Annotated in this window: 111 protein-coding genes, 4 tRNA genes and 1 pseudogene (2 of these 116 cut by a window edge); 55 read left to right on the top strand and 61 right to left on the bottom strand. The window is 51.6% G+C overall.

What is annotated here, in order from left to right:
- From mdtP to yjcS, 5 genes are all read right to left on the bottom strand, one after another.
- Window positions 1-838: the 5' portion of a multidrug efflux transporter outer membrane subunit MdtP gene (gene mdtP, locus AACU19_RS14290; protein WP_105279075.1), read on the bottom strand. 629 nt of this gene lie to the left of the window's left edge; only the first 838 of its 1,467 coding nucleotides appear in the window; the start codon lies at window positions 836-838; its stop codon lies beyond the left edge, outside the window.
- A complete protein-coding gene (gene mdtO, locus AACU19_RS14285) occupies window positions 835-2,886 on the bottom strand; it encodes a multidrug efflux transporter permease subunit MdtO (RefSeq protein WP_105279074.1) in 2,052 nt (683 codons plus the stop codon). The genes mdtP and mdtO overlap by 4 nt, the downstream gene beginning before the upstream one ends.
- Complete coding sequence (gene mdtN / locus AACU19_RS14280) at window positions 2,886-3,917, bottom strand: multidrug efflux transporter periplasmic adaptor subunit MdtN (protein ID WP_039021433.1); 1,032 nt, start codon at window positions 3,915-3,917, stop codon at window positions 2,886-2,888. Before mdtN ends, mdtO begins: the two co-directional genes overlap by 1 nt.
- An 18-nt stretch (window positions 3,918-3,935) precedes the next feature.
- A complete protein-coding gene (locus AACU19_RS14275) occupies window positions 3,936-4,211 on the bottom strand; it encodes a YtcA family lipoprotein (protein WP_001305715.1) in 276 nt (91 codons plus the stop codon).
- A 208-nt stretch (window positions 4,212-4,419) separates the two neighbouring features.
- Window positions 4,420-6,405, bottom strand: a complete 1,986-nt coding sequence (gene yjcS, locus AACU19_RS14270; RefSeq protein ID WP_105279073.1) for an alkyl sulfatase YjcS — start codon at window positions 6,403-6,405, stop codon at window positions 4,420-4,422.
- A gap of 252 nt (window positions 6,406-6,657) precedes the next feature.
- Here yjcS and AACU19_RS14265 point away from each other — a divergent pair, with 252 nt between their 5' ends.
- Both AACU19_RS14265 and yjdP read left to right on the top strand, forming a co-directional pair.
- Window positions 6,658-6,975 carry an RpiB/LacA/LacB family sugar-phosphate isomerase gene (locus AACU19_RS14265; protein ID WP_001183291.1) on the top strand — a complete coding sequence of 106 codons (318 nt, stop codon included), beginning with the start codon at window positions 6,658-6,660 and terminating at the stop codon, window positions 6,973-6,975.
- 68 nt (window positions 6,976-7,043) lie between these two features.
- On the top strand, window positions 7,044-7,373 hold the full coding sequence (gene yjdP, locus AACU19_RS14260) for a DDRRRQL repeat protein YjdP (protein ID WP_000819739.1): 330 nt from the start codon (window positions 7,044-7,046) through the stop codon (window positions 7,371-7,373).
- 34 nt (window positions 7,374-7,407) lie between these two features.
- Here yjdP and phnP read toward each other — a convergent pair whose 3' ends face one another.
- From phnP to AACU19_RS14180, 16 genes are all read right to left on the bottom strand, one after another.
- Window positions 7,408-8,166: a phosphonate metabolism protein PhnP gene (phnP, locus tag AACU19_RS14255; protein WP_032304310.1), complete on the bottom strand. Its 759-nt coding sequence runs from the start codon at window positions 8,164-8,166 to the stop codon at window positions 7,408-7,410.
- A 1-nt stretch (window position 8,167) separates the two neighbouring features.
- Entirely contained in the window at window positions 8,168-8,602 is a 435-nt protein-coding gene (gene phnO / locus AACU19_RS14250) for an aminoalkylphosphonate N-acetyltransferase (RefSeq protein ID WP_001110491.1), read from the bottom strand.
- Complete coding sequence (gene phnN / locus AACU19_RS14245) at window positions 8,589-9,146, bottom strand: ribose 1,5-bisphosphokinase (protein ID WP_039021436.1); 558 nt, start codon at window positions 9,144-9,146, stop codon at window positions 8,589-8,591. The genes phnO and phnN overlap by 14 nt, the downstream gene beginning before the upstream one ends.
- Window positions 9,146-10,282 carry an alpha-D-ribose 1-methylphosphonate 5-triphosphate diphosphatase gene (phnM, locus tag AACU19_RS14240; protein WP_039021437.1) on the bottom strand — a complete coding sequence of 379 codons (1,137 nt, stop codon included), beginning with the start codon at window positions 10,280-10,282 and terminating at the stop codon, window positions 9,146-9,148. The genes phnN and phnM overlap by 1 nt, the downstream gene beginning before the upstream one ends.
- Window positions 10,279-10,959 (bottom strand): phosphonate C-P lyase system protein PhnL, encoded by a 681-nt coding sequence (phnL, locus tag AACU19_RS14235; RefSeq protein WP_039021438.1) that lies wholly within the window; start codon window positions 10,957-10,959, stop codon window positions 10,279-10,281. The genes phnM and phnL overlap by 4 nt, the downstream gene beginning before the upstream one ends.
- 177 nt (window positions 10,960-11,136) lie before the next feature.
- A complete protein-coding gene (gene phnK, locus AACU19_RS14230; protein ID WP_001075518.1) occupies window positions 11,137-11,895 on the bottom strand; it encodes a phosphonate C-P lyase system protein PhnK in 759 nt (252 codons plus the stop codon).
- Window positions 11,892-12,737 (bottom strand): alpha-D-ribose 1-methylphosphonate 5-phosphate C-P-lyase PhnJ, encoded by an 846-nt coding sequence (phnJ, locus tag AACU19_RS14225; protein ID WP_000002284.1) that lies wholly within the window; start codon window positions 12,735-12,737, stop codon window positions 11,892-11,894. Before phnJ ends, phnK begins: the two co-directional genes overlap by 4 nt.
- Entirely contained in the window at window positions 12,730-13,794 is a 1,065-nt protein-coding gene (gene phnI, locus AACU19_RS14220; protein WP_001353525.1) for an alpha-D-ribose 1-methylphosphonate 5-triphosphate synthase subunit PhnI, read from the bottom strand. The genes phnJ and phnI overlap by 8 nt, the downstream gene beginning before the upstream one ends.
- The gene (phnH, locus tag AACU19_RS14215) at window positions 13,794-14,378 is read right to left on the bottom strand and encodes a phosphonate C-P lyase system protein PhnH (protein ID WP_032304322.1); all 585 of its coding nucleotides are present in this window, start codon (window positions 14,376-14,378) and stop codon (window positions 13,794-13,796) included. Before phnH ends, phnI begins: the two co-directional genes overlap by 1 nt.
- Entirely contained in the window at window positions 14,375-14,827 is a 453-nt protein-coding gene (gene phnG / locus AACU19_RS14210) for a phosphonate C-P lyase system protein PhnG (protein WP_105279072.1), read from the bottom strand. Before phnG ends, phnH begins: the two co-directional genes overlap by 4 nt.
- On the bottom strand, window positions 14,828-15,553 hold the full coding sequence (gene phnF, locus AACU19_RS14205) for a phosphonate metabolism transcriptional regulator PhnF (RefSeq protein ID WP_105279071.1): 726 nt from the start codon (window positions 15,551-15,553) through the stop codon (window positions 14,828-14,830). It abuts the gene before it with no gap.
- Window positions 15,554-15,573: 20 nt separating this feature from the next.
- Window positions 15,574-16,353 carry a phosphonate ABC transporter, permease protein PhnE gene (gene phnE / locus AACU19_RS14200; protein WP_001193492.1) on the bottom strand — a complete coding sequence of 260 codons (780 nt, stop codon included), beginning with the start codon at window positions 16,351-16,353 and terminating at the stop codon, window positions 15,574-15,576.
- 125 nt (window positions 16,354-16,478) lie between these two features.
- Entirely contained in the window at window positions 16,479-17,495 is a 1,017-nt protein-coding gene (gene phnD, locus AACU19_RS14195) for a phosphonate ABC transporter substrate-binding protein (RefSeq protein ID WP_032304324.1), read from the bottom strand.
- A gap of 24 nt (window positions 17,496-17,519) precedes the next feature.
- Window positions 17,520-18,308 (bottom strand): phosphonate ABC transporter ATP-binding protein, encoded by a 789-nt coding sequence (gene phnC / locus AACU19_RS14190; protein WP_032304325.1) that lies wholly within the window; start codon window positions 18,306-18,308, stop codon window positions 17,520-17,522.
- 132 nt (window positions 18,309-18,440) lie between these two features.
- Window positions 18,441-18,884, bottom strand: coding sequence for a VOC family metalloprotein YjdN (yjdN, locus tag AACU19_RS14185; RefSeq protein ID WP_001131334.1), 444 nt, complete (start codon window positions 18,882-18,884; stop codon window positions 18,441-18,443).
- A gap of 239 nt (window positions 18,885-19,123) precedes the next feature.
- Window positions 19,124-19,459, bottom strand: a complete 336-nt coding sequence (locus AACU19_RS14180) for a zinc ribbon domain-containing protein YjdM (protein WP_001300891.1) — start codon at window positions 19,457-19,459, stop codon at window positions 19,124-19,126.
- Between the two features lie 401 nt (window positions 19,460-19,860).
- On the opposite strand from AACU19_RS14180, the gene crfC reads away from it, so the two are divergent.
- From crfC to pmrR, 4 genes are all read left to right on the top strand, one after another.
- Window positions 19,861-22,089 (top strand): clamp-binding protein CrfC, encoded by a 2,229-nt coding sequence (crfC, locus tag AACU19_RS14175; RefSeq protein ID WP_105279070.1) that lies wholly within the window; start codon window positions 19,861-19,863, stop codon window positions 22,087-22,089.
- Complete coding sequence (locus AACU19_RS14170; protein WP_039021445.1) at window positions 22,086-22,964, top strand: diguanylate cyclase regulator RdcB family protein; 879 nt, start codon at window positions 22,086-22,088, stop codon at window positions 22,962-22,964. The genes crfC and AACU19_RS14170 overlap by 4 nt, the downstream gene beginning before the upstream one ends.
- A 263-nt stretch (window positions 22,965-23,227) precedes the next feature.
- A complete protein-coding gene (gene proP, locus AACU19_RS14165; RefSeq protein WP_001298520.1) occupies window positions 23,228-24,730 on the top strand; it encodes a glycine betaine/L-proline transporter ProP in 1,503 nt (500 codons plus the stop codon).
- A gap of 111 nt (window positions 24,731-24,841) precedes the next feature.
- Window positions 24,842-24,931, top strand: coding sequence for an LpxT activity modulator PmrR (gene pmrR / locus AACU19_RS14160; protein ID WP_000797657.1), 90 nt, complete (start codon window positions 24,842-24,844; stop codon window positions 24,929-24,931).
- Here the strand turns inward: pmrR and pmrB are convergent.
- The 7 genes from pmrB to melR form a co-directional block, all read right to left on the bottom strand.
- Complete coding sequence (pmrB, locus tag AACU19_RS14155; protein ID WP_160529938.1) at window positions 24,907-26,007, bottom strand: two-component system sensor histidine kinase PmrB; 1,101 nt, start codon at window positions 26,005-26,007, stop codon at window positions 24,907-24,909. The two genes, pmrR and pmrB, sit on opposite strands and share 25 nt — an antisense overlap.
- A complete protein-coding gene (gene basR / locus AACU19_RS14150) occupies window positions 26,008-26,676 on the bottom strand; it encodes a two-component system response regulator BasR (protein WP_032185719.1) in 669 nt (222 codons plus the stop codon).
- A complete protein-coding gene (gene eptA, locus AACU19_RS14145; protein ID WP_105279069.1) occupies window positions 26,673-28,316 on the bottom strand; it encodes a phosphoethanolamine transferase EptA in 1,644 nt (547 codons plus the stop codon). The genes basR and eptA overlap by 4 nt, the downstream gene beginning before the upstream one ends.
- Window positions 28,317-28,419: 103 nt before the next feature.
- Window positions 28,420-29,757: an arginine/agmatine antiporter gene (adiC, locus tag AACU19_RS14140; RefSeq protein ID WP_000093154.1), complete on the bottom strand. Its 1,338-nt coding sequence runs from the start codon at window positions 29,755-29,757 to the stop codon at window positions 28,420-28,422.
- Between the two features lie 136 nt (window positions 29,758-29,893).
- Window positions 29,894-30,655: a DNA-binding transcriptional activator AdiY gene (gene adiY, locus AACU19_RS14135; RefSeq protein WP_105279068.1), complete on the bottom strand. Its 762-nt coding sequence runs from the start codon at window positions 30,653-30,655 to the stop codon at window positions 29,894-29,896.
- 323 nt (window positions 30,656-30,978) lie between these two features.
- Window positions 30,979-33,246, bottom strand: a complete 2,268-nt coding sequence (gene adiA / locus AACU19_RS14130; protein WP_077627124.1) for an arginine decarboxylase — start codon at window positions 33,244-33,246, stop codon at window positions 30,979-30,981.
- 198 nt (window positions 33,247-33,444) lie between these two features.
- Window positions 33,445-34,377, bottom strand: a complete 933-nt coding sequence (melR, locus tag AACU19_RS14125) for a transcriptional regulator MelR (protein WP_258727800.1) — start codon at window positions 34,375-34,377, stop codon at window positions 33,445-33,447.
- 258 nt (window positions 34,378-34,635) lie between these two features.
- Between melR and melA the strand changes: the two genes are divergently transcribed.
- Window positions 34,636-35,991: an alpha-galactosidase gene (gene melA / locus AACU19_RS14120; RefSeq protein WP_000986594.1), complete on the top strand. Its 1,356-nt coding sequence runs from the start codon at window positions 34,636-34,638 to the stop codon at window positions 35,989-35,991.
- Here melA and AACU19_RS14115 read toward each other — a convergent pair.
- From AACU19_RS14115 to AACU19_RS14095, 5 genes are all read right to left on the bottom strand, one after another.
- Entirely contained in the window at window positions 35,988-36,638 is a 651-nt protein-coding gene (locus AACU19_RS14115; protein WP_000198764.1) for a DUF2238 domain-containing protein, read from the bottom strand. The two genes, melA and AACU19_RS14115, sit on opposite strands and share 4 nt — an antisense overlap.
- A 122-nt stretch (window positions 36,639-36,760) precedes the next feature.
- The gene (gene fumB / locus AACU19_RS14110) at window positions 36,761-38,407 is read right to left on the bottom strand and encodes a class I fumarate hydratase (protein WP_105279066.1); all 1,647 of its coding nucleotides are present in this window, start codon (window positions 38,405-38,407) and stop codon (window positions 36,761-36,763) included.
- 77 nt (window positions 38,408-38,484) lie between these two features.
- Window positions 38,485-39,825: an anaerobic C4-dicarboxylate transporter DcuB gene (dcuB, locus tag AACU19_RS14105; protein WP_000899522.1), complete on the bottom strand. Its 1,341-nt coding sequence runs from the start codon at window positions 39,823-39,825 to the stop codon at window positions 38,485-38,487.
- A gap of 567 nt (window positions 39,826-40,392) precedes the next feature.
- A complete protein-coding gene (gene dcuR / locus AACU19_RS14100; RefSeq protein ID WP_000611290.1) occupies window positions 40,393-41,112 on the bottom strand; it encodes a two-component system response regulator DcuR in 720 nt (239 codons plus the stop codon).
- Window positions 41,109-42,740 carry a sensor histidine kinase gene (locus AACU19_RS14095; protein ID WP_001216477.1) on the bottom strand — a complete coding sequence of 544 codons (1,632 nt, stop codon included), beginning with the start codon at window positions 42,738-42,740 and terminating at the stop codon, window positions 41,109-41,111. Before AACU19_RS14095 ends, dcuR begins: the two co-directional genes overlap by 4 nt.
- Before the next feature lie 180 nt (window positions 42,741-42,920).
- On the opposite strand from AACU19_RS14095, the gene yjdI reads away from it, so the two are divergent.
- The 4 genes from yjdI to ghoT all read left to right on the top strand — a co-directional run bounded on the left by yjdI (window position 42,921) and on the right by ghoT (window position 44,161).
- A complete protein-coding gene (gene yjdI / locus AACU19_RS14090) occupies window positions 42,921-43,151 on the top strand; it encodes a 4Fe-4S mono-cluster protein YjdI (RefSeq protein ID WP_105279065.1) in 231 nt (76 codons plus the stop codon).
- A gap of 11 nt (window positions 43,152-43,162) precedes the next feature.
- Window positions 43,163-43,435, top strand: a complete 273-nt coding sequence (locus AACU19_RS14085; protein ID WP_105279064.1) for a GNAT family N-acetyltransferase — start codon at window positions 43,163-43,165, stop codon at window positions 43,433-43,435.
- A gap of 228 nt (window positions 43,436-43,663) precedes the next feature.
- On the top strand, window positions 43,664-43,960 hold the full coding sequence (gene ghoS, locus AACU19_RS14080; protein WP_000398619.1) for a type V toxin-antitoxin system endoribonuclease antitoxin GhoS: 297 nt from the start codon (window positions 43,664-43,666) through the stop codon (window positions 43,958-43,960).
- Window positions 43,961-43,987: 27 nt separating this feature from the next.
- Window positions 43,988-44,161: a type V toxin-antitoxin system toxin GhoT gene (gene ghoT / locus AACU19_RS14075; protein WP_001173343.1), complete on the top strand. Its 174-nt coding sequence runs from the start codon at window positions 43,988-43,990 to the stop codon at window positions 44,159-44,161.
- 118 nt (window positions 44,162-44,279) lie between these two features.
- On the opposite strand, the gene lysS is transcribed toward ghoT, so the two are convergent.
- The 11 genes from lysS to aspA form a co-directional block, all read right to left on the bottom strand.
- The gene (lysS, locus tag AACU19_RS14070) at window positions 44,280-45,797 is read right to left on the bottom strand and encodes a lysine--tRNA ligase (RefSeq protein WP_000003806.1); all 1,518 of its coding nucleotides are present in this window, start codon (window positions 45,795-45,797) and stop codon (window positions 44,280-44,282) included.
- A gap of 236 nt (window positions 45,798-46,033) precedes the next feature.
- A complete protein-coding gene (gene dtpC / locus AACU19_RS14065; protein ID WP_105279063.1) occupies window positions 46,034-47,491 on the bottom strand; it encodes a dipeptide/tripeptide permease DtpC in 1,458 nt (485 codons plus the stop codon).
- Window positions 47,492-47,549: 58 nt separating this feature from the next.
- Window positions 47,550-49,697, bottom strand: coding sequence for a lysine decarboxylase CadA (cadA, locus tag AACU19_RS14060; protein ID WP_001353520.1), 2,148 nt, complete (start codon window positions 49,695-49,697; stop codon window positions 47,550-47,552).
- A gap of 79 nt (window positions 49,698-49,776) precedes the next feature.
- Window positions 49,777-51,111 (bottom strand): cadaverine/lysine antiporter, encoded by a 1,335-nt coding sequence (gene cadB / locus AACU19_RS14055; RefSeq protein WP_000092915.1) that lies wholly within the window; start codon window positions 51,109-51,111, stop codon window positions 49,777-49,779.
- A gap of 364 nt (window positions 51,112-51,475) precedes the next feature.
- Complete coding sequence (cadC, locus tag AACU19_RS14050) at window positions 51,476-53,014, bottom strand: lysine decarboxylation/transport transcriptional activator CadC (RefSeq protein WP_001187201.1); 1,539 nt, start codon at window positions 53,012-53,014, stop codon at window positions 51,476-51,478.
- Window positions 53,015-53,645: 631 nt separating this feature from the next.
- Window positions 53,646-53,721: transfer RNA gene (locus AACU19_RS14045), tRNA-Phe, on the bottom strand.
- Between the two features lie 106 nt (window positions 53,722-53,827).
- Entirely contained in the window at window positions 53,828-54,403 is a 576-nt protein-coding gene (locus tag AACU19_RS14040) for a transcriptional regulator (RefSeq protein ID WP_001317578.1), read from the bottom strand.
- Window positions 54,404-54,439: 36 nt separating this feature from the next.
- The gene (gene dsbD / locus AACU19_RS14035; protein WP_105279061.1) at window positions 54,440-56,137 is read right to left on the bottom strand and encodes a protein-disulfide reductase DsbD; all 1,698 of its coding nucleotides are present in this window, start codon (window positions 56,135-56,137) and stop codon (window positions 54,440-54,442) included.
- Complete coding sequence (gene cutA / locus AACU19_RS14030; protein ID WP_032304347.1) at window positions 56,113-56,451, bottom strand: divalent cation tolerance protein CutA; 339 nt, start codon at window positions 56,449-56,451, stop codon at window positions 56,113-56,115. The genes dsbD and cutA overlap by 25 nt, the downstream gene beginning before the upstream one ends.
- A 114-nt stretch (window positions 56,452-56,565) precedes the next feature.
- Window positions 56,566-57,867: an anaerobic C4-dicarboxylate transporter DcuA gene (gene dcuA / locus AACU19_RS14025; protein ID WP_000961959.1), complete on the bottom strand. Its 1,302-nt coding sequence runs from the start codon at window positions 57,865-57,867 to the stop codon at window positions 56,566-56,568.
- Between the two features lie 117 nt (window positions 57,868-57,984).
- Window positions 57,985-59,421, bottom strand: a complete 1,437-nt coding sequence (gene aspA, locus AACU19_RS14020) for an aspartate ammonia-lyase (RefSeq protein ID WP_000069437.1) — start codon at window positions 59,419-59,421, stop codon at window positions 57,985-57,987.
- Between the two features lie 336 nt (window positions 59,422-59,757).
- Here aspA and AACU19_RS14015 point away from each other — a divergent pair, with 336 nt between their 5' ends.
- Window positions 59,758-60,234, top strand: coding sequence for an FxsA family protein (locus AACU19_RS14015; protein WP_001267448.1), 477 nt, complete (start codon window positions 59,758-59,760; stop codon window positions 60,232-60,234).
- Window positions 60,235-60,249: 15 nt separating this feature from the next.
- Here the strand turns inward: AACU19_RS14015 and yjeH are convergent, their stop codons facing one another.
- Window positions 60,250-61,506 carry an L-methionine/branched-chain amino acid transporter gene (gene yjeH / locus AACU19_RS14010; protein WP_000015841.1) on the bottom strand — a complete coding sequence of 419 codons (1,257 nt, stop codon included), beginning with the start codon at window positions 61,504-61,506 and terminating at the stop codon, window positions 60,250-60,252.
- A gap of 275 nt (window positions 61,507-61,781) precedes the next feature.
- Between yjeH and AACU19_RS14005 the strand changes: the two genes are divergently transcribed.
- The 3 genes from AACU19_RS14005 to AACU19_RS13995 all read left to right on the top strand — a co-directional run bounded on the left by AACU19_RS14005 (window position 61,782) and on the right by AACU19_RS13995 (window position 64,256).
- Complete coding sequence (locus AACU19_RS14005; protein WP_001026276.1) at window positions 61,782-62,075, top strand: co-chaperone GroES; 294 nt, start codon at window positions 61,782-61,784, stop codon at window positions 62,073-62,075.
- A 43-nt stretch (window positions 62,076-62,118) separates the two neighbouring features.
- Window positions 62,119-63,765, top strand: a complete 1,647-nt coding sequence (gene groL, locus AACU19_RS14000) for a chaperonin GroEL (RefSeq protein ID WP_000729117.1) — start codon at window positions 62,119-62,121, stop codon at window positions 63,763-63,765.
- A gap of 137 nt (window positions 63,766-63,902) precedes the next feature.
- The gene (locus tag AACU19_RS13995; RefSeq protein WP_000558209.1) at window positions 63,903-64,256 is read left to right on the top strand and encodes a DUF4156 domain-containing protein; all 354 of its coding nucleotides are present in this window, start codon (window positions 63,903-63,905) and stop codon (window positions 64,254-64,256) included.
- 49 nt (window positions 64,257-64,305) lie between these two features.
- On the opposite strand, the gene AACU19_RS13990 is transcribed toward AACU19_RS13995, so the two are convergent.
- On the bottom strand, window positions 64,306-65,175 hold the full coding sequence (locus AACU19_RS13990) for a YjeJ family protein (RefSeq protein ID WP_105279060.1): 870 nt from the start codon (window positions 65,173-65,175) through the stop codon (window positions 64,306-64,308).
- Between the two features lie 394 nt (window positions 65,176-65,569).
- A complete protein-coding gene (epmB, locus tag AACU19_RS13985) occupies window positions 65,570-66,598 on the bottom strand; it encodes an EF-P beta-lysylation protein EpmB (RefSeq protein ID WP_105279059.1) in 1,029 nt (342 codons plus the stop codon).
- 41 nt (window positions 66,599-66,639) lie between these two features.
- Between epmB and efp the strand changes: the two genes are divergently transcribed.
- The 4 genes from efp (at window position 66,640) to sugE (ending at window position 68,133) form a co-directional block, all read left to right on the top strand.
- Window positions 66,640-67,206, top strand: coding sequence for an elongation factor P (gene efp / locus AACU19_RS13980; RefSeq protein ID WP_000257278.1), 567 nt, complete (start codon window positions 66,640-66,642; stop codon window positions 67,204-67,206).
- Window positions 67,207-67,257: 51 nt separating this feature from the next.
- Window positions 67,258-67,383, top strand: a complete 126-nt coding sequence (gene ecnA, locus AACU19_RS13975) for a lipoprotein antitoxin entericidin A (RefSeq protein ID WP_000977757.1) — start codon at window positions 67,258-67,260, stop codon at window positions 67,381-67,383.
- A gap of 110 nt (window positions 67,384-67,493) precedes the next feature.
- The gene (gene ecnB, locus AACU19_RS13970; RefSeq protein ID WP_000239596.1) at window positions 67,494-67,640 is read left to right on the top strand and encodes a lipoprotein toxin entericidin B; all 147 of its coding nucleotides are present in this window, start codon (window positions 67,494-67,496) and stop codon (window positions 67,638-67,640) included.
- A 175-nt stretch (window positions 67,641-67,815) separates the two neighbouring features.
- A complete protein-coding gene (gene sugE, locus AACU19_RS13965; protein WP_000118482.1) occupies window positions 67,816-68,133 on the top strand; it encodes a quaternary ammonium compound efflux SMR transporter SugE in 318 nt (105 codons plus the stop codon).
- On the opposite strand, the gene blc is transcribed toward sugE, so the two are convergent.
- The 6 genes from blc to frdA form a co-directional block, all read right to left on the bottom strand.
- Entirely contained in the window at window positions 68,130-68,663 is a 534-nt protein-coding gene (blc, locus tag AACU19_RS13960) for a lipocalin Blc (protein ID WP_001238369.1), read from the bottom strand. The two genes, sugE and blc, sit on opposite strands and share 4 nt — an antisense overlap.
- 88 nt (window positions 68,664-68,751) lie before the next feature.
- On the bottom strand, window positions 68,752-69,885 hold the full coding sequence (locus tag AACU19_RS13955; RefSeq protein ID WP_032185734.1) for a BlaEC family class C beta-lactamase: 1,134 nt from the start codon (window positions 69,883-69,885) through the stop codon (window positions 68,752-68,754).
- 62 nt (window positions 69,886-69,947) lie between these two features.
- Complete coding sequence (gene frdD / locus AACU19_RS13950) at window positions 69,948-70,307, bottom strand: fumarate reductase subunit FrdD (RefSeq protein ID WP_000609663.1); 360 nt, start codon at window positions 70,305-70,307, stop codon at window positions 69,948-69,950.
- A gap of 10 nt (window positions 70,308-70,317) precedes the next feature.
- Window positions 70,318-70,713 (bottom strand): fumarate reductase subunit FrdC, encoded by a 396-nt coding sequence (gene frdC, locus AACU19_RS13945; protein ID WP_000208757.1) that lies wholly within the window; start codon window positions 70,711-70,713, stop codon window positions 70,318-70,320.
- A 10-nt stretch (window positions 70,714-70,723) separates the two neighbouring features.
- Window positions 70,724-71,458: a fumarate reductase iron-sulfur protein gene (gene frdB / locus AACU19_RS13940; protein ID WP_000829498.1), complete on the bottom strand. Its 735-nt coding sequence runs from the start codon at window positions 71,456-71,458 to the stop codon at window positions 70,724-70,726.
- Window positions 71,451-73,259: a fumarate reductase (quinol) flavoprotein subunit gene (gene frdA / locus AACU19_RS13935; protein WP_105279058.1), complete on the bottom strand. Its 1,809-nt coding sequence runs from the start codon at window positions 73,257-73,259 to the stop codon at window positions 71,451-71,453. The genes frdB and frdA overlap by 8 nt, the downstream gene beginning before the upstream one ends.
- A gap of 324 nt (window positions 73,260-73,583) precedes the next feature.
- Between frdA and epmA the strand changes: the two genes are divergently transcribed.
- The 3 genes from epmA (at window position 73,584) to AACU19_RS13920 (ending at window position 76,694) form a co-directional block, all read left to right on the top strand.
- A complete protein-coding gene (gene epmA / locus AACU19_RS13930; RefSeq protein WP_000004771.1) occupies window positions 73,584-74,561 on the top strand; it encodes an elongation factor P--(R)-beta-lysine ligase in 978 nt (325 codons plus the stop codon).
- Window positions 74,562-74,779: 218 nt separating this feature from the next.
- Window positions 74,780-76,282 carry a glutamate/gamma-aminobutyrate family transporter YjeM gene (gene yjeM / locus AACU19_RS13925; protein ID WP_105279057.1) on the top strand — a complete coding sequence of 501 codons (1,503 nt, stop codon included), beginning with the start codon at window positions 74,780-74,782 and terminating at the stop codon, window positions 76,280-76,282.
- Between the two features lie 97 nt (window positions 76,283-76,379).
- Window positions 76,380-76,694 (top strand): YjeO family protein, encoded by a 315-nt coding sequence (locus AACU19_RS13920; protein ID WP_032144217.1) that lies wholly within the window; start codon window positions 76,380-76,382, stop codon window positions 76,692-76,694.
- 30 nt (window positions 76,695-76,724) lie between these two features.
- On the opposite strand, the gene mscM is transcribed toward AACU19_RS13920, so the two are convergent.
- The 3 genes from mscM to rsgA all read right to left on the bottom strand — a co-directional run bounded on the left by mscM (window position 76,725) and on the right by rsgA (window position 82,187).
- On the bottom strand, window positions 76,725-80,048 hold the full coding sequence (mscM, locus tag AACU19_RS13915) for a miniconductance mechanosensitive channel MscM (protein ID WP_105279056.1): 3,324 nt from the start codon (window positions 80,046-80,048) through the stop codon (window positions 76,725-76,727).
- Window positions 80,049-80,069: 21 nt separating this feature from the next.
- Window positions 80,070-81,038, bottom strand: a complete 969-nt coding sequence (gene asd / locus AACU19_RS13910; RefSeq protein WP_105279055.1) for an archaetidylserine decarboxylase — start codon at window positions 81,036-81,038, stop codon at window positions 80,070-80,072.
- A gap of 96 nt (window positions 81,039-81,134) precedes the next feature.
- Entirely contained in the window at window positions 81,135-82,187 is a 1,053-nt protein-coding gene (rsgA, locus tag AACU19_RS13905) for a small ribosomal subunit biogenesis GTPase RsgA (protein WP_001672291.1), read from the bottom strand.
- A 94-nt stretch (window positions 82,188-82,281) separates the two neighbouring features.
- On the opposite strand from rsgA, the gene orn reads away from it, so the two are divergent.
- The 5 genes from orn (at window position 82,282) to AACU19_RS13880 (ending at window position 83,744) form a co-directional block, all read left to right on the top strand.
- Window positions 82,282-82,827 (top strand): oligoribonuclease, encoded by a 546-nt coding sequence (orn, locus tag AACU19_RS13900; protein ID WP_105277360.1) that lies wholly within the window; start codon window positions 82,282-82,284, stop codon window positions 82,825-82,827.
- 210 nt (window positions 82,828-83,037) lie between these two features.
- A tRNA-Gly gene (locus AACU19_RS13895) sits at window positions 83,038-83,113 on the top strand.
- Window positions 83,114-83,270: 157 nt separating this feature from the next.
- A tRNA-Gly gene (locus tag AACU19_RS13890) sits at window positions 83,271-83,346 on the top strand.
- A gap of 35 nt (window positions 83,347-83,381) precedes the next feature.
- Window positions 83,382-83,457, top strand: a tRNA-Gly gene (locus AACU19_RS13885).
- A gap of 233 nt (window positions 83,458-83,690) precedes the next feature.
- Window positions 83,691-83,744: a hypothetical protein gene (locus tag AACU19_RS13880; protein ID WP_010723271.1), complete on the top strand. Its 54-nt coding sequence runs from the start codon at window positions 83,691-83,693 to the stop codon at window positions 83,742-83,744.
- On the opposite strand, the gene queG is transcribed toward AACU19_RS13880, so the two are convergent.
- Window positions 83,727-84,866 (bottom strand): tRNA epoxyqueuosine(34) reductase QueG, encoded by a 1,140-nt coding sequence (gene queG / locus AACU19_RS13875; RefSeq protein WP_105279054.1) that lies wholly within the window; start codon window positions 84,864-84,866, stop codon window positions 83,727-83,729. The two genes, AACU19_RS13880 and queG, sit on opposite strands and share 18 nt — an antisense overlap.
- On the opposite strand from queG, the gene nnr reads away from it, so the two are divergent.
- The 22 genes and pseudogenes from nnr (at window position 84,865) to AACU19_RS13760 (ending at window position 107,717) form a co-directional block, all read left to right on the top strand.
- On the top strand, window positions 84,865-86,412 hold the full coding sequence (nnr, locus tag AACU19_RS13870; RefSeq protein WP_105279053.1) for a bifunctional ADP-dependent NAD(P)H-hydrate dehydratase/NAD(P)H-hydrate epimerase: 1,548 nt from the start codon (window positions 84,865-84,867) through the stop codon (window positions 86,410-86,412). The two genes, queG and nnr, sit on opposite strands and share 2 nt — an antisense overlap.
- Window positions 86,384-86,845 carry a tRNA (adenosine(37)-N6)-threonylcarbamoyltransferase complex ATPase subunit type 1 TsaE gene (gene tsaE / locus AACU19_RS13865; RefSeq protein WP_000981977.1) on the top strand — a complete coding sequence of 154 codons (462 nt, stop codon included), beginning with the start codon at window positions 86,384-86,386 and terminating at the stop codon, window positions 86,843-86,845. The genes nnr and tsaE overlap by 29 nt, the downstream gene beginning before the upstream one ends.
- A gap of 18 nt (window positions 86,846-86,863) precedes the next feature.
- Window positions 86,864-88,201, top strand: a complete 1,338-nt coding sequence (amiB, locus tag AACU19_RS13860) for an N-acetylmuramoyl-L-alanine amidase AmiB (protein ID WP_105279052.1) — start codon at window positions 86,864-86,866, stop codon at window positions 88,199-88,201.
- A 9-nt stretch (window positions 88,202-88,210) separates the two neighbouring features.
- Entirely contained in the window at window positions 88,211-90,058 is a 1,848-nt protein-coding gene (gene mutL, locus AACU19_RS13855; protein ID WP_105279051.1) for a DNA mismatch repair endonuclease MutL, read from the top strand.
- Window positions 90,051-91,001 carry a tRNA (adenosine(37)-N6)-dimethylallyltransferase MiaA gene (miaA, locus tag AACU19_RS13850; protein WP_001280339.1) on the top strand — a complete coding sequence of 317 codons (951 nt, stop codon included), beginning with the start codon at window positions 90,051-90,053 and terminating at the stop codon, window positions 90,999-91,001. The genes mutL and miaA overlap by 8 nt, the downstream gene beginning before the upstream one ends.
- 85 nt (window positions 91,002-91,086) lie before the next feature.
- On the top strand, window positions 91,087-91,395 hold the full coding sequence (hfq, locus tag AACU19_RS13845; protein ID WP_001051883.1) for an RNA chaperone Hfq: 309 nt from the start codon (window positions 91,087-91,089) through the stop codon (window positions 91,393-91,395).
- 76 nt (window positions 91,396-91,471) lie between these two features.
- Entirely contained in the window at window positions 91,472-92,752 is a 1,281-nt protein-coding gene (gene hflX, locus AACU19_RS13840; protein ID WP_000460360.1) for a ribosome rescue GTPase HflX, read from the top strand.
- Between the two features lie 85 nt (window positions 92,753-92,837).
- On the top strand, window positions 92,838-94,097 hold the full coding sequence (gene hflK / locus AACU19_RS13835) for an FtsH protease activity modulator HflK (protein WP_000312477.1): 1,260 nt from the start codon (window positions 92,838-92,840) through the stop codon (window positions 94,095-94,097).
- A gap of 2 nt (window positions 94,098-94,099) precedes the next feature.
- Window positions 94,100-95,104 (top strand): protease modulator HflC, encoded by a 1,005-nt coding sequence (gene hflC / locus AACU19_RS13830; RefSeq protein WP_001232412.1) that lies wholly within the window; start codon window positions 94,100-94,102, stop codon window positions 95,102-95,104.
- Window positions 95,105-95,185: 81 nt separating this feature from the next.
- Window positions 95,186-95,383, top strand: coding sequence for a DUF2065 domain-containing protein (locus AACU19_RS13825; RefSeq protein ID WP_001089292.1), 198 nt, complete (start codon window positions 95,186-95,188; stop codon window positions 95,381-95,383).
- Between the two features lie 103 nt (window positions 95,384-95,486).
- Window positions 95,487-96,785 (top strand): adenylosuccinate synthase, encoded by a 1,299-nt coding sequence (gene purA / locus AACU19_RS13820; protein WP_000527955.1) that lies wholly within the window; start codon window positions 95,487-95,489, stop codon window positions 96,783-96,785.
- Between the two features lie 204 nt (window positions 96,786-96,989).
- On the top strand, window positions 96,990-97,415 hold the full coding sequence (nsrR, locus tag AACU19_RS13815) for a nitric oxide-sensing transcriptional repressor NsrR (protein ID WP_001177639.1): 426 nt from the start codon (window positions 96,990-96,992) through the stop codon (window positions 97,413-97,415).
- A 38-nt stretch (window positions 97,416-97,453) separates the two neighbouring features.
- Window positions 97,454-99,895, top strand: coding sequence for a ribonuclease R (gene rnr, locus AACU19_RS13810; RefSeq protein ID WP_105279050.1), 2,442 nt, complete (start codon window positions 97,454-97,456; stop codon window positions 99,893-99,895).
- 180 nt (window positions 99,896-100,075) lie between these two features.
- A complete protein-coding gene (gene rlmB / locus AACU19_RS13800) occupies window positions 100,076-100,807 on the top strand; it encodes a 23S rRNA (guanosine(2251)-2'-O)-methyltransferase RlmB (protein WP_001293282.1) in 732 nt (243 codons plus the stop codon).
- Between the two features lie 126 nt (window positions 100,808-100,933).
- Complete coding sequence (locus AACU19_RS13795) at window positions 100,934-101,335, top strand: YjfI family protein (protein ID WP_105279049.1); 402 nt, start codon at window positions 100,934-100,936, stop codon at window positions 101,333-101,335.
- 18 nt (window positions 101,336-101,353) lie between these two features.
- Window positions 101,354-102,052: a PspA/IM30 family protein gene (locus AACU19_RS13790; protein ID WP_105279048.1), complete on the top strand. Its 699-nt coding sequence runs from the start codon at window positions 101,354-101,356 to the stop codon at window positions 102,050-102,052.
- Entirely contained in the window at window positions 102,052-103,122 is a 1,071-nt protein-coding gene (locus AACU19_RS13785; protein ID WP_000466338.1) for a potassium channel family protein, read from the top strand. The genes AACU19_RS13790 and AACU19_RS13785 overlap by 1 nt, the downstream gene beginning before the upstream one ends.
- Window positions 103,119-103,778: a YjfK family protein gene (locus tag AACU19_RS13780; RefSeq protein ID WP_000200290.1), complete on the top strand. Its 660-nt coding sequence runs from the start codon at window positions 103,119-103,121 to the stop codon at window positions 103,776-103,778. The genes AACU19_RS13785 and AACU19_RS13780 overlap by 4 nt, the downstream gene beginning before the upstream one ends.
- A 17-nt stretch (window positions 103,779-103,795) precedes the next feature.
- A complete protein-coding gene (locus AACU19_RS13775) occupies window positions 103,796-104,194 on the top strand; it encodes a DUF350 domain-containing protein (protein ID WP_000547753.1) in 399 nt (132 codons plus the stop codon).
- A 9-nt stretch (window positions 104,195-104,203) separates the two neighbouring features.
- Window positions 104,204-104,842, top strand: coding sequence for a DUF1190 domain-containing protein (locus AACU19_RS13770; RefSeq protein ID WP_105279047.1), 639 nt, complete (start codon window positions 104,204-104,206; stop codon window positions 104,840-104,842).
- Window positions 104,843-104,844: 2 nt separating this feature from the next.
- A pseudogene (locus AACU19_RS13765) lies at window positions 104,845-106,008 on the top strand (glutathionylspermidine synthase family protein).
- A gap of 83 nt (window positions 106,009-106,091) precedes the next feature.
- Window positions 106,092-107,717: an isovaleryl-CoA dehydrogenase gene (locus tag AACU19_RS13760; RefSeq protein ID WP_105279046.1), complete on the top strand. Its 1,626-nt coding sequence runs from the start codon at window positions 106,092-106,094 to the stop codon at window positions 107,715-107,717.
- A gap of 149 nt (window positions 107,718-107,866) precedes the next feature.
- Here AACU19_RS13760 and yjfN read toward each other — a convergent pair whose 3' ends face one another.
- Window positions 107,867-108,142, bottom strand: a complete 276-nt coding sequence (yjfN, locus tag AACU19_RS13755; protein WP_000811566.1) for a DUF1471 family protease activator YjfN — start codon at window positions 108,140-108,142, stop codon at window positions 107,867-107,869.
- A 148-nt stretch (window positions 108,143-108,290) separates the two neighbouring features.
- Window positions 108,291-108,620: a biofilm peroxide resistance protein BsmA gene (gene bsmA, locus AACU19_RS13750; RefSeq protein ID WP_000254636.1), complete on the bottom strand. Its 330-nt coding sequence runs from the start codon at window positions 108,618-108,620 to the stop codon at window positions 108,291-108,293.
- A 181-nt stretch (window positions 108,621-108,801) separates the two neighbouring features.
- On the opposite strand from bsmA, the gene yjfP reads away from it, so the two are divergent.
- The gene (yjfP, locus tag AACU19_RS13745) at window positions 108,802-109,551 is read left to right on the top strand and encodes an esterase (protein ID WP_088541524.1); all 750 of its coding nucleotides are present in this window, start codon (window positions 108,802-108,804) and stop codon (window positions 109,549-109,551) included.
- On the opposite strand, the gene ulaR is transcribed toward yjfP, so the two are convergent.
- Together ulaR and ulaG are read right to left on the bottom strand one after the other, a co-directional pair.
- A complete protein-coding gene (ulaR, locus tag AACU19_RS13740) occupies window positions 109,548-110,303 on the bottom strand; it encodes an HTH-type transcriptional regulator UlaR (protein WP_000133631.1) in 756 nt (251 codons plus the stop codon). The genes yjfP and ulaR overlap by 4 nt on opposite strands.
- Window positions 110,304-110,410: 107 nt before the next feature.
- Window positions 110,411-111,475, bottom strand: a complete 1,065-nt coding sequence (ulaG, locus tag AACU19_RS13735) for an L-ascorbate 6-phosphate lactonase (RefSeq protein ID WP_001353507.1) — start codon at window positions 111,473-111,475, stop codon at window positions 110,411-110,413.
- A 354-nt stretch (window positions 111,476-111,829) separates the two neighbouring features.
- Here ulaG and ulaA point away from each other — a divergent pair, with 354 nt between their 5' ends.
- The 5 genes in view from ulaA to ulaE are tightly spaced (at most 15 nt apart) and all read left to right on the top strand, a layout consistent with a single transcriptional unit that may run on beyond the window.
- Window positions 111,830-113,227: a PTS ascorbate transporter subunit IIC gene (ulaA, locus tag AACU19_RS13730; protein ID WP_000404886.1), complete on the top strand. Its 1,398-nt coding sequence runs from the start codon at window positions 111,830-111,832 to the stop codon at window positions 113,225-113,227.
- Window positions 113,228-113,242: 15 nt separating this feature from the next.
- Window positions 113,243-113,548 (top strand): PTS ascorbate transporter subunit IIB, encoded by a 306-nt coding sequence (ulaB, locus tag AACU19_RS13725; RefSeq protein WP_000218362.1) that lies wholly within the window; start codon window positions 113,243-113,245, stop codon window positions 113,546-113,548.
- Window positions 113,549-113,557: 9 nt separating this feature from the next.
- Entirely contained in the window at window positions 113,558-114,022 is a 465-nt protein-coding gene (ulaC, locus tag AACU19_RS13720; protein WP_000776505.1) for a PTS ascorbate transporter subunit IIA, read from the top strand.
- Window positions 114,023-114,035: 13 nt separating this feature from the next.
- The gene (ulaD, locus tag AACU19_RS13715) at window positions 114,036-114,686 is read left to right on the top strand and encodes a 3-keto-L-gulonate-6-phosphate decarboxylase UlaD (RefSeq protein ID WP_000056740.1); all 651 of its coding nucleotides are present in this window, start codon (window positions 114,036-114,038) and stop codon (window positions 114,684-114,686) included.
- 9 nt (window positions 114,687-114,695) lie between these two features.
- A protein-coding gene (gene ulaE, locus AACU19_RS13710; RefSeq protein ID WP_000949498.1) for an L-ribulose-5-phosphate 3-epimerase UlaE crosses the window boundary here: on the top strand, window positions 114,696-115,343 show its 5' portion. Its footprint extends 207 nt past the window's final position; 648 of the gene's 855 nt are visible here — the first part of the coding sequence; the start codon lies at window positions 114,696-114,698; the stop codon falls past the right edge of the window.

Below are 115,343 nucleotides of genomic sequence, written 5' to 3'. Positions count from 1 at the left end.
CCGGTTTGATCACCGGCATATCGCTGGCTCCCGCGCCAATCAATGCACGCAGAGATTCTCGCGTTTCGGTGATTTGCCCTTTAACGGCAGCAATTTGTTTATCGACCGCCAGAATCTGTGCCCGCGCGCCGTGGAAAGGCACTTGCGCTTCCAGACCGTGCGCCACTTTACTCTGGTGCGCTTTCACCGCGTAATCAATCACATCGCGTGTTTGTTCTAACAGATCGAGCATCTGATAGCTGGCCTGCATACTGTAATAAAGCTGCGCTACGCCCGTGGTCAGCGATAGCTCTACTGCTGCGGTTTCTGCCAGCGCGGCATTATGCGCGCCAATGGCGGCAGCAACCGCTGAGCGATGCACACCCCACAAATCAAGATCCAGTCCGGCAAACAAACCGACTGTGGCTTCCGTATAGTACGGCCCGTCCATACCCAGTGCTGGCGCATCCATAGCATAAGGGCTTAAAAAGCCGTTCGCCGAGACACGTTGGCGGTTGAGCATCCCTAACGCTGCGACCTGTAATTGTGAACCGGCATCTAACAAATCGGCCTGCGACTGCGCTTTTTCTTCCCGCAGTTTCGCTTCGGCGAGGGTGTGTGAACCACTTAGCGTCCGTTGGATCAAAGCATCCAACTGCGGGTCATTGAGTTGTTTCCACCACTGCGCCTGCGGCCAACCGGAGCTGGCAAGATGAATATCATCGGCCAGTTTGATTTGTTCCGGTTTGAGCTGTTGATGAGGCGCAGAATCCTTACGCACCAGGGCACAGCCAGACATGAGGGTCGCGCTGCCGAGAATGCTGCATAACAGCAGGCGTGAAAGTTGACGATTGATCATTGCGTGGCTCCTTGTGCCTGTTCCGTGGCGGGCGTTAATGCCGGGGCTGTCCAGTCTGGCAAGCGGGCGAAAAGCTGGCAGACGTGTTGCTCCTGTTTTAATAAGGTCGGCAGGATGGCCTGCGAGGCGGGTGTTTCTTCAAGCGTTATTTGAGGAGAACGACTGAGTGCGGTTGCCAGACCGGCGGCGTATTTCTCCAGTGCGTCGGCAAACAGGCCTGCTCTGTCCGGCTGTAGTGCGTTATCCAGCGCCTGCGCCGAGTTCCAGGTTGCATCCCAGGCGTGAAGAATATCGCGGCCCTGACGAATAACCGTTTGCGAACGTTCAATCAGTAACGCGCGTTCTTCGCTATCCAGTTGACGTTCCAGCGCTACACGTTGGCACATCTCTTCAGAGGCATTAAACGCCGCATGCAGACCTATGCGAATTTGCAGATAAGTGCGCAGAGCCGTGACTTCCTGCTGGCGTGGGATCCGCATTACTTTACTCAACATACCCAGCGCGCCAGCCAGTTTTTGCGGCAGTGTGCGCGCTTCACTTTCAGGCCAGACAAAGGTGTAAATCACCGCGGACACCACGGTACCAATGATGATACCCAGGGCGCGATCGCGAATTTCCACCAGGTCGTACACCGGGCCAAAAACGTTTTCGAGCGTGGCGAGTGCGAAGGTGACCACCATCTGTGTGCCGATATAAGAAGAACGTTCAGAGCTGGTGGCAATCCATGCGCCCAACAGGAAAATCGGTGCCAGCACAAACAGCAATTCGACAATATTGTCCAGCCAGGGCATGACCAGTAACGTGAATAACAGCGCCAGAATTGCACCGCAGAAGGCACCGCCAAAACGCAGCGCCATTTTCTGATACGACGAACCAACATTCGGGTTAGCGACGATCACGCAGGTCAGCATACAGGTGTGAATGCCTTCCCAGTCCACGCCGCTGTAGAAGGTGTAACAGATCAAACAGGCGAGCAGCGTTTTTACCGCGTAGCGCATATAGTCTGGATTGGTAAAAGCATCGGCGACCATTGATGGCGGTTTGGCGGCGGGCGTTGGCGGCGTATTCGGGTCCATCTGACCCAGTTGCAACAATGTCTGGCAGATATTCTCCAGGTTACATTCCCGTGCCGCCATCGCTTCACTTTCAGTGATCCGCCAGTCGCTTTGCCAGCACTGACCTTCGGCAATGGCATGCTGCAGTTTGTTGATTTCTGAGGCTAATTTTTGCCGAAGTTCAATGATGGCCTGCGAATCTGCAAAAGAGGTGGGATCGTAGCGATTCAGCGTCGAGTAAATGTAGGTTACCGTTGCCACGCAGCTTTGCCACCATGCGCTCTGAGTTCGCCAGTTGGCATCGTCCGCGAGGCAAAAGGCATTGAGTTTTTGCAGCGCCAGCGCCTCTCTTTCAATCCGCGTTTCGGGTAGCGGGGCGAGGCTGTCCGTCAGGTGGCTAATGGCATCATCAAGCCGATCATTAAGCACCTGATGTATCTGCGTGATAGCGCGGCTGGGAAACCACAGCACGCCGATTAACGTCATCAATAACGTCGGGTAGAGGCCGACAACGATACACCACAGGGTTAAGCGCACGACCACTTCCGGATAGTCGAGCATGGCGGGGAATGTTTGCCCGTAAATAGCGACAATGGCGACGGCGAAAAAAACCAGCCCAAGCCGATGGGTGCGCATCAAAAACATGCAGCCCATCAGGATCGGCCCGGCAATGATCAATCGGATCAACGGTTCGCCATATGACCATTTGTAGATCAAAAACAGGCTGGCGATTTCCAGCATCGTGGCGACCACAAACAAGATCGCGACAAATTTGGTGTAAAACGCGTTCGACTGAATACCGTAAAACAGCACTGCCAGTGATAACGCCACAAAAGGGATCTCAAAAGTCATCGAGATCAGAATCACCAGCAAGCAGCCTACCCAGAGTTGCATAGTCTGCGGCACGCGGCCTGGTCGCCGCTCGCTTAACTCTTCATGAAAGAACGCCAGCAGCCTGACCACCGGTAATGGCAGGGAGTTGAGCGCGCTCATTATTGCGGCTCAAGATTAGCGACTGCCGAAGCGCCGATGCGGAACATTTCCGGGTCAGGTTTTTCAACCATGATTTTGACCGGAAAACGCTGGGCAACGCGGACCCAGTTAATAGAACGAGACACTTTCGGCAGGCCGCCCAGCACCAGGCCGCCGTCATCCGGTAGCACGCCGTAGCCAATCGAATCCACTTTACCTGCGAAGGTTTTGCCGCTGTCGCTCATCAGGCGAATGGTTGCGGGTGTACCTGAGCGAATATTTTTCAGATCAGTTTCGCGGAAGTTGGCGATCACGTACCAGTGACGAGTGTCGATTAGGGTGAAAATAGGGCGCATGGCAGAAGCAAATTGCCCGACGGAGGTTTTGAGGGAAATGACCCGGCCATCAAACGGCGCGCGAACGGTCGCCATTTCCAGATGCAGTTTCGTCAACGCAATATCCGCTTCCACTGCCGCACGTTGCGCCACCAGCGCATCCACGCCGCTGACGGCGCTGGCGGCTGACTGCGCCTGCAACAATACGGCGTTAAGATCGGCTTCTGCGGCGCGCTGCGCCGTTCTTGCACGGTCAACGTCTTCCGCTGAGACGAAACCTTCTTTCAGTAATGGCTCGGTGCGGCGTAATGTATCACTGGCCTGTTTCGCGGCGGCACGGGCTTTTTCTACCGTGGCATTAACCGAGTCGGCACCAAACTGTTGTGCGTCAACGCTACGCTGGGTGAGCATAATTTGCTTATCCAGCGCCGTGAGGGAGGCTTCGGCTTTCGCCAGATTGGCTTCGTACGGGCGCGGGTCGATGCGGAACAGCAAATCGCCCTGTTTCACCGCCTGGTTGTCGGTGACCGCCAGTTCTACAATGCGACCGCTGACTTCCGGCACCACATCAATGGTATCTGCTGACGCGTAGGCGTCATTAGTTGATGGCGCACTGTCTACGCGCCAGATAACGAAAACAAGGGCAACCAGCGCCAACGCAACCACTAACAGAGCAGGGAATTTACTGCGAGGAGCTTTTTTCGGCGTACTTTCCATGAGCGCGTCTCAAATAGATTAGAAAAATGCCAGCCAGAACAGCATGGCGTAGAGAGCAAAAAGGGCGGTATAAATAATTCCGACAAATGCCAGATTGATATTTGCCCGCTGAATAATTCGCCTCGTGATGAGCGTCAAAATAAGGCTGGCAATGGCGCAGAAAAACCAGCTGGGATAATAAGCGCCGATCACCGGGATTGCCGGAGATAATGAGCATCCCGAAACCATGAAGACGGGAATTATCCAGGCTGTTTTTTTGAGTTGCATCGCCATGCGAGAGAGAACTGTTGGCATATTAAATACATCCTGTCTGCTGCGAACAATATCTGTAGTGAATATCAATATCCATTGAAGGCGTCAGTATGGCTATTTTCTCGATGAATAAAAATAGCTTTATTCAGCCACCGCATTCATAACTTATATATTTTATGTATTAATTTGTTGTATGTATTTTTAAAATAAATGCTTTTGGGGGCTTAAGCGCCCCCAAAAGTGAGTGGCATTAATTTGGGGTTACGATATTCACCCACAAATCGAAATTATCCAGACAGGCAATAATTTCTTCCAGTTTCGCGCCATTGCCAATAATTTTGGCTTTCTTCGCTTTTACCAGATCCGCCATTTTGGCTTGTCCGGTCAGCACGGCGTGAAGATCTTCACGGCTGATATAGAAAGAGGCGTTGGCTTCAGGTTGTAGCGTTTTACGATAGTTAAGCACGCTATCGTTCAGCGTCAGGTTGAGGTTATCGCCGTTACTCATATTGAAGTTCAGGCTGATATTCTTACCTGCGGCTTTTTCGCTGTCGAGACGAACGGCCATAAAGTCGAACAGCATTTCGACCGACATCCCGCGAAGGGTGTCCGGAGAACCGGTGGTGCCGTGGCTGAACTTATGCACCCCTTCGCGCAGTTCTTTCGCGCCGGTCAGGTAGAAACCGCGCCAGGTGGCGGACTCGGCCTGATAACCCAACTGCTCAAAGTTATTCGCTTGCAGATTCTTCGCCACCTGGTCACCCGGATTGGCAGCAATCACCTGTTTCAGCAACTCTGCTGACCAGCGGTAATCCCCTTGCTTGTTCGCTTCTTGCGCCAGGTTGATGACACGGGCGGAACCGCCCAGCGCTTTCACGTAACGTTTGCCCATCTCCACCTGACCGTACGGATGTAGGTTAGCTGGATTGCCGTCATAATAGCCGAGATAGAAGTTATATACTGCACGGGCGTTGTGGCTAACAGAACCGTAATAGCCGCGGCTGGCCCAGTTATTGGCAAGCGCAGGTGGCAGCTTAATCATGTCGCCGATTTCATTCATGGTGTAACCCTGGTTCGCCAGGTGCAGGGTCTGGTCGTGAATGTATTTGATAGTATCGCGATATTTACCAATATAATCATTGATATGCTTATTGCCCCAGACCGGCCAGGTGTGCGGCATAAACAGTACTTCCGCGTCGTTACCCCACATATCCAGCGTTTCGTTCAGATACTCTGTCCACTTGCTGGTATCGCGGGTTTTCGCGCCGCGCAGGGTGTAGAAGTTGTGCAGGGTATGCGTGGCGTTTTCGGCGGTACACAGGGCTTTCAGGGCCGGAATATAGAAGTGCATTTCGGCTGGCGCTTCGCTACCCGGAGTCATCAGAAAGTCAAACTCCAGACCGTCGATAACCATCTTCTCGCCAGTTCTGACAATCGTTTTGGTTGGCGCAATAATGCTCGGGTCGCCCGTTGCCAGCGTCACGCCCAGGCCGTTGCCCACGTTGCCTTGCGCGTTGTGCGGCAGTAACAGACCGTAAGAGTAGAGCGCACGGCGGCTCATGATGTTACCCGCCAGCACGTTTTCGCTGATGGCTTCGTCCATAAAGCCTGCCGGAGCGATCACCTGCACTTTGCCAGATTTAACATCCGCTTCAGAGATAATGCCTTTCACGCCGCCATAGTGGTCGGTGTGGCTGTGAGTATAAATAACAGCAACAATCGGTTTTTGTGGACGATGTTGATAATAGAGGTCAAGTGCGGCTTTTGCGGCAGGCGGCGTTACCAGCGGGTCGATAACAATAATGCCTTTCTCGCCCTCAACGAATGTAATGTTAGAGATATCCTGGCCGCGCACCTGATACATTTTATCGGTGACTTTGAACAGGCCAGAAATGCCGTTGATTTGCGACTGACGCCACAGGCTGGGGTTTACGGTTTCCGGTGCAGCGGCATTAATATCAAATTTGTAATCATCCGCGCGGTAGTAAACTTTGCCATTCGCATCGCGCAGAATACCTTCATCCAGCAGCGGGGCGATAAATCCACGCTGGGCATCGTCAAAGTCCTGACGATCGCTAAACGGTAATGATTTTGCGTAATGCTGATTAACCTGCTGGGTATATTGAGTCGCGGCTTTCGCTTCATCTGTTGCGTGAGCGGTATTTACCATCATGCCGCTGGCGGCAGTTAACGCAATAACAATCCTGCTCAAACGGAATAACCGAGAGTTATTCATATAAATCTCCATTTATCATTTATGTCGTAAATATGTAATCCATGCAAAATACGTCATTTAAAGCTGGCGTTATCATAATTGGGAATTTGCGACTTTAATAAGTGGAAGTGTGAGCGGAACGAGCCATTTTATTAGGCATTTGTGCTGAAGAGGGAAAAGTAAGCGAATTCATTATCTCTGTAAATAATATGAGGTGTTTTATATATTTATTATATATATTGTACTTCGGCAAATACTGAGCACAATTAATCAATGCAACCGGTGTTTCTTATTAAAAAACGTACCGGAGCAATGGGCGGTCATGTCGCTGGCACCGCAGGATTCTGCGTTGCTGTGCCAGCCTTTTATTCATGGTCAATGAGTGAGGGGATTGATAAAGAAACCAGGTCGTCAGAGCGCACTGATTATCCGCATTACGCCAGTGAAGTTGCACTGGCTTTTGGTTCGCGAGTGGTTGGCCTCGAACTGGCAAAAATGATTGTGGATGCGTGGCTGGGCGCGCAGTACGAAGGCGGTCGTCATCAACAACGCGTGGAGGCGATTACGGCAATAGAGCAGCGGAAAAATTGAGATTCATCCACTACTTGCATGGATGAGTAATGACTAATGTGGATAGAGTTTCTTTTTGAGGTTGGCTAATGAAACGTTTTCCGCTATTTCTTTTATTCACCCTGCTCACGCTGTCCACCGTTCCGGCCCAGGCCGATATTATCGACGACACCATTGGCAATATTCAGCAGGCGATTAACGATGCTTATAACCCTGACCGTGGGCGAGACTATGAAGATTCGCGCGACGACGGCTGGCAGCGTGAAGTGAACGACGATCGGCGCAGACAATATGACGATCGCCGCCGCCAGTTTGAAGATCGCCGCAGGCAGCTGGACGATCGCCAGCGCCAGCTGGATCAGGAGCGTCGGCAGCTAGAAGATGAAGAGCGGAGAATGGAAGATGAGTATGGGCGGTGATGTTGAGTTTAGAGCAGGCATCGCCCCTCACCCATCACTCCACCCCAATCTCCATCCCATCAAACCCCGCCTCAAACCCTGACGGCAGTACGTTCTCCATCAGCCACACATCAAGCTGATGGCTGATATGTGTCAGAACCACGCGCGGCGAGCGGATAACTTCATTCAGCGCCAGCACGGTGTTTAAATCACAGTGATTGCGTGGCGAATTCGCGCGCGGTGGGTGGCTGCAATCAATCACCATTACCTGTGGCTGATTATTGCGTAAAAATTTCACCGTTTTTTCCGGCAGGCCTGCGGTGTCAGACAGCCACGCCACCCGGCTGTGCGCCGTTTCCAGTAGATAGCCGAAAGTGAGTTTCGAATGGTTGAGCGGCAGCGGCGTGACCTGTAATCCCTGCAAATCAAACATCACAAACGGCTCCACCGTGTGGCTGAAATCAAGCAGGCCCGGATGTTTAAACAGATCGTCGCAGCCCTGTTCATCCGGCGGGCCGTAGACCGGGATCGAATTGCCCACGCCCCAGCGCAGCGGAAACAGCCCCTGCACGTGATCCATATGGTAGTGTGTCAGCAAAAACTGCTGGAACGATCCGGGCGACCAGCGATCGGCGAGATCGTGCAGCCCGGCGTCGATCAGGGTGATCGCGTCGTTAAACTTCACGACGCCGCTGCATGGCTGGCGGCGATACTGCGGTGAGCGCCGCGCTCTGGCGCAGGCCGCGCACTCACAGCCCCATGCGGGAACACCCTGTGCGCCGCCAGTGCCAGTAAGTGTGAGGGTCAGGCTCATGTTACAGCACCTTGGTGAAGCGGAAGTGGCTCTGCTCGTAGCCTTCGCGCAGATAGAAACGGTGCGCGTCGTGGCGCTTGACGTTGGTGGAAAGCTCGGTCATTTCGGCCCCGGCCTGTCGGGCTTCTTCTTCGGCCCATGCCAGTAATTTACTGCCGACGTTCAGACCGCGCGCCTGCGGCATCACCACCAGTTCCTGAATTTCGCCGATCCAGTTGACATGATGCAGATGAAACTGCAAATGCAGGCCGATCATGCCGACAACTTCGCCATCCAGCAGCGCCAGATGGTAGCGCATGTTCGGGTCGCGCAGATTGGCGTTAAACCCCACGCGAAACGCGTGATGGTCAAACTCCGCCTGTTTTAGCTCACATATCAGCGCGTAAACCGCGTCGGTGTCATACTGCGTGGCCGGGCGAAGCTCACAAGCAGGCATGGTGTTTCTCCTTCGAATGGATCAGCGTCAGCAGCGTGTCGACCGACTGGCGCAGGCTGCCGTCATTGTTGAGCGTATGGCAATCCTGAGGAGTATAGCGGGCGGCGCGCGCCAGGCGGGCGTTAATTTCACTGGCGTTTTCACGGCCACGGTTTTCCAGGCGCTGGCGCAGGATCTCCGGCGAAACCTGTAAACAAACGGGCAGCAGCGCCGATTGATAGCGCGCCCGCGCCTGCGGTAGATGGGCGCGTGAGCCGTTGACCACCACGTCAAATCCAGCGTGCAGCCAGAGGTCAATCTCGACGCCGATGCCATAATACAGGCCGTTGGCGTGCCAGCTTAAGGCCAGAAGGTTCTGCCCCGCGCGGGTAAAAAACTCCTGCTCGCTCAGGGCGATATGGTTTTCACTTCCGGCGCTGGCGGCGCGCGTGATGTAGCGATGCGCTACCAGTAGCTGAGTTTGTTCCCGCTGGCGGAGTTCCGTCAACAGACTGTCTTTTCCGGAGCCAGAGGCCCCCATTAACCAAATCAGTTTTCCCGTCATCAGAACACCCTTTTCCCCTGACGCCAGACGTGGTCGATATGAATGTGGTTGCCCTTGCGATGCGCCAGCACCAGGTCGGCGCGTTTGCCCTCGCCAATCACCCCGCGATCCTGAAGATTAAGCGCCTGCGCCGGATTTTTAGTCACCAGCTTCACCGCCTGCGGCAGCGTAAAGCGGTTGCTCTCGTCATCGGCGACGCGAAATGCCGCATCGAGCAGGCTGGCGGGGTAGTAGTCGGAAGAGAGGATATCCAGCAGACCAAGCTGTGCCAGTTCACTGGCCGCCACGTTGCCGGAGTGCGAACCGCCGCGCACAATATTCGGCGCGCCCATCAATACATTCATGCCATGCTTGCGCGAAGCTTCCGCCGCTTCGAACGTGGTGGGAAATTCGGCGATTACGCTGCCAAGCTGGTGGGATTCGGCAACGTGCGCGTGCGTGGCATCATCGTGGCTGGCGAGGGCAATTTGTCGCGCGCGGCACATTGCGGCGATGGTTTCGCGATTCGGCTGCGACCAGCGTGCGGCAAGCGCCAGCTGTTCCTCTTCGTACTGCTGCATCTGCGCATCGGTGAGCGAGTATTTGCCCTGGTAATATTCGCGATACTTCTCGCGATTGGCGAACTGGCGCTGGCCCGGTGAGTGGTCCATCAGCGACACCAGCGTGACCGGCTCGCGCTGCACCAGTTTTTCAAACAGCGGCAGCGTGGTGTGATGTGGCAGTTCACAGCGCAGGTGCAGACGGTGCTCGGCGCGGTTGACGCCGCGTTTCTGCGTCTCTTCGATGGCGTTGATCATCTTCTCCAGATTCTCCAGCCGATCGCCGCCGTCGCGCACATCACCAATCGCCACGGCATCCAGCACCGTGGTGATGCCGCTCGCCACCATCAGCGCGTCGTGGCTGCTCATCGCTGAGTGGGCAGGCCAGTCCACTTTTGGGCGCGGAGTGAAGAATTTATCGAGATTGTCGGTATGCAGCTCAATCAGCCCCGGCAGCAGCCAGCCGCCTTCGCCGTCCATCGCCTCTGGCAGGCGGCTCTGGCTTTCGGCAAAGGCGCGGATTTCACCGTCCTGCATCTCCAGCGAGCCGTGTACCACTTCGTTTTCCAGCACCAGTTTGACGTTATTGATAATCATGCAGAGGCTCCCATTGGGTGCAGGCGGTCGGCGACGTCATTGCGTACGGCTTCGTCATGGAAGATGCCGACGATGGCTGCGCCACGGGCTTTGGCTTCGCGGATCAGTTCGACTACGGCGGCGCTGTTTTTGGCGTCCAGCGAGGCGGTAGGTTCATCGAGCAGCAGGATGGGGTAGTCGACGATAAAGCCGCGCGCGATGTTGACGCGCTGCTGTTCGCCGCCGGAGAAGGTCGATGGCGCAAGGTGCCACAGGCGTTCCGGCACGTTCAGGCGGGTGAGCAGACGCGCGGCTTTAGCGGCGCAGGTATCACGCGGAACGCCGGTATCGAGCAGCGGCTGCATTACCACTTCCAGCGCCGAAATACGCGGGATGACCCGCAGAAACTGGCTCACCCAGCCGACGGTGGTTTTGCGGATTTCCACCACTTTGCGCGCTGGGGCGGTGACCAGGTCTATCCATTCGTCACCGTGTTTAATCTGGATTTGCCCTTCGTCGGGCAGATAGTTGGCATACAGCGAACGTAGCAGGGTCGATTTCCCGCTGCCGGAATGGCCGTGGAGCACCACGCATTCGCCCGCGTTGACGGTGAGCGAGGCGCGTTGTAATACAGGCAGGCGCACGCCGTTTTGTTGGTGCAGGATGAAGGTTTTACTGACGTTTTGTACGTTAATCATTTTTCGCCTCGTGGTTCGCATATTGGGGAGCGGTGCGCGCATTGCCCCTCACCCTAACCCTCTCCCCGAAGGGGCGAGGGGACCGATTGTGCGCGGTGTTGAATATTGCGCCGGTTTTCTCCCTCTCCCTCCGGGAGAGGGCCGGGGTGAGGGGATCAGTGCGCAAAGTGTTGCAACTCAATTCTGCAAAACCGATGACACCAGCAATTGGGTATACGGATGATGTGGGTCGTCGAGTACGCGGTCGGTTAACCCACTCTCCACCACTTGCCCCTGTTTCATCACCAGCAAACGGTCCGCCAGCAGGCGGGCGACGCCCAGATCGTGGGTGACAATCACCACCGCCAGGTTCAGTTCCACCACCAGGCCGCGCAGCAGGTCGAGCAGGCGTGCCTGCACTGACACATCCAGCCCGCCGGTTGGCTCGTCCATAAACACCAGCTTCGGATGCGTCACCAGGTTGCGGGCAATCTGCAAACGCTGCTGCATGCCGCCGGAAAAAGTGGTCGGCAGATCGTCGATACGGTTGGCGGGAATTTCCACCTCTTCCAGCCACTTCTGCGCGGTAGCGCGAATGTCGCCGTAATGACGCGCCCCGGTCGCCATCAGCCGTTCGCCGATATTGCCGCCTGCTGACACCTGACGGCGCAGGCCGTCGAGCGGATGCTGATGCACCACGCCCCATTCGGTGCGCAGCAGGCGACGGCGGTCGGCCTCGCTCATGCCATAGAGGGAACGGTTTTCATAGTGAATCTCCCCCTGTTGCGGCGTCAGACGGGCGGAGATTGATTTCAGCAGCGTGGTCTTCCCGGAACCGGATTCCCCGACAATGCCCAGCACTTCCCCCGGCCATAAATCAAAAGAGACATCGCTGAAGCCTTTGCCCGGCGCGTAAAGGTGGGTCAGGTTATTGACCGAAAGTAACGGTTGATTCATTGGCTTTTCGCCTCGCTCTGTTGGCGGCAATAATCGGTATCGGAGCAGACAAACATGCGGTTTCCGGCGTCATCCAGCACCACTTCATCGAGATAGCTGTGGGTCGATCCGCAGATGGCGCAGGGCTCATCCCACTGCTGGACGGTGAACGGGTGATCGTCGAAATCGAGGCTTTCCACGCGGGTAAACGGCGGCACCGCATAAATGCGCTTCTCGCGCCCCGCGCCGAACAGTTGCAGGGCGGGCATCATGTCCATTTTCGGGTTATCAAATTTCGGGATCGGCGATGGGTCCATTACGTAGCGTCCGTTCACCTTCACCGGATAGGCGTAGGTGGTGGCGATATGACCGAAGCGGGCGATATCTTCATATAGTTTCACCTGCATCACGCCGTACTCCTCCAGCGCGTGCATGGTGCGGGTCTCCGTTTCGCGCGGCTCGATAAAGCGCAGCGGTTCCGGGATCGGCACCTGGAAGATAATGATCTGATCTTCGGTCAGCGGCGTTTCGGGGATGCGGTGGCGCGTCTGGATAAGCGTCGCATCGTCCGTGCGTTCAGTGGTATTTACCCCGGTCACGCGCTTAAAGAAGTTGCGAATCGACACCGCGTTGGTGGTGTCATCCGCGCCCTGGTCAATCACCTTCAACACGTCGCTTTCACCAATCACGCTGGCAGTAAGCTGTATGCCGCCGGTTCCCCAGCCGTACGGCATCGGCATCTCGCGCCCGCCAAACGGCACCTGATAGCCGGGGATCGCCACCGCTTTTAAGATGGCGCGGCGGATCATGCGTTTGGTCTGCTCGTCGAGGTAGGCAAAGTTGTAGCCGCTCAGATTAGCCATGGTTCTGCTCCTGTTGCAGACGTTTGAGTAGCTCCAGCTCGGCCTGGAAATCGACGTAGTGCGGGAGTTTGAGGTGCGAGACAAAGCCTGCGGCTTCGACGTTGTCGGCATGCGCCAGCACGAACTCTTCATCCTGCGCCGGGCCTGTCGCGTGCTCGCCGTACTCCGGGGCTTGTAGAGCGCGGTCAACCAGCGCCATTGCCATCGCTTTGCGCTCGCTCATGCCGAACACCAGCCCGTAGCCGCGCGTGAAGTGCGGCGGCTCATCCGGCGGGTCGATAAAACCGTTGACCATTTCACACTCGGTCATCAGCAGTTCGCCGATGTTCACCGCAAATCCCAGCTCTTCCGGCACAATAGAGACGTCGATATAGCCACTGCGGATTTCGCCTGCGAACGGGTGATTGCGTCCGTAACCACGCTGGGTGGAGTAGGCCAGCGCCAGCAAATAGCCTTCGTCTCCGCGCATGAGCTGCTGCAGGCGGGAGGAGCGTGAGCAGGGGTAAACCGGCGGCGTGCGGGTGATGTCATCCGGCTGTGTGCCGCTATCCTCTTCAAACTTCGCCAGCCCCTGACGCGCCAGCAGGCTGAAAACGTGCGGCGATGGGGCTTGCTCGCTGTCGGCGGTGGTCAGCGTCGGCGCTTCGCCATTCGCCAGCAGGGTGAAATCCAGCAGGCGATGGGTGTAGTCGTAGGTCGGGCCAAGCAACTGGCCGCCAGGAATGTCTTTATAAACGGCGGAGATACGGCGTTCGAGACGCATCTCGGTGGTGTCGAGCGGCTCGCTTACCGCCAGTTTTGCCAGCGTCGTGCGGTAGGCGCGCAGCAGGAAAATTGCTTCAACGTTATCGCCACTGGCCTGTTTCAGCGCCAGTGCGGCCAGTTCGCGGTCGGCAATACCGCCTTCGGTCATCACGCGATCTACCGCGAGGTTAAGCTGCTGTTCAATCTGGGCGACGCTCAGTTCAGGCAAATCGGTATCGCCCCGGCGTCGGCTCTCTTGCAGGGCGTGGGCGGCGTCGATCGCCTTCTCGCCCCCTTTCACGGCAACGTACATCAGCACACCTCCACATGAGTGGTTCGCGGGATAGCCAGCATGCGCTCGCCGCAGGTCAGGATCAGGTCGATGCCGAGCGGGAACGGGTGCGGGCGCTCGGTAAGTTCGTGCAGAATGCACTCCGGCAGTTGCGGGGCGATCATCCGTTCTTCGGCAATACCCGCGCCGGTGAGGCGCAGCATGCGTCCGCCGCTCAGGCTGGTGACCTGTAAAATCAACGTCGCACCGGCTTCCGGCGCAACGGCGGTGCCGGTGGAAAGGGCGTTGAGCTGCTCGCTGGCAATCGCCTCATCCGTCACTGCGAAGGTCGCCTGTTCCGGCTGATTGACCAGCGGCGCGTTGGTATGAAAACGCAGGCTCTGGCTGACGATATCGTTACTTAATGGCGCAGAAAGCCACACCGGCGTGTCGTTATCAGCCAGCGTCAGCAGTACGCTGGTAGAGGCAATATTCAGCGGCTGCCAGCCGCGTTTGAGTTGATGCAGGGCGACAATCACGCCCGGCTCGCTCATGGCCTTTAACAGGCGACGAAAACTGTGCTGGGCATCCTGCACGGGAAGCATAAAAGCGGTTTCCAGGGTCATGCGTTGTCTCCGCGAACTATCGTAAAGAAGTCGACCCGGCTGGCGTTCACTTCGGCCTGGCGTGCGGCAATGCGTGCCATACGGTCAGCGTCCAGCGGGGCAATAAGGGTTTCTGATAAGTTTTGAAAGTGGCGAGATTGCTGCATCAGCGCGTCAATCAGCGCGCAGCGTTCGGCGTGCTGTTTGTCGCGCCCCAGCACCCAGCTGTAGCCGAGCGTGCCGTCAGTAAGGCGTACAGCGGCGCGGGTGAGCGTGGCGTCGCCAGCAAAAAAGCGTTCGCCGGTGCCGCCCATTCGCGCCTGAATCTGCACCAGGCCGGTTTCGGCGGCGCGGATGACGTCATAGTCGGCGGTGATGTTTAGCGCTTTAAGGCGGGCAGCCAGTTCAGCCGGTTGGCTGTGCGCCAGCACGGACATCCAGTGCTGGCGGGTCGCGGTATCTGCGTGCATTCAGTGCTCCATGGTGAATTCAATCATGTCGGCGCGCGTCAGGCTGACGGAGTACTCCGCCGGGCTGCTTTCACCGTCACGGTGGTTAAGGGTGCGCACGCACAGCAGCGGCGACATATTCGGAATTTCAAAACGCTGGCACTCTTTGGCCTGGGCGCGGCGGGCGCTGATCCGCGTCTGGCTGCGGCGCAGCGCAATCCCCGTTTGCTCACGCAGAAAATCGTGCAGCGAGCCGCTGTCGAAACGTTGCAGCGTCGGCCAGAGGGTGAGGTCCGCAAAGTAGTGGTCGATTAAACAGAGCGCGACGCCGTTGACCCGGCGCAGGGTGCGCAGGTGGATAACGTTCTCGCCCTCGGCGATCCCCAGCGCGTCAGCGACGTGGCCGGACGCGGGGCGCAGCACCGACAGCAGTTTTTCGCTGGTGGGATGGCTGCCCTGGTCCAGCAGGTTCTGGCTAAAACGCGCCTGGGCGTTGAGCGGGTAATCGAACGGGCGCATCAGCACCAGTACGCCGATGCCCTGACGGCGCTGTACCCAGCCTTTTTCCACCAGTTGGTCGATGGCACGGCGCAGGGTGTGGCGATTCACCTCAAAGCGCGCTGCCAGTTGCTGCTCGGCGGGAAGATAGTCGCCGCAGCGGTAGTGTTGACGAAGCTCCTGCTCAAGTTTTGCGGCTATCTCCTGATAGCGTGTTGGGTAGCTGGTCGGATGTGTAGACAAGTGCATAGATATTAATGCCTCGCTTATCAGATAAAGTGCTTACGCAACCGTTGAGAGAGGAAATCCAGCAGGCTGACCGTGACGATAATCAGCACCATCAGGGCGCAGGTTTGCTGGAACTGGAAACCGCGAATCGCTTCCCACAGCGTGACGCCGATCCCGCCAGCGCCGACCATGCCAACAACGGTGGCCGAACGGACGTTGGATTCGAAGCGATAGAGGGAGTAGGAGATTAGCAGCGGCATCACCTGCGGCAGCACGCCATAGAGGATCTCTTCGAGCTTGTTGGCACCGGTGGCGCGAATACCTTCCACCGGGCCGGGTTCAATTGCTTCTACCGCTTCGGAAAGCAGTTTGGAGAGCACGCCGGTGGTGTGGATAAACAGCGCCAGTACGCCAGCGAACGGACCGAGACCGACGGCGACCACGAACAGCATGGCGAAGACCATCTCGTTAATGGCGCGGCAGGCGTCCATCAGGCGGCGAACGGGCTGGTAAACCCACCACGGCACCAGGTTTTCGGCACTCATCAGGCCGAAGGGGATGGAGAGAACGACTGCCAGCGCGGTGCCCCAGACGGCGATTTGCAGCGTGACGGCCATTTCGGTGAGGTAATCCTGCCACTGGCTGAAATCGGGCGGGAAGAAGTCGGCGGCGAACGTCGCCATGTTGCCGCCGTCTTTAATCAGCGTGAGCGGGGCCATTTCCGCGCCCTGCCACGAGACGACCAGTACAGCGAGAACAACGGCCCAGCTGAAGATCGAGAACCAGCTGCGCTTGGGTGGGGCGATGGTGATGGTTTGCATGTTTGGCTCCGTTTAATGTTTTCTCCCTCTCCCTGTGGGAGAGGGCCGGGGTGAGGGCACCAGCGTGCGCATTTCCCCCTCACCCTAACCCTCTCCCTCAAGGGAGAGGGGACCGATCGAGCACATTACTGCACCGCTTTACTCACCGAACTCATCGCGCTTAACGCGTTGTTCAGGCGGTCCAGGTCATCCAGTTGCGCCTGAATGGCGCTGGTTTTTGCCAGCTTGTCCTGCTCATTCAGCCCTTTATTGCCTTTCACGCCCTGCATCTCTTTAAACAGCGCGAGCTGGCGAATCGGCACCAGTTGCAGGTCGCTGGAGGCGCGGAACGGGGCCCAGCCCAGGCGCTCCAGCACCGCTTTCTCTTCCGGCGTTTTGCCGTAGTTCATAAAGAAGTCGTAGATCTTGTCTTTGGTGGTTTCGGAAAGATTTTTGCGCCAGACGATCGGATCGCCTGGGATCAGCGGCGATTTCCAGATCACCTTCAGTTCTTTGAGCTTCTCCGGTGCGGAGGTTTTCAGCTTGTCGAGGTTCTCGGTGTTGTTGGTCGCCACATCCACCTGCTTGTTGGCGACGGCCAGCGCGTTGGTTTCATGCCCGGCGTTGACGGTGCGCTTGAAGTCGCTGGCGGAGATATTGTTTTTGGCGAAGACGTAGTAGCCGGGGACGAGGAAGCCAGAGGTGGAGTTAGGATCGCCATTGCCAAAGGTGAGATCTTTACGCTTCGTCAGCAGATCGTTCAGGTTGTTGATCGGACTGTCTTTGTTGACGATCAACACGCTCCAGTAACCCGGCGATCCATCCGCCGCGACCGTCTGGGCGAAGACCTGACCGTTGGCGCGATCCACCGCTTCCATCGCCGACAGATTGCCGTACCAGGCGATATCCACTTTGTTGAAGCGCATTCCCTGGATAATGCCCGCGTAGTCCGGGGCAAAGAAGGCGTTCACTTTCACGCCCAGCTTCTTCTCCATATCCTGTAAGAATGGCGTCCATTGCGGTTTCAGGTTTTGCTGTGATTCCGTTGAAATAATGCCGAAATTCAGCGCCTTTTCCTGCTCTTCGGCGTGCGCCGGGCTTAACAGGGTGCTGAGGCTGAACATGCTGGTGAAGGCCAGCGAGGCAATTATCTTAGCGTTCATTCGTTTTCCTCAATGATGGGGATGTCAGGCAGCTTTCGCGTTTTCTTCGACGCGGTTGATGCTGCGGTAGAGATGGTCAAAACGTTCGTTGTCAAACTGTTGGCTGTTGCCGTCGTAGAAGACGTGCCCCTGGCGCAGGGCGACGATGCGTTCGCAATAGCGCAGGGCGTAATCCACCTGATGCAGCGTCACCACCACGGTGATGCCGTCGTTCTGGTTGATGTCGCGCAGGGTATCCATCACGATGCGGGCCGATTCCGGGTCCAGCGAGGCGATCGGTTCGTCCGCCAGAATCACCTTCGCCTGCTGCATCAGCGCACGGGCAATCGCCACACGCTGCTGCTGTCCGCCGGAGAGGGTGGAAACGCGCTGATGGGCAAAGTGCACCATGCCAACGCGGGTCAGCGCCTGTAACGCGCGCTGTTTCTGCTCGCGGGTGAAGTAGCTAAAACAGGTGCGCCAGAATGGCGTGCTGCCGAGCGCGCCAATCAGCACGTTCTCCAGTACGCTCAGGCGATTCACCAGGTTGAATTGTTGGAAGATGTAGCCGGTGTTGGCGCGGCTTTTGCGGATATCGCGGGCCAGGCGGCCTTCGCGCTGGACTGTGCGGCCCAGCAGCTCGATATGGCTACCGGCAGATTTATCGCCGGTAATCAAACCGCTTAAATGACGTAAAAGGGTGGATTTGCCGGAACCGGACGGCCCAAGCAGAGCCACCATTTCACCGTGATGAATGTTCAGATCAACCGCATGCAGCGCCTGATGCTGATTGAAGGTTTTGGCGAGCTTCTCGACACGGATAATCGTTTGCATGATGCAGCCTCCCTAAAAAAGTGGCTCCATCGTGGCGGATTATCGTGACGATTTTGTTAACTAAAAGTGACTAACAGATGAAGAGTTAACGGGAATTCGATGACAGTGCGGGAGGGCGGGCCTCCCGGCGGGTTAGTGCGTTGGTTGTTGTTTGACGACATTAATCATCCACGGTACGCCAAATTTATCGGTGACTTTGCCGAAGCCATGCGCCCAGAAAGTTTCCTGCCAGGCCATTTCGATTTTTCCGTTAGCGGCAAGGTTGTCAAACCAGCGTTTTCCTTCTTCGACCTGTTGCGAATCGAGTACCAGTGTAAAACCGGAGTAGCTGGCTTTTCCTGACGGTATGGCATCGCTCATCATGATATCGCTTCCGGCAATACGCACGTTAGCATGGGCGATAGCGGTATCGGGAAATTGCATACCGGAAGGGCAGTTCTCGGCGCTGTCCTGCGCTGATTTCGGCATTTCGCCGAAGCTGATTTTATAAAGCAGTTCCGCGCCCAACGTGCGTTGATAATAGGCAATCGCATCGGAACAGTTACCAGCAAAAGAGAGGTAGGGACTTAACGGCATGATGGTGACCTCAGTTAAGAGAAGCCAGTTAAGTGTAGTTCGAAAATTATACAGATGAGCGGGGGCTGATAAGACTCGGTAAGCGTCGCATTAGGCACCGTTGCCGGATGGTGCGAGAATTTGTAGGCCTGATAAGACGCGCGAGCGTCGCATCAGGCAGTCGGCACCGTAGCCGGATGCGGCGCGAGCGCCTTATCCGGCCTACCGATCATGTGCCAATATTACATTGAGCAATACAATCAGTTCTTTTTCACAAACTCAGATTTCAGTTTCATCGGACCAAAACCGTCGATTTTGCAATCGATGTTGTGGTCGCCTTCAACCAGGCGAATGTTTTTCACTTTGGTACCGATCTTCAGCATCGAAGAGCTACCTTTCACCTTCAGATCTTTAATGATGGTAACGCTGTCGCCATCAGCCAGAAGATTGCCGTTAGCATCTTTAACGATCAGCTCGTCGCTTTCCTGTGCAGGTTCTGCGTCGTTCCATTCGTAGGCACATTCCGGGCAGATGTACATGCCGTTATCTTCGTAGGTGTATTCGGAGTTGCATTTTGGGCAGTGTGGTAATGACATGTGGATTTCCTCAAAAGTCAGCAGGGCAAAAGCGCCAAAAAACGGCAGATTGCCGAAAAAGGCCGCAATTATACACAAAATCCCTGAGTTTGTCGGGGGTACTGCTGATTTTAGACGACGATCGTTTTCATTTGAAAGGAAACGCAAAAAGAAAATAATCTTTTTGCCTCCATTTATTATTTAAGATAAGGTTAATGCTCTACTTGTTCTTTTTTTAATTCAAATGATATTTTTATCTTTCTGACGTTTTAAACGTATCGGAATACGTTATTTATTCTAATAAAAAACAACACTCTAAATATAAAATTATTTCTTGCAGTAATTATAAAAGCCGAAAACAGAACTCAAAAACAATCTGGCTAAATAAAAGTAATAAAATTTGCTTTAAGGAAAAATTTTCTATGTACACACAGACCCTGTATGAGTTAAGTCAGGAGGCTGAACGCCTGTTACAGCTTTCTCGCCAACAGTTGCAGTTACTGGAAAAAATGCCTCTCTCTGTACCCGGAGACGATGCGCCACAACTGGCTTTACCCTGGAGTCAGCCTAATATCGCCGAACGTCACGCGATGCTGAATAATGAGTTGCGTAAAATTTCCCGACTGGAAATGGTGCTGGCAATTGTCGGTACTATGAAAGCAGGGAAATCAACCACCATTAATGCCATTGTTGGTACGGAGGTTCTGCCTAATCGCAATCGCCCAATGACTGCGCTGCCGACGCTTATTCGCCATACGCCCGGGCAAAAAGAACCGGTACTGCATTTTTCACATGTCGCGCCAATCGACTGTTTAATTCAACAATTACAACAGCGCCTGCGTGACTGCGATATTAAGCATCTGACCGATGTGCTGGAAATAGATAAAGATATGCGTGCGCTTATGCAGCGGATCGAAAATGGCGTCGCTTTCGAAAAAAATTATCTGGGTGCCCAGCCTATTTTTCATTGTCTGAAAAGTTTGAATGATTTGGTGCGACTGGCGAAGGCGCTGGACGTCGATTTTCCTTTTTCTGCTTACGCCGCCATTGAGCATATTCCCGTGATTGAAGTGGAGTTTGTCCATCTGGCGGGGCTGGAGAGTTATCCCGGTCAGTTGACGTTACTGGATACCCCTGGGCCAAATGAAGCCGGGCAACCGCATCTGCAAAAAATGCTTAACCAGCAGCTGGCTCGCGCCTCGGCGGTACTGGCGGTGCTGGATTATACGCAACTGAAATCGATCTCCGATGAAGAGGTCCGTGAGGCGATTTTGGCGGTGGGGCAATCGGTGCCGCTGTATGTGCTGGTCAATAAGTTCGATCAACAGGATCGTAACAGTGACGACGCCGACCAGGTGCGGGCACTGATTTCCGGGACGCTGATGAAAGGCTGTATTACGCCACAGCAGATATTTCCAGTGTCATCGATGTGGGGCTATCTGGCGAATCGGGCGCGTAATGAGTTAGCCAACAACGGTAAGTTACCCGCGCCAGAGCAACAACGCTGGGTGGAAGATTTTGCCCATGCCGCGCTCGGCAGGCGCTGGCGTCATGCCGACCTGGCGGACCTCGAACATATTCGTCATGCTGCCGATCAGTTGTGGGAAGATTCGCTGTTCGCCCAGCCAATTCAGGCGTTGCTTCATGCCGCTTACGCTAACGCCTCGTTGTATGCTCTGCGATCTGCCGCGCATAAACTGTTGAATTACGCGCAGCAGGCGCGGGAATACCTGGATTTTCGTGCGCACGGGTTAAACGTCGCTTGTGAACAATTACGGCAAAATATCCACCAGATCGAAGAAAGTTTGCAGCTATTTCAACTCAATCAGGCTCAGGTTAGCGGCGAGATTAAACATGAAATCGAGCTGGCCCTGACCTCCGCCAACCTCTTTCTGCGTCAACAGCAAGATGCGGTGAATGCCCAGTTAGCCGCGTTGTTTCAGGATGATTCGGGGTCATTAAGCGAGATTCGTACCTGCTGTGAGACACTGTTACAGACGGCGCAGAACACCATCAGTCGCGACTTTACGCTGCGTTTTGCCGAGCTTGAATCCACTCTTTGCCGGGTGTTAACCGATGTTATTCGGCCCATTGAGCAACAAGTCAAAATGGAATTGAGCGAGTCAGGGTTTCGTCCTGGGTTTCATTTTCCTGTTTTTCACGGCGCAGTTCCCCACTTCAACACTCGCCAGCTGTTCAGTGAAGTCATTTCGCGCCAGGACGCAATGGACGAGCAGAGCACGCGTTTAGGCGTTGTGCGTGAGACTTTTTCGCGCTGGTTGAATCAGCCCGACTGGGGACGGGGAAATGAGAAATCCCCGATAGAGACGGTTGATTACAGTGCGTTGCAACGAGCATTAAGCGCAGAAGTCGATCTTTATTGCCAACAAATGGCTAAAGTTCTGGCAGAGCAGGTCGATGAATCTGTTACGGCAGGCATGAATACTTTTTTCGCTGAGTTCGCTTCATGTTTGACGGAATTACAGACGCGTTTACGCGAAAGTCTGGCTCTGCGTCAACAAAATGAATCGGTGGTCAGGCTGATGCAGCAGCAATTGCAGCAGACTGTGATGACTCATGGCTGGATTTACATCGACGCTCAGCTGTTACGCGATGATATTCAAACACTTTTCACGGCAGAACGATATTGACCAAGACGTTACTGGACGGCCCCGGTCGCGTGCTGGAGTCGATTCATTCCCGCTTTTTAGTGGATCTGGCGCAGGGCGATGATGCCCGCCATCCACAAGCCCATCAGCAGCAGTTTCGTGAACGACTGATGCAGGAACTTCTTGCGCGCGTGCAGCTTCAGGCATGGACGAACGGCGGCATGTTAAATGCGCCGCTTAGCCTGCGTCTGACATTGGTGGAAAAACTGGCGTCGATGCTGGATCCCGGTCATCTGGCGCTGACGCAGATCGCGCAGCATCTGGCGCTGCTGCAAAAAATGGATCACCGCCAGCACTCTGCTTTCCCGGAGCTTCCGCAGCAAATTGCCGCCTTGTATGAGTTGTTTTCAGCCCGTTGTCGCTGGAAGGAAAAGGCGTTAACGCAACGAGGATTACTGGTACAGGCCGGTGATCAGAGTGAGCAAATTTTTACCCGCTGGCGTGCTGGGGCGTATAACGCCTGGTCGTTGCCTGGGCGCTGTTTTATCGTTCTGGAGGAGTTGCGCTGGGGGGCATTTGGCGATGCCTGCCGTCTGGGAAGCCCGCAAGCGGTGGCGTTGTTGCTGGGTGATTTGCGCGAGAAAGCGACACAACATCTGGCAGAGAGTATCAATGCGGCACCGACCACGCGTCACTATTACCATCAGTGGTTTGCCTCTTCGACCGTTCCGACGGGAGGGGAGCATGCTGATTTTTTAAGTTGGCTGGGAAAGTGGACTACGGCAGATAAACAACCCGTTTGCTGGTCAGTGACCCAACGCTGGCAAACTGTCGCGCTGGGGATGCCACGACTCTGTTCAGCGCAGCGTTTGGTGGGGGCAATGGTCGAGGAAATCTTCTCTGTAAATTTGGCGTAAATAATCAGTTACATCAATGAGTCCTAAACGAAATCCATGTGTGAAGTTGATCACAAATTTAAACACTGGTAGGGTAAAAAGGTCATTAACTGCCCAATTCAGGCGTCAACTGGTTTGATTGTACATTCCTTAACCGGAGGGTGTAAGCAAACCCGCTACGCTTGTTACAGAGATTGCATCCTGCAATTCCCGCTCCCCTTTTGCGGCCGTCGCGCTGATTTTTCTGGCGTTTGCGGAAATGGGCCAACTCTGCGAGGAAAGCTATGCTGAAAAGGAAAAAAGTAAAACCGATTACCCTTCGTGATGTCACTATTATTGATGACGGTAAACTGCGTAAAGCCATTACCGCAGCATCACTGGGTAATGCAATGGAATGGTTCGATTTTGGTGTTTATGGTTTTGTTGCTTACGCATTAGGTAAAGTTTTTTTCCCGGGGGCTGACCCCAGCGTGCAGATGGTTGCTGCACTTGCCACTTTCTCCGTTCCCTTTCTGATTCGACCGCTTGGCGGACTATTCTTTGGTATGTTGGGCGATAAATATGGTCGCCAGAAGATCCTCGCTATCACTATTGTGATTATGTCGATCAGTACGTTCTGTATTGGCTTAATACCGTCCTACGACACGATTGGTATTTGGGCACCGATTCTGCTGTTGATCTGTAAGATGGCACAAGGTTTCTCGGTCGGCGGTGAATATACCGGGGCGTCGATATTTGTTGCGGAATACTCCCCTGACCGTAAACGTGGCTTTATGGGCAGCTGGCTGGACTTCGGTTCTATTGCCGGGTTTGTGCTGGGTGCGGGCGTGGTGGTGTTAATTTCGACCATTGTCGGCGAAGCGAACTTCCTCGACTGGGGCTGGCGTATTCCGTTCTTTATTGCTCTGCCGTTAGGGATTATCGGGCTTTACCTGCGCCATGCGCTGGAAGAAACTCCGGCGTTCCAGCAGCATGTTGATAAACTGGAACAGGGCGACCGCGAAGGTTTGCAAGATGGCCCGAAAGTCTCGTTTAAAGAGATTGCCACTAAATACTGGCGCAGCCTGTTGACATGTATTGGTCTGGTAATTGCCACCAACGTGACTTACTACATGTTGCTGACCTATATGCCGAGTTATTTGTCGCATAACCTGCATTACTCCGAAGACCACGGGGTGCTGATTATTATCGCCATTATGATCGGTATGCTGTTTGTCCAGCCGGTGATGGGCTTGCTGAGTGACCGTTTTGGCCGTCGTCCGTTTGTGCTACTTGGTAGTGTTGCACTGTTTGTGTTGGCGATCCCGGCGTTTATTCTGATTAACAGTAACGTCATCGGCCTGATTTTTGCCGGGTTACTGATGCTGGCGGTGATCCTTAACTGCTTTACGGGCGTTATGGCTTCTACCTTGCCAGCGATGTTCCCGACGCATATCCGTTACAGCGCGCTGGCGGCGGCATTTAATATTTCGGTGCTGGTTGCCGGTCTGACGCCAACGTTGGCGGCCTGGCTGGTCGAAAGCTCGCAGAATCTGATGATGCCTGCCTATTACCTGATGGTAGTAGCGGTGGTTGGTTTAATCACCGGCGTAACCATGAAAGAGACGGCGAATCGTCCGTTGAAAGGTGCGACACCGGCGGCGTCAGATATACAGGAAGCGAAGGAAATTCTCGTCGAGCATTACGATAATATCGAGCAGAAAATCGATGATATTGACCACGAGATTGCCGATTTGCAGGCGAAACGTACCCGCCTGGTGCAGCAGCATCCGCGAATTGATGAATAAGCTGAAACGGATGGCCTGATGTGATGCTGTCTTATCAGGCCAATTGAACTCTTAAGGTTCACTTAATCTCTGACGCGCATACTCTCCTCCAGGTTAACGGAGGAGAGTGCAATGAAAAACCGTGTTTATGAAAGTTTAACTACCGTGTTCAGCGTGCTGGTGGTCAGCAGCTTTCTTTATATCTGGTTTGCCACGTACTGATCTTTTTTCAGCCGTATCCAGGCCCGTGTGCCAGAAGTCTCTTGCCGGTTTTGCAGGAAAAACTGCCCGTGATGCAACTGTGTAATGCGGCTGACAATACTTAACCCCAGACCAATCCCGCCATAACGGCTGTCCATACGTACAAACGCTTTACTCAACTCCCCGCATTTACTCTCATCAATACCCGGTCCTTCATCTTCAACGGCCATGACCGCTCCGCCATCTTCTTGTAGCTTAATCATAATGTTGCTGCCTTGCGGGCTGTAACGATGGGCATTTTCTACCAGGTTTCGCAATAACATCCGCAGCAGGGTTGCATCCCCCTGAACGATGATGTCGGCGGCGCTCTCTGGCAATAGCAGGGTTTGCTGGCGCTGGTCGAGCATGGTACTGAGTTCGTCATACGAGGGGAGAATGACATCTTCCAGCAGTTTTACATGTTGATAATTACCGGAAGAAAATGACTGTCCGGCACGCGCCAGTTGTAGTAGCTGGGAGACACTCTCCATCATCTGATCAAGTCGTGCCACTAACGGTGCTACATCAATGTGATGCGTTTTCGCCAGCAGTTCCAGATGCAAACGCACCCCCGCCAGTGGCGTTCGCAGTTCGTGCGCGACGTCAGCGGTAAACAACCTTTCGTTATCCAGCGTGTTGGTCAGGCGACTGACCAGATCGTTTAACGCTGAAACCACCGCTTCGATTTCGAGGGTGGCGCTGTGAATGGCAATGGGCGTTAAGTTGTCGGCGGTGCGCGCTTCCAGCTCTTTTTGCAGCTCCGCCAGCGGGCGGGTGATGCGGCGTACCGCCTGATAGCAGATAAATAGCGTCAGGCTGACCATAAAGACTCCAGGGACAATCAGGCTGGCGACCGCCTCGCGGATCTCACGCATGATGTGGCGATCGTTATTGCGATTGTCGCGTAGCGCCTGCTCAAACAGCTGAATCTGCTCGGTACTTTCATGCCATAGCCAGAAGACGCTGATCAGCTCAAACACCAACAAAATGGCCCCAATGGTCAATATCAGCCGTTGGCGCAGCGATATTGGTCGGCGCAGAAAACGCATCAGATTCAATTAGTTTTCCTCATTCGCGACCAGCATATAGCCAAAGCCGCGCACGGTGCGGATACGGGCTTTGCCCACTTTGTCGCGCAGATTGTGGATATGCACTTCAAGAGTGTTGGTCGAGGGTTCGTTGTCCCAGTTATAGATGTCGTTGTAGAGAATTTCCCGATGCACCGGACTGCCTGCTTTAAGCATTAACCGTGATAGCAGAGCATATTCTTTGGGCGTCAGAATCAACTCTTCACCGTCCATCCATACCTGACGGCGACCCATATTCAGCGTCAGATTGCCAACAATCAACTCACTTTCGCCCTGATTATTATGGCGTCGTAGCAGGGCGCGGATACGGGCATGTAACTCTTCCAGCGCAAAAGGCTTTACCAGGTAGTCATCGGCACCGACATCCAGCCCGGCGATTTTGTCGGTAAGGGTATCGCGGGCGGTGAGAATTAACACCGGCAGGGTGTATTTTTTCTGCCGGATACGGGCGAGAAAATGCAGCCCATCTTCATCGGGTAAGCCTAAATCCAGTACCACCAGGCTGTAATGACCGGTCTCAAGGCTTTGTTCCGCCATCCGCGCGGTTGTCACGCCATCGCACGCGTAGCCTTCGGTTTGCGCCGCCAGAATCAATCCCTGCAATAACAGCGTATCGTCTTCAACAATCAGAATTTTCATTCACTCACTCTCCTGCAAGTTTGCAGAATATCATCCGCAGCCTGGTAATACTTCGTCTCAACGCCAGTTAATCCCAATAGCGTGGAGAATAAATTGTCTTGTGAATAGTGTTGCGTTTGCGCCTGTTTCTGTAGGCAACTTTGGTCAACCTGATACCGTTTTTGATAATCCTCAGACAGCCACAGCAGCATCGGCACCTGTTTTTGGCTATCTGGGGCGATGGCATAAGGCAGACCGTGCAGATAGATGCCATTTTCACCTAACGATTCACCGTGGTCAGAAAGATAAACCAGGCTGGTGGTAAATTTATCCTGATGTTCTTTCAACAGATTAATCGCTTTATCAACAATATAGTCGACGTAGACTAGCGTGTTGTCGTAAGTGTTCACCAGTTGCTCTTTGGTACAGGTCTGGATCTCATTAGTGTCGCAGGTAGGGGTAAATTTCCTGAACTGTGGCGGATAGCGATTGTAATAGGTCGGGCCGTGACTGCCGATGGTGTGTAAGACAATTACGCCATCACCTTGCAGGTTATTGATGTACTCTTCCAGCCCGTGGAAAAGCACTTCGTCATAACATTCGCCGTTGATACACTGACCAGGCAGGTTCAGCGCAGTGACGTTCTGGTGAGGCACGCGATCGCAGGCACCTTTGCAGCCACCATCGTTGTCATTCCACAGCACGTTGATGCCCGCCCGCTGAATGATATCCAGCACGCCTTCCTGATGTTGTGCCAGTTCTTCTTTGTAATGCTCACGCGGCATATCCGAGAACATGCATGGTACTGAAACTGCCGTTGCCGTGCCGCAAGATGCGGTATTAGGGAAATAGACCACGTTATCTTTCGCCAGCCGCGGGTTCGTTTCACGCGGGTAGCCGTTGAGGGAGAAGTTCTCCGCCCGCGAGGTTTCGCCGACAATCAAAATGGTCAAATTTTTACGTTTCTCGTTCTGCATTAACGGGTTGCGGTGCGCGTCTTCACCAATTCGCACCAGCGGCAGATTTGCCAGTCGCTGATGGGAGTACCATGACCAGCTGGCAACAATGCTGTTAGAGGGGCTTAAGGACTTCACCAGCTCTTTGTTGTTGCGAAACAGCGAGGCGTAGTCTTTATAAAACAGTGCGGCGACCAGCAGAATCAGGAGCACAGAAACCAGAATATTGGCACCACGGAAAAGAACACTGCGCAAGCGCGAGGTGGCCGGTTTGATTTTAATCCAGCAGGCAATTAGCGCAGCAAGTACGCCGCTGAATCCCAGCGTTAATAACATTTGCGGTGTCATCAGCGCATAACTTTCTGCCGGAGTGGTATCAATAATATTGGCAATCATCGAGCGGTCGATGACGATGCCGTAAGTCATTATGAAATATTGTGCAGCCGCGCCAACCAGAATAAACAGGCAGGCCAGCGGTCGATTAAGCCATAAGAAAGAGCTTAGTGTCAGGACAATATTAATCACGCTGAAAGCGACGACCGGCATCGACAAGAAAACAAGTACGTTATGCAGCGAATCCAGCGGCAACGCCTGCAATACCTGTTTAAAAAAGGCAATATTCAGGCAGATAGCGATATAAAAAGCGGCCAGCAATAGCCAGACGAGTAAATTCAAAGAGGGTCTTTTTAGTAGGCGCTTCAACATCACGGTGTTTCCATCGAACAAAGTGCGCATATGCTCGCAAAGCAAAATTAAGCCAACCTTAAGTTCTTAAGGTTGGCTTTTATGTTTGCTGGATTAAGGGGAATTAATCTTTGCTTATTGGTGCATCTAAGGGATACGGGTTTTTATGCAGCCGGTTGTAATTCAGCGCATACATGGCGGTGATGACCATCAGGGTGACAAATGACCACATAACCTCTTTCGCGCCGGACCCTACTACGGCCCAGATGCAGTAGAGGAAGGCAATGGTAGTAACAGCCAGATATGCAGGGCGTGCTTTACCAAAGTGGCCGTGGCCGAGCAGCAGTAACGCCGCACAGGTGTAAAGATATGGCACCAGTGTAAAGATGACCGACACGGAAGAAACCAGACCGAATTCTTTGGTCGCGTTTGGCGAAATGCTGCTGAGCTGGAAGATGGTCATCAAAATTCCGACGATAATCAGCCCCGCCACTGGCGTACCCGCTTTGTTTACACGAGCAAAAATCGGTGGGAACAGCCCGTCATCGGCAGCGGCTTTCGCCGTTTGACCCGCCAGCAATGTCCAGCCGCCCAGTGAACCTAAGCAACCCGCAGCTGCGCAGAAAGAAACAATGGCCCCGGCGGTGTCACCCAGCGCCATCCGTGCGGCATCACCGAATGGCGAAGCAGAAACGCGCAGTGCGGCATTAGGGATCATCCCCATAATCGCGGTGGTAGAAAGTACATAGCAAACGGCGGCAATCAATACCCCACCAATGGTGGCGATAGGGACGTTGCGTTTCGGGTTTTTCACCACACCTGCGGCAACGGAGGCACTTTCCACACCGATGAACGACCACAGCGTAACGTTAAGGGTACTTTGAATCGCGCCGAAGGTGCCCAGGCCGCTGACGTTCCATGCCGCCATATAGGTTTCACCACGGAACCAGAACCAGCCAAATACGGCAATCCCGACGATGGGGATCAGCGCCAGCACGGTGGCAACGGCCTGCACGCGGGTGATCATTTTCGGACCGACAATGTTCAGCAGGACGAAGATCCACAGCACCACGACGCAGGTGATGGTTAATACCAGTGGATCTTTCAGAATCGGGAAGAAGTAACTTAAATATCCTACGCCAATGACCACCATGGCGATATTGCCGATCCAGCAGGCCAGCCAGTAGAGGACGTTGGTTTGATAACCGAGAAACGGGCCAAAGCAGCGGCGGGCGTAAGCGTAAGAACCACCAGGACTTGGGTCGAGGAACGACATTTTGGCGTATACCATCGAGAGCCCCAGCGCACCGATAATCGTCACCAACCATCCATAAATGGCAATCCCGCCAGTGGAGGCCAGGTTTGCAGGTAACAGAAAAACACCTGACCCCATAATATTCCCCGACACCATCAGGGTGACGGGGATTAAGCCCACTTTGTGAGCATCAGCATCCGAAGACATAATTAAACTCCTGCGAAGGCGAGCTTCGTGACAATAAATTACGTCATATCATACGCCTGCATTCGATAGTTGAATTATTATCGACCGGGTTATCGCTGATGCCGTTATTAATATAGCTCTTCGTTAAGGTTAAAAATCAGGCGACAGTGCGTTCTCTGTGCTGACTAACATAATGCAGAGGCGTCATACCGTAGAAGTCTTTAAAGACAGAAATAAAGTACGACGTACTGTTGTAGCCACACGACTGTGAGACCTGAGAGATATTTTTACCGTCCATCATTAATTCATTGACGGCATAACGCATGCGGCAGGTGGTGATTATTTGGCTATAACTGGTGTTTTCGCTTTTCAGCTTTTTCTTTAACAGACTTGGGCTAAGACATAAACAACTGGCTACCATACTAAGATTCCAGTCTTTGTGGATATCGCTTTCAATAATTTGATAAACGCTGTCACTTACACAATTACGTAACATATACATCATTAATGAAAGGAATTTTTTACTGTCGAGAAAACGGGATAGCACAGTGAATAATAATGCACGTGTTCGTTCCTTTTCTGACTCAGTTTCAGCGGGCATCATGCTATGTTGCGCGGCAACGCGAAAGACGTCTGGCGTCAGGCATGGCAGGGTGAGGATGGGCGTAGCACTACGTTGCCATACTGGTATTTGCGAGAGATCTTTATTCAGAAACCGGAGGTAATCTTTGATGATGTCGTGACTAATATGAGCAACCAAAGTGTTATTAAGAGAGGAGAGGTCGATAATATTATTTTCACAATTTAATAACGCCATATGGTTAGCTTTAAGGCTAATAGGTTCTTTCCCATTCACCCTTATCCAGACATCTTTTTCAGTCAATAAAACAATACAAGGTTGGTCGCTGCAAATCCTCATACATGTACTCCTGAGTGCGAATAAAAGACCAGTTCTCGCTAAAGCAAAGCGATACCGGGAAATGGTTATATAATTGTATGATGAATATAAACATGCATAAAAATAACGAGTTTTACTAATATTACAAATTTTTATAGTAATTTCTCATGTACATATTTTTTTACAGGATAAATAACAGGCGAAAAAAAGCGCGGGGTGGGACCGCGCAAAAAGTATGACATTTTTGTTTGCAGCAATTTTTATGAAAACGTTGCCATACTAAAAAGGCCTCAAGCCAGGCGGCGTAATGTTATTTAACAATTACGCCTTCAGCGGAATAGTGGTTACGCTTTCACACACATGACGTGGTAAATACCGTCAATAATTTCAGTCCCTTCAGTTTCGTGTTCAAATCCAGGGAAATGATGGTCCCAGGATTGCAGGGAGCGTAAATAACTTACCTGTGGACTGTTTTTATCGCCGAAGTTTTCACCAGACAGTAGCATCGGGATTCCTGGCGGATACGGGATAACTGAGTTTGCCGCGATGCGTCCAGGCAGATTTTCAATGGATACCAGTTCGACATTGTTATCGACAATTGCGTTGTACGCTTCACGCGGGGTGATTTCCGCCACCGGCAGGCCGGAATAGGCTTCGTTCAACCGTGCGCCAGGGTTATTTTCTTTTAGCCAGGCAAACATGGTGTCACCCAGATCGTGAATCCCCATATTCGCGTAAGTGTCAGGATATTGTTCAACAAGTTCCGGCATGACCTGCGCCAGCGGTGTGTTGGCGTCGTAGTGGCGTTTGAAGGAGCAAAGGGTGTTAACCAGAGTTCCCCATTTCCCACGGGTTACGCCCATAGAGAACAGGAACATAATTTGGAAGTCAGTGGTGCGGGTAGGCACAATGCCGTGGCGACCAAGCCAGGCAGTGACCAGCGCCGCCGGAACACCGGTTTCTTCCAGTTCACCATCTTCACCCATTCCCGGTGCGAGAATGCTGACTTTAATTGGGTCGAGCATACTCCAGTTATCCGGAATATCTTTGAAGCCGTGCCAGCTTTCGCCCGGATGCATTACCCAGCAGTCCTGAACGGTGGTCAGCAGTTTGGTTGGCGCGTCAGCAAAGTCGTAGGTTTTGCCGGTTTGTGGATCGGTGACCACTTCTTTGTTCCACGGTTTGAAGAACCAGCTACCGTCATGGGTGAACTCTTTATACAGCCGTGCCATCGCTTGACGGAAATCAACCGCTTCGTCGATCACTTCCTGGGTCAGTGACAGGCCACTGTTGCCGTCCATCATCGACACCGCCACGTCGTTAGATGCACAGATGGCATACAGCGGGGAGGTGGTGGCATGCATCATGTATGCCTGGTTGAAGCGGGAGAAGTTAATCGCCCCACGACCTTCACGCACATGAATGTAAGAGGCCTGTGACAGCGCATTCAGCAGTTTGTGGGTTGAGTGGGTGGCGAAAACGGTAGGACCGTTGTGATCGCCAGGTTCACCGCGCATGGCATAGTGATCGGCATAGATCGGGTTGAAACGTGCATAGCCGTACCAGGCTTCGTCAAAGTGCAGACGATCGGAAGTTTTTTCCAGCAGATCCTGCGCTTCTTTAGCGTTATAACACACGCCGTCATAGGTGCAGTTGGTTACCACGCAGTAAGACGGTTTTTGCCCGGCTTTGTCTTTGGTCAGCGGGCTTTCACTGATTTTCTTCTGCAAGGTTTCAGGTTGCATTTCCTGCGGATAGATTGGCCCGATAATGCCGTAGCGGTTGCGGCTTGGCACCATGTAGACCGGTTTCGCGCCCGTCAGCATCAAGCCTTGTTCGATGGATTTATGGCAGTTACGGTCAACGACCACTACATCGTTATCGGTCATGCAAGCCTGCATGATGGTACGGTTAGAGCCGGAAGTACCGACGACTACCGACCAGGAGCGATCGGCACCAAATACGCGTGCGGCATATTTTTCGCTTTCGCCAAATGCGCCAGTATGGTCAAGCAAAGAACCGAGGGAAGTCCGTTCGATGCCCATGTCGGTGCGGAACAGATTTTCACCATAGTAGTCATGGTAGAAACGTCCGGCGGGTGTTTTGGTAAAGCCAACGCCGCCCTGGTGGCCTGGCGCTGCCCAGGAATATTCATGGATGTCGCTATATTTCATCAGCGCGCTGAACAGTGGCGGCAACAGCTGCTGGCGGTAGCGGGTCATTGCGGCAACGGCGCGTCCGGCGATAAAGTCGGCGGTATCTTCCAGAATCCAGGCGAATTCATCGACAAGCTCCAGCAGATCTCGGTCCATTGCGGCGAGGGCTTTTTCCCGATCGCCCAACAGGAAGACCGGCACGTTTTGTTGGCGCTCATGAAGCTTACCGATCAATTGTCTGACGTTTTGATGTTCGTCCGGATGTTCCATTTGATAGCTGAACATCAGGCAGTCAATGGCTTCGTTTGAAGAGAGAATGGCAAAGCCATCATCAAAGGAGGTGGATTTAATCACGGTAACATTTTGCTGGCTTAAAGCATCTGCCAGACGCTCAACGGCGTTACCGACCCAGGTGTCCTGATGGAGAAACTCGCTTTCAACAATTAATACTTTCATCATTGCTTACCCGGTTATGAAGGAATCTTCGTTGCGGGCAAGTATCTTCCGGCCTTTTCGGGCTGTAAAGCGCATGAAAAACAAACATTTTTTAAATATTCATTTTTATAAACAATATGTTATGTGATTATTTTGATTTATTTTCACTGCTTATTATCGACGGCTAAACTATTTTTTTGGCTGATACTGATATCGTCTTTAGCCGGGAAACGTCTGGCGGCGCTGTTGACTAAGTTTGCGGTATTGTTGCGGTGACATGCCGACATATTTGCCGAACGTGCTGTAAAAACGGCTACTCGAACGAAAGCCTGCCGTCAGGGCAATATCGAGAATACTTTTATCGGTATCGCTCAGTAACGCGCGAACGTGGTTGATGCGCATCGCGGTAATGTACTGTTTCATCGTCAATTGCATGACCCGCTGGAATATCCCCATTGCATAGTTGGCGTTAAGTTTGACGTGCTCAGCCACATCGTTGATGGTCAGCGCCTGATCATAGTTTTCGGCAATAAAGCCCAGCATCTGGCTGACATAAAATTGCGCATGGCGCGAGACGCTGTTTTTGTGTGTGCGCGAGGTTTTATTGACCAGAATCGGTTCCCAACCAGAGAGGCTAAATCGCTTGAGCATCATGCCAATTTCATCAATGGCGAGTTGGCGGATTTGCTCATTCGGACTGTTCAATTCCTGCTGCCAGCGGCGCACTTCAAACGGGCTAAGTTGCTGTTTCGCCAGTGATTTGATCACCATACCGTGAGTGACGTGGTTAATCAGGTCTTTATCCAGCGGCCAGGAGAGAAACAGATGCATCGGCAGATTAAAAATCGCCATGCTCTGACAGGTTCCGGTATCTGTTAGTTGGTGCGGTGTACAGGCCCAGAACAGCGTGATATGTCCCTGATTGATACTCACTTTTTCATTGTTGATCAGGTATTCCACATCGCCATCGAAAGGCACATTCACTTCGACCTGACCATGCCAGTGGCTGGTGGGCATGATATGCGGTGCGCGAAACTCAATCTCCATCCGCTGGTATTCCGAATACAGCGACAGCGGGCTGCGGGTCTGTTTTTCGTCGCTGCTGCACATAAACGTATCTGTATTCATGGATGACTCTCTTTCCTGGAATATCAGAATTATGGCAGGAGTGAGGGAGGATGACTGCGAGTGGGAGCACGGTTTTCGTCCTCTTGCCAGAGGGGCGAAGGGATCATCCGAGTACCATGAGGCCGAAAACTCTGCTTTTCAGGTAATTTATTCCCATAAACTCAGATTTACTGACACTTCACGCAGGATCTGAGTTTATGGGAATGCTCAACCTGGAAGCCGGAGGTTTTCTGCAGATTCGCCTGCCATGATGAAGTTATTCAAGCAAGCCAGGAGATCTGCATGATGTCTGCACCTAAAATTACATTTATCGGCGCTGGTTCGACGATTTTCGTTAAAAATATTCTTGGTGATGTGTTCCATCGCGAAGCGCTAAAAACGGCGCATATTGCCCTGATGGACATTGATCCCATCCGCCTGGAAGAGTCGCACATTGTGGTGCGCAAGCTGATGGATTCAGCAGGGGCCAGCGGCAAAATCACCTGCCACACCCAACAGAAAGAAGCCTTACAGGATGCCGATTTTGTCGTGGTGGCATTTCAGATTGGCGGTTATGAACCTTGCACGGTGACTGATTTCGAGGTCTGTAAGCGCCACGGTCTGGAACAAACCATTGCCGATACGTTGGGGCCGGGCGGTATTATGCGCGCGCTACGTACCATTCCGCACCTGTGGCAAATTTGCGAGGACATGACGGAAGTCTGCCCCGATGCCACTATGCTCAACTATGTTAACCCAATGGCGATGAATACCTGGGCGATGTATGCCCGCTATCCGCATATCAAACAGGTAGGGCTGTGCCATTCGGTGCAGGGAACGGCGGAAGAGCTGGCGCGTGACCTCAATATCGACCCGGCTACGTTGCGTTACCGTTGCGCGGGTATCAACCATATGGCGTTTTACCTGGAACTGGAGCGCAAAACCGCCGACGGCAGTTACGTGAATCTCTACCCAGAACTGCTGGCAGCGTATGACGCAGGGCAGGCACCGAAGCCGAATATTCATGGCAATACTCGCTGCCAGAATATTGTGCGCTATGAAATGTTCAAAAAGCTGGGCTACTTCGTCACGGAATCGTCAGAACATTTTGCTGAGTACACGCCGTGGTTTATTAAGCCAGGTCGTGAGGATTTGATTGAGCGTTATAAAGTACCGCTGGATGAGTACCCGAAACGCTGCGTCGAGCAGCTGGCGAACTGGCATAAAGAGCTGGAGGAGTATAAGAACGCCTCCCGGATTGATATTAAACCGTCACGGGAATATGCCAGCACAATCATGAACGCTATCTGGACTGGCGAGCCGAGTGTGATTTATGGCAACGTCCGTAACGATGGTTTGATTGATAACCTGCCACAAGGATGTTGCGTGGAAGTGGCCTGTTTAGTTGATGCTAATGGCATTCAGCCGACCAAAGTCGGTACGCTACCTTCGCATCTGGCCGCCCTGATGCAAACCAACATCAACGTACAGACGCTGCTGACGGAAGCCATTCTCACAGAAAATCGCGACCGTGTTTACCATGCCGCGATGATGGACCCACATACCGCTGCCGTGCTGGGCATTGATGAAATCTATGCTCTTATTGACGACCTGATTGCCGCCCACGGCGACTGGCTGCCAGGCTGGTTACACCGTTAAGAGGTAATCGCCTCCGGCGCTCTGGTTATCAAGCCATAGCGCCGTAGCTGGCGGCAATGAAAGCGAGCAAGGAATATCACCGTAGTTAATGCACCAAGTAGCGCGCAGAACATATCGGATTGTGTGTCCCATTGGTCGCCCTGGGTACCGAGAAAATCATCCGCTCCCTGACCCATTGCCAGCGCTGCCCACCACTCGATTAATTCATACATCGCGCTTATCGCCAGCGCCACGCAGCAGACCAGAAACGCCACCATTTTACGTCCGCGCACGTACATCCCGCGAACGAGAATTTCTCGCGCCACCAGTGCAGGCACCAGCCCCTGGAAAAAATGCCCCAGCTTGTCATACGGATTACGGCTCAACCCCAGCCATTCCTGCACCTCAAAACCAACGGGGACTTTCGCGTAGGTGTATTGCCCGCCGACCATCAGGATGATGGCGTGAAAGAAAATGAGCGTATAGAGCAGCGGCGTTAACGGATAACGTTTAGCGGTGGCAAGAAGTAGCGGCACGACAATAATCACCGGTGTCACTTCCATCAGCCAGGTGAGTTTGTCATTGGCCGAAATGCCGGTATAAATCAGGATTAACGTTAGCGCCAGTGCGCCGGTGTTAAGAATTAACGGCTTGAGTGTGCGGGTCATGGTGAGTTCGCAAGTCAGGGAAAATACTGACTATTCACCAGCAAGCGTGAAATTACAATCGCAAAAGAGGTGGCCCAGGGGGATCACCTGGCAGCATGCTGCCAGGCGCTGGGCCGAAGAGGTTACTTAGTGCAGTTCGCGCACTGTTTGTTGACGATTTGCTGGAAGAAGTCGTTGCCTTTGTCATCGACCAGGATAAACGCCGGGAAATCTTCTACTTCGATTTTCCAGATAGCTTCCATACCCAGCTCCGGATAAGCGACGCATTCCAGATGCTTGATGCTCTGCTGCGCCAGTACCGCCGCCGGGCCGCCGATACTACCGAGGTAGAAGCCGCCGTGTTTATGACACGCGTCGGTAACCTGCTGACTGCGGTTACCTTTCGCCAGCATGATCATGCTGCCGCCGTGGGATTGCAGCAGATCCACGTAGGAGTCCATACGACCTGCGGTGGTTGGGCCAAGTGAACCTGATGGATAACCGGCAGGCGTTTTCGCCGGACCCGCGTAGTAGATCGGGTGATCTTTGATGTACTGCGGCAGTTCTTTACCAGCGTCAATCAGCTCTTTCAGCTTGGCATGTGCAATATCGCGACCCACGATAATAGTGCCGGTGAGCGACAAACGGGTGGATACCGGGTATTGCGAAAGCTGGGCGAGGATCTCTTTCATCGGGCGGTTAAGGTCGACTTTCACCGCTTCGTCTTCACCGGCCTGACGCAGTTCTTGTGGAATGTACTGGCCTGGATTGTGTTCCAGTTTTTCGATCCAGATACCTTCGCGGTTGATTTTCGCTTTAATGTTACGGTCAGCGGAGCAGGAGACGCCCATACCTACCGGGCAGGATGCGCCGTGACGCGGCAGACGGATAACGCGAATGTCGTGCGCGAAGTATTTACCACCAAACTGCGCGCCAAGACCGAGTTTCTGGGCCTCTTCCAGCAGTTCCTGTTCCAGCTGGACATCGCGGAACGCCTGACCATTTTCGTTCCCTTCCGTCGGCAGTTCATCATAATAGTGAGCGCTTGCTAACTTGACGGTTTTCAGGTTGGTTTCCGCAGACGTACCGCCAATCACAAACGCGATATGGTACGGCGGGCAGGCTGCAGTACCGAGTGTACGCATTTTCTCGACGAGGAAGTTTTTCAGTTTGCCGGGAGTCAGCAGGGCTTTGGTTTCCTGGTAGAGATACGTTTTATTGGCAGAGCCACCGCCTTTGGCGACGCAGAGGAATTTGTATTCGTCGCCATCTACCGCGTACAGGTCGATTTGCGCAGGCAGGTTCGTGCCGGTGTTGACCTCTTTGTACATGTCCAACGGCGCGTTTTGTGAGTAACGCAGGTTATCTTCGATATAAGTGTTATAGACACCTTTCGACAGCGCTTCTTCATCGCCACCGCCGGTCCACACACGCTGACCTTTTTTACCGACGATGATCGCGGTGCCAGTATCCTGGCAGGTTGGCAGCACGCCTTTGGCGGCGATTTCTGAGTTTCTTAAGAATTGCAGCGCCACGTACTTGTCGTTTTCGCTGGCTTCTGGATCGTGAAGAATAGCAGCAACCTGTTTCTGGTGTGCCGGGCGGAGCATGAACGAAGCGTCATGGAAGGCTTGCTGCGCCAGCATGGTCAGGGCTTCTGGTTCCACTTTCAGGATAGTTTCGCCGTCGAATTCGGCAACGCTGACGTAATCGGAAGTGAGTAGATAGTATTCGGTATTGTCTTTCCCCATCGGGAAAGGTGCCTGGTAGATAAAGGGTTTGTTTGACATAGCTTCCAGCCTGTAACTCTGTATTTGTTATTCGAAAATGGCGTGCCGCGCAGTCACGGGCGGCACGCAAAGTGCATTTATAAGAACCCGTACATCGCAGCGAAGATCCAGCCGAAGACGCACGATACGCTCACACCAATCAACCCCGGCAGAATAAAGCTGTGGTTGATGACGAAGCGACCGATGTGGGTGGTGCCGGAACGGTCAAACTGAATCGCTGCCAGGTCGCTCGGATAAGTCGGCAGGATGTAATAACCATAGCAAGCCGGTGCTGAAGCCACGATGTATGCCGGGTCAACGCCGATCGCCAGCGCGACCGGAACAATCGCCGCTAGCGCCGCGGCCTGAGAGTTTACAAACTTGGAAACCAGCAGCAGAACAATGGCATAGGCCCACGGATACTCTTTCACCATTTCACCCAGTACGCCCTGAATTTCAGACATATGCGCACCGAACATGGTTTCCGCCATCCATGCGATACCGTACACCGCCACGATGGCGATCATACCGGAACGGAAGACTTCGTTTTTTGAGATAGACGCAGGATTGGTTTTGGTCAGGATAATAATCAGCGCCCCGGTTAGCAGCATAAACATCTGAATAACCAGTACCATCGACAGCGGTTTGCCACCGAAGGATGGACGCAGGTCCGAATCAGCACCAAGAAGTGCAACTACAGCGATTGCCCCGAGGAAGATCCACATTGCCAGCCAGTTGCTTTTCGGCAGTTTTTTATCCAGCAGCGTCGCGGTATCACCGTAAACATACTCACGGTTTTCCGGTACGGAGATGAATTTCTGGAACTCTTCATCTTTATCCAGATCTTTACCGCGGAACCAACTGAAGATACCGATCGCCAGGATACCGATTAACGTCGATGGAATGGTGATTGCCAGCAGGTCGAGGAACTCAAGATGGCGACCATCAAAGGTGACATTACCCAGCATCGCAACCAGAGATACAACCGCAACCGACACTGGGCTTGCGATAATCCCCATCTGTGCACCGATAGAACTTGCCGCCATCGGACGTTCCGGACGGATGTTGTTCTTAATAGCAACGTCGTAGATGATCGGCAGAATGGTGTAAACCACATGACCCGTACCGCAAAGAATGGTCAGCGTACAGGTCACAAACGGCGCGACAATTGAGACATATTTCGGGTTACGGCGCAGCAGCTTCTCGGCAATTTGCAGCATGACATCAAGACCGCCCGAAGCTTGCAAGGTCGCCGATGCCGCCACCACCGCAATGATAACCAGCATGACATCAACCGGTGGTTTACCTGGCTGAAGGTGGAAGACAAAGACCAGAATGACCAGGCCGATACCGCCTAATAAACCCAGCGCGATACCACCCTTTCTGGCACCATAAAACAGACATATCAGTATTATGATAAGTTGGATAGTAAATAACATGTGTAAACCCTCGCGATAATCCTATTTAAATTTTTGCTGAATAGATCACAGTCACGTTCTGTTTTGTATGAACTGTTTTCAGAGCTTGACTAAATATCCGTTTGGTCGTTACCGGCTTGAGTAAATACCTCACAGTGAATATTGGCTGATTAAAGCAGCGGCAAATTTATGCACTGTGATAAGCGGTTTTTTCAGAGAGAAATACTCTCTGGCGATGGGTTTATAGTTTGTACTACGCAGATGTTAATGTTTTGTTTGCTACTATCTTATTGATACTTATCGGTATATTTTTTGTTCTCAGGGTAGGTATCATCAGGTTTATAGATTATTCTTAACTACCCATTTGTGGGTAAAAATACACATAATGCGGGCGACATAATAGTTAATTAACTTTTGTTAGCGTTTTGAAATTAAAAACACCGTTCATCCGAAGAGATATTAATTTCAGCGGTGAGAGAGGGGTAATTATATTTGATCTGGCACAAGTTTTACTGATAAACGATGTAACTTGTGCCAGGGGTATTTTGCATTACTGTAATAATTATTACTTACAGATAACCGTGATCGTTATTGGCAATATTGTTTAAGTAGTGAGTAATGTTCTGCCTGAATACGATAACGATAAACCGGACGACCTGTGACGCCATAATGGATACTGGTGAACAAGATGTGGCAGTTGACCAGCCAGATGAGATATTTACGGCAGGAAACACGCGAGATGTTAACCTCATTAGCCAGCTCGTCGGTTGAAAACTCATAGTCCTGATGCGCGTCAATCCACTGGCACAGCGTGCGTAACGTCTGCGGCGTTAAGCCTTTTGGCAAGCGACGAGGATCCTGCTCGTTGGAGCTGCTGCCGTGGATTAGCTGATCAAGCTCGGCCTGGTCATAATACTGATGTTTTTCCAGCGCCATTTTCTTTTGCCGCCAGCCGGTGAGCGCCTCTTCAAAGCGGGTAGCCTGGAAGGGTTTGATCAGGTAATCCACGACTCCGTAATGCAGCGAATCTTTAATGGTTGCGGCATCGGCAGCGGAAGAGATAACAATCACATCACTTTTGCAACGCGCATTATGCAGAACAGGCAGTAAATCGAGCCCGTTCTCTTTTTGCATATAGATATCGAGCAATATCAGGTCGATAGGCGTATCGCTATTGAAGATAATCTCTTTGGCTTTCTCCAGCGTCGAGGCCGTTCCACAGCATTGAAAGCCTGGGATTTGTGCCACGTATCGGCGATTCAGCTCCGCGACCATTGCGTCGTCATCGATAATTAATACATTGATCATCTGTTCGACCTCTCCCCGTCCCAGGGTATCTGGACAAAAAATTGTGTGAAAATCCCGGGTTCCGATTCCACGGCGATGCTGCCGCCGAGATTTTCTACCTGTTGTTTGACAAGTGCTAAACCGACGCCTCGCTCGCTTCCTTTTGTCGAGACACCTTTGTCAAAAATGTGATCGATTTTGTCGGGTGCGATCCCCGGTCCATCATCGTTAACTTCACAGTGCAGCCAGCCGTGACGGTAGTGCAATGTTACGCTAATTTCGCCACCGGGTTCCGGCCCTAATGCTTCCAGCGCGTTTTCTATCAGATTTCCCAACGTGGTAATCAGCGTCGCGACCTGGTCCTCACTGCCGCTGTCTGGCAGCTGGCTTTCACTGTTTAAAATCAGCGTATGGCCTAAATCGGTCGCGCGGTTAATCTTGCTGATTAAAAAACCAGCGATAACCGGAGATTTGATCTTACCCAGCAGAGAGCCAATCTCTTCCTGATAGTTATTGGCTGTTTTGAGAATGTAATCTTCCAACTGCTTATAACTCTTCAGATGCAATAATCCGAGAATCACATGCAATTTATTCATAAATTCGTGGGATCGTTCACGAAGTGCGTCAGCATAGTTGACCAGACCATCGAGTCGCTGCATCAGTTTACGTACTTCAGTTTTGTCCCTGAAGGTTGAAATGGCACCGATGATAACGCCATTACTGCGCACCGGAACGGTGTTGATCAGTAATAGCCGGTCTTTAATCGTAATCTCTTCGTCGCGCCGCGGGGTACCGTCGCGTAACACTTCCGAGACATCTACCACCTGTGACCACGAGTGGCTTAGCGTCGACAGTTTCTCATCGTCCTGCGACTTACGGTAATTCAGCAATTCTTGTGCGGCATCGTTGATCAGCGTGACCTCGCCGCGATCGTCCACGGCAACGACGCCTTCTTTGATCGACTGCAACATGGCCTGGCGTTGCTCAAACAGCGTGGAGATTTCGTAGGGTTCCAGGCCGAAAAGGATTTTTTTCAGTACCTTAACCAGAATGCAGGTGCCAATCAGCCCGACCAGCATGCCAAATAATACCGACCAGATGATGCTCCAGCGACTGTCATTGATCTGTTGGGTCACGCGACTTAACTCAAGGCCGATCGCCACCACGCCAATTTGTTTATGATTTTCATCGTAGATGGGGGTAAATACGCGTAAAGCCTGCGCCAGAAAACCGCGATTGATAGCGACATTTTCTTCGCCATTCAGCGCTTTAAGGATGTCATCACCTTTAAATGGCTGACCAATACGCTGGGCTTCAGGATGCGAGTAGCGAAGACTTTGCATATCGGTAACGACAATAAACAGCAGATCGTTGCGTTTGCGCACGGCTTCCGCGATGGCCTGGATGCCGCTCTCCTGCGGTTTTTTCTGCAAGCCCTGACGGATTTCCGGCGAGTCGGCGAGAGTACGCGCCACTGCCAGTGCCTTGTTGGCTAGCCCGTCTCGCGTCATATCACTGATTTGCGAGAAGTAAATCAGATGCACCACCAATAGCACCGAGAACAGTACCGCGCTGACCATTAAGATCACAGTGGTACTCAATTTCATCGGACGTTTGCGTAACATACGGTAGGGCAATGAATGTCTCATCAGCTTCCTTGTGTGACAAATTTCTTAAGCATTATCTCTGATGAGGCGGGTAATTCAAAGGGAGTAAGAATGATTGGCTATATAGGGGAAGAGACTCTGGCAACGGAAACTGCCAGTGCTGTATGAAGATTCCGGGGCTATGCTTATAGTGAAAACCATACTGATGAGAGAGGGAAGGTCATGGATCAGGCGCTACTGGACGGGGGTTATCGCTGTTATACCGGCGAAAAGATCGAGGTCTATTTCAACACTGCAATATGTCAGCATTCTGGCAATTGCGTACGTGGCAACGGCAGGTTATTTAATCTCAAACGAAAGCCGTGGATCATGCCGGATGAAGTTGACGTCACCACTGTGGTTAAAGTGATTGATACGTGCCCGAGCGGCGCGCTGAAATACCGTCATAAATAAGCGAGGGTAAAATGGAAATACGCGAAGGCCACAATAAATTTTACATTAATGACGAACAGGGCAAGCAAATCGCTGAAATTGTCTTTGTGCCGACCGGCGAGAATTTAGCGATTATCGAACATACCGATGTCGATGAAAGCCTGAAAGGACAGGGGATTGGTAAACAGCTGGTTGCGAAAGTCGTGGAAAAAATGCGTAAGGAAAAACGAAAAATTATCCCACTATGCCCATTTGCGAAACACGAATTTGATAAAACGCGTGAGTATGATGATATTCGCAGTTGATGGGAGAGTACAGAGTCACGATATTTTTCTTGCTCTCCGCGGTGTGATGCAGGAGAGAATCTGAAGGGTAGGGGGATGCACAAAGAATGGTCAGAGAGAGCGTTTTCTTGTCCCAAGTCATCCCCTTTACTGAGCAAAAAAAAAAGAATATCTCCTATATGAGAATCATCGATCGGGGTTAATAAGTTGTGCGTCCCCAGAGCGTTTAATATTGATAGGAGTCATATTATGGAAGGTAAAAACAAGTTCAATACTTATGTTGTTTCTTTTGATTATCCATCATCTTATTCCTCAGTGTTCTTAAGGTTAAGATCATTGATGTATGATATGAATTTCTCCTCTATCGTGGCTGATGAATATGGGATACCACGACAATTGAATGAAAATTCCTTCGCAATAACGACATCGTTAGCCGCAAGTGAAATCGAAGATTTAATCAGGCTCAAATGCTTAGACTTACCGGATATTGATTTTGACCTCAACATTATGACCGTTGATGACTATTTCCGTCAGTTTTACAAGTAGTCAGGAAGGATAAGAAGAACATAAAAAATGGCACTATTCTCTAAAATATTAATTTTTTATGTGATTGGTGTGAACATATCCTTTGTAATTATCTGGTTTATCTCACATGAGAAAACACATATTCGTTTACTTAGTGCATTTCTGGTCGGAATAACCTGGCCAATGAGTCTGCCTGTGGCATTACTTTTTTCTCTCTTTTAGGAGCTGTAGTTGAGTGGACCCGCTGGTTATCTTGAAACGAAGCGTCTCTCCTCGAAACTGGATTTGTGGAACGACGAACGAAGCAGTCGTCTGACTGCTTCGTTCGTTAAAATGAAATTTATTTCTGTGGACGCATCGCCGGGAAGAGAATAACGTCGCGAATAGTATGACTGTTAGTAAACAGCATAATCATTCGGTCGATACCAATACCCAGACCCGCGGTTGGCGGCAGACCATATTCCAGCGCAGTCACGTAATCTTCGTCATAGAACATGGCTTCGTCGTCACCTGCAGCTTTAGCGTTAACCTGTTCCTGGAAACGTTCCGCCTGATCTTCTGCGTCGTTTAATTCGCTAAAACCATTACCAATTTCACGACCACCGATGAAGAATTCAAAACGGTCGGTGATTTCCGGGTTAACATCATTACGGCGCGCCAGCGGTGACACTTCTGCCGGATATTCCGTGATAAAGGTTGGCTGAATCAGATGTGCTTCTGCCACTTCATCAAAGATCTCCGTGACAATGCGTCCCAGCCCCCAGCTTTTCTCTACCGTAATTCCGATAGATTCAGCTAATGCTTTAGCAGCATCAAAATTATCCAGGTCCGCCATATCGGTTTCTGGACGATATTTTTTGATTGCTTCGCGCATGGTGAGTTTTTCAAACGGTTTGCCGAAATCAAACACATGCTCGCCATAAGTGACTTTAGTGGTACCCAGTACCTCTTGTGCCAGAGTGCGGAACAGTGATTCCGTCAGTTCAATCAAATCGTGGTAATCCGCATACGCCATGTAGAGTTCCATCATCGTGAACTCAGGATTATGACGAACAGAAATACCTTCATTACGGAAGTTACGGTTGATTTCGAATACCCGTTCAAAACCACCTACAACCAGACGTTTCAGATATAGCTCCGGCGCAATACGCAGGTACATATCCAAATCCAGAGCATTATGATGGGTAATAAACGGGCGAGCAGATGCCCCACCTGGAATTACCTGCATCATCGGGGTTTCTACTTCCATAAAGCCGCGCGCGACCATGAACTGGCGGATAGCGGCCAGAATTTTTGAACGGACAACAAACGTTTGACGGGATTTATCGTTAGCGATGAGGTCCAGATAACGTTGACGATAACGGACTTCCTGATCCTGTAAGCCATGGAATTTATCCGGCAATGGACGCAGTGCCTTAGTCAGCAGGCGTAACTCAGTACAGTGAATGGAAAGCTCACCCGTTTGCGTCTTAAACAGCGTACCGCGGGCACCGATAATGTCGCCGAGGTCCCATTTTTTAAACTGATCGTTATAAACACCTTCTGGCAGGCTATCTCGTGCAACGTACAGTTGAATACGGCCACCGACATCCTGCAACGTTACAAAGGAGGCTTTCCCCATGATACGACGGGTCATCATTCGGCCAGCAACCGAGACTTCAATGTTTAAGGATTCCAGTTCCTGGTTATCCTTCGCATCAAACTCTTCGTGCAACTGGTCAGAGGTATGGTCGCGGCGAAAATCATTAGGAAACGCCACACCTTGCTGACGCAGTGCTGCCAGTTTTTCGCGGCGATTTCTCAGTTCATCGTTAAAATCAATAGCCTCATTGGCTCCCCGTGTTTCTCGTTCAGACATTTTGGTTCCTCTAAATCCAGCTTTCAATTTAGCGTAGATAAAGAGACAGATCGGTACACTGTATTATCTGCCTCGACTATTAATAACTCAGTTTATCTTATCGAAACTAACGCTTACCTCAAGTTGATATCACTAATAAATAACCAACAAGATGGTTTAAATAACTTATTAATCTCGATTTGTCAGTGTGATAAACTGAAAGCCTGTTAATTCATAACAAATTGTTTTTAAAGCAGTTAATCGTTACTCTCCTGTATCATATTGGTTGGTGTGCTAAACAGATAACGGGCAGCAAAGGCCAATACGACGATGATCGCGACACAAGCCAACGTCCACTCTCCCATCTGAGAAAAGAATCGCTGGTAAGCTGCAATTGCCATTCCGCTAATTTGCGACTCTGTCGTCTGCTGTGCCACGACGCCTGCCAGCCAGTTGGCGACCGCGCCTGTTGCCAGCATATAAATACCGGTTAATACGCCAGACATTTTCAGACGCGTGATTTGCGCAATCGCCACCGGGTCAATAAAGAGTTCGGCAAAGCCCATTAGCGCCAGCCCGGATATCATCACGCCCATTGACGCTTGACCGCCAGCCGCTGCATGTCGGGCATCAAATGCCAGCAACATAAAGCCACAAGCCATCAGCAGTAAGCCAAAGGCAAACTTCAGCCAGACGCGCAATGCTGAATTGCCGCGGCTTTCTGGCGACGCCAGCCAGGCCAGAACAACCCCAGCGAGCATCACTGCAATCGCATTCACTGACTGGAATAGCGCAGTCGGCACTTCAATATTGAATGCCTGACGATTCACAAAGCGATCGATAAACAAGCTGATGGTGCTGCCGCCCTGTTGTGCCAGTACCCAGAACAACGTTCCGACAAGCATCAACAATACTATTTGCCAAAGAGCACGACGGTGTTCGGGGTATTTGATCATCATGCGGGCAATGATTTGTGCAGCAATAAGGCAAACGATCGCCAGCAAATATCCGGACCAGTCGTTCTCCAGCAGTAGGGTAAAAAATACTGGGGCTAAACAGAGCATCACCACTAACCAGCTCCATACCGGTAAGGCAAATTTCACGCGAGTGAGCGCTTTTTTATCCATACTACGCGTTGACTGGAAATGACGATGACCGCTTAAGAAAATCAACAAACCGATAAACATGCCGCCACCCGCAAGGGCAAAGCCAACATGCCATCCATACCACTGAGCAGCCAGGCCGCAGGCGATGGGGGCTGCGATAGAACCGATATTGCCCGCAGCATACAGCAGCGAAAAACCGCCATCACGTCGATGATCGTTCTCGTCGTAGAGCTCGCCAAGCAAACAGCTGATGTTTGATTTGAATAAACCGTAGCCACAAATAATGATTGCCAGCGCCAGATACAGGCTAAAGGTTGAATTTGTATCAATGCCCAGCACTACATGGCCAAGGGTCATTAACAGCGCGCCGGCAATTACCGCAGTACGATTGCCGAGCAGGCGGTCGGCAAGCCAGCCGCCGAGAATAGGGGTAACGTAAACCAGAGATGCATATGCGCTGAACAGGCTGATGGCATGGTTATCATCAAAACCAAGCTGATGGGTGAGATAGAGAATGAGTAAGGCACGCATGCCGTAAAAACTGAAGTACTCCCAGATTTGGATCGCCACGATATAGTATATCGCGCGCGGCTGTGAGGGTGTTTTCATGTGTTCTCCTTATGAGCAAAAAAGGGAAGTGGCAAGCCACTTCCCTTGTACGAGCTAATTATTTTTTGCTTTCGTCTTTCAATACCTTAACGGTATAGCGACCATCAGCCTGACGGTATGCACCGTGAATATCGGTTTCAAAGCCCGGATAGTGAGCGCCGATTTCACACAGCATCTGCAGGAACTCCAGCACCGGACGGCTTTCTTCGGTGATCATTTCACCCGGCATTACCAGAGGAACTCCCGGCGGATACGGAAGGATCATATTGGCGTTAATACGACCTACCATTTCGTCGAGGTAAACTTCTTCGGTCATACCGTGCAGCTCTTTCTGGAATGCCGCATACGGAGTCATAACCATTGTCGGCAGAACTTCAAATGCGCGATACATCAGATCCGGCAGATTGTGGTGAACAATCAGTTTGTGGATATTCTGAGCCAGTTCCTGAATACGCATATCTTCATAGAATTCAGGATCTTCACGATACAGAGACGGCAGCATGTTTTTCACACGCAGGTTCAGGTCGAACGCACGTTTGAAGTCAGTCAGAGCACGCAGCAGACTCAATGCTTTGGTCTTATCAATACCGATGCTGAACAGGAACAGCAGGTTATACGGGCCGGTTTTCTCAACAACGATGCCATGTTCGTCGAGGTATTTCGCCACGATGCTGGCCGGAATACCAAAGTCGCTCATGGTGCCGTCTTTTTCCATCCCCGGGGTCAGCAGGGTGACTTTAATCGGGTCAAGATACATGTGCTCATTGTCGATGTTCTTGAAGCCGTGCCAGGAGCTGTCAGAACGCAGCGGCCAGCATTCAGTGGTATCGATATGATCCGGCTGCCATACATCAAAGAACCAGCCATCAGATTCCGTTCTCAGGCGTTTGATCTCTTTACGGAACTTGATCGCACGTTCAATGGAACCGTTGATCAGACGCTTACCAGCATTACCTTTCATCATCGCCGCAGCGGTTTCAGTGGACGCCACGATACCGTAGTGCGGAGAAGTGGTGGTGTGCATCATGTAGGCTTCGTTAAAGGTTTCTTCGTTTACATCACCTTTAACGTGGATCATGGAAGCCTGAGAGAACGCCGCCAGCAGTTTGTGAGTAGACTGGGTTTCGTAAATCACTTTCCCTTCTACACGGCCACCGCTCATACCGCATTTACCTTCGTAAATCGGTGAGAAGTTGGTGTAAGGCACCCACGCGGAGTCAAAGTGGATGGATTTTACATCCAGTGTTTTCTTGATGAAGTCGGTGTTGTACAGCAGGCCATCATAGGTAGAGTTAGTAATTACGGCATGTACCGGCCAGGTCGCGTTTGGTGTTTCTTTTACGCGCTTAGCAATGGTAGCGTGCTGGAATTCACTCTGTGGGATACCACCAAGAATACCGTAAGCGTTACGGGTCGGGCGGAAATAGATTGGCGTAACATCGCTCATCATCATCAGGTGGGTCAGCGATTTGTGGCAGTTACGGTCAATCAGAATGGTGCTGCCTGCCGGAGCAGAGTACATACCAACAATTTTGTTCGCAGTGGAAGTACCGTTGGTCACCATGTAGCTGCGGTCTGCGTTAAATACGCGAGCGATATACTGTTCTGCTTCTTTGTGCGGACCGCTGTGATCCAGCAGAGAACCCAATTCAGATACTGAAATGGAAATATCAGATTTCATGGTGTTCGGACCAAAGAAATCATAGAACAGGCTACCTACCGGGCTTTTCTGGAATGCAGTACCGCCCATGTGACCAGGAGTACAGAAAGTATATTTACCTTCACGAACATATTTAAACAGTGCTTTGGTCAGCGGAGGCAGAATAGTGTTGATATATTCGTCAGTGGTCTGCTTGATCTTGTTAGCAATATCATCAGCAGCACCCAGCGCATATTCAAAGAAGCTAATCTGTAAACGCAGGTCATTCAGGCTGACATCGAGAGTGGAATACGTATTAGCGAACGCGTACAACGGCAGGTTCTCGTTCATTTTGCTAATTTCTTCGCACAGCTCGAGATTATATTTATCCCAGTCAAAAATAACACCGCACAGACGCGCATTGTTTTCGATCAGTTTTAATAAGTCGTCACGGTCATTCGGGTAAACAATCTGGAAGTTCAGACGTTCAAGCGCGCGATGAAGTTCACGGATGGGTTCTTCTTTAAAATAAACCCCCATGTGATTCAATATTGCAATAACGTTCATAGTCATATCTCCAGGTAAAAAAGGCCCCTCCCAACACATGGGACAAAATGAAAGGAGGAGCCTCGGAAAATACTTTTAATTAATGTGCGTTAGACGCTGTGTGGTTATCCATTGAGTGGCTCTGGCGCTCGTGCATTTTGCGAGCGTAGAACATCAGGATAATCAGGCTGACGATGAAGGTACCTGCCAGCTCGAAGGAGCTTGCGCCCATCAGCGCGATGAAGCAGAACACGCAACCCAGTACAGAGCAGATCAGGCTGACAAAGTTGCGGATGTTAACGCCTTCAAAACGAATCAGGTCAACGCAAGAGTAGAAGTACGGCAGCATAGTCAGCAGTACTGCGATACCGGTCAGTTCACCGAACAGGTCAGATGCTTTACCACCGGCAGAGTTCATCAGAGTGATGAGGATCATCAGGGCAGTCATTTTCACTGCAGCCAGCAGCAGACCTTTTTTCGGAATACCGTTGCTGTCGACTTCACCATAAACTTTCGGGAAGTTACCGTCGTTAGCGGCACGCACACCTGCCTGACCTACCAGCATCATCCAGGAGCCCAGAGAAGTCAGGCACGCAAAAGCGGTGAATGCAGAAACCATCGGCGCAGCCCAGTTACCCAGGATAGTAGAAGCACTGATTGCAAACGGAGCACCGGAGCCTGCCATTACAGAAGACGGATACATACCGGAAAGCACCTGAGTCGCAGCGATGTAAACAATACCTGCTAAACCAGTACCCAGCATGGTTGCCAGCGGAACGGTACGTTTCGGGTTTTTAACCATACCAGTACTTACCGCTGCGGATTCAACACCCACGAAGGCCCACAGGCAGAGCAGAATACTTTTAATGATCGCATGACCATCAGTAGTACCTGCGGTATTCCAGTTAGCAGCATAAGTTGCAGCATCAAACCAATGCCAGCCAACAATAGCAGTCATAACTACAGGAATAAGAACCAGCACCAGACCAATAGTGGTTAAACGGCTTACCCAGGTACCGCCGAGCATATTTACAAAGGTAAATACCCAGACGATAGCAATACAAGCGATACCCGCCGGAACAGGATCATTTAATACAGGGAAGAAGGTGGAAAGATAAGATACAGCGGTAATACCAATCGCCAGGTTACCAATCCAGTTAGCATGGTAATAAAGAACACCTGTCTGAAAACCAAATGCAGGAGAAATTTCTCCGGCATAAGCAATTGGGCCACCTTGTTGCGGGTTTTTTGTTGCCAGTCGGGCATATACATAAGCCAACGACATTGCACCAATAATAGAGATAATCCAACCCCAGATAGCAATACCACCGATACTTGCAAGGTTCGCAGGCAATAATGCAATGCCGCTCCCCATCATATTACCGGCAACAACACCGGTACAGGCAAATAGCCCGATCTTCTTGGCAGAACTCATGCTCTTCTCCTAATTTCATTTTTGAATTTGGAGTCCGGGTCATGATGCGTAACTATTTACTGACCAGACCAAACTGGCGACAAGATTACTCAAAAAAAAAGATTAATCCTAAAGATTAGGTGAAATAACACAAAAGTTTCTGTAAGTGAGAACTTGAGGTTTTTTATTAACACATCAGGATCGCAAGTTGATATCATGAAAAGATAAACATTCAATATTTACAATAGATTGCGGAATATTCCATGGTTAAATTTATGTGATAAAAATTATGCGGCAAATAAATTGCCGCAACATATTATACCAAAAATAGCATACAAAAACTCAACAACAAATATTCCCGAGTATGAATCAACCCGGGAGTCACTTATTCTGAAGCGAGAAATTTGTCGAGATAAGGTACAACATAAGGAACAGAAGTCTGGAATATACCATTTTCAATCCAGTAAAGGGTGTTTGCCCCTGGGCGTAAATTAAAGGCGGTGAGATATGCATCAGCTGCTTCCCGGTTCATCCCCTTCATTTCATAAACCTTGCCAAGCAACACATAATTTAGCCAGGACATTTCAAGATCAATGCCAGTATTTATCGCCTGGTAAGACTCATCTGTTTTACCTTTTACCAGAGCACTGACCGCTTTTATTTGATATATAATGGACAGGTTGTTCAGTTCCGGCAGTGTAACAATGTTATCTATTTCTGTATTCAGTGCTGCTAATTGTTTTTCATCTAAAGGATGTTGAGAATGGCGCACGATATCAACTAATGCTTTTTCTGCTCTCGCGTAGGTAAATTCGGGGGATGATTGAACAATCTCACCTAGTAATTCACTGGCACGGTTCAATGATTTATCATCGCCATGCAGTAAATAATCATGAGCCTGATAAAAATTAGTTAATAACGCACCACGATGCGGCAAAATTTGCTGGAGCATCTCCTGCATTCGTTGTGGCCACGGTTGGTTTAACGCTTTTGATAAACTCTCCAGTAAATCATTTTGAATCGCCAGCTGATTACCGTTAGTGATGACATAACGTTTATCCAGCATGGTTGAACCATCTGCATTGTCTACCAATTTTACCGACATAAAGCATTGTTGAGCACGGTATTGGCGCTGATTAACAAACGCAATAGATAATGTTTTACCGGAACTGCTCGGTTCATCAATGTTGTAGTTGATTTTGTCATGCACCATAAAGGTGGAGAAGGTGTTAAGTGATGTCGCCACCAAATCACCCACGCCTATCGCGTAAGAGAGCTGATACGGGGAACTCCAGCTGTTACAACTTTTATTTACCATATTAATGTCAATATCGCGTGGATTGAGCAAAATACGCGATTTGCTCATCGGAAGACGTGTATCAAGACTTGAAAACGCTACCAGTGCTACACAGATACCTAACGACAACAGGAAAAAAAACCATACCCAAAAGGTAGTGAATCGTTTGCTTTTAACTGGGGATTGTTCAGGTGGTGTTGCGGTGTTTTGAATGTTAAGACTTTGGGAGGGAGAATCTGTGTCAGGAACCGCCTCTGGTATAGGGGGAGGCGAAGATAGCATTATTTCCTCTCCCTCTTCTTCGCTGTACCAGATAACCGGCACCATTAATTTATAGCCGCGCTTTGGTACAGTAGCGATATAGACAGGACTATCTTCATCATTATCTTTTAATGACTTACGTAGTTCTGAGATACTCTGCGTCACAACGTGATTGGTGACAATACTTCTCTTCCAGACATTATCGATAAGTTCATCCCTGCTAAGTACTTCGCCACTGTGTTGAGCAAAGAAAACCAGAAGATCGATTAATCTCGGCTCAAGGGTAAGTTGACGCCCATTGCGGCTAATTTGGTTTATGGACGGAGTAACAAGCCATTCGCCAACGCGAACTACAGGTTGTTGCATAATAGAAACTCATTCGAAAAGGGAATGATGCAATGATAATTGCCATGACCTATTTTTACCATCTATAGATGGTCGAGTTTACATATTATCAGTGAATGTTGGACGTTATTTTTACCTGCTATAAACTTCTTGGTTACATAGCTTTACGAAAGGAGTTTAATGAGCACCAGAAGTAATTTACCTTACCATCATTATTCATCATCTTTGCCAAAGAAAAATGTTCAGAAAATAATCCCCGGAAAATTGCTCAGAGCGCTTACTATTTTAATGGATTATTAGTCTTTGCATGAGCAAACGAACTGATACATTACTCTTTGTTCTCATTCAGAAAATCTCATCAGCCGGCGTTCTGCCCGATGTTGTGCTTTATATATGTCATCGGCAACGATACCGTTAAGCTCTTGATGACATCATTTGATTTTCAACTGCATCACGCAGCCGCACGACATTTCGTGAGAGTCATTCATAGCTTAGGGATAAATCTCCCAGAGCTGGGGTATACCCGCAACATGCTGGCGATGTGGGAAAATTTGGTTGAGATTGTTAGAAATGATTTGAAGGCAGAACGCTTAAATCACATGGCGTCCTGAAACGAAAAACGGACCTCCGTGGAGGTCCGTTTATATGAATTTGGTGCCCGGACTCGGAATCGAACCAAGGACACGGGGATTTTCAATCCCCTGCTCTACCGACTGAGCTATCCGGGCAACGGGGCGCATTAAACCGTAATCTGCACATCTCGTCAACCTAATTTCAGTAAAAGCGATTCAACTGCTTAAGATTGCGGCAAATCGCTTCTTTTCTGTGTTTCTGTCAGGTCAGTGCGCCACCCTGGCGGCAGCGAGCGAAGCGCAGGATATCTTCTGCCAGCCGATGTGCGGTGTCGACATCCGCGTGGCTACGATTCACCAGCATTCGGCTTAAACAGCCTTCCAGCACCAGTTCCATCTGCTTTGCTACCATCGCCGGATCGTCAACTTCCAGCGTGGTTAACAGTTCGTGGGTGAAATCGTAGGCCGCGCTTTTTTGCTGATCGGCCAGTTGATGAATAGGGTGGCCAGGATCGGGATAAAACGTACAGGCAGCGATAAACAGACAGCCCGGATAGCGGTTGTTTTTAACGCACTCCGATAGCGCCTGATAACGCGCCAGCAGCTTTTGTTCGGCGGTTTGCGTTTCGTCCAGCATCAGCTGACGACGCCAGACATCTATCTGTTGGCTAAGATAGCGCAGCGCATCATAGAGGATTGCCTCTTTGTCTGGCCAGAAGCGGCGTAGCTCGTCCAGTGGATAATCCACACGTTCAGCAACCATCTCCAGCGTGGTGTTGGCAATCCCTTGTAATTCTAATAATTTCAGGGCTTCTCCCAGTACATCTTCACGTTGCACGCTATTTTCCTCCGTCTTTCCCACTGCAAGTGTCGTTCACGGTTGGCGATCGCGCAAATGTGCGCTGAAGGTTTCAGCATCCATAAAGCCCGTGACGCGTGCTTGCGGATGCTCCTGGCCTTGTCCGTCAAAAAAGAGAATTGTCGGTAGGCCAAGGACATTAAGATGCTTTAACAGCGCCACATCTTGGGCGTCGTTGGCAGTGACGTTGGCCTGAAGTAATACCGTGTCTGCTAACGCTTTTTGCACCTGCGGGTCGCTGAAGGTGTATTTCTCAAACTCTTTACAGGCGACGCACCAGTCGGCATAGAGATCTAACATCACTGGTTTGCCTTTGGCTTCAACGAGCGCCTGATTTAACTCATCTACCGTTTTGATTTGTGTAAAGTTGAGATGCGTCTGAGTTTGCGCGGTATGCGTCGCACCAAATGCCCAATCCTGAAGTGGGCGCACGCTAACCAATGCTGCTGCCAGCAGAATTATTTGCACTACGCTCATCCAGCCGCGTTTGGCCTGTAAGCTGGTGATAAAGGCCCAGCCAAAGAACGCGACGCCAAGCGCTGACCACAAGCGTAATCCCCAGACATCGCCAATCACTCGCTCCAGCAGGAAGACCGGCAGTGCGAGGATCACAAAACCAAACGCGGTTTTGACTTGTTCCATCCACGGGCCGCTTTTCGGCAGCAAGCGGTTACCAAAGACGGTAATTAGCATCAGCGGCAGGCCCATGCCCAACGCATAGAGATAAAGCGTGCCGCCCCCCAGCCACATGTTCCCGCTTTGGGCGATATACAACAGAATCGCGCTAAGCGGTGCGGTGGTGCATGGTGAACAGATCAGTCCGGCAATCGCCCCCATAACAAACACACCGCCAGGTGAGCCGCCCTGTTGGCGATTGCTCATCAGCGTGAGGCGCGTTTGCAGCGAAGAGGGGAGTTGCAGGGTAAACAAGCCAAACATTGACATCGCCAGCAAGGTAAAGACGATAGCGAGGCCAATGAGCACGTATGGGTGCTGTAGCGCCGCCTGGAACTGTAACCCTGCGGCGGCAACCACCAGACCCAGTGCCGTGTAAGTCAGCGCCATCCCCTGCACATAAATAAAGGTCAGCATCAATGCTCTGGCAGTGGAGAGCCGCTGTTTACCGCCCAGCACGATGCCAGAAATCAGTGGGTACATTGGCAGCACGCATGGCGTAAAGGCGATACCAATACCGATCAACAACGCCCAGAGCGCGGAAAAGGGCAATTGCGCGGTGGGCTGCTCTTGCTGCGGAACAGACACAAGCTGTGACGCTGCGTTGTTGGCGACCACTTCGCTTAACGGAACGGTTTTGGTTTCTGGCGGATAACAGAAACCAGCATCAGCACAGCCCTGGTAGGTGACAGTTAACGTCGCTCCCGCACTCGCCTGGTTGATGGTTACGGGAAGCGTCAGCCGATCGCGGTAAATCTCGCTTTTGCCGTAAAACTCATCTTCATGCCAGACGCCTTGCGGCAGCTGCACGTCGGCAATTTTCGCGTGTTCCGGCGTAATGCGGACCTGTTTACGGTAGAGGTAGTAACCGTCTTTGATCTGCCAGGTCAGATTCAGGTCATGTTGGTTTTGCTGAAAATCAAAAGCAAAGGCTTGATCCGCGGGGACAAATTGTGAACGTCCCGGCGCGTCGAATAATCCGGCAAAAACGGAAGTGCTGCAAAGTAGCAGGATCAGCGTAAAGATGCGTTGAGCCATGAGAGGTAATCTGTGTCTCCGTGTGTAACAGGTAAAACCAGAAGTTCCGGGGTTTGATATGGATGATGAGACTTCAGGCATTCCAGCAGTGCCTGCTGGTGAGATACGGTAGTTTTTAAAATCATCTGTACTTCGTATTCTTGCTCCAGCTTACCTTCCCAGTAATAGAGAGAGGTCGCGCCGGGGATCAAGGTCGCGCAGGCTGCCAGTTTTTCCGCCAGCACTTTGGCGGCTAAATCCTGGGCTGTCGCTTCATCCGGTGCGGTACATAGCACCACGACAGACACGGTATTCGAACTTTTTTCATCAAGCATAAACACCTCGCAAGAACAGATGGAACCGCAAGAGAGAGGTCACTATACAACGGACGGGGGAAGGATGTTAGTCGGCGGGAAAGAAAGCGGGGCCTGAAGCCCCGCGATTGGTCATTACAGCATGAAGCTACCCAGCACGAAGCCGAAGCAAACGGCCAGGGCAACACCCAGAGTACCCGGGATGAAGAACGGATGGTTGAAGACGAATTTACCGATACGGGTAGTACCCGTGTCATCCATCTGTACCGCAGCAACCAGCGTCGGGTAGGTCGGCAGAATGAACAGACCAGACACCGCAGCGAAAGAAGCAACAGCGGTCAGCGGAGAAACGTTCAGTGCCAGAGCCATCGGCATCAGTGCTTTTGCGGTTGCAGCCTGAGAGTACAGCAGAGCAGAAGCAAAGAAGAAGATGACGGCCAGCAGCCACGGATGACCCTGAATCACTTCACCAGCGGTATCTTTGATCCAGTCGATGTTGTTGGAAACGAAAGTATCGCCCAGCCACGCAACACCCAGGATACAAATACAGGCGCTCATACCTGCTTTGAAGGTGCTGGAGTTGAGGATGTTGTCGGTATCGACTTTACAGATAACGGTGGTCAGAGTTGCAACGCTGAGCATGATGATCAGGATTGCGTTGGTGGTGTTCATCAGCGGTTTTTCAACCAGACCCATGCTTGGGCTGTTGATGATTGCATAGATAACAACGCCAACTACGCCCAGCAGGAACAGCCAGACGGACGTTTTTGCACCGGATTTGATTTCAATCTGCTTTTCACCGCGCAGTTCAACCAGGCCCTCTTCCAGACGCTTGCGATAAATCGGATCGTCAGAGAGTTTGGAGTTGAACAGCATAGTGACCAGGAAGGACATCACCAGAACCGCCAGCAGGGTGGACGGGATGACCACGGAGAGCAGATGGAGGTAGCTGATGCCATGACCTTCCATCACGGAAGACATGTAAACCACTGCTGCTGAGATTGGCGATGCGGTGATCGCAATCTGCGCGGATACCACTGCAGTAGACAGCGGACGGCAAGGTTTAACGCCTTGTTCCTTCGCAACTTCAGCGATAACTGGCAGTGTCGCCAGAGAGATGTTGCCAGTACCAGCAAAGATAGTCAGGAAATAGGTCACGATCGGTGCGAGGATCGTGATGTATTTCGGGTTACGGCGCAGCAGCTTTTCTGTCTGATGAACCAGATAGTCCAGACCGCCAGCAACCTGCATGGCAGAAATAGCGGCGATAACCGCCATGATAATGGAAATGACATCGAACGGGATGTTACCGGGTTTAACGCCAATAGCGGCAAGAACCAGCACCCCCAATCCGCCTGCAAAACCAATACCTATTCCCCCCAATCTGGCGCCCAAGAAGATCGCCAGCAAAACTATGATGAGTTCTACAACTAGCATATTAGCCTTCCTTGTTTTTTAACAAGTTGATATTAGATTGTTATTTTTAAGTTACTACTCACAAGAAAAAAGGCACGTCATCTGACGTGCCTTCTTTATTTGTACTACCCTGTACGATTACTGTTCGCTTTCATCAGTATAGCGTTTTGCTTTGTAAGCCGGGTGCATCAGATTCTGTACGGAGAAAATATCGTCAAGTTCCGCTTCAGTCAACAGACCGCGTTCCAGAACGACTTCACGTACACTCTTACCGGTTTCGGCACAGATTTTACCCACGATGTCACCGTTGTGGTGACCGATGAACGGGTTCAAGTAAGTAACGATACCGATAGAGTTGTAAACGTAACCTTCGCACACTTCTTTGTTAGCCGTGATGCCGTTAATGCATTTTTCCAGCAGGTTGTAGCAAGCGTTGGTCAGAATGTGAACGGATTCGAACATAGCCTGGCCAATGACCGGCTCCATAACGTTCAACTGCAGCTGACCTGCTTCTGCTGCCATGGTAACAGTGGTGTCGTTACCGATGACTTTGAAGCATACCTGGTTAACCACTTCCGGAACAACCGGGTTTACTTTAGCTGGCATGATGGAAGAGCCCGCCTGCAGTTCCGGCAGGTTGATCTCGTTCAGGCCGGCACGTGGACCAGAAGAGAGCAAGCGCAGGTCGTTACAGATTTTGGACATCTTCACAGCCAGGCGTTTCAGCGCGCCGTGAACCATAACATAAGCGCCGCAGTCAGAGGTCGCTTCGATCAGGTCTTCAGCCGGTACGCATGGGAAGCCAGTGACTTCAGCCAGTTTTTTCACTGCCAGCGGAGAGTACTCTTTCGGCGTGTTCAGACCAGTACCGATTGCTGTTGCGCCAAGGTTAACTTCCAGCAGCAGTTCAGCGGTACGTTGGATGTTTTTCACTTCTTCTTTCAGCAGGATGCTGAAAGCGCGGAATTCCTGACCGAGGGTCATCGGTACTGCGTCCTGCAGCTGGGTACGACCCATTTTCAGGATGTCCTGGAATTCGACAGCTTTACGTTCAAAGCCTTCACGCAGTTGGTTAATCGCATCTACCAGCTTAATCAGGGAAGAGTAAACTGCGATACGGAAACCGGTCGGGTAGGCGTCGTTAGTGGACTGACATTTGTTAACATGGTCGTTCGGGTTCAGGTACTGATATTCACCTTTCTGGTGACCCATCAGTTCCAGACCGATATTGGCCAGCACTTCGTTGGTGTTCATGTTTACGGAAGTACCTGCGCCGCCCTGGTAGACGTCTACCGGGAACTGATCCATGCATTTTCCGTTGTTCAGGACTTCATCACATGCGGCAATGATGGCATTCGCTACACTTTTAGGAATGGTTTGCAGCTCTTTGTTTGCCATAGCTGCGGCTTTTTTAACCATTACCATACCGCGAACAAATTCAGGAATATCACTGATTTTGTTGTTGCTGATATAGAAGTTTTCAATCGCTCTCAGAGTGTGAACACCATAGTAGGCATCAGCTGGAACTTCCCTGGTACCCAACAGATCTTCTTCGATACGAATGTTGTTTGACATGTGAACCTTCTTTTTCAAGCTGCCAATGATTTGCTTTAAACACACAGAATATATGTGGTTTCGAATGTTTTTCGACCGACGATTATCCCCTGCATCGACCGAATACCCGAGATCATATGCTGCTTGAGGATTTCTACCGTAATCTGGATCACTTTAAGTGTCGGTTTTTACCCCTTAATTATTAATTTGTGAAATAGATCACCGCTTTGGGATTACTACCAAAAATAGTTGCGCAAACATCTTGAAATTTTGCTAATGACCACAATATAAGCTGAACGCGATTCGCAACCCATTCAGGTAGCCGGGTTTAACCGGCTGCTATTACAGGAGAAACCTTTGCGCTGGTTACCTTTTATTGCCATTTTCCTTTATGTCTATATTGAGATTTCAATCTTTATTCAGGTTGCCCATGTATTGGGGGTATTGCTGACCCTCGTGCTGGTTATATTCACGTCAGTTATTGGTATGTCACTGGTACGTAACCAGGGCTTTAAGAATTTCGTGCTGATGCAGCAAAAAATGGCGGCAGGTGAAAACCCAGCGGCGGAGATGATTAAAAGTGTTTCGCTGATCATTGCCGGTTTGCTGCTTTTATTACCGGGCTTTTTCACCGACTTCCTCGGTCTTCTGCTTTTATTACCGCCGGTGCAAAAGCATCTGACAGTGAAGTTGATGCCGCATTTGCGCTTTTCTCGCATGCCAGGCGGCGGTTTTAGCGCCGGGACCGGTGGCGGTAATACTTTTGATGGTGAGTACCAGCGAAAGGATGATGAGCGCGACCGCCTTGATCATAAAGACGATCGCCAGGATTAATGCCGAAACGCCGGATTATGTGGTTATGCCATTTTCCGGCGTTTTTCGTTTTGGCAGAAACAGCCATAACCCCGCCAGCATGATCAGCGCATAGAGACTTTTCCAGCCGACCATTGCCAGTAACAGAACGCATAACAGCCCGCCAACCACCGCCAGTAGTCGATAACGTCCTTGCAATAATTTACAGCCTGCCAGCATGCATAACAGATAAATCATAATAAAGATGCCATTGGCATAGATGATAAGTGCGTCCAGATTGATCTCTAAAGCATGAATCACCAACGTGCTCACCACGCAGCAGCCGAGCACCGCATTGAGGGCATTATTCGGGATATGACGAGAAGAGAGGCGTGCCAGGTAGTGGTCAGGATTATGTTGCGCCTGCGACCAGACCAGGCGGGCGAAGCTCTGTATATAAATGTTGAGACTGGCAAAGCAGGCCAGATAGCCAATCACGCAGGCAATCCATAACGCTCCTACACCGAACAGTTGCACTACAATTTTTGGAAGCGATGCTGCTGCCGCCATTTGTTCACCATAGGCGTCGAAGTGTAAGACGACTACCGTACAGCCCCAGTAGACTAATCCTGCCAGCAGCAGACCAATCATCAAAGCACGAGGAAAATCACGCTCTGGATTTTTAAATTCCGAGGCAAGATGGGCAAATGCTTCCAGACCGACAAAGCACCAGAACATCACTGATAACGCAGCAAATAACCCGGTAAGTTCGATATTACCAGGTGCAGGGAAGGGGATATTCGCAGGTTTGATATCGCCCGCCCACCAGATAGCGACAATCAGCGCGACGATAAGCCCGGCAATGACCGTTTGTAGATTAGCACTGGAACTGGCACCGCGCGTACCGATATACCACACCAGCGCCAGCGTACCGAGTTCTGCTAACAACAGTTGCCAGCTATGCCAGCCAAACATTGCCTGGCCGAAGCCGGCAGCAATTTGTAGCGCGGCAGGCAAACCTACGGGAATGACCGATAAAAACAGCCAGCCGGTGACTCGCTCAAGCCGCGAACCAAACGCCATACCGACGAAGTGTGCGACGCCGCCTGCACTGGGATAGTGGCGCCCCAGAATCGCAAACACAATCGCAATCGGGAACACTAAGATAATCAAAACGGGCCACGCCCACAGGCTGTTATTACCCGCTACCAGCGCAGCTAACGCAGGAACGGCAAACACGCCGGTGCCTAATAATGACGTCGATAGCAGGCCGATGCCCTGGGCCAGCCCCAGTTCTTGTTTGAGTCCACTCATGGGTTGATGTCCGATTGCGCCCAAATCTTGGGCAACTGCGTAGATTTTCGATGGTAGCACAATCAGATTCGCTTATGACGGCGATGAATAAATTGCGATGAAATGTGAGGTGAATCAGTGTTTTCACCCGATTTTGTGCTGATCAGAATTTTTTTTCATTTTCCCCCTTGAAGGGGCGAAGCCTCACCCCCATTTCTCTGGTCACCAGCCGGGAAACCACGTAAGGTCCGGCGTCACCCATAACAGATACGGACTTTCTCAAAGGAGAGTTATCAATGAATATTCGTCCATTGCATGATCGCGTGATCGTCAAGCGTAAAGAAGTTGAAACTAAATCTGCTGGCGGCATCGTTCTGACCGGCTCTGCAGCGGCTAAATCTACCCGTGGCGAAGTGCTGGCTGTCGGCAATGGCCGTATCCTTGAAAATGGCGAAGTGAAGCCGCTGGACGTGAAAGTTGGCGACATCGTTATTTTCAACGATGGCTACGGTGTGAAATCTGAGAAGATCGACAATGAAGAAGTGTTGATCATGTCCGAAAGCGACATTCTGGCAATTGTTGAAGCGTAATCCGCGCACGACACTGAACATACGAATTTAAGGAATAAAGATAATGGCAGCTAAAGACGTAAAATTCGGTAACGACGCTCGTGTGAAAATGCTGCGCGGCGTAAACGTACTGGCAGATGCAGTGAAAGTTACCCTCGGCCCAAAAGGTCGTAACGTAGTTCTGGATAAATCTTTCGGTGCACCGACCATCACCAAAGATGGTGTTTCCGTTGCACGTGAAATCGAACTGGAAGACAAGTTCGAAAACATGGGTGCGCAGATGGTGAAAGAAGTTGCCTCTAAAGCGAACGACGCTGCAGGCGACGGTACCACCACCGCAACCGTACTGGCTCAGGCTATCATCACTGAAGGCCTGAAAGCTGTTGCTGCGGGCATGAACCCGATGGACCTGAAACGTGGTATCGACAAAGCCGTTACCGCTGCAGTTGAAGAACTGAAAGCCCTGTCCGTACCGTGCTCTGACTCTAAAGCGATTGCTCAGGTTGGTACCATCTCCGCTAACTCCGACGAAACCGTAGGTAAACTGATCGCTGAAGCGATGGACAAAGTCGGTAAAGAAGGCGTTATCACCGTTGAAGACGGTACCGGTCTGCAGGATGAACTGGATGTGGTTGAAGGTATGCAGTTTGACCGTGGCTACCTGTCTCCTTACTTCATCAACAAGCCGGAAACTGGCGCAGTAGAACTGGAAAGCCCGTTCATCCTGCTGGCTGACAAGAAAATCTCCAACATCCGCGAAATGCTGCCGGTTCTGGAAGCCGTTGCAAAAGCAGGTAAACCGCTGCTGATCATCGCTGAAGATGTTGAAGGCGAAGCGCTGGCAACTCTGGTTGTTAACACCATGCGTGGCATCGTGAAAGTTGCTGCGGTTAAAGCTCCGGGCTTCGGCGATCGTCGTAAAGCTATGCTGCAGGATATCGCAACCCTGACTGGCGGTACCGTGATCTCTGAAGAGATCGGTATGGAGCTGGAAAAAGCAACCCTGGAAGACCTGGGTCAGGCTAAACGTGTTGTGATCAACAAAGACACCACCACTATCATCGATGGCGTGGGTGAAGAAGCTGCAATCCAGGGCCGTGTTGCTCAGATCCGTCAGCAGATTGAAGAAGCAACTTCTGACTACGACCGTGAAAAACTGCAGGAGCGCGTAGCGAAACTGGCAGGCGGCGTTGCAGTTATCAAAGTTGGTGCTGCTACCGAAGTTGAAATGAAAGAGAAAAAAGCACGCGTTGAAGACGCCCTGCACGCGACCCGTGCTGCGGTAGAAGAAGGCGTGGTTGCTGGTGGTGGTGTTGCGCTGATCCGCGTAGCGTCTAAGCTGGCAGACCTGCGTGGTCAGAACGAAGACCAGAACGTGGGTATCAAAGTTGCACTGCGTGCAATGGAAGCTCCGCTGCGTCAGATCGTCCTGAACTGCGGCGAAGAACCGTCTGTTGTTGCTAACACCGTTAAAGGCGGCGACGGCAACTACGGTTACAACGCAGCAACCGAAGAATACGGCAACATGATCGACATGGGTATCCTGGACCCAACCAAAGTAACCCGCTCTGCTCTGCAGTACGCGGCTTCTGTGGCTGGCCTGATGATCACCACCGAGTGCATGGTTACCGACCTGCCGAAAAACGATGCAGCTGACTTAGGCGCTGCTGGCGGTATGGGCGGCATGGGTGGCATGGGCGGCATGATGTAATTGCCCTGCAACTCGCAGAAATAAACAAACCCCCGGGCAGAAATGTCTGGGGGTTTTTCTTTTAGTCATCTTTCTAGTATAAGATTCAGACACGGACGACGCGAGTGGCGTCCAGCTCATTGATTATGGGGAATAACATGCACGTAAAATACTTAGCAGGGATTGTCGGTGCCGCGCTACTGATGGCGGGTTGTAGCTCCAGCAACGAATTGAGTGCTGCCGGTCAGAGTGTACGCATTGTGGACGAGCAGCCAGGCGCAGAGTGCCAGCTGATTGGTACTGCGACAGGTAAGCAAAGTAACTGGCTTTCCGGGCAACATGGTGAAGAAGGCGGTTCTATGCGTGGTGCGGCAAACGATCTGCGCAACCAGGCAGCGGCAATGGGTGGTAACGTGATTTATGGTATCAGCAGCCCGTCGCAGGGAATGTTGTCCAGTTTTGTCCCGACGGATAGCCAGATTATCGGCCAGGTATATAAGTGCCCGAATTGATGTGATTCAGAGGCTGGATGACTCCAGCCTCGCATTAGCAAAGATGAGATTATTTCGCTTGTGGTGCACTTTTGCTGATGGACTGAACACGTAAGTGATGTAGCGCGCGTAAGCATTGATCCTGGGTTAGCGGTTGGGCGTTATTTGCTGCTACGGTGCGAACATAGACCTGACATGGTACACCCGCGAGTTTTTTCAGTCGTGGGCTGAAATCAAGCATTCGGCGAGTGATCGCCTCCACTTCTTTACCCGGCGTTGCTTCACGCGTTTTCACCACTGCGCCGCTAAATTGTTCTTTGCCATTTTCATCTTTAAAGCGATAAAGCACTGCCAGATAATGGTTGAACAAGTTATGTTTCCATTCCGGTTGGGAATAGGTGTCATATTCCAGATTGCCATTGTCCTGGCAGTCAACGTCGTATAACGGCAGGAAATCTAACAGTGAGGTAATACGTAATGCCAGTTCACGCATTTCCGCATTATTAATTGCATGAATGATTGCTCGCGCCAGCATTTCAATCTGCAATTCATTGATGACTAACTCACATTTGCTACCGTCATGTAGCGTTAATACGAAGGTAAGATTTTCACCCTGATTATCGGTAAGTTCCAGCGTGTTAACTCGACGATTAATATCGGCATTTTTAAGCTCATCAACCAGAATTTCTGGGATATTTTCTGCCATTTTCTTAATGACTTTATCGCGAGCTTGCTCATACTGAAGGCGTGCTGCAGCATCCAGTTTATGCTTTTGATGCAGACGGCTTTCCAGCGCAATCAGCAGGTCGCGCAGTTCCATGACAGACAGAAAGAACAACGATTCTTTATTGCGAGGCTCTTTAATTTTCAGCGCCAGTGCAATGAAATTATTACTCTTGCGAATAACACCGGTATTAACTCCCTTGATGCTTATGGCCATGTAGGTTCTCCCTAACCATTTCTCAATTAAATAATTAATTTTAATTTATAAGCCAGATAAATGGGCTTGGTAGTAATAGTTGTTAAAATAACATAAATAGCCGTGCTCACTCTATATAAACAGAAAAGAAAGGTTAATTATTGGTGTGATCTATATAAAGAATAAAAATAGCAACGGATATGAATAATTAATGGTTAAGCAATGGGCACCGATTAAACTTTTCTGTTTAATGACAGATCACTGTTCTTGTGTGCGTTGCTCTTGCCGGATGCGGCGTAAACGCCCTATCCGGCCTACAGTTCATTGAAAATTCGTGCAATTTCAATGCGCGATGTAGGCCTGATAGGCGTAGCGCATCAGGCGATTTTAGTGTTTAACTTCCCTGTTTAATCAGTTACTGCTGGCGTAGCTGGAGATCCAGTGGCGTTTTACTGGGTTCGCCGCCAATCTCGCGCGCCAGTTTCGGCACCATATATCCAGATACCAGCGTCAGCAACTCACGCATAATCTGCCGTGCTTCGTCATCACTCACCATAAAATGCGCCGCGCCCTGCACTTTATCGAGCACATGCAGGTAATACGGCATCACGCCCGCATCGAACAACGCATTACTCAGGTTTGCCAGCGTTTGTGCGTTATCGTTCACACCACGTAACAGAACGCTCTGGTTCAGCAAAGTAACGCCTACCTGGCGCAACTTAGCCATAGCCTGGCGGAATGTTTTATCTACCTCATTGGCATGGTTGATGTGATTCACCAGCAAGATTTGCAGCGTAGAATGTGAAAAGCGTTCAACCAGCGCATCTGTGATGCGTGCCGGGATCACAATCGGCAGACGGCTGTGAATCCGCAGACGTTTGATATGCGGGATGGCTTCCAGTTGTGTAAGCAACCAGTCCAGCTCGTGATCTTTCGCCATCAGCGGATCGCCGCCGGAGAAAATCATCTCGTCCAGTTCCGGATGCGCAGCAACATACTCAAGTGCAGTCTGCCAGTTACGCTTGTTGCCCTGATTTTCGGCATACGGGAAATGGCGACGGAAGCAATAGCGGCAATTTACCGCGCAGCCGCCTTTGACCAGCAATAGCGCCCGGTTGTGGTATTTATGCAACAAACCAGGGACTACGCTGTGCTGTTCTTCCAGCGGGTCGGTGGAGAATCCGGGCGCGACGACAAACTCATCTTGCGAGGTAAGTACCTGACGCAAAAGTGGATCGTCCGGATTGCCTTTCTCCATGCGATCGATAAATGAGCGGGGCACACGCAGGGCAAACAGCTTTTTGGCGCTGCGTCCGGCCAACAGTTTTTCGTCCGCGTCTATATTCAAAAGACGCAGAAGTTCATCAGGATCGGTCACAACATCGGCAAGTTGCGTTAACCAATCTTCTCTGGATGGGGTATTTAGGGTTACAATATGCGCCATTTTGTGGCTTAGCTACCAATTAACAAATTTCAGAGGGCCTTATGGCAACGTACTATAGCAACGATTTTCGTGCTGGTCTTAAAATCATGTTAGACGGCGAACCTTACGCGGTTGAAGCGAGTGAATTCGTAAAACCGGGTAAAGGCCAGGCATTTGCTCGCGTTAAACTGCGTCGTCTGCTGACCGGTACTCGCGTAGAAAAAACCTTCAAATCTACTGATTCCGCTGAAGGCGCTGATGTTGTCGATATGAACCTGACTTACCTGTACAACGACGGTGAGTTCTGGCACTTCATGAACAACGAAACTTTCGAGCAGCTGTCTGCTGATGCAAAAGCAATTGGCGACAACGCCAAATGGTTGCTGGATCAGGCAGAGTGTATCGTAACTCTGTGGAATGGTCAGCCGATCTCCGTTACTCCGCCGAACTTCGTTGAACTGGAAATCGTGGATACCGATCCGGGCCTGAAAGGGGATACCGCAGGTACTGGCGGCAAACCGGCTACCCTGTCTACTGGCGCTGTGGTTAAAGTTCCGCTGTTCGTACAGATCGGAGAAGTCATCAAAGTGGATACCCGCTCTGGTGAATATGTCTCTCGCGTGAAGTAATGCGGTTTTGGTGCGGCCTGTTGGCTGCACCATCACTTATTCCGGTCAGAGATGATGAAACGCCTTATCGTTCTTGTTTTGCTTGCCAGCACGCTGCTCACGGGCTGTAATACCGCTCGCGGTTTCGGCGAAGATATCAAACATCTCGGCAACTCCATCTCCCGCGCTGCCAGCTAATTTTTCTTCTCTTCCGAAAAATCATCAGATTTCCATCATTTTTGGCGATGTTGTCTATTATTAATTTGCTATAGGCAAACATAAATAACATTACCTAAAAGGAAGACGTTATGGTGAAGAAGACAATTGCAGCGATCTTTTCTGTTCTGGTGCTTTCAACAGTATTAACTGCCTGCAACACCACGCGTGGCGTTGGTGAAGACATTTCTGATGGCGGTAACGCGATTTCTGGCGCAGCAACGAAAGCGCAGCAATAAGCAATAACGGTACGACAGCTGTGTCGTGCCGTTTGTTTTTTCTGCGATAGTCACTAAGGTAATAGTTGAAATTCCCCTGCCACCTGGCAAAATACCCGTTCAACCATCAGCTTTGCAGGACGACCTGCAAACGCCTCTTTTCACCGGGGACGGCCCCAATTCTCCGGAGCCTGATATGTCCTGGATTATCTTAGTTATTGCTGGCCTGCTGGAAGTGGTATGGGCCGTTGGCCTGAAATATACCCACGGCTTTAGTCGTTTGACGCCAAGTGTTATTACCGTGACGGCGATGATTGTCAGTATGGCGCTACTTGCCTGGGCGATGAAATCGCTACCGGTAGGGACGGCTTATGCCGTGTGGACGGGTATTGGCGCAGTCGGCGCGGCCATCACCGGCATTGTGCTGCTCGGTGAGTCCGCTAATCCGATGCGCCTGGCGAGTCTGGCGTTAATCGTATTGGGGATTATTGGTCTGAAACTCAGCACTCATTAACTACCGGGCTGCTGTACCCAAATAAACTTACTGACATCAAACCCTTCCCGGGTCGCGACTGCCAGCATCTCCTGTTTCACTTCGTCAGAAATGGTTGGCGTGCGGGAGAGTATCCACAGGTAGTCGCGGTCCGGACCGCAAACCAGCGCATGGCGGTATTCCCGATCGAGTGCAATAACGTTATAACCGCCATAGAAAGGACCAAAGAATGACACTTTCAGCGCAGCGCGGGTAGGCGCGCCGGTAAAGTACGCTTTCCCTTCACTCTGCTGCCACATTTCTCTGTCAGGGTTATAGCCTTTATTAATGACATTCAGGCCGCCGTCATCCCGTAGGCTGTATGTTGCGGTGACTTTTTCCAGTCCACGTTCAAAGCGGTGATCAAAACGGGCAATCTCATACCAGGTACCGAGATAACGTTTGGCGTCGAAATTATTCACTACTGTCACGCCACGCGGCGGCGTAGGAGAACTGCAGGCAACGACCAGAAATGCAGCTGTCGCTGCGGCAACGAGAGGGAGTAGGCGCATAAATGTTTCCTTACTGGTTTTTTTCTAAGTGTAGATGACAGCAAGGAAAAGCGGAGTAAAGGTCCGAAAATTCGGACCCGATGAAATTTTACTGTAGAGCGTTGAGAATCTGCCAGGCGGCGGTAACTCTCGCTGGATTGGGATAATTTTTGTTAGCCAGCATCACGATACCCAGCTCTTTTTCTGGAATAAACGCGACATAGCTACCAAATCCGCCGGTCGCCCCCGTTTTATGTACCCATGATGCGCGTACTGCAGGAGTTGGGGGTGTAATCGCTTTTACGGGGCGTGCTGCCAGTGCAATTTTATTATCACTGCCGTTTATGATGGTGTCAGGATTTACCGGCCAGTCCAGCATTTCCCAGCCCAGGCCCTGATACATATCGCCGGTTTGCCAGTAGCGAGATTGTGCCAGTTGTATCCCTTGTTGAAGTGTTTTCTCATTGATATCACGGGGGGTTAAATTGCTTTGCACCCAGCGGGCCATATCTTCAATGGTCGACTTCACACCATAAGCTTCAGCGTCTAATGCCCCTGGCGAAACATGCACTGCCTTACCTTCGCGATATCCCCAGGCGTAATGCTTTTCTTCTGCGGGCGGCACATTAATCCACGTATGGTTGAGTTTGAGTGGCTGGAAAACACGAGTTTGCATCGCCTGTTCAAAGCTCAAATCGGATGGTTTCACAGCCAGTGCACCGAACAAACCAATACTGGCGTTGGCATACAGACGTTGTGTTCCTGGAGCCCATGCAGGCTGCCAGTTTTGATAGAAGCGCAGCAAGTCGCTTGAGGATTTAACGTCATCCGGCACCTGTAATGGCAGGCCGCCAGCGGTGTAGGTCGCAAGATGTAATAGTGTGATCCCATTCCACTGTTTAGTGGTAAGTTCAGGCCAGTATTTTGTTGCGGGATCGCTTAGGTTGATTTCCCCTCGCGCAATAGCGTCGCCACCAAGCACGCCCGTAAATGTTTTGCTGACCGAGCCTAACTCAAACAGCGTTTGCTGCGTGACGGGCTGCTTTTTATCTACGTCCGCATAGCCCCAGGTAAAGTAATAAGGTTTGCCCTGATAAATCACCGCCACCGCCATACCGGGGATCTTTTGTTGCTCTATAAGCGGGGTAATTGTGCGATGCACAATCTCGTTGAGCTGTTGCGGGGCGGAAAGTGCGGAGCAAGAGGCGGTAATTAATAAGGCGCAGAGCGTCGTTTTGAACATAGCGTCTGGTTTCCATACAAAACGGCCCGCCATAGGCGGGCCGGATTTACATTGGCGATGCGTTAGATTGTAACGACACCAATCAGCGTGACAACTGTCAGGATAGCAGCCAGACCGTAGAAAACCCATTTGCCTGCAGGCACGTGGATTTTCAGATCGTGCATCGCGTGGTGCATACGGTGTAAACCACACCACAGTGGCAGAACGATCATCAGGAACAGGAATACGCGACCAATGAAGCTTTGCGCGAACGCCAGAACGCGCTCGTAGCTCAGCGCATCACCCGGAAACAGCCCCAGCGGCAGCAGAATACCCACCAGCAGGATCATCACCGGCGCAATAATTGCGCTCCACATACCACCGGCCCCGAAGAGGCCCCAGAATACCGGTTCGTCAGAACGCTTTGGATTTGGATTAATCATCTCAGGCTCCTTACCAGTACAGGGCAACAAACAGGATTACGATGGTGGCAACCACGGTTACCGCCCAGAGACTTTTGATAATTGGCTCTGGTCCCATTTTTTCGTCTTTTACAATGATATTGGCCGCTTTCGGTGCCAGCTCAAACCAGGTTTTGGTGTGCAGCAGAGCTGCTGCCAGAGTGATCAGGTTAATGATCACGATAACCGGGTTTTGTAAAAAGTCGACGAATCCCGCCCAGGCTTCCGGGCCATTTTTCAAGGCAAACAGCCCGAAAATCAGTTCAATGCTGAACCACACAGCCGGAACTGCCGTGCCTTCGCGCAGCATGTAAAAGCGATAAAACGGCAATTTTTTCCACCAGGTGGACGTCATTGGCCGTACATACGGTTTACGTTTAGTCGTCATGTTGCACTCCTTAGCGTGGTTTCAGGGTCGCGATAAGAAAGTCTTTCGAACTTTCTACTTTGCCCTGCTGAATGGCCGCAGCCGGATCGACGTGTTTAGGGCAGACTTCGGAGCAGTAGCCCACGAAAGTACAGCTCCATACGCCATTCTGGCTGTTCAACTGCGCCATACGCTCCTTCTTACCGTGGTCGCGGCTATCTTCGTTATAACGATGCGCCAGCGTAATGGCAGCCGGACCGATGAACTCGGGGTTCAGGCCAAACTGCGGGCACGCGGCGTAGCACAGACCACAGTTGATGCAACCGGAGAACTGGTGATACTTCGCCATCTGCGCCGGGGTCTGGATGTTAGTACCCTGATCCGCGGTGCGGGAGTTGCCGATGATGTACGGTTTGATCGCTTCCAGACTTTCGATAAAGTGAGTCATATCGACCACCAGATCGCGTTCAATCGGGAAGTTAGCTAACGCTTCAACCTTCATACCGTCGGTGTAGTCACGCAGGAAGGTTTTGCATGCCAGTTTTGGCACGTTGTTAACCATCATGCCGCAGGAACCACAAATCGCCATACGGCAGGACCAGCGGTAGCTCAGGTCCGGTGCCAGGTTGTCTTTGATGTAGCCCAGCGCATCCAGTAATGAGGTAGTTGCGTCATAAGGCACTTCATAGAATGCGCTATGCGGTGCGGTATCGACTTCCGGGTTATAGCGCACCACCTCAATTTTCAGGTTTTTCATCTCAGCCATTCGCCTTCTCCTTCTTATTGGCTGCTTCCGCCTTATCGGCTGCATCCGCTTCGCCACCGTAAACACGTTTAGCTGGCGGCAGCGTAGTAATCTTCACGTCGCTGTACTCCAGGCGAGTAGTGCCATCAGCATCGCGGAAGGCGAGGGTGTGTTTGAGGAAGTTGACATCGTCACGCTCGGTGCAACCTTCGTCCAGACGCTGGTGCGCGCCGCGGGACTCTTTACGTGCCATTGCGGAGTGCGCCATACATTCAGCAACGTTCAGACCGTGACCCAGTTCAATGGTGTAGAGCAGGTCGGTGTTGAACACGCTGGAGGTGTCGGTGATGCGCACGCGCTTGAAGCGTTCCTGCAGCTCAGCCAGCTTGTCGATGGTTTTCTGCATCAGTTCCGGCGTACGGTAGATACCGCAACCTTCTTCCATAGCCAGGCCCATTTCGTCGCGGATCTTCGCCCAGTTTTCGCCGCCATCCTGGTTAACCAGATCTTTCAGACGTTGTTCAACGCTAGCAGCCTGCGCTTCAATTGCCGCTTCGTTGCCATTACCGGCAGTTGCTGCACGTTCTGTCGCTTGTTCACCGGCCAGACGACCGAAGACCACCAGTTCCGCCAGGGAGTTGGAGCCCAGACGGTTTGCGCCGTGCAGACCAACAGAGGAACATTCACCCACGGCGAACAGACCTTTAATGCGGGTTTCACAGTTCTGATCGGTTTCGATACCGCCCATGGTGTAGTGTGCGGTCGGACGTACCGGAATCGGTTCTTTAACCGGATCGACGCCAACGTACGCTTTCGCCAGTTCGCAGATGAACGGCAGACGTTCATGCAGTTTTTTCTCGCCGAGGTGACGCAGGTCGAGATAAACCACATCGCCACGCGGTGTGGAGATGGTGTTGCCTTTACGCCATTCGTGCCAGAAGGCCTGAGAAACTTTGTCGCGTGGACCCAGTTCCATATATTTGTTTTTCGGCTCGCCCAGCGGAGTTTCCGGGCCCATGCCGTAATCTTGCAGATAACGGTAGCCATTTTTGTTGACCAGAATACCGCCTTCACCGCGGCAGCCTTCGGTCATCAAGATACCGGAACCTGGCAGACCGGTTGGGTGATACTGAACGAATTCCATGTCACGCAGCGGAACGCCGTGGCTTAGCGCCATACCCATACCGTCACCGGTAACGATACCGCCGTTGGTGTTGTAACGATAAACGCGACCCGCACCGCCGGTAGCCATAACGACCGCGTTAGCGCGGATCTGCACCAGCGTGCCTTCCATCATGTTCATTGCTACCAGGCCGCGAACATGACCATCATCAACCAGAATATCCAGTACGAAGTGCTCGTCAAAACGCTGGATCTGCGGGAATTGCAGAGAGGTCTGGAACAGCGTGTGCAGCATATGGAAGCCGGTCTTATCGGCGGCGAACCAGGTACGCTCGATTTTCATGCCGCCGAAGCGACGTACGTTGACGCTACCATCCGGGCGACGGCTCCATGGGCATCCCCACAGTTCCAGTTGGGTCATTTCGGTTGGGCAGTGGTGGACGAAATAATCCACGACATCCTGCTCACACAACCAGTCGCCACCCGCTACTGTATCGTGAAAGTGATATTCGAAGCTGTCATGATCCTGCGCGACAGCGGCGGAGCCCCCTTCTGCAGCAACGGTATGGCTACGCATAGGGTATACTTTTGAGATTAGTGCGATTTTTGCATTTGGATTTGCCTGCGCGGCAGCAATTGCAGCACGTAATCCCGCGCCACCGGCGCCTACAATGGCAAGATCGGCTTGAAAGGTTTGCACGACATTCCTCCAGATTGTTTTTATCCCACAGCCCCGTACTTCAGGGTAAGTGCCTGAAAGTTACGGTCTGCGAACGCTATTCCACTGCTCCTTTATAGGTACAACAGTATAGTCTGATGGATAAGTCTGAAATTTGACGAGATCGATTTTTTTAGTGCGCAAGAGGGCTAAATTATCACTGAAGATGATTAATTTAATTACTAAACCATCAGATCGTGCTTTTTTTAGTCACCGCCCACCGTTGATTGATACCTGCGTAAAATTTGTCTCGCCGCCGCGTTGCGAGTAGACTTCGTGCCCTTGTCAAAAAATGGAGATTTAACTATGAGCGAAACGGCATCCTGGCAGCCGAGCGCATCCATTCCTAACTTATTAAAACGCGCGGCGATTATGGCGGAGATCCGTCGTTTCTTTGCCGATCGTGGAGTGCTGGAGGTGGAGACGCCTTGTATGAGCCAGGCGACGGTAACCGATATTCATTTGGTCCCGTTTGAGACGCGTTTCGTTGGCCCCGGGCATTCGCAGGGGATGAATCTCTGGTTAATGACCAGCCCGGAATACCATATGAAACGCCTGCTGGTTGCCGGTTGTGGGCCGGTTTTCCAGCTGTGTCGCAGCTTCCGTAATGAAGAGATGGGGCGTTATCACAACCCTGAATTCACTATGCTGGAGTGGTATCGACCGCACTATGATATGTACCGGTTGATGAACGAGGTGGACGATCTCTTGCAACAGGTGCTGGACTGCCCGGCAGCAGAAAGTCTTTCTTATCAACAAGCTTTCTTGCGTTATCTGGAAATTGACCCGCTCTCTGCCGACAAAACGCAACTGCGGGAAGTGGCAGCGAAACTGGATTTGAGCAACGTTGCCGATACCGAAGAAGACCGCGACACGCTGCTACAACTGCTGTTTACCTTTGGCGTAGAGCCAAATATTGGCAAAGAAAAACCGACCTTTGTGTACCACTTTCCGGCCAGCCAGGCATCACTGGCGCAAATCAGTACCGAAGATCATCGGGTCGCTGAACGCTTTGAGGTTTATTATAAAGGTATTGAGCTGGCGAATGGTTTCCATGAATTGACGGATGCCCGTGAGCAGCAACAACGTTTTGAACAAGATAACCGTAAGCGCGCGGCGCGCGGTTTGCCGCAGCACCCCATTGACCAGAATCTTATTGAAGCCTTGAAAGTCGGTATGCCTGACTGTTCCGGCGTGGCATTAGGCGTTGATCGTCTGGTGATGTTGGCGCTGGGCGCGGAGACACTGGCTGAAGTCATCGCCTTTAGCGTTGACCGGGCATAATTCTGAAAAATTACTGAATTAACAGCGAAGAATGGCGTGATAAGCGCCATTCTGTAGCATATGTTTTCATTTTTCCGCTAAAGGCCACAATTTAAGACTGGATATTTGATATCATCCAGGTATCAATTCTGTATTGGTTTTTACGCTGCCCGCTCAATGTTGGGCGGTGCAGTTCAGTGGGCGCGTTTTATACACGCGCTGAAATGAAGGATGGTTTCATGCCTCACACGATAAAAAAGATGAGTCTGATAGGACTCATATTGATGATCTTTACTTCCGTATTTGGATTTGCCAATAGCCCATCGGCTTATTACTTAATGGGTTATAGTGCGATTCCCTTTTATATATTTTCTGCATTGTTATTCTTTATTCCATTCGCCTTAATGATGGCTGAAATGGGCGCTGCGTATCGCAAAGAAGAAGGCGGTATCTATTCCTGGATGAATAATAGTGTCGGACCACGTTTTGCCTTCATTGGTACGTTTATGTGGTTTTCCTCTTATATCATCTGGATGGTGAGCACCTCCGCGAAAGTTTGGGTACCGTTCTCAACATTTCTCTACGGTAGCGATATGACCCAGCACTGGCGTATTGCCGGACTGGAGCCTACGCAGGTAGTTGGTCTGCTGGCAGTGGCATGGATGATTCTGGTCACCGTCGTTGCTTCAAAAGGGATTAATAAAATTGCCCGTATTACTGCGGTGGGCGGTATTGCAGTAATGTGTCTTAATTTAGTATTGCTGTTAGTAAGCATTGCTATTTTGTTATTAAACGGTGGGCATTTCGCGCAGGATATTAATTTCCTGACATCACCGAATCCAGGTTATCAGTCCGGTCTGGCAATGCTATCGTTTGTGGTATTTGCCATTTTTGCCTATGGCGGAATTGAAGCGGTGGGTGGTCTGGTCGATAAAACGGAAAATCCAGAAAAGAACTTTGCCAAAGGTATTGTTTTTGCCGCTATTGTTATTTCAATCGGTTATTCGCTGGCAATATTTTTATGGGGCGTCAGCACAAACTGGCAGCAGGTATTAAGTAATGGTTCCGTTAACCTCGGCAATATTACCTATGTGCTGATGAAGAGCCTCGGGGTGACGCTGGGTAACGCACTGCATTTGTCACCTGAAGCGTCATTGTCACTGGGTGTATGGTTTGCACGTATTACTGGGCTTTCGATGTTCCTCGCTTACACTGGCGCGTTCTTTACGCTTTGCTATTCACCGTTGAAAGCTATCATCCAGGGGACGCCGAAAGCGTTGTGGCCGGAACCGATGACGCGGCTGAATGCGATGGGCATGCCATCTATCGCGATGTGGATGCAGTGCGGATTGGTTACTATCTTCATCCTGCTGGTTTCGTTTGGTGGTGGCACCGCATCGGCATTCTTTAACAAGCTAACGCTGATGGCGAACGTGTCTATGACGCTTCCTTACCTGTTCCTTGCACTGGCTTTCCCGTTCTTTAAAGCACGTCAGGATCTCGACAGGCCGTTTGTGATTTTCAAAACACATATGTCGGCAATGATTGCGACAGTTGTTGTCGTACTGGTGGTGACATTTGCGAACGTGTTCACCATCATTCAACCTGTGGTTGAAGCCGGAGACTGGGACAGCACATTGTGGATGATTGGCGGCCCTGTCTTCTTCTCGCTGTTAGCGATGGCGATTTACCAGAACTATTGCAGCAGAGTGGCAAAAAATCCGCAGTGGGCGGTGGAATAACCCGATGCCCTATCGTCTGCCTGACGATAGGGCGCAATGACAGGGAATTAGCGGGATTTCGTATGCGCTATAGCGAAATTAAGCGACCGATTATCTCATGAGTGCGCGCATGTTTGTCTTGTGCTGCATCTGGTTTGTTGTGGCGTTCCTCTGGATAACCATTACCTCCGCGCTGGACAAAGAATGGATGATTGATGGACGCGGGATTAACAACGTCTGTGATGTTTTGATGTATCTCGAAGATGACGATACTCGCGATGTCGGTGTGATAATGACGTTACCGCTCTTTTTCCCTTTTCTCTGGTTCGCTTTGTGGCGAAAAAAACGCGGCTGGTTTATGTACGCCACCGCGCTGGCTATTTTCGGCTACTGGTTGTGGCAGTTTTTTCTGCGCTATCAGTTTTGCTTGTGAGCCGGATGGGTTCATCCGGCCACAAAGACCTTACAAACTTCCCGCCTGACGACCTTTGCCCGCAGAAGTTAATGTTCTCCCCGTTTGTTTACCGTTGAGGCTTTCCAGACGCATCTGGAAGGGCGGGAATGGCATATCGATACCGTGGGCATGGAATCCTGCCAGAATCAGCTGGTGAATCTCATGGCGTAGTGGCATGCGGTGACCCATCTCAGCGGCGTAAATACGCAGCTCGAAAATCTGAATCCCCTGTTGTAGATCCACCAGGAAGACTTCCGGTGCTGGGTTATCGATCACCAGCGAGCAGCGACGCGCTGCGGTGAGCAGGATTTCCGTCACTTCTTCACTGTTGGCATCGGCAGGGGCCGGAATCGTCAACACCACGCGCGTGACCGAGTCAGAGAGCGACCAGTTGATAAACTGCTCGGTAATAAACGCCTTGTTCGGCACGATAATTTCTTTGCGGTCCCAGTCGCTGATGGTGGTGGCGCGGGTGTTAATTTTCGTCACACTACCGGTGAGATCGCGGATCGTCACCGTATCGCCAATGCGAATCGGTTTTTCGAACAGGATGATCAGGCCAGAGATAAAGTTGGCGAAAATTTCCTGCAAACCAAAGCCCAGACCAACACCGAGCGCGGCGACCAGCCACTGTAATTTCGACCACTCAATACCAATCATCGAGAAACCGACCAGCCCGCCAATCAGCATCAATAGATATTTGGTGATGGTGGTGATGGCGTAGCCGGTACCCGGCGTTAAATCGAGGTGCTGTAAAATCGCCAGTTCCAGCAGCGCGGGCAGGTTGCGCACCAGCTGCGTGGTGATGATAAACACCAGAATGGCAATTAGCACCGCACCGAGGGTAATCGGCTCCAGGCTTTCTACGCCCTGTACCGTGGAAGTGACATCCCACAGCGAAATATTTTCGAGGAAGCCGAAAGCGGAATGGATTTCTGACCACAGCACAATGACCGAAAGCAGGGCGATCAACATCAAAATTGAGCGCACCAGCCGCAAGGATTGTGCACTGATGGCATCGAGATCGACTTCACTTTCATCGACTTCAATTGCCCCTTCCGGGCTACTGTGATGATGCGCTTCCTCTTCGCCACGCGCACGCTGCGCTAACATCTCTGCCCGGCGATGCTTCGCCCGGTCAAACGCCAGCCTGCGGCGTTGGATCAGCATCCAGCGGCGGATAACGTGATAAACCACCAGTAGCAGGAACCAGATGGCAACCGAGGTTTCAAGCCTCGCTAACAGCGCCTGCGCCGTTGCCAGATAACCCACCGCCGACGCCAGAATGGCAACCAACGGCGCGCCAATCATCATGTTCCACAGCATATGGTTGATAATGTTGTCGCCGCTGCCTTCTTTGTTGAGATACAACGGAATGCCGGCCTTTTTCAGGCTGAGGGTGACTACCGCCAGTGCACCGCAAATGAGGATAAAACAAAGCCGTCCCAGCGAACCGGAGAATTCACGGTCGTCGAGGTTATCGAACATCATCAGCGCCATAATCAGCGGCACAATAAGCCCGATGCTCATCAGGTAGTAACGCATCCCACGGGAAACCCGTTCGCGTGGCCAGCCGAAATGAGCGATAAACAAGCCGTTCGGACGGGCAAAGGTGGCGCAAATCATCACTACCCACAGCAGCGGTACGGTGGCCGTTACGCCATCACCAATTGCGACCGCCAGCGGATAAGGCCACGCCTCGCGCAAGCCGTAACCCAGCGTCATCCACAGCACCGGTAGCGGCGAGGCGACGAGAATCGACCAGAAAAGGGTGCGCAACGTCAGCCAGAAGTGATCCTGAGTCACTTTGCCGACTTTCGCCGCCGAACGTTCAAGAAAACGGGTGAAATAGCGGCGTGAGTAAATACTGCAACCGACCAGAATCAACGCGCCAAACAGCGGCAAAATCGTCTCTTTGCTGGTCAGCATCATTACGCTGGCTTTGCCCAACTGACTGAAGGTGTCCAGCGAAATGAGACGACGCAGATCCTGAGCGATCTCCAGCGGCCAGGCGATGGTCATCGGGCGCACGTCAGAAGTCCAGAACAGGTAGCGGTGCGTCGCTTCATTCACTTCTTTCAGCGCATCTTCCAGTTGCCCGTTGGAGACTTTCAGCTTGGTCAGCTCCAGCAGTAACGTGTCGCCACCCTGCAACAATGAGTTCAGCAACTCACGCTGAGTGCGCAGCTGTGCTTCTAGAATACGGTTTTGCTCGGCGGTCAGCGGCTGACCGTCTGCCTGATGGATTTGCCGTAGCAGCGGCTGTTTATTGAGCAGATCCTCATAACGTAACCGTTGCACACGCAACTGCGCCATTTCGGTATCAAGCTGTTGTGGTTTTGGCATTTCCGGCAGCCGTGCCACCTGCGCCCGCAACGCTTCACCGAGTAGGTTGGACGATCCCAGCCATTGTGATTGTTCACGCAGCGTATTCAACGCCTGCCGGACCTGTAACGTCTGGCTGGCAGCCTGACGCTGTTGCGAGGCAACGAGATCCATCCGCTGCGCCTGTTGATTCAACGCCGCCGACAGCTCGCGGTTAATTTTGAATTGCGCGACGATATCTTTCGGCAAATCGGCACTGTTTTCCGCCAGAAGTTCGGTGCTTTCCAGCGCCCGCTCCGCCTCAAGCTGACGTTGGCTGTTCAACTGATTACGCAAGGCCTGCAAATATGCATCCAGCTGCTGGCTCTCTTTTTCCGCCAGCTCTGAGCGTAAACGCGCTAATTCCTGGCGGTTATTGGCAGACAGCTGCGCCAATTCCAGTTCATCAACGAGCGCCTTCAGTCGTGCAGAGTCAGATTGCAACGCGAAATTTTGTGCCTGATTAAGCGGGGTATTGCCGGTAAGTGTTCCCAGCCGCCGCTCGATTTCATTCAACTGACGGCGAGCGTCGGTTTGCTGTTGCGGTAATTGATTCAGCGAATCGGCAATCTCGCGGGCGCGCTCTTGCTCTTGCTGGGCCTGACGGCTCTTATCCAGTAACTGACTGCTGACCTGGAGAATTTCCTGATTCAGCGCGTCGGTAGACATTCCCGGCGATACGCTGCGCGGCTCGTCACGCATGTTGTTTAATTGCGCGCGCAGAGTAGCGGAGAGTTTCGGGTAATTATCAATGACTTCTTGATATTGCTTGATGCGCTCAAGGGAACCTTTTCTTTCCTCAAGCGCATTTAAGGCGGACTGGAGTGCCTCTACGACTTCCGGCTGAGCGGGTTTCGCCGCTTTTGCCTGCTCCAGTTCCTGGGTGATTTGTTTACTATCGGGGGCCGTCGCGGCGTACGCCCCCCAACTGAGGCACCAGGCCATCAGAAAAGTGATAATCAGGCGCACGTCAGCGTTTCCTTTGATGGATTAGACTTGGTCTTTTTTGTCGTCAACCAATGGGCTGGCGTCGTGTTCTGCCTCGATCTCTTCGGCAGGAAGCGGGGCAGGTTCTGCGTCTGGCGCAACAAAGGTTTCGGTAGATACTGCCATCGGCTGGCCAATTTTCGTGACAGACAGGCTCTCCAGTTGCTCAACCAGATTAACTTTACCCGGTGCAAACAGGTTGATAACGGTAGAGCCGAGTTTAAAGCGCCCCATTTCCTGGCCTTTCAGCAGCGCCACAGAACCGTCGTTTTCTCCGGCAGGCCAGGTCCAACGCTTGATGATGCCTTCGCGCGGCGGCGTAATGGTGCCCGCCCAGACAGTTTCAATGCTGCCAACAATCGTCGCCCCGACCAGAATCTGCGCCATCGGGCCAAATTCGGTATCGAACAGGCAGATCACGCGTTCGTTACGGGCAAACAGATTCGGCACGTTCTGAGCGGTGAGATGGTTAACGGAGAAGAGATCGCCCGGCACATAGATCATCTCACGCAGAATACCGTTGCACGGCATGTGTACGCGGTGGTAGTCACGCGGGGAGAGGTAAGTGGTCACAAACGTACCGTTACGGAAAAGATCCGCCATCAGATAGTTCCCTGCCAGCAGAGCTTCGAGGCTGTAGTTGTGGCCTTTAGCTTGCAGGATTTTATCTTCTTCGATTTTACCTAACTGGCTGATAACGCCATCGGCAGGCATGACCAGTACATTAGGATCGGTATCGATTGGGCGTACTTCGTCACGCAGCGGACGGACAAAGAATTCGTTAAAGGTGCGGTAGCTGGCGGTGTCCGGCTTTTGCGCCTCTTTCATATCGACCTTGTAGTATTTAACGAACAGATCGATAACCAGTTTTGTCAGCCATCCTGCCCGCTTGCTTGCGCCCCAACCCGCCAGGCGAGTAAGCCATAGTTTCGGCAGAATGTACTGTAGCGAAAGTTTAAATGAATTTAACAAGGTAGCCTCCAGGCCATTGTTTTGTCGTTCCTGATCCGGCGTACATGCCGGATCCTGAAAAAAAGGGGACGATTCTAACGACGGTTAGCTTAATTGTCAGTCATCCGTATCAGAAAAGTTTTTACGCGTTTTTACCTGCGCCATGCTTTCCAGAATACGGTGATAGTTTTCGAAACGGGTTTCCGCGATTTTCCCTTCGTCAACGGCTTCACGGATAGCGCAGCCCGGATCGGTATCGTGTTTGCAATCGCGGTATTTGCACAGACCTAAATAGTCATGGAATTCGACAAAGCCCTGAGTGATTTGTTCCGGCTCCAGGTGCCAAAGGCCGAACTCGCGCACACCAGGGGAGTCAATCACATCACCGCCGTGCGGGAAGTGATACAGCCGCGCGGCAGTCGTGGTGTGCTGACCAAGCCCCGAGTTATCCGAGACGTCGTTGGTCAGGATCTCTTTTTGCAGCCCCAGCAACGCGTTCAGCAGGCTGGATTTGCCGACGCCAGACTGCCCGGCAAAAATACTGATGCGCCCGGTCAACGCCTCTTCCAGCGGTTTCAGTCCATCCTGAGTATGACTGGAAACCATCAATACGCGATAACCGATATTGCGGTAGATATCCATCTGCTCGTTGACGAATTCCATGCCTTCGTCGTCCAGCAGGTCTATCTTGTTGAGCACAATAATCGGCTCAATCTGCAAGGTTTCGCAGGCCACCAGGTAACGGTCGATAATATTGAGCGACAGCTCCGGCAAAATGGCGGAGACAATGACAATCTGGTCGATGTTGGCAGCAATGGGTTTCACACCGTCGTAGAAATCCGGGCGCGTCAACACTGAGGTGCGCTCATGCACCGCTTCCACGATCCCTTTGACATTTACGCCTTCCGCCGCCGGTTTTCCCGGACGCCAGACTACGCGGTCGCCGGTCACCAGCGAACGGATGGTACGGCGAATATTGCAGCGGTGAACGTCGCCATCGGCAGATTCCACATCAGCGTGCATACCAAAGCGGCTGATGACGATACCTTCATCAGGCTCGCCAAACAGATTGTCGTCGTAGTCGGGCTTCTCCTTAGACGTTTTAAGACGACGCTGGTGATTGGCGTTCACGCGGCGCTGCTGGCCTTTGGAGAGTTTATTTTTACTCAATCGTACTGACTCCTGGTCGCCCCTGATGGGCAAAACATCTATGATACACGCAATTGTGGATCAATATAGTCACTGTGAATGGGTGGAAAATAGCATGAGTGCCAATGAAAACAACCTGATTTGGATCGATCTTGAGATGACCGGTCTGGATCCCGAGCGCGATCGCATTATTGAGATTGCCACGCTGGTGACCGACGCCAACCTGAATATTCTGGCAGAAGGGCCGACCATTGCAGTACACCAGTCCGATGAACAGCTGGCGATGATGGATGACTGGAATGTCCGTACTCATACCGCCAGCGGGCTGGTGGATCGCGTGAAAGCGAGCACGATGGGCGATCGGGAAGCGGAACTGGCGACGCTCGAATTTTTAAAACAGTGGGTGCCTGCGGGTAAATCGCCGATCTGTGGTAACAGCATCGGCCAGGACCGTCGCTTCCTGTTTAAATACATGCCGGAGCTGGAAGCCTACTTCCACTACCGCTATCTGGATGTCAGCACACTGAAAGAGCTGGCGCGCCGCTGGAAGCCGGAAATTCTTGATGGTTTTACCAAGCAGGGGACGCATCAGGCGATGGATGATATCCGTGAGTCGGTGGCAGAACTGGCTTACTACCGCGAGCATTTTATCAAGCTGTAAAATTTTTCCTGGTCACGTAAGCGCCGGAATCCACTTGCGGCGGCGTGATTTTGACGCTAAATTGAACGTCTTGCTGATAATTTCAGCACTTGAGATAAAAACTCAAAAAAAAATTTTTAGGGGGGTTGCAGAGGAAAAGATTTCTCGTATAATGCGCCTCCCGTAACGACGCAGAAATGCGAAAATTACGAAAGCAAAATTAAGTAGTACGCGGGAATAGCTCAGTTGGTAGAGCACGACCTTGCCAAGGTCGGGGTCGCGAGTTCGAGTCTCGTTTCCCGCTCCAAAATTTGAAAAGTGCTGCAAAGCACAGACCACCCAATCGCAGTATTTCGAATTGCGACAAGGCGGCAACTGAACGAATTCTTGGGAGCTTACAAAAGTAAGTGACTAAGGTGAGTGAAGGCAGCCAAGGCAGTAGCGGTTCGAAAGACGAAGATTAAGCGGGAATAGCTCAGTTGGTAGAGCACGACCTTGCCAAGGTCGGGGTCGCGAGTTCGAGTCTCGTTTCCCGCTCCAAAATTTGAAAGTGCTGCAAAGCACAGACCACCCAAGCGGGAATAGCTCAGTTGGTAGAGCACGACCTTGCCAAGGTCGGGGTCGCGAGTTCGAGTCTCGTTTCCCGCTCCAAATTCTTCTCTCAATAAAATATCCACAGCGACGCGATGCGTTATTGCTGGTTTTTGTTGTCTCTGACAAACTCTTGTAAACAGAGTTATCCACAGCCTCATGTCGTAATCTTAATTTCAAAGAAACTTCGCACGGTGAATAGTATTTTTTTAACTTATTGATATATAGGTTGAAAATTAAGATCTCGTTTTGTCGAGTCAATCACTTGACGATTTTATTCGCCTTGAATTGCAATGCGTTTTTATTTTTATTCACAAGCTGTGGATGAATCAGGCGTCACGCGGTAACCCTTTTTCAATCACCCGAACCAGACGCTGTTTTTTCGGTAGTTGTACCTCTACGACGCACGCATTTCGCCTCTCGATTTGCTGCGCAATCGCCCACGCTATGTGCTCATCAAGAAGTGGGTGCTCACCTTTACGACTTTCCAGCGCTGTCAAAATCGTTTTATCCCAGGGGGCATTGCCTAATGCCACGGCGATATTACGCAGCCAACGCAGGTGACCTATACGGCGAATCGCCGAACCTTCCGTGACTTTTAAAAACTTCTCTTCACTCCAGGCGAATAACTCAATGAGTTCCGGTGCGTGTAGTGGTTTGCGCGGGCTGAAATCGTCTTCTTTAGTGAGTTGCGAATAGCGATTCCACGGGCAGATAAGCTGGCAGTCATCGCAACCGTAAATACGGTTTCCCATCAATGGACGCAGCTCTTCCGGGATCGCCCCTTCCAGTTCAATGGTGAGATAAGAGATACAGCGGCGAGCATCGACGGTATATGGCTCGACGATGGCGCCGGTCGGGCAAATCGTCATACAGGCCACGCATTTACCGCATCCTTCCTCGACCGGTTGATCCACGGGCAGCGGAATATCGACCAGTAATTCACCTAAAAAGAAGAACGAACCGGCCTCGCGATTGAGGATAAGTGAGTGCTTACCTGTCCAGCCAAGACCTGCTTTTTCAGCTAACGGGCGCTCGAGAATAGGCGCAGAATCGACAAACGGTCTAAAATTCAGCGAAACACAATGTTGCTGAATCATCTCGCCCAGCTTTTTGAGTCGGTTGCGCAGAAGTTTGTGATAGTCACGGCCCAACGCATAACGACTTACATAGCCGAGTTTGGGGTTTTTCAGCGTGCTGGCAAATGCGGCGTCAGCAGGAAGGTAATTCATCCGCACGCTGATGACGCGCAGCGTACCGGGCAATAACTCATGGGGGCGGGCGCGCAGCATACCGTGACGCGCCATCCAGTCCATTTCGCCGTGGTATTGTTTGTCCAGCCATGCTTGCAGTTTGGGCTCGGACGCGCTGAGATCGGTATCGGTAATACCTACCTGCTGAAAGCCCAGTTCCAGCCCCCACTGTTTAATTTTTTGCGCTAACTGATTGAGATCGAGGGGCTCTGACATGACGGACCATACAATGAAGAAAAACCCCGTAAGTATACCACACACCGTCTGGCACGCCGACGATATCCGCCGCGGCGAACGCGAGGCGGCAGATTCGTTGGGGCTCACACTCTATGAGCTGATGCTTCGCGCTGGTGAAGCCGCATTTCAGGTGTGTCGTTCGGCTTATCCTGATGCCTTCCACTGGCTGGTGCTGTGCGGTCATGGCAATAACGGCGGCGATGGTTATGTGATTGCGCGGCTGGCAAAAGCGGTCGGCATTGAGGTCACGCTGCTGGCCCAGGAAAGTGACAAATCGTTACCGGAAGAGGCCGCGCAGGCACGCGATGCATGGTTAAACGCGGGAGGCGAGATCCATGCTTCGAATATTGTCTGGCCCGAGTCAGTAGATCTGATTGTTGATGCGCTGCTCGGTACCGGATTGCAGCACGCGCCCCGCGTATCCATTAGCCAGTTAATCGACCACGCTAATACTCACCCTGCGCCGATTGTGGCGGTTGATATCCCTTCCGGCCTGCTGGCTGAAACTGGCGCTACGCCAGGCGCGGTAATCAACGCCGATCACACCATCACTTTTATTGCGCTGAAACCTGGCTTGCTCACCGGGAAAGCCCGGGATGTTACCGGAAAACTGCATTTTGACTCGCTGGGGCTGGACAGTTGGTTGGCAGGTCAGGAGACGAAAATTCAGCGGTTTTCGGCAGAACAACTTTCTCACTGGCTGAAACCGCGTCGCCCGACTTCGCATAAAGGCGATCACGGGCGGCTGGTGATTATTGGTGGCGATCACGGCACGGCGGGGGCTATTCGTATGACGGGGGAAGCGGCACTGCGTGCTGGTGCTGGTTTAGTCCGAGTACTGACCCGCAGTGAGAACATTGCGCCGCTGCTGACTGCACGACCGGAATTGATGGTGCATGAACTGACTATGGACTCTCTTACCGAAAGCCTGGAATGGGCCGATGTGGTGGTGATTGGTCCCGGTCTGGGCCAGCAAGAGTGGGGGAAAAAAGCCCTGCAAAAAGTTGAGAATTTTCGCAAACCGATGTTGTGGGATGCCGATGCATTGAACCTGCTGGCAATCAATCCCGATAAGCGTCACAATCGCGTGATCACGCCGCATCCTGGCGAGGCCGCACGGTTGTTGGGCTGTTCCGTAGCAGAAATTGAAAGTGACCGCTTACATTGCGCCCAACGTCTGGTACAACGTTATGGCGGCGTAGCGGTGCTGAAAGGTGCCGGAACCGTAGTTGCCGCGCATCCTGACGCTTTAGGCATTATTGATGCCGGAAATGCAGGCATGGCGAGCGGCGGGATGGGTGATGTGCTCTCTGGTATTATTGGCGCATTGCTTGGGCAAAAACTGTCGCCGTATGATGCAGCGTGCGCGGGCTGTGTCGCACACGGTACGGCAGCTGACGTACTGGCGGCGCGTTTTGGAACGCGCGGAATGCTGGCGACCGATCTCTTTTCCACGCTACAGCGTATTGTTAACCCGGAAGTGACTGATAAAAACCATGATGAATCGAGTAATTCCGCTCCCTGATGAGCAGGCAACATTAGATCTGGGCGAGCGGGTAGCGAAAGCCTGCGATGGTGCAACCGTAATCTATCTGTATGGCGATTTAGGCGCAGGTAAAACCACCTTTAGCCGGGGCTTCTTACAGGCTCTGGGTCATCAGGGTAATGTCAAAAGCCCCACTTATACGCTGGTCGAACCCTATACGCTCGACAACTTAATGGTGTATCACTTTGATTTATACCGCCTTGCCGATCCCGAGGAGCTGGAGTTTATGGGGATCCGCGATTATTTTGCTAACGATGCCATCTGCCTGGTGGAGTGGCCACAACAAGGTACAGGTGTTCTTCCTGACCCGGATGTCGAAATACACATTGATTATCAGGCACAAGGCCGTGAGGCGCGCGTGAGCGCGGTTTCCTCTGCGGGTGAATTGTTGCTGGCGCGTTTAGCCGGTTAACCTTTGAAAGGTGGCGGGATGATGTATCGCATCAGAAATTGGTTGGTAGCGACGTTGCTGCTGCTGTGCGCGCAGGCTGGCGCCGCTACGCTCTCTGATATTCAGGTTTCTAACGGTAATCAACAGGCGCGAATAACATTGAGTTTTACTGGCGATCCTGATTACGCGTTTAGCCATCAAAACAAACGCACCGTGGCGCTCGATATCAAACAAACGGGTGTGATTCAGGGGCTACCGTTGTTGTTCAGCGGTAATAATCTGGTGAAGGCGATTCGCTCTGGAACGCCTAAAGATGCACAAACGCTACGGCTGGTGGTCGATCTCACCGAAAACGGTAAAACCGAAGCGGTGAAGCGGCAGAATGGTAACAATTACACTGTCGTCTTTACGATTAACGCTGATGCGCCGCCACCGCCTCCACCGCCGCCAGTGGTTGCGAAGCGCGTTGAAACGCCTGCGGTTGTCGCACCGCGCGTCAGCGAACCGGCGCGTAATCCGTTTAAAACCGAAAGTAACCGCACTACGGGTGTTATCAGCAGTAATACGGTAACGCGTCCGGCAGTGCGCGCGACGGCTAACACAGGCGATAAAATTATCATCGCTATTGATGCCGGACACGGCGGTCAGGATCCTGGCGCTATCGGCCCTGGTGGTACGCGGGAGAAAAATGTCACCATCGCCATCGCGCGTAAATTGCGTACTTTACTCAATGATGATCCGATGTTTAAGGGCGTTTTAACCCGTGACGGGGATTACTTTATCTCGGTAATGGGGCGCAGCGATGTGGCACGTAAGCAAAACGCCAATTTCCTCGTGTCGATTCACGCTGATGCCGCACCGAACCGCAGTGCGACTGGCGCTTCCGTATGGGTGCTCTCTAACCGTCGCGCCAACAGCGAAATGGCCAGCTGGCTGGAGCAGCACGAGAAACAGTCGGAGCTGCTGGGCGGGGCGGGCGATGTGCTGGCGAACAGTCAGTCTGACCCCTATTTAAGCCAGGCGGTGCTGGATTTACAGTTCGGTCATTCCCAGCGGGTAGGGTATGATGTGGCGACCAGTATGATCAGTCAGTTGCAACGCATCGGCGAAATTCATAAACGTCGACCAGAACACGCCAGTCTTGGCGTTCTGCGTTCGCCGGATATCCCATCAGTACTGGTCGAAACCGGTTTTATCAGCAACAACAGCGAAGAACGTTTGCTGGCGAGCGACGATTACCAACAACAGCTGGCAGAAGCCATTTACAAAGGCCTGCGCAATTATTTCCTTGCGCATCCGATGCAATCTGCGCCGCAGGGGGCAACGGCACAAACGGCCAGCACGGTGACGACGCCAGATCGCACGCTGCCAAACTAAGGATGATTGATGCCAATTCAGGTCTTACCGCCACAACTGGCGAACCAGATTGCCGCAGGTGAGGTGGTCGAGCGACCTGCGTCGGTAGTCAAAGAACTGGTGGAAAACAGCCTCGATGCGGGTGCGACGCGTATTGATATTGATATCGAACGCGGTGGGGCGAAACTTATCCGCATTCGTGATAACGGCTGCGGTATCAAAAAAGATGAACTGGCGCTGGCGCTGGCGCGTCATGCTACCAGTAAAATCGCCTCTCTGGACGATCTCGAAGCTATTATCAGCCTGGGGTTCCGCGGTGAGGCGCTGGCGAGTATCAGTTCAGTTTCCCGTCTGACGCTCACTTCGCGCACCGTAGATCAGCAGGAGGCATGGCAAGCGTATGCCGAAGGGCGCGATATGGACGTGACGGTTAAACCGGCGGCGCATCCGGTGGGAACGACGCTGGAAGTGCTGGATCTGTTCTACAATACCCCGGCGCGGCGCAAATTCCTGCGTACCGAGAAAACCGAATTTAACCATATTGATGAAATCATCCGCCGCATTGCGCTGGCGCGTTTCGACGTCACTATCAATCTGTCGCATAACGGCAAAATAGTTCGCCAGTACCGCGCAGTGCCGGAAGGCGGGCAAAAAGAACGGCGCTTAGGCGCGATTTGCGGCACCGCTTTTCTCGAACAAGCGCTGGCGATTGAATGGCAACACGGCGATCTCACGCTGCGCGGCTGGGTGGCAGATCCGAATCACACCACGCCCGCACTGGCAGAAATTCAGTATTGCTACGTGAATGGTCGCATGATGCGCGATCGCCTGATCAATCACGCGATCCGCCAGGCCTGTGAAGACAAACTGGGGGCCGATCAGCAACCGGCATTTGTGCTGTATCTGGAGATCGACCCACATCAGGTGGACGTCAACGTGCACCCTGCCAAACACGAAGTGCGTTTCCATCAGTCGCGTCTGGTGCACGACTTTATCTATCAGGGCGTGCTGAGTGTGCTACAACAACAGCTGGAAACGCCGCTGCCACTGGACGATGAACCTCAACCTGCACCGCGCACCATTCCGGAGAACCGCGTGGCCGCCGGGCGTAATCATTTTGCTGAACCGGCAGTTCGCGAACCGGTAGCCCCCCGCTACTCTCCTGCGCCCGCCTCTGGTGGTCGTCCAGCAGCTTCCTGGCCGAATGCGCAGCCAGGCTACCAGAAACAGCAAGGTGAAGTGTATCGCCAGCTTTTGCAAACGCCTGCGCCGATGCAAAAACCAAAAGCACCTGAACCGCAGGAGCCAGCGCTTGCGGCGAACAGTCAGAGTTTTGGTCGGGTACTGACTATCATCCATTCCGACTATGCGTTGCTGGAGCGCGACGGCAACATTTCACTTTTAGCCCTGCCAGTGGCAGAACGTTGGCTGCGTCAGGCGCAGTTGACGCCGGGTGAAACGCCAGTTTGCGCTCAGCCGTTGCTTATTCCGTTGCGGCTAAAAGTTTCTGGCGAAAAAAAATCGGCATTAGAAAAAGCGCAGTCTGCCCTGGCGGAATTGGGTATTGATTTCCAGTCCGATGCACAGTATGTGACCATCAGGGCCGTGCCTTTACCCTTACGCCAACAAAATTTACAAATCTTGATTCCTGAACTGATAGGCTACCTGGCGAAGCAGTCCGTATTCGAACCTGGCAATATTGCGCAGTGGATTGCACGAAATCTGATGAGCGAACATGCGCAGTGGTCAATGGCACAGGCCATCACCCTGCTGGCGGACGTGGAACGGTTATGTCCGCAACTTGTGAAAACGCCGCCGGGTGGTCTGTTACAATCTGTTGATTTACATCCGGCGATAAAAGCCCTGAAAGATGAGTGATATCAGTAAGGCGAGCCTGCCTAAGGCGATTTTTTTGATGGGGCCGACGGCCTCCGGTAAAACGGCGTTAGCCATTGAGCTGCGTAAAATTTTACCAGTAGAGTTGATAAGCGTTGATTCTGCCCTTATTTACAAAGGGATGGATATCGGGACGGCGAAGCCGAACGCTGAAGAGTTACTCGCCGCGCCGCACCGATTGCTGGATATTCGCGATCCGTCGCAGGCTTATTCGGCCGCTGATTTTCGCCGCGATGCGCTGGCGGAAATGGCCGATATCACCGCGGCGGGGCGGATCCCACTATTAGTGGGCGGTACGATGTTGTATTTCAAGGCATTGCTGGAAGGGTTGTCGCCACTACCGTCGGCAGACCCCGAAGTGCGGGCCAGAATTGAGCAACAGGCGGCAGAGCAAGGTTGGGAGTCATTGCATCGTCAACTGCAGGAGATCGATCCGGTTGCGGCAGCAAGGATTCATCCAAATGATCCACAAAGGCTTTCCCGGGCACTGGAAGTTTTTTTCATTTCGGGTAAAACTTTAACGGAACTGACGCAAACGTCAGGAGACGCTCTACCGTATCAGGTGCATCAGTTCGCCATCGCCCCGGCGAGCCGTGAACTGCTCCATCAACGAATTGAGCAGCGTTTTCATCAGATGTTGGCTTCAGGTTTTGAAGCAGAAGTCCGGGCGCTTTTTGCCCGAGGAGATTTGCATACGGACTTGCCTTCCATTCGTTGCGTGGGTTATCGCCAGATGTGGTCTTACCTTGAAGGCGAAATCTCATACGATGAAATGGTTTATCGAGGTGTTTGCGCCACGAGACAGTTGGCGAAGCGGCAGATAACCTGGCTGCGTGGTTGGGAAGGGGTTCACTGGCTTGACAGTGAAAAACCAGAACAGGCGCGTGACGAAGTATTACAGGTTGTTGGTGCTATCGCAGGCTGAATGTGTACAATTGAGACGTATCGTGCGCAATTTTTTCAGAATCGAAAGGTTCAAAGTACAAATAAGCATATAAGGAAAAGAGAGAATGGCTAAGGGGCAATCTTTACAAGATCCGTTCCTGAACGCACTGCGTCGGGAACGTGTTCCAGTTTCTATTTATTTGGTGAATGGTATTAAGCTGCAAGGACAAATCGAGTCTTTTGATCAGTTCGTGATCCTGTTGAAAAACACGGTCAGCCAGATGGTTTACAAGCACGCGATTTCTACTGTTGTCCCGTCTCGCCCGGTTTCTCATCACAGTAACAACGCCGGTGGCGGTACCAGCAGTAACTACCATCATGGTAGCAGCGCGCAGAATACTTCCGCGCAACAGGACAGCGAAGAAACCGAATAAGGTTTCATGCTGTTTTTTTTACACGGGGAGCCAGCGATCCTGCGTTCCCCGCTGATCTATTTAGAGGGTTATACGCTTGTTTGACCGTTATGATGCTGGTGAGCAGGCGGTACTGGTACACATCTATTTTACGCAAGACAAAGATATGGAAGACCTCCAGGAGTTTGAATCTCTGGTCTCTTCCGCCGGTGTCGAAGCATTGCAGGTGATTACCGGTAGCCGTAAAGCGCCGCACCCAAAGTATTTTGTAGGTGAAGGTAAAGCAGTTGAAATTGCGGAAGCTGTCAAAGCGACGGGTGCTTCGGTCGTTCTTTTTGACCATGCCCTGAGCCCGGCGCAAGAGCGTAACCTGGAGCGTTTGTGCGAGTGTCGTGTTATCGACCGCACCGGCCTTATTTTAGATATTTTCGCCCAGCGTGCGCGTACCCATGAGGGTAAGTTGCAGGTTGAGCTGGCGCAGTTGCGCCATCTGGCTACGCGCCTGGTGCGTGGCTGGACCCACCTTGAAAGACAGAAAGGCGGGATCGGTTTGCGTGGTCCGGGTGAAACCCAGCTCGAAACCGACCGTCGTTTGTTGCGTAATCGCATCGTGCAGATACAGTCGCGCCTGGAAAGAGTTGAAAAACAGCGTGAGCAGGGGCGGCAATCGCGTATCAAAGCCGACGTTCCTACTGTTTCGCTGGTGGGATATACCAACGCCGGTAAATCTACCCTTTTCAATCGCATCACCGAAGCGCGGGTCTATGCGGCAGACCAGTTGTTTGCCACCCTCGACCCGACGTTGCGGCGTATTGACGTCGCGGATGTCGGTGAAACCGTGTTGGCAGATACCGTAGGGTTTATTCGCCACCTGCCGCACGATCTGGTGGCGGCATTTAAAGCCACGTTACAAGAGACGCGGCAAGCCACATTGCTGCTGCACGTCATTGACGCGGCAGATGTGCGAGTACAAGAAAACATCGAAGCGGTGAATACGGTTCTTGAAGAGATCGATGCTCACGAGATCCCAACCCTGCTGGTGATGAACAAGATCGATATGCTGGAAGATTTTGAACCGCGTATTGATCGGGACGAAGAGAACAAACCGATCCGTGTCTGGCTTTCTGCGCAGACCGGAGCGGGGATACCACAGCTTTTTCAGGCTTTGACGGAGCGTCTTTCCGGCGAGGTGGCGCAGCATACATTGCGTCTGCCGCCGCAGGAAGGGCGTCTGAGAAGTCGTTTTTATCAGCTTCAGGCAATAGAAAAAGAGTGGATGGAGGAGGACGGCAGCGTAAGTCTGCAAGTTCGTATGCCGATCGTTGACTGGCGTCGCCTCTGCAAACAAGAACCGGCGTTGATCGATTACTTGATCTAACGGCGTAGCGTCTGAAGCGTGGAGTCATATCCTCTGGCGTCGAAAGACAACAGGGATCACCGCATAACAAATATGGAGCACAAACATGGCGTGGAATCAGCCCGGTAATAACGGACAAGACCGCGACCCGTGGGGAAGCAGCAAACCTGGCGGCAACTCTGAGGGAAATGGAAACAAAGGCGGTCGCGATCAAGGGCCACCTGATTTAGATGATATCTTCCGCAAACTGAGCAAAAAGCTCGGTGGTCTGGGCGGCGGTAAAGGCACCGGATCTGGCGGTGGTAATTCATCGCAAGGCCCGCGCCCGCAGCTTGGCGGTCGTGTCGTTACCATCGCAGCGGCAGCGATTGTCATTATTTGGGCGGCCAGTGGTTTCTACACCATTAAAGAAGCCGAACGCGGCGTGGTAACACGCTTTGGTAAATTCAGCCATCTGGTTGAGCCGGGTCTGAACTGGAAACCGACGTTTATCGACGAAGTCAAACCGGTGAACGTGGAAGCCGTGCGTGAACTGGCTGCTTCCGGTGTGATGCTGACGTCGGACGAAAACGTGGTGCGCGTTGAGATGAACGTACAGTACCGCGTCACCAATCCGGAAAAATATCTGTATAGCGTGACCAGTCCGGATGACAGCCTGCGTCAGGCTACCGACAGCGCCCTGCGTGGGGTTATCGGTAAATACACCATGGATCGCATTCTGACGGAAGGTCGTACCGTGATTCGTAGCGATACTCAGCGCGAACTGGAAGAGACGATTCGTCCGTATGACATGGGTATCACTCTGCTGGACGTCAACTTCCAGGCAGCTCGTCCGCCGGAAGAAGTAAAAGCGGCGTTTGACGATGCGATTGCCGCGCGTGAAAACGAACAGCAATACATTCGTGAAGCAGAAGCGTATACCAACGAAGTTCAGCCGCGTGCGAACGGTCAGGCGCAACGTATCCTCGAAGAGGCGCGTGCGTACAAGGCTCAGACTATCCTGGAAGCCCAGGGTGAAGTGGCACGCTTTGCTAAACTTCTGCCGGAATATAAAGCTGCGCCGGAAATTACCCGCGAGCGTCTGTATATCGAGACGATGGAAAAAGTGTTGGGCAACACCCGCAAAGTGCTGGTTAATGATAAAGGTGGCAACCTGATGGTTCTGCCGTTAGACCAGATGCTGAAAGGTGGTAACGCCCCTGCGGCGAAGAGCGATAACGGTGCCAGCAATCTGCTGCGTCTGCCGCCAGCCTCTTCCTCCACAACCAGTGGAGCAAGCAACACGTCGTCCACCAGTCAGGGCGATATTATGGACCAACGCCGCGCTAACGCGCAGCGTAACGACTACCAGCGTCAGGGGGAATAACGATGCGTAAGTCAGTTATCGCGATTATCATCATCGTGCTGGTAGTGCTTTACATGTCTGTCTTTGTCGTCAAAGAAGGTGAGCGCGGTATTACGCTGCGTTTTGGTAAGGTACTGCGTGACGATGACAACAAACCTCTGGTTTATGAGCCGGGTCTGCATTTCAAGATACCGTTCATTGAAACGGTGAAAATGCTCGACGCACGTATTCAGACCATGGACAACCAGGCCGACCGCTTTGTGACCAAAGAGAAGAAAGACCTGATCGTCGACTCTTACATCAAATGGCGCATCAGTGATTTCAGCCGTTACTACCTGGCAACGGGCGGTGGCGACATTTCGCAAGCGGAAGTGCTGTTGAAACGTAAGTTCTCTGACCGTCTGCGTTCTGAAATTGGTCGCCTGGACGTGAAAGACATCGTCACCGATTCCCGTGGTCGTCTGACCCTCGAAGTACGTGACGCGCTGAACTCCGGTTCTGCGGGTACAGAAGATGAAGTTACTACCCCGGCGGCAGATAACGCCATTGCCGAAGCGGCAGAGCGCGTAACGGCTGAGACGAAGGGTAAAGTACCGGTCATCAACCCGAACAGTATGGCGGCGCTGGGTATTGAAGTTGTCGATGTGCGTATCAAGCAGATCAACCTGCCGACCGAAGTGTCTGAAGCGATCTACAACCGTATGCGCGCCGAGCGTGAAGCGGTAGCACGTCGTCACCGTTCACAAGGTCAGGAAGAAGCGGAAAAACTGCGCGCGACTGCCGACTATGAAGTGACCAGAACGCTGGCAGAAGCTGAGCGTCAGGGCCGCATCATGCGTGGTGAAGGCGATGCAGAAGCAGCCAAACTGTTTGCTGATGCATTCAGTAAAGATCCGGACTTCTACGCATTCATCCGTAGCCTGCGTGCTTATGAGAACAGCTTCTCTGGCAATCAGGACGTGATGGTCATGAGCCCGGACAGCGATTTCTTCCGCTACATGAAGACGCCGACTTCCGCAACGCGTTAATATAACGACTGCGGTACAGGTCAATAAAGCCACCGCATCCTCAGGGATGTCGGTGGTTTTCTTTTTCTATAAGGATAATGAATGAATTCGACAATCTGGCTGGCGCTTGCCCTGGTTTTGGTGCTGGAAGGTTTAGGGCCGATGCTTTACCCGAAGGCATGGAAGAAGATGATCGCTGCGATGACCAATTTGCCCGATAATATTTTACGTCGTTTTGGCGGTGGACTTGTGGTTGCGGGCGTTGTGGTCTACTACATGTTGAGGAAAACGATTGGCTGAACAAAAAACAGACTGATCGAGGTCATTTTTGAGTGCAAAAAGTGCTGTAACTCTGAAAAAGCGATGGTAGAATCCATTTTTAAGCAAACGGTGATTTTGAAAAATGGGTAACAACGTCGTCGTACTGGGCACCCAATGGGGTGACGAAGGTAAAGGTAAGATCGTCGATCTTCTGACTGAACGGGCTAAATATGTTGTACGCTACCAGGGCGGTCACAACGCAGGCCATACTCTCGTAATCAACGGTGAAAAAACCGTTCTCCATCTTATTCCATCAGGTATTCTCCGCGAGAATGTAACCAGCATCATCGGTAACGGTGTTGTGCTGTCTCCGGCCGCGCTGATGAAAGAGATGAAAGAACTGGAAGACCGTGGCATCCCCGTTCGTGAGCGTCTGCTGCTGTCTGAAGCATGTCCGCTGATCCTTGATTATCACGTTGCGCTGGATAACGCGCGTGAGAAAGCGCGCGGCGCGAAAGCGATCGGCACCACGGGTCGTGGTATCGGGCCTGCTTATGAAGATAAAGTGGCACGTCGTGGTCTGCGTGTTGGCGACCTTTTCGACAAAGAAACCTTCGCTGAAAAACTGAAAGAAGTGATGGAATATCACAACTTCCAGTTGGTTAACTACTACAAAGCTGAAGCGGTTGATTACCAGAAAGTTCTGGATGATACGATGGCTGTTGCCGACATCCTGACTTCTATGGTGGTTGACGTTTCTGACCTGCTCGACCAGGCGCGTCAGCGTGGCGATTTCGTCATGTTCGAAGGTGCGCAGGGTACGCTGCTGGATATCGACCACGGTACTTATCCGTACGTAACTTCTTCCAACACCACTGCAGGTGGCGTGGCGACCGGTTCCGGCCTGGGCCCGCGTTATGTTGATTACGTTCTGGGTATCCTCAAAGCTTACTCCACTCGTGTAGGTGCAGGTCCGTTCCCGACCGAACTGTTTGATGAAACTGGTGAGTTCCTCTGCAAGCAGGGTAACGAATTCGGCGCAACTACGGGTCGTCGTCGTCGTACCGGCTGGCTGGACACCGTTGCCGTTCGTCGTGCGGTACAGCTGAACTCCCTGTCTGGCTTCTGCCTGACCAAACTGGACGTTCTGGATGGCCTGAAAGAGGTGAAACTCTGCGTGGCTTACCGTATGCCGGATGGTCGCGAAGTGACTACCACTCCGCTGGCAGCAGACGATTGGAAAGGTGTAGAGCCGATTTACGAAACCATGCCGGGCTGGTCTGAATCCACCTTCGGCGTGAAAGATCGTAGCGGTCTGCCGCAGGCGGCACTGAACTACATCAAGCGTATTGAAGAACTGACCGGTGTGCCGATCGATATCATCTCTACCGGCCCGGATCGTACTGAAACCATGATTCTGCGCGACCCGTTCGACGCGTAATTCTGGTACGCCTGGCAGATATTTTGCCTGCCGGGCTAACAGTGTGATACATTGCTGTGTCGGGTAAGCCATTACGCTATCCGACACAGTGTTAAATCCTCGCTTTTTTCCTTCCCCGAACTGAAATAAATTAGCGACACAGCTTGTGGCTGGTTTATCATCAATATAAATGTATTTTTTCCCGCTTTCCCTTTTGAGGTTGATGTGCAGTTAACGAGTTTCACTGATTACGGATTACGTGCGCTGATCTACATGGCGTCATTGCCAGAAGGGCGGATGACCAGTATTTCTGAAGTGACTGACGTCTACGGCGTCTCCCGTAATCATATGGTCAAAATAATCAATCAACTTAGTCGTGCCGGCTACGTGACTGCTGTTCGTGGAAAAAATGGCGGCATTCGCCTGGGGAAACCGGCGAGTGCGATACGTATTGGTGATGTGGTGCGCGAGCTGGAACCTTTATCGCTGGTGAATTGCAGCAGTGAGTTTTGCCACATTACACCTGCCTGTCGGTTGAAACAGGCACTTTCTAAGGCCGTGCAAAGTTTTCTTACGGAACTGGATAACTACACGCTTGCCGATTTGGTTGAAGAGAATCAACCGCTTTATAAATTATTGCTGGTGGAGTGACGAAAATCTTCATCAGAGATGACAACGGAGGAACCGAGATGTCACAAGATCCTTTCCAGGAACGCGAAGCTGAAAAATACGCGAATCCCATCCCTAGTCGGGAATTTATCCTCGAACATTTAACCAAACGTGAAAAACCGGCCAGCCGTGATGAGCTGGCGGTAGAACTGCACATTGAAGGCGAAGAGCAGCTTGAAGGCCTGCGTCGCCGCCTGCGCGCGATGGAGCGCGATGGTCAACTGGTCTTCACTCGCCGTCAGTGCTATGCGCTGCCGGAACGCCTCGACCTGGTGAAAGGTACCGTTATTGGCCACCGTGATGGCTACGGCTTTCTGCGGGTTGAAGGGCGTAAAGATGATTTGTATCTCTCCAGCGAGCAGATGAAAACATGCATTCATGGCGATCAGGTGCTGGCACAGCCGCTGGGCGCTGACCGTAAAGGCCGCCGTGAAGCGCGTATTGTCCGCGTACTGGTACCAAAAACCAGCCAGATTGTTGGTCGCTACTTTACCGAAGCGGGTGTCGGCTTTGTGGTTCCTGACGACAGCCGTCTGAGCTTCGATATCTTAATCCCGCCCGATCAGATCATGGGCGCGCGGATGGGCTTTGTGGTGGTGGTTGAACTGACCCAACGCCCGACTCGCCGTACCAAAGCGGTGGGTAAAATCGTCGAAGTGCTGGGCGATAATATGGGCACCGGTATGGCGGTTGATATCGCCCTGCGTACCCATGAAATTCCGTACATCTGGCCGCAGGCTGTTGAGCAACAGGTTGCCGGGCTGAAAGAAGAAGTACCGGAAGAGGCGAAAGCTGGCCGTGTCGATCTGCGCGATTTACCGCTGGTCACCATTGATGGCGAAGACGCCCGTGACTTTGACGATGCAGTTTACTGCGAGAAAAAACGCGGCGGCGGCTGGCGTTTGTGGGTCGCAATTGCCGACGTCAGTTACTATGTGCGTCCGCCAACACCGCTGGACAGAGAAGCGCGTAACCGTGGTACGTCGGTCTACTTCCCTTCGCAGGTTATCCCGATGCTGCCGGAAGTGCTCTCTAACGGCCTGTGCTCGCTCAACCCGCAGGTAGACCGCCTGTGTATGGTGTGTGAGATGACCATTTCGTCGAAAGGCCGCCTGACGGGCTACAAATTCTACGAAGCGGTGATGAGCTCTCACGCGCGTCTGACCTACACCAAAGTCTGGCATATTCTGCAGGGCGATCAGGATCTGCGCGAGCAGTACTCCCCGCTGGTTAAGCACCTCGAAGAGCTGCATAACCTCTATAAAGTGCTGGATAAAGCCCGTGAAGAACGCGGCGGGATCTCGTTTGAGAGCGAAGAAGCGAAGTTCATTTTCAACGCTGAACGCCGTATTGAGCGTATCGAACAGACCCAGCGTAACGACGCACACAAGTTAATTGAAGAGTGCATGATTCTGGCGAATATCTCGGCGGCGCGTTTCGTTGAGAAGGCCAAAGAACCGGCACTGTTCCGTATTCACGACAAGCCGAGCACTGAAGCGATAACCTCTTTCCGTTCAGTGCTGGCGGAACTGGGGCTGGAATTGCCTGGCGGTAACAAGCCGGAACCGCGTGACTACGCGGAACTGCTGGAATCGGTTGCTGACCGTCCTGACGCAGAAATGCTGCAAACCATGCTGTTGCGCTCGATGAAACAAGCGATTTACGATCCGGAAAACCGTGGTCACTTCGGTCTGGCATTGCAGTCCTATGCGCACTTTACTTCGCCGATTCGTCGTTATCCTGACCTGACGCTCCACCGCGCCATTAAGTATCTGCTGGCGAAAGAGCAGGGGCATCAGGGCAACACCACTGAAACCGGCGGCTACCATTATTCGATGGAAGAAATGCTGCAACTGGGTCAGCACTGTTCGATGGCGGAACGTCGTGCCGACGAAGCAACGCGCGATGTGGCTGACTGGCTGAAGTGTGACTTCATGCTCGACCAGGTAGGTAACATCTTTAAAGGCGTAATTTCCAGCGTCACTGGTTTTGGCTTCTTTGTTCGCCTGGATGACTTGTTCATCGATGGTCTGGTCCACGTCTCTTCGCTGGACAATGACTACTATCGCTTTGACCAGGTGGGACAACGCCTGATGGGTGAATCCAGCGGCCAGACTTATCGCTTGGGCGATCGCGTGGAAGTTCGCGTCGAAGCGGTTAATATGGACGAGCGCAAAATCGACTTTAGCCTGATCTCCAGCGAACGCGCACCGCGCAACGTCGGTAAAACCGCGCGCGAGAAAGCGAAAAAAGGCGATGCAGGCAAAAAAGGCGGCAAGCGTCGCCAGGTCGGTAAAAAGGTAAACTTTGAGCCAGACAGCGCCTTCCGTGGCGAGAAAAAAACGAAGCCGAAAGCGGCGAAGAAAGACGCGAGAAAATCGAAAAAGCCATCGGCGAAAACGCAGAAAATAGCCGCAGCGACCAAAGCGAAGCGTGCGGCGAAGAAAAAAGTGGCAGAGTGATCATTACCCTCTTCAAACAGAAGAGGGTCAGATTGCTGACAAAATGCGCTTTGTTCATGCCGGATGCGGCGTGAACGCCTTATCCGGCCTACATAATCACGCAAATTCAATACATTGCAGGGATCATGTAGGCCTGATAAGCGTAGCGCATCAGGCAAAACGTAAACAACGAGTACATTAATGAGCGAAATGATTTACGGCATCCACGCAGTGCAGGCCCTGCTGGAGCGCGCCCCTGAACGTTTTCAGGAAGTCTTTATTTTAAAAGGCCGTGAAGATAAACGTCTGTTGCCGCTGATTCACGCCCTTGAGTCCCAGGGCGTGGTTATCCAGCTGGCAAACCGCCAATATCTCGACGAGAAAAGCGACGGTGCCGTGCATCAGGGCATTATCGCCCGTGTGAAGCCAGGACGTCAGTATCAGGAAAACGATCTGCCGGATCTGATCGCTTCGCTCGATCAACCGTTCCTGCTGATCCTCGACGGTGTGACCGATCCGCACAACCTCGGCGCGTGCCTGCGCAGCGCGGACGCCGCTGGCGTTCATGCGGTGATTGTGCCGAAAGATCGCTCCGCACAGCTCAACGCCACGGCGAAAAAAGTGGCCTGCGGCGCGGCAGAAAGCGTTCCGCTGATTCGGGTGACTAACCTGGCGCGCACCATGCGTATGTTGCAGGAAGAGAATATTTGGATCGTCGGTACGGCAGGAGAGGCGGATCATACGCTCTATCAGAGCAAAATGACCGGACGGCTGGCACTGGTTATGGGCGCAGAAGGTGAAGGCATGCGTCGCCTGACTCGTGAACATTGCGATGAGTTGATCAGTATCCCCATGGCAGGAAGTGTTTCTTCGCTGAACGTTTCTGTGGCGACAGGCATTTGCTTATTTGAAGCGGTACGCCAGCGTAGCTAATTTCTCGGAATTATGAAAAACCATCCATATTTGGATGGTTTTTTTTTGTCTGGAGCTGGTAAGATAATTACGTGCTACAAATATTTATATTATTAATATTTCAACTTAATCACTATGGAATAATATATGACATGGAATCCGTTGGCGCTGGCGACGGCGTTGCAAACTGTACCTGAACAAAATATTGATATAACAAATAATGAAAACGCATTAATTATTAAAATGAATGATTATGGCGATTTGCAAATCAATATTCTATTTACTTCCCGCCAAATGATTATCGAAACCTTTATTTGTCCGGTAAGTAGTATCAGCAATCCAGATGAATTTCATACCTTCTTATTAAGAAATCAGAAGATGATGCCGTTGTCATCGGTAGGGATCTCCAGCGTGCAACAGGAAGAGTATTACATTGTTTTCGGGGCGTTATCGCTTAAATCTTCTCTTGAAGATATCCTGCTGGAAATAACCACGCTGGTAGATAACGCTTTGGATCTTGCTGAAATTACAGAAGAATATTCACACTAATTACAAGGACAGGTATTTATGGGAATTTTAAAAACTTTATTTACGCTGGGTAAATCGGTGATCTCGCAAGCGGAAGAATCCATTGAAGAAGCACAGGGCGTTAGAATGCTTGAACAGCATATACGCGATGCCAAGGCAGAACTGGATAAGGCCGGTAAATCACGTGTCGATCTACTGGCAAGAGTGAAATTGAGCAACGATAAACTGAAAGATTTACGTGAGCGTAAAACCAGTCTGGAAGCTCGTGCGCTGGAAGCGTTAAGCAAGAATGTTAATCCGTCGTTGATTAACGAAGTTGCTGAAGAAATCGCCCGTCTTGAGAATCTCATTACCGCTGAAGAGCAAGTGTTGTCGAATCTGGAAGTCTCTCGCAATGGCGTGGAAAAAGCGGTTACAGCGACAGCACAGCGCATCGCTCAATTTGAGCAACAAATGGAAGTCGTTAAAGCTACTGAAGCCATGCAGCGTGCACAACAGGCCGTAACGACCTCTACCGTTGGCGCATCTTCCAGCGTTTCGACAGCGGCAGAATCCTTAAAGCGTCTGCAAACGCGTCAGGCCGAACGTCAAGCCCGCCTGGATGCTGCCGCACAGCTGGAAAAAGTCGCAGACGGTCGCGATCTTGATGAAAAACTGGCGGAAGCCGGAATTGGCGGTAGCAATAAAAGTAGCGCCCAGGATGTATTAGCAAGACTGCAACGCCAACAGGGCGAGTAATGTTCTTCTCATGGATCATTAAAACCTGCCGACGTCACCTTTCCAGGCTTACCTGGCCGGCATTGACTGGATTATTTACAGGACAGTATCTGTTTTGTTATCTGGTGTTAACTGCGTTGCATGAAGAGGCGTTGGTAGGTCAACTTAGTAATTTTATTTATTACTGCTCGGTTGTGGGATCAACGCTGGGGTTTGGTGATATCACACCCCAAACGGTGGGGGGACGTCTGTTCACAGCGCTCTGGCAGATTCCTGTGAGTGTTGGTTTATTTGGCGCTTTAATGGGAAAAGTCATTGCATTAGTGCAAGACATATTGGCGAAAGGAATGACGGGAATGGGCGACTACAGCAATTTGCGCAACCATATGCTGGTCATTGGATGGCGCGGGCATCAGACTGAAAAGATGATTTCATTATTGTTGTTTGATTCCCGAAGAGCATTTGGCCGGGTACTTTTGTGTGAGCGGGATGATATTCAACATCCGATGCCTGGAAATAATTGGGTCGATTTCATTCGTATTAGTAATTTTAATGATCCGCATGAACATACCCGCATGGGACTGGCAAATTGCCAAAGTGTCATCATCTTTTCGCAAACAGATGAGCAGACGTTCACGACCGCACTATCCCTGGCGGATTTTATTCCTGAAAGATGCCATATCGTCGCTTATCTGGAAGATGAACGCTACGCTCGTTTATTAGAGGTTCATTGTCAACGTATTGAAATAGTGCGAAATATTTCAGCAGAACAACTTTCCCGTTCAATACAAGATCCCGGTTCATCTCAATCAGTGGCATCGATTATGAATCCAATGCTGGGGGATACGGGGTTTGTTTTACCGATTCCTGAACGGGTTACCTCAATGCGTTATGGCGCATTGATGCATTATATGAAACTTCATCATGATGCCACCGTCCTGGGAATAAGCAGTTGTAAAAATGGTAGGGGAATGGAACTGAATCCAGTCATTGCAACGGAAGTTAAAGGCGGTATGTGGCTGCATCTTATTGGCAATAACCGTATTTTGGCTGAAGAAGTGGCATGGCAGGACATTGAGGGAAGCATATGACAAGTTTTTTCAAGCATCTGTTTGGTAAGGATGATAAACCTGTAATCGCACGTGGCCCGCTGGGACTTCATCTCAATAGCGGCTTTACGCTCGACACGTTAGCGTTTCGTTTGCTGGAAGATGAATTGCTGATTGCGCTGCCGGGTGAAGAATTTACGGTAGCCGCTGTCAGCCACATCGATCTGGGCGGCGGTAGTCAGATTTTCCGCTACTACACTTCGGGCGATGAATTTCTGCAAATCAATACCACCGGCGGCGAAGATATTGATGACATTGATGATATAAAACTCTTTGTCTATGAAGAGAGCTACGGTATCAGCAAAGAGAGCCACTGGCGCGAAGCGATCAACGCCAAAGCGATGGGGGCAATGACTTTAAACTGGCAGGAAAAACGCTGGCAGCGATTTTTTAACAGCGAAGAACCGGGGAATATCGAACCCGTCTATATGCTGGAAAAAGTTGAAAATCAAAACCACGCCAAATGGGAAGTGCATAATTTTACCATGGGCTATGAACGGCAGGTGACCGAAGATACCTGTGAATATTTGCTGTTAAATGGTGAGGAATCTTTTAACGATCTCGGCGAGCCGGAGTGGTTATTTTCGCGCGCACTGGGTGTTGATATCCCACTGACATCACTTCATATTATTGGTTAATTACAAGGACGTTTACGATGCATATACTGGATTCACTTCTTGCCTTTAGCGCCTATTTTTTTATTGGCGTGGCTATGGTGATTATTTTTCTGTTTATCTACTCCAAAATTACACCGCACAACGAATGGCAGTTAATTAAAAACAATAATACCGCGGCGGCACTGGCGTTCAGTGGTACATTGTTGGGTTACGTGATCCCATTATCTAGTGCGGCAATCAATGCGGTGAGTATTCCGGATTATTTTGCCTGGGGCGGCATCGCACTGGTGATTCAGTTACTCGTTTTTGCTGGCGTCAGACTTTATATGCCAGCATTAAGCGAAAAAATTATTAATCACAATACCGCAGCAGGAATGTTTATGGGAACCGCCGCGCTGGCTGGCGGTATTTTTAACGCAGCTTGTATGACATGGTAATGGACGATCATGGCCAGAAAACGCAAATCAAGAAATAACAGTAAAATTGGTCACGGAGCGATCAGTCGCATTGGAAGACCTAATTATCCTTTTGAGCCGCGACGCAATCGCTACGCACAAAAATACTTAACGTTGGCGCTAATGGGCGGTGCAGCTTTTTTTGTATTGAAAGGTTGTGGCGATAGTGGTGATGTCGATAACGACGGTGACGGAACGTTTTACTCGACAGTGCAGGATTGTATTGATGACGGTAATAATTCAGATATCTGTGCTCATGGCTGGAACAATGCCAAAGCGGCATTTTATGCCGATGTTCCGAAGAATATGACTCAGCAGAATTGTCAGTCTAAGTACGAAAATTGCTACTACGACAATGTTGAACAGAGTTGGATCCCGGTCATTTCTGGATTTTTATTAAGCCGGGTTATCCGTAAAGATCGCGATGAGCCGTTCGTTTATAACAGCGGTGGATCCTCATTTGCTTCCCGCCCCGTCTGGCGCAATACTTCCGGTGATTACTCCTGGCGCTCCGGTTCTGGCAAAAAAGAGTCTTACTCCTCGGGCGGCTTTACCACCAGAAAAGCGTCAACTGTTTCTCGCGGCGGCTATGGTCGTTCTTCCAGCGCCCGTGGGCACTGGGGAGGCTAAGCATGCTGAGACACAACGTTCCTGTACGGCGGGATCTGGACCAGATCGCCGCTGACAACGGTTTCGACTTTCATATCATCGACAATGAAATCTATTGGGATGAGAGTCGGGCTTACCGCTTTACCCTGCGCCAGATTGAAGAGCAGATCGAAAAACCAACTGCGGAATTGCATCAGATGTGCCTTGAGGTGGTGGATCGTGCGGTTCAAGACGAAGAGATCCTGACGCAACTGGCGATCCCACCGCTGTACTGGGATGTGATCGCTGAAAGCTGGCGCGCACGCGATCCTTCGCTGTATGGTCGGATGGATTTTGCCTGGTGTGGTAATGCGCCGGTGAAGCTGCTGGAGTACAACGCCGATACGCCGACCTCATTGTATGAGTCGGCTTATTTCCAGTGGCTGTGGCTGGAAGATGCGCGGCGTAGCGGCAGTATTCCGCGTGATGCCGATCAGTACAATGCCATTCAGGAACGCCTGATTTCGCGTTTTAGCGAGCTTTACAGTCGGGAACCGTTTTATTTCTGCTGTTGTCAGGATACCGACGAAGACAGGAGTACTGTGCTGTACTTGCAGGACTGCGCTCAGCAGGCTGGGCAGGAGTCACGGTTTATCTACATTGAAGATCTCGGTTTGGGCGTCGGCGGTGTGCTGACCGATCTTGATGATAATGTCATCCAGCGTGCATTTAAGCTGTATCCGCTGGAGTGAATGATGCGTGACGATAACGGTCCGCTGCTGCGCAAGCGCCGCGAGCAATGGGTGGAGCCGTTATGGAAAAGTATCTTGAGCAACAAAGGGCTAATGCCGCTGCTTTGGCGCTTCTTTCCTGGTCATCCTAACCTTCTTGCATCCTGGTTTGAGGGCGAAAAACCGCAGATTGCCGCTGGCGAAAGCTATGTGCGTAAACCGATCTACTCACGCGAAGGCGGAAACGTCACCATTTTCGACGGTCAGAATAACGTCGTTGACCACGCTGAGGGTGATTACGCCGATGAACCGATGATCTATCAGGCGTTTCAACCTCTTCCGCGATTTGGCGATAGCTACACACTCATCGGTAGCTGGATTGTCGATGATGAAGCGTGCGGAATGGGGATCCGTGAAGATAACACGCTGATCACCAAAGACACCTCACGTTTCGTTCCGCATTACATTGCTGGATAAGAATGTTTTAGCAATCTCTTTCTGTCAGGAATCCATGGCAGTGACCATACTAAGGGTGACTGCCATTGATGGAGGGAGACACAGTGCACTGGCAAACTCACACCGTTTTTAATCAACCTATACCATTAAATAACAGCAACTTATACCTGTCTGATGGCGCACTCTGCGAAGCGGTAACGCGTGAAGGTGCTGGCTGGGATAGCGATTTTCTCGCCAGTATTGGTCAGCAGTTAGGAACGGCTGAATCCCTTGAACTGGGGCGACTGGCGAATGTGAATCCGCCCGAATTATTGCGCTACGATGCGCAAGGACGCCGTCTGGACGATGTGCGTTTTCACCCCGCATGGCACTTGCTGATGCAGGCGCTATGTACCAATCGGGTGCACAATCTTGCCTGGGAAGAAGACGCTCGCTCCGGCGCATTTGTGGCGCGCGCGGCGCGTTTTATGTTGCACGCACAGGTTGAGGCAGGGTCGTTATGTCCGATAACCATGACCTTTGCCGCCACGCCATTGCTGTTACAGATGTTACCCGCGCCGTTTCAGGACTGGACCACGCCGCTGTTGAGCGATCGCTACGATTCCCACTTATTGCCAGGTGGGCAAAAACGCGGTTTGTTGATTGGCATGGGAATGACGGAAAAGCAGGGCGGTTCCGATGTCATGAGCAACACCACCCGCGCAGAGCGACTGGACGATGGCTCTTATCGGCTGGTGGGGCATAAATGGTTTTTCTCGGTGCCGCAAAGCGATGCGCATCTGGTGCTGGCGCAGACTACGGGCGGTTTGTCCTGCTTTTTTGTGCCGCGCTTTTTGCCTGACGGGCAACGCAACGCGATTCGCCTCGAGCGGCTGAAAGATAAGCTGGGTAATCGCTCTAACGCCAGCTGCGAAGTGGAGTTTCAGGATGCCATTGGCTGGTTGTTGGGGCAGGAAGGGGAAGGAGTTCGTCTGATCCTAAAAATGGGTGGGATGACGCGTTTTGATTGCGCCCTGGGTAGCCATGCCATGATGCGCCGTGCATTTTCGCTGGCGATTTATCATGCCCATCAACGCCATGTTTTTAGTAATCCATTGATCCAACAGCCTCTGATGCGTCATGTCTTAAGTCGCATGGCACTTCAGCTTGAAGGGCAAACGGCGTTGCTGTTTCGTCTTGCGCGAGCGTGGGATCGGCGTGCCGATGCCAAAGAAGCCTTGTGGGCGCGTTTATTTACGCCTGCGGCGAAATTTGTTATCTGCAAACGTGGTATGCCGTTTGTGGCCGAAGCGATGGAGGTGCTGGGCGGTATTGGTTATTGCGAGGAGAGCGAGCTGCCGAGGCTTTACAGGGAAATGCCGGTGAACAGCATCTGGGAAGGTTCTGGCAATATTATGTGCCTGGATGTATTGCGCGTTCTTAATAAGCAGGCGGGTGTATACGACTTACTGTCGGAAGCGTTTATGGAAGTGAAAGGGCAGGATCGCTATTTTGATCGCGCGGTTCGTCGTTTGCAGCAGCAACTGCGTAAGCCAGCTGAAGAAATGGGGCGAGAGATTACTCGTCAGCTATTCCTGCTGGGTTGCGGCGCGCAAATGTTGAAATATGCCTCTCCGCCAATGGCGCAGGCGTGGTGTCAGATGATGTTTGATACGCGCGGCGGCGTGCGGTTGTCAGAGCAGATCCAGAATGATTTATTGCTGCGGGCGACGGGGGGAGTATGTTTATAAACGAGTCAGCCAGATGTGATGCTAGCGCGTCTTATAATGGCAACAGCAGCATTACGTGTTATCAACTAACACAATGAAATTTCAGGAACTGTTGGCCGGATAAGGCACAGGTGCCGCATCCGGCATTGTTCATTTGCTGTAGATGACACTCACGCATACAGGATCGCCTGTACGCGCCAGTTATCAGGCTGCTGGTCTTCGTACATGGTAATAATGCGGTACCATGACGCACCTTGTTCATCAGCCTTTAACGCCACGATACGTTCCACGTCCTGCGGATCCCCTGAAATATTGCTAACCGAGATCTGACCTATTTCATTCAGGCCTGTCACGCAGTCAGCACTGGCGAATTCTGCAGACTGTGCCGTGGCGCTCGCAGGATAAGTCACTAATTGCAGCGAGGGTGAGGCAAGTAATTGTTTCATCGTCAGCTCCATTTTTCGTTTCCCCACATGTTGCAGGGCATTCCATCGCGGTAATAAACGCCCGAGCTTCCAGCTGGTAATTTATTGTGCACAGGTAAACGCATAGGGACGCAAAGCAATGTAAAGCTGACTATGTAAGTTGTCTGATTTATTTACGGTACAAAATGGCTTGTGAATACCACTGTCCTGTCACGATGGTTTCGTCCACCATGACGACAACGTAATAATCAGCTTTTGCAGCGACAGCTTTCGCTCTGATTTCTGCTAATGCGTCATCCGGAGAACCCCGAACCATCGTGCTTACGCTACCTATTCGCTGTAACCCTTGCGTCTGGTCGCGGCGAATCTCTTGCGGATGGTCCGTTACTGGCGGTGCTGGCTGTGGCGTACCTTGCAGTGCGCTACAGGCACTTAACATCAACACCAATAATAAACTGGCAAACCGGTAAATAACGCTATTACGTTTCCTGCTAACCATAGTGTAGTGCCTTATTAATTTAACTTTGGGGGAATGTTCCCGAATTGTTACCTGGTACGCGATTTTCGAATGAAAACGTGATGAAAGCGTAACCCACATCTCAACATTATGAACTAATACCGCCAGCAGAAACTTGTGCTAAGGATTTCTTCATGTCATACCAGACAAAAAGGAGAGACAGATGATTGAAATAGACTCGCGCGTGCTGGCAGATATTCCCGTTCTTCATGCTTATCCTGTCGGGCAAAAAGATACCCCGTTACCGTGCGTGATTTTTTATCACGGCTTTACTTCGTCCAGTCTGGTGTATAGCTATTTTGCCGTTGCGCTGGCGCAGGCTGGTTTGCGGGTGATCATGCCGGATGCGCCCGATCACGGTAGCCGTTTTAGGGGCGACGCAGCACGGCGGTTAAATCAATTTTGGCAAATTTTGCTACAAAGTATGCAGGAATTCACTACCTTACGTGCGGCAATAGCCGAAGAAAACTGGCTGCTTGCTGACCGTCTGGCAGTCGGTGGCGCGTCGATGGGCGCGATGACGGCACTGGGAATTACCGCTCGCCACCCCACGGTGAAATGTACCGCCAGCATGATGGGATCGGGCTATTTTACATCGCTCGCCCGTTCACTGTTTCCACCGCTGATACCTGAAACGGCAGCACAGCAGAATGAATTCAATAACATTGTCGCGCCGCTGGCAGAGTGGGAAGCGACAAACCACCTGGAACAACTTGGTGACAGACCTCTACTGCTGTGGCATGGCCTTGACGATGACGTCGTGCCTGCCGACGAATCACTACGTTTGCAGCAGGCCTTAAGCGAGACGGGACGGGATAAACAGCTAACCTGTTCATGGCAGCCAGGCGTGCGTCACCGCATTACGCCTGAGGCATTAGATGCTGCCGTGACATTTTTCCGCCAGCATCTTTAAACACGCAGAATGCTGACCCCTTGCGCTTCCAGTTGTTGCAGGATTTCCGGGTTAGCATTTTTGCCGGTGATCAGCATATCGATTTGATCTGCACGACTAAAGAGCATCCCCGCACGTTCGCCGATCTTACTGCTATCAACCAGTACCACCAGTTTCCCTACCACGCTCAACATCTTCTGCTCTGCCATTGCCGTCAGCATATCAGTTTTATACAACCCTTCTGCGGTCAGTCCTTTGCCGCTGGTAAACATCCAGTGCCCGGCATAGAGACTGTTTTCGCTGCCTTGTGGACTTAAGGTGATGGACTGGCTTTTGTTGTATTGGCCGCCCATGATAATCACGCTGTCATGCTCCTGATCGATCAGGTAATTCGCCAGCGGTAGATAATTAGTAATGATTTGCACTGGCTTGCCACACATTTCCCGCCCAAGCAGAAACGCGGTGGAACCGCAGTTGATGACGACGCTTTCGCCGGGATTCACCAGCTGCGAGGCTGCTTTAGCGATACGTACTTTTTCATCATGGTTCTGCGCCTGATGCAGATTCATCGGCGTCCAGCGTGGGCGCTGCTGGGTAATGGCTTCTGCGCCATTGCGCACTTTTTTCAGTTTGCCGCTTTCGTCAAGTTTATTGATATCGCGTCGAGCGGTAGCAGGCGAAATTCCCAGACGCTCAACGACTTTCTCAACGGTCACAAAGCCCAATTGTGCGAGCATTTCCAGGAGAATTTGATGTCTTTGTGCTTCAGTCATGAGCTATTCCGATAAAATTTGATTTTTTTAGATGATATTTGAAATAGCCAGGAAATACTACGCCGGATAGCGCGAACTTCTCCACGCCATCCGGTATAAACGACAGATTACAGGAACGACTTGAACGGCAGATCCGGTTCAATGGTGAAGCAATCGTCAAAACCGCGTGGATAGTGGTACTCGAAGTTGTCTTTATCCAGCGGCCAGGTAAACTTACCGCCAACCTGCCAGATAAACGGCTTGAAGCCATACTTCAGGCGATCTTTTTTCATCTCCCACAGTACGCGGATCTCTTGCGGATCGGCCTGGAAGTTTGACCAGATATCATGGTGGAACGGGATAACCACTTTTGTATTCAGCGCTTCTGCCATACGCAGGATATCAGCACTGGTCATTTTGTCGGTGATACCACGTGGGTTTTCACCGTATGAACCTAATGCCACGTCGATCTGATGCTCGTTACCGTGCTTCGCATAGTAGTTAGAGTAGTGGGAATCGCCACTGTGATACAGGGTACCGCCCGGCGTTTTGAACAGGTAGTTTACCGCGCGATCGTCCATGCCGTCTGGCAGTACGCCAGCCGCTTTTTGATCGGCAGGCAAAGTGATCAGTGCAGTACGGTCAAACGCGTCAAGGGCATGAATTTCAATGTCTTTCACTTTAACGACATCGCCCGGTTTGACCACGATGCAACGTTCTTTCGGCACACCCCAGCCAATCCACAAATCCACGCAGGTTTTCGGCCCGATAAATGGCACGTCATCAGCGCAGTTCTGCATCACGGCAGCAGCGACGTTGACGTCGATATGATCGTTGTGATCGTGAGTTGCCAGTACCGCGTCGATCTGGCGAATCGCAAACGGATCAAGAACAAATGGGGTGGTACGCAGGTTCGGTTGCAGTTTTTTCACGCCAGCCATGCGCTGCATCTGGTGACCCTGTTTCATTAGTGGGTTACCGTGACTTTGTTTGCCAGTACCACACCAGAAATCGACGCAAACGTTGGTGCCACCTTCCGATTTCAGCCAGATCCCGGTGCAGCCTAGCCACCACATCGCGAATGTGCCAGGAGCTACCTGTTCTTGTTCAATTTCTTCATTCAACCAGCTACCCCACTCCGGGAAAGTGCTCAGGATCCAGGATTCACGGGTGATACTTTTCACTTTACTCATCGCCATTTACCTTCATGATAGTTCAATTTGAATCAATATTTGATTGGTTTTGATTAATCCTGACACTATTTTTTCAGGAAGGCAATGACCATTTTTTGACTTTTTGCCTGATGAGTAGTTGTTGATTTTAAGGCATTAAAGATGAAAAGGATTGTGATATTTAATTAACTACATGAATTTTAATTAATAAGTTTTGCATTGTGTGAATTCCACGCTTTCTATGTGGAATTATTTGCGGGTCGCGTCACATTTAATCATAAATAATCTTGTTGTGATTACTTTTGAAAATTAGAGTGAGTGCACAACATTCCGGGTGTGTGGAATACCCGGTTACCTCTTCTTCAGGAGATCGTTATGGAGATCCTCTACAACATCTTTACCGTGTTTTTTAACCAGGTCATGACCAATGCCCCGTTACTGCTGGGTATTGTGACCTGTCTGGGTTATATCCTGCTGCGCAAAAGCGTCAGCGTGATTATCAAAGGTACGATTAAAACCATTATTGGTTTCATGTTGTTGCAGGCCGGGTCCGGCATCCTGACCAGCACCTTCAAACCGGTGGTGGCGAAAATGTCGGAAGTCTACGGTATCAACGGTGCGATTTCAGATACCTACGCATCGATGATGGCAACTATCGAGCGCATGGGCGATGCCTATAGCTGGGTGGGTTACGCGGTGTTACTGGCTCTGGCGCTGAACATCTGTTACGTGCTGCTGCGTCGCATTACCGGTATTCGTACCATCATGCTGACGGGTCATATCATGTTCCAGCAGGCGGGGCTGATTGCCGTTACGCTGTTTATCTTTGGTTACTCCATGTGGACCACCATTATCTGCACCGCGATTCTGGTTTCGCTCTACTGGGGTATTACCTCCAACATGATGTATAAGCCGACTCAGGAAGTGACGGACGGCTGTGGTTTCTCCATCGGTCACCAGCAGCAGTTTGCATCATGGATTGCTTATAAAGTTGCGCCTTTCCTCGGCAAAAAAGAGGAGAGCGTTGAAGACCTCAAACTGCCTGGCTGGCTGAACATTTTCCACGACAACATCGTCTCCACGGCGATTGTCATGACCATCTTCTTTGGTGCCATTCTGCTCTCCTTCGGTATCGACACCGTGCAGGCGATGGCAGGTAAAGTGAACTGGACGGTGTACATCCTGCAAACCGGTTTCTCCTTTGCGGTGGCGATCTTCATCATCACTCAGGGCGTGCGCATGTTTGTGGCGGAACTCTCTGAAGCGTTTAACGGTATCTCCCAGCGCCTGATCCCCGGTGCGGTTCTGGCGATTGACTGTGCGGCCATCTATAGCTTCGCGCCGAACGCTGTGGTCTGGGGCTTTATGTGGGGCACCATCGGTCAACTGATTGCAGTTGGCATCCTGGTCGCCTGCGGCTCTTCCATTCTGATTATCCCTGGCTTTATCCCGATGTTCTTCTCTAACGCCACTATTGGCGTGTTTGCTAATCACTTCGGTGGCTGGCGCGCGGCGCTGAAGATTTGTCTGGTGATGGGGATGATTGAAATCTTTGGTTGCGTCTGGGCGGTGAAACTCACCGGTATGAGCGCCTGGATGGGCATGGCGGACTGGTCGATTCTGGCACCACCGATGATGCAGGGCTTCTTCTCCATCGGCATCGCCTTTATGGCCGTCATCATTGTCATTGCACTGGCTTATATGTTCTTCGCTGGCCGCGCGCTGCGCGCAGAAGAAGATGCAGAAAAACAACTGGCAGAACAGTCTGCTTAATAAGGAGTTTTGATTATGACCGTACGTATTCTGGCTGTGTGTGGTAACGGACAAGGCAGTTCCATGATCATGAAAATGAAAGTGGACCAGTTTTTAACCCAGTCGAACATCGACCACACGGTAAACAGCTGCGCGGTTGGTGAATACAAAAGCGAGTTGAGCGGCGCGGATATCATCATCGCTTCTACGCACATCGCGGGCGAAATCACCGTGACCGGCAACAAATATGTCGTTGGCGTGCGCAACATGCTCTCTCCTGCTGACTTTGGCCCGAAACTGCTGGAAGTGATCAAAGAACATTTCCCGCAGGACGTGAAGTAAGGGCGCGCTATGAAATTACGTGATTCGCTGGCGGAGAATAAATCTATCCGTCTGCAGGCTGAAGCTGAGACATGGCAGGACGCAGTGAAAATCGGCGTTGACCTGTTGGTGGCGGCGGATGTTGTCGAGCCGCGTTACTACCAGGCGATTCTGGATGCGGTTGAACAGCACGGCCCGTACTTTGTGCTCGCACCGGGCCTGGCAATGCCGCATGGTCGCCCGGAAGAGGGCGTTAAGAAAACCGGCTTTGCGCTGGTGACGCTGAAAAAGCCGCTGGAGTTCAACCACGAAGATAACGACCCGGTGGATATCCTCATCACGATGGCGGCGGTCGATGCCAACACGCATCAGGAAGTGGGCATCATGCAGATCGTCAACCTGTTTGAAGATGAAGAGAATTTCGACCGTTTACGCGCCTGCCGTACTGAGCAGGAAGTCCTGGATCTCATTGACCGCACCAACGCGGCTGCTTAAGAAGGAATTGAAAATGTCATTACCGATGTTGCAAGTCGCGCTGGACAACCAGACTATGGCTAGCGCCTACGAAACCACTCGCCTGATTGCCGAAGAAGTCGACATTATCGAAGTGGGCACCATTCTGTGCGTGGGCGAAGGTGTGCGTGCGGTTCGCGATCTGAAAGCGCTTTATCCGCACAAAATCGTGCTGGCAGACGCCAAAATCGCCGATGCCGGAAAAATCCTTTCTCGTATGTGCTTCGAAGCCAACGCTGACTGGGTGACCGTGATTTGTTGTGCAGATATCAACACCGCCAAAGGCGCGCTGGACGTGGCAAAAGAGTTTAATGGCGACGTGCAGATCGAACTGACCGGTTACTGGACCTGGGAACAGGCGCAGCAGTGGCGCGACGCAGGTATCCAGCAGGTGGTTTATCACCGCAGCCGTGACGCGCAGGCCGCAGGCGTGGCGTGGGGCGAAGCGGATATCACCGCGATCAAACGTCTTTCCGATATGGGCTTCAAAGTCACCGTCACCGGTGGCCTGGCGCTGGAAGACCTGCCGCTGTTCAAAGGCATTCCGATTCATGTGTTTATCGCTGGGCGTAGTATCCGTGATGCCGCCTCTCCGGTTGAAGCCGCGCGTCAGTTCAAACGTTCCATCGCCGAACTGTGGGGCTAAGGAGCGGATATGTTGTCCAAACAAATCCCGCTTGGCATCTACGAAAAAGCGCTCCCCGCCGGGGAGTGCTGGCTGGAACGGCTGCAACTGGCAAAAACGTTAGGCTTCGATTTTGTCGAGATGTCGGTAGATGAAACGGACGATCGCCTCTCGCGCCTTGACTGGAGCCGCGAGCAGCGTCTGGCGCTGGTGAACGCGATTGTTGAAACCGGCGTGCGCGTACCGTCCATGTGCCTTTCTGCTCATCGTCGTTTCCCGCTGGGCAGCGAAGATGACGCAGTGCGGGCGCAGGGGCTGGAGATTATGCGCAAAGCTATCCAGTTCGCCCAGGATGTCGGTATTCGCGTGATCCAACTGGCGGGCTACGACGTTTACTATCAGGAAGCCAATAACGAAACGCGTCGTCGTTTCCGTGACGGCCTGAAAGAGAGCGTTGAGATGGCAAGCCGCGCGCAGGTGACGCTGGCGATGGAGATCATGGATTACCCGTTGATGAACTCCATCAGCAAGGCGCTGGGTTACGCGCACTATCTTAACAACCCGTGGTTCCAGCTCTACCCGGATATCGGCAACTTATCGGCGTGGGATAACGACGTGCAGATGGAATTGCAGGCCGGAATCGGGCACATCGTTGCGGTGCATGTGAAAGACACTAAA

Source organism: Escherichia sp. MOD1-EC4550 (assembly GCF_963876935.1).
Classification (GTDB): domain Bacteria; phylum Pseudomonadota; class Gammaproteobacteria; order Enterobacterales; family Enterobacteriaceae; genus Escherichia; species Escherichia coli_F.
This window is presented reverse-complemented; position numbering and strand designations above follow the sequence as displayed.

Coding starts and splice junctions, on each gene's coding strand:
- mdtO (WP_105279074.1), bottom strand. CDS start 2,886: ATGAGCGCGCTCAACTCCCTGCCATTACCGGTGGTCAGGCTGCTGGCG.
- mdtN (WP_039021433.1), bottom strand. CDS start 3,917: ATGGAAAGTACGCCGAAAAAAGCTCCTCGCAGTAAATTCCCTGCTCTG.
- AACU19_RS14275 (WP_001305715.1), bottom strand. CDS start 4,211: ATGCCAACAGTTCTCTCTCGCATGGCGATGCAACTCAAAAAAACAGCC.
- yjcS (WP_105279073.1), bottom strand. CDS start 6,405: ATGAATAACTCTCGGTTATTCCGTTTGAGCAGGATTGTTATTGCGTTA.
- AACU19_RS14265 (WP_001183291.1), top strand. CDS start 6,658: ATGCAACCGGTGTTTCTTATTAAAAAACGTACCGGAGCAATGGGCGGT.
- yjdP (WP_000819739.1), top strand. CDS start 7,044: ATGAAACGTTTTCCGCTATTTCTTTTATTCACCCTGCTCACGCTGTCC.
- phnP (WP_032304310.1), bottom strand. CDS start 8,166: ATGAGCCTGACCCTCACACTTACTGGCACTGGCGGCGCACAGGGTGTT.
- phnO (WP_001110491.1), bottom strand. CDS start 8,602: ATGCCTGCTTGTGAGCTTCGCCCGGCCACGCAGTATGACACCGACGCG.
- phnN (WP_039021436.1), bottom strand. CDS start 9,146: ATGACGGGAAAACTGATTTGGTTAATGGGGGCCTCTGGCTCCGGAAAA.
- phnM (WP_039021437.1), bottom strand. CDS start 10,282: ATGATTATCAATAACGTCAAACTGGTGCTGGAAAACGAAGTGGTACAC.
- phnL (WP_039021438.1), bottom strand. CDS start 10,959: ATGATTAACGTACAAAACGTCAGTAAAACCTTCATCCTGCACCAACAA.
- phnK (WP_001075518.1), bottom strand. CDS start 11,895: ATGAATCAACCGTTACTTTCGGTCAATAACCTGACCCACCTTTACGCG.
- phnJ (WP_000002284.1), bottom strand. CDS start 12,737: ATGGCTAATCTGAGCGGCTACAACTTTGCCTACCTCGACGAGCAGACC.
- phnI (WP_001353525.1), bottom strand. CDS start 13,794: ATGTACGTTGCCGTGAAAGGGGGCGAGAAGGCGATCGACGCCGCCCAC.
- phnH (WP_032304322.1), bottom strand. CDS start 14,378: ATGACCCTGGAAACCGCTTTTATGCTTCCCGTGCAGGATGCCCAGCAC.
- phnG (WP_105279072.1), bottom strand. CDS start 14,827: ATGCACGCAGATACCGCGACCCGCCAGCACTGGATGTCCGTGCTGGCG.
- phnF (WP_105279071.1), bottom strand. CDS start 15,553: ATGCACTTGTCTACACATCCGACCAGCTACCCAACACGCTATCAGGAG.
- phnE (WP_001193492.1), bottom strand. CDS start 16,353: ATGCAAACCATCACCATCGCCCCACCCAAGCGCAGCTGGTTCTCGATC.
- phnD (WP_032304324.1), bottom strand. CDS start 17,495: ATGAACGCTAAGATAATTGCCTCGCTGGCCTTCACCAGCATGTTCAGC.
- phnC (WP_032304325.1), bottom strand. CDS start 18,308: ATGCAAACGATTATCCGTGTCGAGAAGCTCGCCAAAACCTTCAATCAG.
- yjdN (WP_001131334.1), bottom strand. CDS start 18,884: ATGCCGTTAAGTCCCTACCTCTCTTTTGCTGGTAACTGTTCCGATGCG.
- AACU19_RS14180 (WP_001300891.1), bottom strand. CDS start 19,459: ATGTCATTACCACACTGCCCAAAATGCAACTCCGAATACACCTACGAA.
- crfC (WP_105279070.1), top strand. CDS start 19,861: ATGTACACACAGACCCTGTATGAGTTAAGTCAGGAGGCTGAACGCCTG.
- proP (WP_001298520.1), top strand. CDS start 23,228: ATGCTGAAAAGGAAAAAAGTAAAACCGATTACCCTTCGTGATGTCACT.
- pmrR (WP_000797657.1), top strand. CDS start 24,842: ATGAAAAACCGTGTTTATGAAAGTTTAACTACCGTGTTCAGCGTGCTG.
- basR (WP_032185719.1), bottom strand. CDS start 26,676: ATGAAAATTCTGATTGTTGAAGACGATACGCTGTTATTGCAGGGATTG.
- eptA (WP_105279069.1), bottom strand. CDS start 28,316: ATGTTGAAGCGCCTACTAAAAAGACCCTCTTTGAATTTACTCGTCTGG.
- adiC (WP_000093154.1), bottom strand. CDS start 29,757: ATGTCTTCGGATGCTGATGCTCACAAAGTGGGCTTAATCCCCGTCACC.
- adiY (WP_105279068.1), bottom strand. CDS start 30,655: ATGAGGATTTGCAGCGACCAACCTTGTATTGTTTTATTGACTGAAAAA.
- adiA (WP_077627124.1), bottom strand. CDS start 33,246: ATGAAAGTATTAATTGTTGAAAGCGAGTTTCTCCATCAGGACACCTGG.
- melA (WP_000986594.1), top strand. CDS start 34,636: ATGATGTCTGCACCTAAAATTACATTTATCGGCGCTGGTTCGACGATT.
- AACU19_RS14115 (WP_000198764.1), bottom strand. CDS start 36,638: ATGACCCGCACACTCAAGCCGTTAATTCTTAACACCGGCGCACTGGCG.
- fumB (WP_105279066.1), bottom strand. CDS start 38,407: ATGTCAAACAAACCCTTTATCTACCAGGCACCTTTCCCGATGGGGAAA.
- dcuB (WP_000899522.1), bottom strand. CDS start 39,825: ATGTTATTTACTATCCAACTTATCATAATACTGATATGTCTGTTTTAT.
- dcuR (WP_000611290.1), bottom strand. CDS start 41,112: ATGATCAATGTATTAATTATCGATGACGACGCAATGGTCGCGGAGCTG.
- AACU19_RS14095 (WP_001216477.1), bottom strand. CDS start 42,740: ATGAGACATTCATTGCCCTACCGTATGTTACGCAAACGTCCGATGAAA.
- yjdI (WP_105279065.1), top strand. CDS start 42,921: ATGGATCAGGCGCTACTGGACGGGGGTTATCGCTGTTATACCGGCGAA.
- AACU19_RS14085 (WP_105279064.1), top strand. CDS start 43,163: ATGGAAATACGCGAAGGCCACAATAAATTTTACATTAATGACGAACAG.
- ghoS (WP_000398619.1), top strand. CDS start 43,664: ATGGAAGGTAAAAACAAGTTCAATACTTATGTTGTTTCTTTTGATTAT.
- ghoT (WP_001173343.1), top strand. CDS start 43,988: ATGGCACTATTCTCTAAAATATTAATTTTTTATGTGATTGGTGTGAAC.
- lysS (WP_000003806.1), bottom strand. CDS start 45,797: ATGTCTGAACGAGAAACACGGGGAGCCAATGAGGCTATTGATTTTAAC.
- dtpC (WP_105279063.1), bottom strand. CDS start 47,491: ATGAAAACACCCTCACAGCCGCGCGCGATATACTATATCGTGGCGATC.
- cadA (WP_001353520.1), bottom strand. CDS start 49,697: ATGAACGTTATTGCAATATTGAATCACATGGGGGTTTATTTTAAAGAA.
- cadB (WP_000092915.1), bottom strand. CDS start 51,111: ATGAGTTCTGCCAAGAAGATCGGGCTATTTGCCTGTACCGGTGTTGTT.
- cadC (WP_001187201.1), bottom strand. CDS start 53,014: ATGCAACAACCTGTAGTTCGCGTTGGCGAATGGCTTGTTACTCCGTCC.
- dsbD (WP_105279061.1), bottom strand. CDS start 56,137: ATGGCTCAACGCATCTTTACGCTGATCCTGCTACTTTGCAGCACTTCC.
- cutA (WP_032304347.1), bottom strand. CDS start 56,451: ATGCTTGATGAAAAAAGTTCGAATACCGTGTCTGTCGTGGTGCTATGT.
- dcuA (WP_000961959.1), bottom strand. CDS start 57,867: ATGCTAGTTGTAGAACTCATCATAGTTTTGCTGGCGATCTTCTTGGGC.
- aspA (WP_000069437.1), bottom strand. CDS start 59,421: ATGTCAAACAACATTCGTATCGAAGAAGATCTGTTGGGTACCAGGGAA.
- yjeH (WP_000015841.1), bottom strand. CDS start 61,506: ATGAGTGGACTCAAACAAGAACTGGGGCTGGCCCAGGGCATCGGCCTG.
- AACU19_RS14005 (WP_001026276.1), top strand. CDS start 61,782: ATGAATATTCGTCCATTGCATGATCGCGTGATCGTCAAGCGTAAAGAA.
- groL (WP_000729117.1), top strand. CDS start 62,119: ATGGCAGCTAAAGACGTAAAATTCGGTAACGACGCTCGTGTGAAAATG.
- AACU19_RS13995 (WP_000558209.1), top strand. CDS start 63,903: ATGCACGTAAAATACTTAGCAGGGATTGTCGGTGCCGCGCTACTGATG.
- AACU19_RS13990 (WP_105279060.1), bottom strand. CDS start 65,175: ATGGCCATAAGCATCAAGGGAGTTAATACCGGTGTTATTCGCAAGAGT.
- epmB (WP_105279059.1), bottom strand. CDS start 66,598: ATGGCGCATATTGTAACCCTAAATACCCCATCCAGAGAAGATTGGTTA.
- efp (WP_000257278.1), top strand. CDS start 66,640: ATGGCAACGTACTATAGCAACGATTTTCGTGCTGGTCTTAAAATCATG.
- ecnA (WP_000977757.1), top strand. CDS start 67,258: ATGATGAAACGCCTTATCGTTCTTGTTTTGCTTGCCAGCACGCTGCTC.
- ecnB (WP_000239596.1), top strand. CDS start 67,494: ATGGTGAAGAAGACAATTGCAGCGATCTTTTCTGTTCTGGTGCTTTCA.
- sugE (WP_000118482.1), top strand. CDS start 67,816: ATGTCCTGGATTATCTTAGTTATTGCTGGCCTGCTGGAAGTGGTATGG.
- blc (WP_001238369.1), bottom strand. CDS start 68,663: ATGCGCCTACTCCCTCTCGTTGCCGCAGCGACAGCTGCATTTCTGGTC.
- AACU19_RS13955 (WP_032185734.1), bottom strand. CDS start 69,885: ATGTTCAAAACGACGCTCTGCGCCTTATTAATTACCGCCTCTTGCTCC.
- frdD (WP_000609663.1), bottom strand. CDS start 70,307: ATGATTAATCCAAATCCAAAGCGTTCTGACGAACCGGTATTCTGGGGC.
- frdC (WP_000208757.1), bottom strand. CDS start 70,713: ATGACGACTAAACGTAAACCGTATGTACGGCCAATGACGTCCACCTGG.
- frdB (WP_000829498.1), bottom strand. CDS start 71,458: ATGGCTGAGATGAAAAACCTGAAAATTGAGGTGGTGCGCTATAACCCG.
- epmA (WP_000004771.1), top strand. CDS start 73,584: ATGAGCGAAACGGCATCCTGGCAGCCGAGCGCATCCATTCCTAACTTA.
- yjeM (WP_105279057.1), top strand. CDS start 74,780: ATGCCTCACACGATAAAAAAGATGAGTCTGATAGGACTCATATTGATG.
- AACU19_RS13920 (WP_032144217.1), top strand. CDS start 76,380: ATGAGTGCGCGCATGTTTGTCTTGTGCTGCATCTGGTTTGTTGTGGCG.
- orn (WP_105277360.1), top strand. CDS start 82,282: ATGAGTGCCAATGAAAACAACCTGATTTGGATCGATCTTGAGATGACC.
- nnr (WP_105279053.1), top strand. CDS start 84,865: ATGACGGACCATACAATGAAGAAAAACCCCGTAAGTATACCACACACC.
- queG (WP_105279054.1), bottom strand. CDS start 84,866: ATGTCAGAGCCCCTCGATCTCAATCAGTTAGCGCAAAAAATTAAACAG.
- tsaE (WP_000981977.1), top strand. CDS start 86,384: ATGATGAATCGAGTAATTCCGCTCCCTGATGAGCAGGCAACATTAGAT.
- amiB (WP_105279052.1), top strand. CDS start 86,864: ATGATGTATCGCATCAGAAATTGGTTGGTAGCGACGTTGCTGCTGCTG.
- mutL (WP_105279051.1), top strand. CDS start 88,211: ATGCCAATTCAGGTCTTACCGCCACAACTGGCGAACCAGATTGCCGCA.
- miaA (WP_001280339.1), top strand. CDS start 90,051: ATGAGTGATATCAGTAAGGCGAGCCTGCCTAAGGCGATTTTTTTGATG.
- hfq (WP_001051883.1), top strand. CDS start 91,087: ATGGCTAAGGGGCAATCTTTACAAGATCCGTTCCTGAACGCACTGCGT.
- hflK (WP_000312477.1), top strand. CDS start 92,838: ATGGCGTGGAATCAGCCCGGTAATAACGGACAAGACCGCGACCCGTGG.
- hflC (WP_001232412.1), top strand. CDS start 94,100: ATGCGTAAGTCAGTTATCGCGATTATCATCATCGTGCTGGTAGTGCTT.
- AACU19_RS13825 (WP_001089292.1), top strand. CDS start 95,186: ATGAATTCGACAATCTGGCTGGCGCTTGCCCTGGTTTTGGTGCTGGAA.
- purA (WP_000527955.1), top strand. CDS start 95,487: ATGGGTAACAACGTCGTCGTACTGGGCACCCAATGGGGTGACGAAGGT.
- rnr (WP_105279050.1), top strand. CDS start 97,454: ATGTCACAAGATCCTTTCCAGGAACGCGAAGCTGAAAAATACGCGAAT.
- rlmB (WP_001293282.1), top strand. CDS start 100,076: ATGAGCGAAATGATTTACGGCATCCACGCAGTGCAGGCCCTGCTGGAG.
- AACU19_RS13795 (WP_105279049.1), top strand. CDS start 100,934: ATGACATGGAATCCGTTGGCGCTGGCGACGGCGTTGCAAACTGTACCT.
- AACU19_RS13790 (WP_105279048.1), top strand. CDS start 101,354: ATGGGAATTTTAAAAACTTTATTTACGCTGGGTAAATCGGTGATCTCG.
- AACU19_RS13785 (WP_000466338.1), top strand. CDS start 102,052: ATGTTCTTCTCATGGATCATTAAAACCTGCCGACGTCACCTTTCCAGG.
- AACU19_RS13780 (WP_000200290.1), top strand. CDS start 103,119: ATGACAAGTTTTTTCAAGCATCTGTTTGGTAAGGATGATAAACCTGTA.
- AACU19_RS13775 (WP_000547753.1), top strand. CDS start 103,796: ATGCATATACTGGATTCACTTCTTGCCTTTAGCGCCTATTTTTTTATT.
- AACU19_RS13770 (WP_105279047.1), top strand. CDS start 104,204: ATGGCCAGAAAACGCAAATCAAGAAATAACAGTAAAATTGGTCACGGA.
- yjfN (WP_000811566.1), bottom strand. CDS start 108,142: ATGAAACAATTACTTGCCTCACCCTCGCTGCAATTAGTGACTTATCCT.
- bsmA (WP_000254636.1), bottom strand. CDS start 108,620: ATGGTTAGCAGGAAACGTAATAGCGTTATTTACCGGTTTGCCAGTTTA.
- yjfP (WP_088541524.1), top strand. CDS start 108,802: ATGATTGAAATAGACTCGCGCGTGCTGGCAGATATTCCCGTTCTTCAT.
- ulaR (WP_000133631.1), bottom strand. CDS start 110,303: ATGACTGAAGCACAAAGACATCAAATTCTCCTGGAAATGCTCGCACAA.
- ulaG (WP_001353507.1), bottom strand. CDS start 111,475: ATGAGTAAAGTGAAAAGTATCACCCGTGAATCCTGGATCCTGAGCACT.
- ulaA (WP_000404886.1), top strand. CDS start 111,830: ATGGAGATCCTCTACAACATCTTTACCGTGTTTTTTAACCAGGTCATG.
- ulaB (WP_000218362.1), top strand. CDS start 113,243: ATGACCGTACGTATTCTGGCTGTGTGTGGTAACGGACAAGGCAGTTCC.
- ulaC (WP_000776505.1), top strand. CDS start 113,558: ATGAAATTACGTGATTCGCTGGCGGAGAATAAATCTATCCGTCTGCAG.
- ulaD (WP_000056740.1), top strand. CDS start 114,036: ATGTCATTACCGATGTTGCAAGTCGCGCTGGACAACCAGACTATGGCT.